The 83202-nt window shown below is 51.0% G+C and carries 70 protein-coding genes, 5 tRNA genes and 3 pseudogenes; 44 read left to right on the top strand and 34 right to left on the bottom strand.

The window, feature by feature from the left end; translation table 11 throughout:
- Nucleotides 1-163: 163 nt before the first annotated feature.
- The 5 genes from NZ653_03630 to NZ653_03610 all read right to left on the bottom strand — a co-directional run bounded on the left by NZ653_03630 (nt 164) and on the right by NZ653_03610 (nt 6003).
- Complete coding sequence (locus tag NZ653_03630) at nt 164-1312, bottom strand: glycosyltransferase family 4 protein (GenBank protein MCS7286209.1); 1149 nt, start codon at nt 1310-1312, stop codon at nt 164-166.
- Nucleotides 1285-2745, bottom strand: a complete 1461-nt coding sequence (locus NZ653_03625; GenBank protein MCS7286208.1) for an oligosaccharide flippase family protein — start codon at nt 2743-2745, stop codon at nt 1285-1287. Before NZ653_03625 ends, NZ653_03630 begins: the two co-directional genes overlap by 28 nt.
- A 112-nt stretch (nt 2746-2857) precedes the next feature.
- Nucleotides 2858-3451 (bottom strand): hypothetical protein, encoded by a 594-nt coding sequence (locus NZ653_03620; GenBank protein ID MCS7286207.1) that lies wholly within the window; start codon nt 3449-3451, stop codon nt 2858-2860.
- The gene (locus NZ653_03615) at nt 3448-4644 is read right to left on the bottom strand and encodes an aconitase X catalytic domain-containing protein (protein MCS7286206.1); all 1197 of its coding nucleotides are present in this window, start codon (nt 4642-4644) and stop codon (nt 3448-3450) included. Before NZ653_03615 ends, NZ653_03620 begins: the two co-directional genes overlap by 4 nt.
- Nucleotides 4645-4653: 9 nt before the next feature.
- A complete protein-coding gene (locus tag NZ653_03610) occupies nt 4654-6003 on the bottom strand; it encodes a bifunctional folylpolyglutamate synthase/dihydrofolate synthase (GenBank protein ID MCS7286205.1) in 1350 nt (449 codons plus the stop codon).
- A 190-nt stretch (nt 6004-6193) separates the two neighbouring features.
- On the opposite strand from NZ653_03610, the gene infC reads away from it, so the two are divergent.
- The 18 genes and pseudogenes from infC (at nt 6194) to NZ653_03520 (ending at nt 20323) form a co-directional block, all read left to right on the top strand.
- Nucleotides 6194-6700, top strand: a complete 507-nt coding sequence (gene infC / locus NZ653_03605) for a translation initiation factor IF-3 (GenBank protein ID MCS7286204.1) — start codon at nt 6194-6196, stop codon at nt 6698-6700.
- A gap of 13 nt (nt 6701-6713) precedes the next feature.
- A complete protein-coding gene (gene rpmI, locus NZ653_03600; protein ID MCS7286203.1) occupies nt 6714-6917 on the top strand; it encodes a 50S ribosomal protein L35 in 204 nt (67 codons plus the stop codon).
- 12 nt (nt 6918-6929) lie between these two features.
- Entirely contained in the window at nt 6930-7280 is a 351-nt protein-coding gene (rplT, locus tag NZ653_03595; GenBank protein MCS7286202.1) for a 50S ribosomal protein L20, read from the top strand.
- Nucleotides 7281-7283: 3 nt separating this feature from the next.
- Entirely contained in the window at nt 7284-8075 is a 792-nt protein-coding gene (locus tag NZ653_03590; GenBank protein MCS7286201.1) for an RNA methyltransferase, read from the top strand.
- A 17-nt stretch (nt 8076-8092) separates the two neighbouring features.
- Nucleotides 8093-9130 carry a PIN domain nuclease gene (locus NZ653_03585; GenBank protein MCS7286200.1) on the top strand — a complete coding sequence of 346 codons (1038 nt, stop codon included), beginning with the start codon at nt 8093-8095 and terminating at the stop codon, nt 9128-9130.
- On the top strand, nt 9117-9329 hold the full coding sequence (locus NZ653_03580; protein ID MCS7286199.1) for a hypothetical protein: 213 nt from the start codon (nt 9117-9119) through the stop codon (nt 9327-9329). Before NZ653_03585 ends, NZ653_03580 begins: the two co-directional genes overlap by 14 nt.
- 76 nt (nt 9330-9405) lie before the next feature.
- Nucleotides 9406-10860 (top strand): cysteine--tRNA ligase, encoded by a 1455-nt coding sequence (cysS, locus tag NZ653_03575; GenBank protein ID MCS7286198.1) that lies wholly within the window; start codon nt 9406-9408, stop codon nt 10858-10860.
- Nucleotides 10833-11636: a 23S rRNA (guanosine(2251)-2'-O)-methyltransferase RlmB gene (gene rlmB, locus NZ653_03570; protein ID MCS7286197.1), complete on the top strand. Its 804-nt coding sequence runs from the start codon at nt 10833-10835 to the stop codon at nt 11634-11636. The genes cysS and rlmB overlap by 28 nt, the downstream gene beginning before the upstream one ends.
- Nucleotides 11633-12580: an SDR family oxidoreductase gene (locus NZ653_03565; protein ID MCS7286196.1), complete on the top strand. Its 948-nt coding sequence runs from the start codon at nt 11633-11635 to the stop codon at nt 12578-12580. The genes rlmB and NZ653_03565 overlap by 4 nt, the downstream gene beginning before the upstream one ends.
- Before the next feature lie 48 nt (nt 12581-12628).
- A tRNA-Arg gene (locus NZ653_03560) sits at nt 12629-12702 on the top strand.
- An 88-nt stretch (nt 12703-12790) separates the two neighbouring features.
- Entirely contained in the window at nt 12791-13891 is a 1101-nt protein-coding gene (locus NZ653_03555) for a diguanylate cyclase (protein MCS7286195.1), read from the top strand.
- 105 nt (nt 13892-13996) lie between these two features.
- Nucleotides 13997-14719 (top strand): hypothetical protein, encoded by a 723-nt coding sequence (locus NZ653_03550; protein ID MCS7286194.1) that lies wholly within the window; start codon nt 13997-13999, stop codon nt 14717-14719.
- 21 nt (nt 14720-14740) lie between these two features.
- Nucleotides 14741-15466: a response regulator transcription factor gene (locus tag NZ653_03545; GenBank protein MCS7286193.1), complete on the top strand. Its 726-nt coding sequence runs from the start codon at nt 14741-14743 to the stop codon at nt 15464-15466.
- Nucleotides 15429-16451 carry a histidine kinase gene (locus NZ653_03540; protein ID MCS7286192.1) on the top strand — a complete coding sequence of 341 codons (1023 nt, stop codon included), beginning with the start codon at nt 15429-15431 and terminating at the stop codon, nt 16449-16451. The genes NZ653_03545 and NZ653_03540 overlap by 38 nt, the downstream gene beginning before the upstream one ends.
- Before the next feature lie 25 nt (nt 16452-16476).
- Nucleotides 16477-17739, top strand: a complete 1263-nt coding sequence (gene ahcY, locus NZ653_03535) for an adenosylhomocysteinase (protein ID MCS7286191.1) — start codon at nt 16477-16479, stop codon at nt 17737-17739.
- A 76-nt stretch (nt 17740-17815) separates the two neighbouring features.
- On the top strand, nt 17816-18763 hold the full coding sequence (locus NZ653_03530) for an SH3 domain-containing protein (GenBank protein ID MCS7286190.1): 948 nt from the start codon (nt 17816-17818) through the stop codon (nt 18761-18763).
- A 2-nt stretch (nt 18764-18765) separates the two neighbouring features.
- Nucleotides 18766-19680, top strand: coding sequence for an SH3 domain-containing protein (locus NZ653_03525; protein MCS7286189.1), 915 nt, complete (start codon nt 18766-18768; stop codon nt 19678-19680).
- A gap of 103 nt (nt 19681-19783) precedes the next feature.
- Nucleotides 19784-20323, top strand: a pseudogene (locus tag NZ653_03520) (DUF2723 domain-containing protein).
- A 1174-nt stretch (nt 20324-21497) separates the two neighbouring features.
- Here the strand turns inward: NZ653_03520 and hpnI are convergent.
- The 6 genes from hpnI to NZ653_03490 form a co-directional block, all read right to left on the bottom strand.
- A complete protein-coding gene (gene hpnI / locus NZ653_03515) occupies nt 21498-22679 on the bottom strand; it encodes a bacteriohopanetetrol glucosamine biosynthesis glycosyltransferase HpnI (GenBank protein MCS7286188.1) in 1182 nt (393 codons plus the stop codon).
- Nucleotides 22669-23535 (bottom strand): hopanoid biosynthesis-associated protein HpnK, encoded by an 867-nt coding sequence (hpnK, locus tag NZ653_03510; GenBank protein MCS7286187.1) that lies wholly within the window; start codon nt 23533-23535, stop codon nt 22669-22671. Before hpnK ends, hpnI begins: the two co-directional genes overlap by 11 nt.
- Nucleotides 23536-23548: 13 nt before the next feature.
- Nucleotides 23549-25741 (bottom strand): YfhO family protein, encoded by a 2193-nt coding sequence (locus tag NZ653_03505; protein MCS7286186.1) that lies wholly within the window; start codon nt 25739-25741, stop codon nt 23549-23551.
- Nucleotides 25734-26774, bottom strand: a complete 1041-nt coding sequence (locus tag NZ653_03500; GenBank protein ID MCS7286185.1) for a phosphoesterase — start codon at nt 26772-26774, stop codon at nt 25734-25736. The genes NZ653_03505 and NZ653_03500 overlap by 8 nt, the downstream gene beginning before the upstream one ends.
- 210 nt (nt 26775-26984) lie before the next feature.
- Nucleotides 26985-27512, bottom strand: coding sequence for a cob(I)yrinic acid a,c-diamide adenosyltransferase (cobO, locus tag NZ653_03495; GenBank protein MCS7286184.1), 528 nt, complete (start codon nt 27510-27512; stop codon nt 26985-26987).
- Nucleotides 27509-28561, bottom strand: coding sequence for a DUF3048 domain-containing protein (locus NZ653_03490; protein ID MCS7286183.1), 1053 nt, complete (start codon nt 28559-28561; stop codon nt 27509-27511). Before NZ653_03490 ends, cobO begins: the two co-directional genes overlap by 4 nt.
- 573 nt (nt 28562-29134) lie before the next feature.
- Here NZ653_03490 and NZ653_03485 point away from each other — a divergent pair.
- The 3 genes from NZ653_03485 to NZ653_03475 are packed head-to-tail and all read left to right on the top strand — an operon-like array spanning nt 29135 to nt 36320.
- Nucleotides 29135-31318, top strand: coding sequence for a sodium-translocating pyrophosphatase (locus tag NZ653_03485; protein MCS7286182.1), 2184 nt, complete (start codon nt 29135-29137; stop codon nt 31316-31318).
- On the top strand, nt 31315-33537 hold the full coding sequence (locus NZ653_03480) for a 6-pyruvoyl-tetrahydropterin synthase-related protein (protein MCS7286181.1): 2223 nt from the start codon (nt 31315-31317) through the stop codon (nt 33535-33537). Before NZ653_03485 ends, NZ653_03480 begins: the two co-directional genes overlap by 4 nt.
- Before the next feature lie 5 nt (nt 33538-33542).
- Complete coding sequence (locus NZ653_03475) at nt 33543-36320, top strand: glycosyltransferase family 39 protein (protein MCS7286180.1); 2778 nt, start codon at nt 33543-33545, stop codon at nt 36318-36320.
- Here NZ653_03475 and NZ653_03470 read toward each other — a convergent pair.
- The 5 genes from NZ653_03470 to NZ653_03450 all read right to left on the bottom strand — a co-directional run bounded on the left by NZ653_03470 (nt 36295) and on the right by NZ653_03450 (nt 37366).
- Nucleotides 36295-37035: an A24 family peptidase gene (locus NZ653_03470; protein MCS7286179.1), complete on the bottom strand. Its 741-nt coding sequence runs from the start codon at nt 37033-37035 to the stop codon at nt 36295-36297. The two genes, NZ653_03475 and NZ653_03470, sit on opposite strands and share 26 nt — an antisense overlap.
- A 21-nt stretch (nt 37036-37056) precedes the next feature.
- Nucleotides 37057-37129: transfer RNA gene (locus tag NZ653_03465), tRNA-Cys, on the bottom strand.
- A 6-nt stretch (nt 37130-37135) separates the two neighbouring features.
- Nucleotides 37136-37207: transfer RNA gene (locus NZ653_03460), tRNA-Ile, on the bottom strand.
- A 2-nt stretch (nt 37208-37209) separates the two neighbouring features.
- Nucleotides 37210-37281: transfer RNA gene (locus NZ653_03455), tRNA-Gly, on the bottom strand.
- An 8-nt stretch (nt 37282-37289) separates the two neighbouring features.
- Nucleotides 37290-37366: transfer RNA gene (locus NZ653_03450), tRNA-Pro, on the bottom strand.
- A 721-nt stretch (nt 37367-38087) separates the two neighbouring features.
- On the opposite strand from NZ653_03450, the gene NZ653_03445 reads away from it, so the two are divergent.
- The 14 genes from NZ653_03445 (at nt 38088) to NZ653_03380 (ending at nt 56716) form a co-directional block, all read left to right on the top strand.
- Nucleotides 38088-38345 carry a hypothetical protein gene (locus NZ653_03445; GenBank protein ID MCS7286178.1) on the top strand — a complete coding sequence of 86 codons (258 nt, stop codon included), beginning with the start codon at nt 38088-38090 and terminating at the stop codon, nt 38343-38345.
- 73 nt (nt 38346-38418) lie between these two features.
- Nucleotides 38419-38940 carry a cysteine hydrolase gene (locus tag NZ653_03440; protein ID MCS7286177.1) on the top strand — a complete coding sequence of 174 codons (522 nt, stop codon included), beginning with the start codon at nt 38419-38421 and terminating at the stop codon, nt 38938-38940.
- A gap of 24 nt (nt 38941-38964) precedes the next feature.
- Nucleotides 38965-39981: a nicotinate phosphoribosyltransferase gene (locus tag NZ653_03435; GenBank protein ID MCS7286176.1), complete on the top strand. Its 1017-nt coding sequence runs from the start codon at nt 38965-38967 to the stop codon at nt 39979-39981.
- Nucleotides 39971-41410 (top strand): Asp-tRNA(Asn)/Glu-tRNA(Gln) amidotransferase subunit GatB, encoded by a 1440-nt coding sequence (gatB, locus tag NZ653_03430; GenBank protein ID MCS7286175.1) that lies wholly within the window; start codon nt 39971-39973, stop codon nt 41408-41410. Before NZ653_03435 ends, gatB begins: the two co-directional genes overlap by 11 nt.
- Before the next feature lie 8 nt (nt 41411-41418).
- A complete protein-coding gene (locus NZ653_03425) occupies nt 41419-41868 on the top strand; it encodes a GatB/YqeY domain-containing protein (GenBank protein MCS7286174.1) in 450 nt (149 codons plus the stop codon).
- 6 nt (nt 41869-41874) lie between these two features.
- Nucleotides 41875-43917, top strand: coding sequence for an HDIG domain-containing protein (locus NZ653_03420; protein ID MCS7286173.1), 2043 nt, complete (start codon nt 41875-41877; stop codon nt 43915-43917).
- Complete coding sequence (gene ybeY, locus NZ653_03415; GenBank protein MCS7286172.1) at nt 43904-44368, top strand: rRNA maturation RNase YbeY; 465 nt, start codon at nt 43904-43906, stop codon at nt 44366-44368. Before NZ653_03420 ends, ybeY begins: the two co-directional genes overlap by 14 nt.
- Nucleotides 44365-45207, top strand: coding sequence for a TIM barrel protein (locus NZ653_03410; protein ID MCS7286171.1), 843 nt, complete (start codon nt 44365-44367; stop codon nt 45205-45207). Before ybeY ends, NZ653_03410 begins: the two co-directional genes overlap by 4 nt.
- A gap of 259 nt (nt 45208-45466) precedes the next feature.
- Complete coding sequence (locus NZ653_03405; protein ID MCS7286170.1) at nt 45467-51286, top strand: Ig-like domain-containing protein; 5820 nt, start codon at nt 45467-45469, stop codon at nt 51284-51286.
- 269 nt (nt 51287-51555) lie between these two features.
- Nucleotides 51556-54144 carry an ATP-dependent chaperone ClpB gene (gene clpB, locus NZ653_03400; protein ID MCS7286169.1) on the top strand — a complete coding sequence of 863 codons (2589 nt, stop codon included), beginning with the start codon at nt 51556-51558 and terminating at the stop codon, nt 54142-54144.
- Between the two features lie 185 nt (nt 54145-54329).
- Entirely contained in the window at nt 54330-54968 is a 639-nt protein-coding gene (locus NZ653_03395; protein ID MCS7286168.1) for an energy-coupling factor ABC transporter permease, read from the top strand.
- 12 nt (nt 54969-54980) lie between these two features.
- Complete coding sequence (locus NZ653_03390; GenBank protein MCS7286167.1) at nt 54981-55259, top strand: PDGLE domain-containing protein; 279 nt, start codon at nt 54981-54983, stop codon at nt 55257-55259.
- Complete coding sequence (gene cbiQ / locus NZ653_03385; protein ID MCS7286166.1) at nt 55256-55984, top strand: cobalt ECF transporter T component CbiQ; 729 nt, start codon at nt 55256-55258, stop codon at nt 55982-55984. Before NZ653_03390 ends, cbiQ begins: the two co-directional genes overlap by 4 nt.
- 3 nt (nt 55985-55987) lie before the next feature.
- A complete protein-coding gene (locus NZ653_03380) occupies nt 55988-56716 on the top strand; it encodes an energy-coupling factor ABC transporter ATP-binding protein (GenBank protein MCS7286165.1) in 729 nt (242 codons plus the stop codon).
- Here NZ653_03380 and proS read toward each other — a convergent pair.
- Nucleotides 56713-58140 (bottom strand): proline--tRNA ligase, encoded by a 1428-nt coding sequence (gene proS / locus NZ653_03375; GenBank protein ID MCS7286164.1) that lies wholly within the window; start codon nt 58138-58140, stop codon nt 56713-56715. The genes NZ653_03380 and proS overlap by 4 nt on opposite strands.
- Nucleotides 58141-58581: 441 nt before the next feature.
- On the opposite strand from proS, the gene NZ653_03370 reads away from it, so the two are divergent.
- The 8 genes and pseudogenes from NZ653_03370 to NZ653_03335 all read left to right on the top strand — a co-directional run bounded on the left by NZ653_03370 (nt 58582) and on the right by NZ653_03335 (nt 65863).
- Nucleotides 58582-60120, top strand: a complete 1539-nt coding sequence (locus tag NZ653_03370; GenBank protein MCS7286163.1) for a hypothetical protein — start codon at nt 58582-58584, stop codon at nt 60118-60120.
- 14 nt (nt 60121-60134) lie between these two features.
- Nucleotides 60135-61310: a hypothetical protein gene (locus NZ653_03365; GenBank protein MCS7286162.1), complete on the top strand. Its 1176-nt coding sequence runs from the start codon at nt 60135-60137 to the stop codon at nt 61308-61310.
- 157 nt (nt 61311-61467) lie between these two features.
- Nucleotides 61468-61677: a hypothetical protein gene (locus NZ653_03360; GenBank protein MCS7286161.1), complete on the top strand. Its 210-nt coding sequence runs from the start codon at nt 61468-61470 to the stop codon at nt 61675-61677.
- 76 nt (nt 61678-61753) lie between these two features.
- Nucleotides 61754-61966, top strand: a complete 213-nt coding sequence (locus tag NZ653_03355; GenBank protein ID MCS7286160.1) for a hypothetical protein — start codon at nt 61754-61756, stop codon at nt 61964-61966.
- Between the two features lie 213 nt (nt 61967-62179).
- On the top strand, nt 62180-62458 hold the full coding sequence (gene rpsT / locus NZ653_03350) for a 30S ribosomal protein S20 (protein ID MCS7286159.1): 279 nt from the start codon (nt 62180-62182) through the stop codon (nt 62456-62458).
- Between the two features lie 64 nt (nt 62459-62522).
- A pseudogene (locus NZ653_03345) lies at nt 62523-63263 on the top strand (pyruvate, phosphate dikinase).
- A 1257-nt stretch (nt 63264-64520) separates the two neighbouring features.
- Nucleotides 64521-64835 (top strand): annotated as a pseudogene (locus NZ653_03340) (PEP-utilizing enzyme).
- Between the two features lie 65 nt (nt 64836-64900).
- A complete protein-coding gene (locus tag NZ653_03335) occupies nt 64901-65863 on the top strand; it encodes an NYN domain-containing protein (GenBank protein ID MCS7286158.1) in 963 nt (320 codons plus the stop codon).
- Between the two features lie 34 nt (nt 65864-65897).
- Here NZ653_03335 and NZ653_03330 read toward each other — a convergent pair whose 3' ends face one another.
- From NZ653_03330 to NZ653_03270, 13 genes are all read right to left on the bottom strand, one after another.
- Nucleotides 65898-67043, bottom strand: a complete 1146-nt coding sequence (locus NZ653_03330; protein ID MCS7286157.1) for an acyl-CoA dehydrogenase — start codon at nt 67041-67043, stop codon at nt 65898-65900.
- Between the two features lie 14 nt (nt 67044-67057).
- Entirely contained in the window at nt 67058-67510 is a 453-nt protein-coding gene (gene ndk, locus NZ653_03325; GenBank protein ID MCS7286156.1) for a nucleoside-diphosphate kinase, read from the bottom strand.
- 29 nt (nt 67511-67539) lie between these two features.
- Nucleotides 67540-69414: a tetratricopeptide repeat protein gene (locus NZ653_03320; GenBank protein MCS7286155.1), complete on the bottom strand. Its 1875-nt coding sequence runs from the start codon at nt 69412-69414 to the stop codon at nt 67540-67542.
- A 16-nt stretch (nt 69415-69430) separates the two neighbouring features.
- Nucleotides 69431-70510 (bottom strand): phospholipase D-like domain-containing protein, encoded by a 1080-nt coding sequence (locus tag NZ653_03315; protein MCS7286154.1) that lies wholly within the window; start codon nt 70508-70510, stop codon nt 69431-69433.
- Nucleotides 70483-70857 carry a hypothetical protein gene (locus tag NZ653_03310; GenBank protein MCS7286153.1) on the bottom strand — a complete coding sequence of 125 codons (375 nt, stop codon included), beginning with the start codon at nt 70855-70857 and terminating at the stop codon, nt 70483-70485. The genes NZ653_03315 and NZ653_03310 overlap by 28 nt, the downstream gene beginning before the upstream one ends.
- A gap of 1 nt (nt 70858) precedes the next feature.
- Complete coding sequence (locus tag NZ653_03305) at nt 70859-71575, bottom strand: ABC transporter ATP-binding protein (protein MCS7286152.1); 717 nt, start codon at nt 71573-71575, stop codon at nt 70859-70861.
- A 2-nt stretch (nt 71576-71577) separates the two neighbouring features.
- Nucleotides 71578-72339, bottom strand: coding sequence for an ABC transporter ATP-binding protein (locus NZ653_03300; GenBank protein MCS7286151.1), 762 nt, complete (start codon nt 72337-72339; stop codon nt 71578-71580).
- 15 nt (nt 72340-72354) lie between these two features.
- The gene (locus tag NZ653_03295; protein MCS7286150.1) at nt 72355-73347 is read right to left on the bottom strand and encodes a branched-chain amino acid ABC transporter permease; all 993 of its coding nucleotides are present in this window, start codon (nt 73345-73347) and stop codon (nt 72355-72357) included.
- Between the two features lie 14 nt (nt 73348-73361).
- Nucleotides 73362-74279: a branched-chain amino acid ABC transporter permease gene (locus NZ653_03290; protein ID MCS7286149.1), complete on the bottom strand. Its 918-nt coding sequence runs from the start codon at nt 74277-74279 to the stop codon at nt 73362-73364.
- A gap of 110 nt (nt 74280-74389) precedes the next feature.
- The gene (locus tag NZ653_03285) at nt 74390-75535 is read right to left on the bottom strand and encodes a branched-chain amino acid ABC transporter substrate-binding protein (GenBank protein MCS7286148.1); all 1146 of its coding nucleotides are present in this window, start codon (nt 75533-75535) and stop codon (nt 74390-74392) included.
- A gap of 239 nt (nt 75536-75774) precedes the next feature.
- Nucleotides 75775-76506: a hypothetical protein gene (locus NZ653_03280; GenBank protein ID MCS7286147.1), complete on the bottom strand. Its 732-nt coding sequence runs from the start codon at nt 76504-76506 to the stop codon at nt 75775-75777.
- Between the two features lie 5 nt (nt 76507-76511).
- Nucleotides 76512-76751 carry a hypothetical protein gene (locus tag NZ653_03275; GenBank protein MCS7286146.1) on the bottom strand — a complete coding sequence of 80 codons (240 nt, stop codon included), beginning with the start codon at nt 76749-76751 and terminating at the stop codon, nt 76512-76514.
- A gap of 119 nt (nt 76752-76870) precedes the next feature.
- Nucleotides 76871-78112 (bottom strand): efflux RND transporter periplasmic adaptor subunit, encoded by a 1242-nt coding sequence (locus NZ653_03270; GenBank protein ID MCS7286145.1) that lies wholly within the window; start codon nt 78110-78112, stop codon nt 76871-76873.
- Nucleotides 78113-78287: 175 nt separating this feature from the next.
- Here NZ653_03270 and NZ653_03265 point away from each other — a divergent pair, with 175 nt between their 5' ends.
- Nucleotides 78288-78836, top strand: coding sequence for a hypothetical protein (locus tag NZ653_03265; GenBank protein MCS7286144.1), 549 nt, complete (start codon nt 78288-78290; stop codon nt 78834-78836).
- Here the strand turns inward: NZ653_03265 and amaP are convergent.
- From amaP to NZ653_03245, 4 genes are all read right to left on the bottom strand, one after another.
- Nucleotides 78826-79380: an alkaline shock response membrane anchor protein AmaP gene (gene amaP / locus NZ653_03260; protein MCS7286143.1), complete on the bottom strand. Its 555-nt coding sequence runs from the start codon at nt 79378-79380 to the stop codon at nt 78826-78828. The genes NZ653_03265 and amaP overlap by 11 nt on opposite strands.
- A gap of 120 nt (nt 79381-79500) precedes the next feature.
- Nucleotides 79501-80856, bottom strand: coding sequence for a GH1 family beta-glucosidase (locus NZ653_03255; protein MCS7286142.1), 1356 nt, complete (start codon nt 80854-80856; stop codon nt 79501-79503).
- Nucleotides 80849-81961 carry a glycosyltransferase gene (locus tag NZ653_03250; GenBank protein MCS7286141.1) on the bottom strand — a complete coding sequence of 371 codons (1113 nt, stop codon included), beginning with the start codon at nt 81959-81961 and terminating at the stop codon, nt 80849-80851. Before NZ653_03250 ends, NZ653_03255 begins: the two co-directional genes overlap by 8 nt.
- Complete coding sequence (locus NZ653_03245; protein ID MCS7286140.1) at nt 81958-83142, bottom strand: glycine C-acetyltransferase; 1185 nt, start codon at nt 83140-83142, stop codon at nt 81958-81960. Before NZ653_03245 ends, NZ653_03250 begins: the two co-directional genes overlap by 4 nt.
- Nucleotides 83143-83202: the final 60 nt, after the last annotated feature.

The raw sequence follows: 83202 nt of genomic DNA, 5'->3' as shown, positions 1-83202 counted from the left end.
TGGTTCCAGAATCAGACTGTTCGGCGAGAGCGAGGCATAACGAAGAATAATTTGAATATAGGGAGAGGCCCGAAAACGGAGAAGAAAGTAGGGGTCCCCGGCTGCTCCATACCCCTTTTTGCAGAGACAGGCTGCCCACGCATCGCCTACCTTGGAGGGCACGTTACCTCCTTTTATACGTACTGGAAAGAGAATTCCCATATCTTTCCCACGTAAACTCTTTTGCCCTGGCCCGGGCGGCCTTCCCCATTTCCCGTCGCAAGCGCTCATCGGCCCGCAGCCGCTCCATCCGCTCGGCCAGCGCCTCCACATCCCGAATGGGCACGATGAACCCCTCCACGCCCTCCTGCACTACCGACCCAGCATTCGGTGTCGTCACGACCGGAAGACCGCACGCCAGAGCCTCGTATGTCACCAGGGCGCTCCCCTCCTCAACAGTCGGAAACACGAAGATATCCGCCTGCTGATAGGCTCTCACTGGATCCTCCATATGGCCGACCACATTCAGTCCGGGCAGGTCTCTATAATGCTTGAGGATGGGCTGGCTTTCTGGGAGAACTCGCCCCACCAGCCATAATTCCGCATCTCGCCATCCCAACCGCCGCCAAGCCTCCAGAAGATACGGCACCCCCTTGCGAATCCCCACCTGCCCTGTGAAGAGCACCCGAAAAGGATGCGGGTTGTTCCCTTCCGGGGGACGGAAACGCTCAATGTCCACTCCAAAGGGAATGCAAACCAGCCTATCTTCAGGAAACTCCTGTTCCAGAAAACTCTGCCGTACAAACTCGGAAGGGATGACCACATAGTCCGCGAGAGCCATCTCGTCCAGCGTCCGCTTCAGAGTTGCGCGAGGCACACGAAAAGTCAGCCCCCAACGGGCATACTCCTCTTTGAGTAAACGAGCCTGGTAAATCGGGTGGGTATTGGCTCGCTCTACCACTGTCACCATCCCCATCCCTCGGGCACGCTGAATGCTCCGCAGGCCGTAGTTCCCCCAGACGTGAAAGACATCGGCGGGCTCCAGATGGCGGGAGGCCCAAAAGTCGTAGAGCACTGCCTGAAGATGCCACAGCCATCCACTGGAATCCAGGCTGGCCAATTTGCGCAGAGCCCGATCGGGCAGCCCGATCGCGCGAATTTTCTCCCGGGGAATCTCGGTGGGCCGGAAAGAGCCGCACAGAAGACGCCGGAGCATCCCGTGGCGATGTAACCCCCGCACGGCATAATAGGCTGTGGTGCCGATACCCCCACCAGCAAATTTGCTCCCGATGGAATAAAGGACCATCACAGCATTTCCGGTTGCCGCGCCCATAGCGCTCCCCGCAATTCCTGAAGGCCAGCGATCAAATCTCTTCTTTCTACTATTAGAAGAAAGCCGCCGAAAAGGAGGCTGAAAATTCCCAGTTTCAGGGCCAGGGCTTCCAGCACCCCTCCCTTTGCTAACATCTCCGCCAAGAGACCCCCACCCCAGGCTATGGCCAGAGCGCCTGCGGGCCAGCCTATTAAACGGGTAAAGGAAAAATCCACAACCTGTCGGAGCAGGCGGTAGAGCCAGATAGTTCCTACCAGCAACATCCCGTCGGCTGCCAAGGCGACGCCGTGGATGCCCCACACCTGGGCGCCCAGAACAACGGCAGGAATGAAAAACAGCCCTTGAACGATGCCCATGTTCCGCACCTCCCTGGGCCGCCCGACGGCCAGCAGCATATTGACTCCCAACATCACAAAGGAATCCAGCGCTATGTAAATCAACATCAGCCGAAAGGTCAAGAGCATGGGCATCCACTGATCGCCAATCACATAAAGAATAAACTCCGGCATCACTAATCCGAAGGCTCCGGCTACCAGGAAACTACTGCGCAAGATAATGTAAGCCGAGCGGAAAAAGGCCTGGGAAAGCCGCAGCCGATCGTCCTGCAGGCGAGCGAAGATCGGCATAAAGACGGTCACCAGAGGGTTGGCCAGGACCCGACGGGGGTAATGGGCGAACTCATAGGCCTTGGAGTACAGCCCCAGCGGCACCTTCCCCAGGGCCGTGCCGATCCAGAAATCCGCAAAACGATCCAGCAGGTAATTCAGATTAGAGGCCGCCCAGGTGGGCTTGCCATACTCCCAGAACCAGCGGGCGGCCTGAAAGTTCCATCCCAGGCCTGGCCTCCACTGCCGGAAAGGCCCCCAGGTCAGCAGGAAGCGGACACCAATGCCGCTCAGTTGTTCGGCCACCAGAGCCCACACTCCCCAGCCTCGCCAGGCCAGAAAGGGGGCCACAAGGGTCATCACAACTGACGCAGCGACATCCGTGGCCGCCAATCGGGAAAAGACCAGATTTCTGCGGAGAAACGTCTCCTGAGCCTGGCTCAAACTGGACAAAAAATAGGTGAAAATTAGTGTGATTAGAACTGCACCCAGACCCGGCATATGAGGGTAGGCCTGTTGCAGAAAAGGCGTCAGGGCCAATAGACCACCGAAAGCCAGGAGATCCAAACCGAGCCGAAGAGAAAAGTAAGTCCGCAGAAACGCCTCATCAACATCCTGCCGGTGGATGAGAGCCATATCCAGGCCCAATCCCCGCAACTGTGCGGCCAGCCCGATGTAAAAAAGAGCCAGAGCCACAATCCCGAAATATTCGGGCAGCAACCACCGTGCCAGAAGCACAGAGCGCAGGAAACCCAGGGTTAAAGTAATCAGTGAAGCCCCAACAGCATAAGTAGAACCCCGGAAGGCCCGGCCTGTTAAATTGGTCAAAAGAGGTCCCTCCGTGCTCAATGATGAGCCCTTATCGTTTTCCATGTCCCGCCTGGATAGCCCGATACACTAACTACAGGTTGCCTTGAGTAAAGATGCCGCAAGCAAAGCCTCACTTCTTTCCATACCTCTTGAGAAGCTCCTCTTTAGTCATCCACACCCGATACCGACGCATCCGGAACAGGCTCTTCTTGCGAAGGCTCACAGGATTGTAGGCCCAGATCAAAGCCATAGAGTAAAGGTTCTGCCAAAACTGAGCGAATTTACTCCAGAAACCAGCAGGCTTCTCCGAGTCTAAAATCAGGCCTAAATGCTGGAGAAGCATCTCTATCTGCTTTGATTTGTCCCTGGGTAAAGCTATTTCTCCCCCCAAAACTTTTACTTCTTCGGCTTCGGGCAGACCGTTTTCAATAGCTTGAGCTAACAGGCCAAGAGAGTAGTGCAATCTCTTCGCAACTTCATAACCCCATCTTAAATCTGGACCCGCCGGTGGAATAAGGGGAATTTGCTCGTTCCATAAATGCAGCTCGCCCACAAGTTCTCCTTTCTCAACCTCCAAACCCTCCGCGATTTTAAACGGAGCCCGGGCCTTCCAGAAGGAAAGCCTCAGTATGCAATTAGGGTCTACTACAAAAGGCTTAATTCCGTAAGTTTTCCTCAAAATATAGTCCAGGCTATAAATGACAAGCTTCACTGGATTTTTCATTGCAGTCCTCCGTATCGGAAAATACACTCCTCAAGGGAAGCAAAAACGACCTTGACCTTGGCCCATGAAGGAAGGTAAAAGGCCGCCTTCGCTGAGTTAGTGGCCACACTCTTTATGTTTAAAGCCTCCACCGGAGCCACCACTACACAGGTATCGGCTAAAACAAACCCACCAGCTTCTTCTATCGCCTCCACTGCCTCCTCAGCTTTCCCTATGATTTCCCTGCTGGAAGTAACCCAGAGCCTGGTAGAAAGCCTCCGCCCTTTCACCATCGAAGCGATAAGCTCAATCTCTTCCAGGGAAGCGTGGGGACAACCAATCCAGATGAGATCTACCCGGTCCAGGGGTTTGCTCAGAGCCTGAAATGCTTCTTCCAGCGAAGTTATGGTTAAAGGAGGCTCTTTAAACTCTGCAGAGCGAAAAACTTCAGCTTCGGGGGTCAGGCCTTCCGCGTGAAAAAGTGAAATGGAACCCGAAGCCGCCATAGATGCTCCCATTGCTCTCAGATACAACTCCCCAGAAAGATGTTCCTCGCAAAAGCGAAGGTAAGGGGTTTTGTCCACTAACTTCCTGCCTATCAGATACCCGAGCGCTCCGAAATCAGCCTCGCTCTTAAGGTGGCAGAGAACTTCTACTAGATAAGCGGGCTCGCGGCCGCTATCGCTATGAAAGCCGTAACAAGCCGTGCGGCCCGCAATAGCCGCTGCCAAGGCTGAAGGCCCTCCTTCCCGATTGGTCCTCGCCCCTATAACCGAGTTGGCAAATATTACCGCCGAAGACTCAGACCATGCCAGATGCTCCCCAAATCCAGGGCGATATCTGCCCAGATAAGGTGCACAGGTAAGAGTTGGCTCCACTCCCATTGAAATAAGAGTTTCCACTACTTCTAACTGCTTCAAAGCAAACTCCTCCGGTATCCCCATCTCCTTCCAGCGCCTGAGGTCCATACCTGCAGGGTTCATCATGGCGGGGACCAGAACTCTGGCTCCCTCAGAGGCCCATTTCTTTAGGAAATCAAGGCCGGCTTCGCCAAGGTTTTTGTAGCTTACCCCGGAAATTTGCGCACTTTTTATCGGCACTGTCTCCCCTGCCCCGTAAATACTGCCCAGAGCAAAAATTATTTCCATAGCCCGACGCAGAGCCGGCCCCTTTTCTCCCAGAAGCATCGCTTTCTCCTCGTTCGTCAGATTCATGAACTCCCCTCAAATGGGATCCGTAGGAGGCAGAGGCTTGCCTGAAATAATGGCCCAGGTCTCCCTGGCTTCCGCCACCAAAAACAGAGAACCAGTTACGCACACCACATCTTCTGCCAGAGCTTCCTTCAGGGCTTCCTCCACAGCTTTATTTGCAGGCTCGACAACTTTCCCGTCGAAGCCCAGAACCTGAGCCTCCTTTAATATTGCCTCGGGGGAGGCAGCTCGGGGGTTGCGGGCACGGGTAAAGAAAACCACATCGGCCAGGGGCAGGAGCTCCTTCAGCATTCCCGGAATATCTTTATCGCTTGAAGCTCCAAAAACGAGGATAAAACGGTTCCAGGAAAAAAGCTCCCTAAGAGATTGAGCGAGACGGCGGGCGGAATCCACATTATGAGCTCCATCCACTATGAAAAGGGGCGAATTCTGGAGGACTTCCAGCCGGCCGGGCCACTTCACCTTTTCCAAACCTTCTACTATGGCTTCATCGGTAACCTGAAGCCCTTGGCTTCGGGCCTGATCCAGAGCGGCTACTGCTACGGTGGCGTTTACAGGCTGGAAAACCCCCAAAAGAGGCAAACGGACCCTCACGGAAAAGCCAGGAGGGTTCAGCCTTTTTACAGTGAAAACCTGGTCTTCTCGCCCTTTCTCAACATCTTCCCAAACCCAATCCCTGCCCGCCAGAATTAAAGGAGAACCCCTGAGCCTGGCCGTTTCCTCTATAACCAGGAGAGCTTCCTCTTCTTGAGGGGCGCTTACCACCGGGATGCCCTTTTTTATAATGCCAGCTTTCTCCCGGGCAATGGAAGCGAGGGTATTGCCTAAAAGCTGCATATGGTCGTAGCCTATGGAAGTTATGACTGAAACCATGGGGGTGATCACATTGGTGGCGTCGAGCCTTCCTCCAAGCCCTACCTCCACTACCGCTACTTCTACCCCTTTGTGAGCGAAAAGAAAGAAAGCTAAAGCGGTCATTATTTCAAAAGTGGTGAGGCCTGGCACTTTCTCGATAAGCGGACGCAGTTCCTCGATTCCGGAAGCCACGTCTTCCTCGCTCACCAGTTCTCCAGCAATGCGAATCCTTTCCCTGAAGGTATGAAGGTGGGGAGAAGTATAGAGGCCAGTCCTGTATCCTTGAGCTCTAAGGACCGATTCCATGATGGCGCATGTGGAACCTTTACCTTTGGTGCCAGCCACATGAAGGGAGCGGAAAAAGGTATGGGGGTTGCCAGCGAACTCCAGAAGCTTTTCCATCCTGGCCAGGTTAAATTCCTCTGGAGAGTAGCGGTAGCCCTTAAGCTTTTCGTAATCGGTGAAAGAATAGATAAATTCCAGAGCCTCTCTGTAAGATAAAGCCAAAGTTTTCCTCCAGACTTGAAAAGTTCTCTAAAATTTTACCTCTTCGGGCGATCTAAGGCAAGTTTTATGGGTCTTTTGGGTCAAAAATCCCTACCAAGTGAGCAGTGGCCCAGGCCTGGAAACAATTTGACTTAAAAAGCTGCTTGTGGTATAGTAAGCCCAAAATCAACAAGGAGGGGGAAATTTTTAGGTGAAACCGCAATACCGTGTAAATCGCGAAATTCAGGCTCCAAAGGTAAGGGTCATAGGCGAGGATGGCCGACAAATAGGGATAATGTCTCTGCAGGAAGCGCTGAGGCTGGCTTACGAGAAGGACCTGGACCTGGTAGAAGTTGCGCCCGATAGTGACCCACCCGTGTGCAAGTTGATGGATTACGAGAAATTCCTTTACGAGAGGGCACGGCGCGAAAGGGAAAGCCGTAAGGCACGCAAAGGAGGGGAAGTAAAGGAGATTCGTCTGAGACCCAGCATATCTGAACATGACCTTTCCTACCGGATAGAGGATATAAGGGATTTCCTTAAAGAGGGCAATAAAGTAAGAGTTCGGGTGATGTTCAAGGGAAGGGAAATAGATCACCCTGAGATGGCCCTCAAGTTACTGGAAAGAATTATGGCCGGAGTCTCCGACGTAGCCAGGGTGGACCAGAGGCCCCAATCTGAAGGGGGAAGTCTGGTGATGATTTTAGCATCAAAGTAAAGGAGGTGGGAAAGTGCCAAAGCTTAAAACTCATAAAGCGACAGCTAAACGCTTCAAAGTTACTGGCAAAGGCAAAATCATGAGGACCAAGCAGGGCAAAAGCCACCTGCGTCGGAAAAAATCAGCCAGGGCAAAAGCCCTGTTCGCTGAAATGCTGGAAGTTACCAACAGGGGCGATAAGAAAAGGATTCGCCGCCTTGCACCATACCTTGATTAAGGAGGCTGTAAAGTGAGAGTAAAGGGAGGCGTTGTAACCAGAAGGCGCCATAAGAGGGTGCTCAAACTTACAAAAGGGCAGTTCGGGGCAAGGCACGCTCTCTTTAAGCGAGCTCATGAAGCTATGATGAAATCTCTAATGTATGCTTATATAGACCGCCGGACCCGGAAGAGGGATTTCCGGCGCCTCTGGATTTTAAGGATAAACGCTGCTGCAAGGCTCCATGGACTTACTTACAGGGAATTCATCTCTGGCCTCCGGAAAGCAGGGGTTGAGGTTAACAGAAAAATATTGGCCGAAATGGCCGTAAAAGACCAAGGGGCTTTCGCCAGACTGGTGGAAGTGGCCAAGGCTGCTCTTTAACAGTTGAAAAGGGCCGGGAAAGGTGGGGTAATAAGTAGCATCCATAACGAGAAAATAAAGCTCGCTCGTTCTCTTCTTACCCGCAAAGGGCGATGGAAAAACAGGCTTTTCCTGGTAGAAGGGATCCGAACTATAAAAGAAGCCATTAATGCAGGATTTAAGCCCGTTTTTGTCCTTTATTCGGAAAATTTTGACCAGAAAGAGGCCTTCTCTCTGGAAGGCGTCACCTTTTACCAGGTGACGGAAGCTATTATAAAAGCTGTCTCCTCCACTGTGACCCCTCAAGGCATAGTGGGGGTTTTCCCCTTTCCGGATCTTCCCATACCGAAAGAGTGGGAGCTAGCGGTGGTTCTGGATGGGATTCAAAACCCTGAGAACCTGGGAGCTATAATGCGGACGGCGGTCGCTGCAGGGGTGGCTTTCCTGGCCACAACGCCCGGCTCCGCTGATCCCTTCAATCCGAAAGCCGTGCGCGCCGGAATGGGAGCTCATTTTTACATTCCCATTAAAACCGGTGTACCCTGGGAGGAGCTTTCAGCCCTGCTCCAAGGCAGGCAAATCCTCCTGGCCGACCCCCAGGGGCCAGTATCTTATTTTGAAGTGGATTGGACCCAGCCTTCAGTGTTGATAATCGGAGGGGAAGCGAGAGGAGCTACAACCGAAGCCCGCAAAGTGGCCCATAGCCTGATATCCATCCCCATGGCTCGTCCCATAGAATCCCTGAACGCAGCAGTGGCGGCAGGCATCATCCTTTACGAGGCTTTCCGTCAGCGTCTCCTTTCCCGGCCCTCTTGAGGAAAGGGGGTGAAATTATGGCAATTATCCTGCGTTTTGTGGGGATGGTTGTTTTTGGCATCATCGGCTGGCAGATGGGAGTTTTACTGGCAGGCGGTTTTTTCGACCATTCCCTCCGCTACATTCTCATCATAGCTCTCGCCTCAGGTGCCCTCGGCTTTATTGTGACCCCATGGGTTACTATTTATCCTTTTCGCTGGGTTAAGGAAAAGATAAAAATATTGCCCGCCCGAAACCTCGTGGCTGGATTCATTGGCCTCATCGTTGGTCTCATAATTTCAGCCCTTGTCTCCATACCGATTTCTTTCCTCCCCTCACCTCTGGGGAAAATCCTACCATCGGTAGCTACCGTCATCCTGACTTACCTCGCAACCATGATAGCCGTTATCCGTCAGAATGACATCCTGCGCTTTCTGGGGTCCCGTTATTCCCTCAAAGGCGAGCCCTTTTCTTCAGAAAGTTGCATCCTCCTTGATACCAGCGTGATAATAGACGGGCGCATAGTGGACATAAGCCGGACAGGATTTCTGCGAGGAACTCTCCTTATCCCTCGCTTCGTTCTCAATGAACTGCACCACATTGCCGATTCTCAGGACATCCTCCGGCGCAACCGAGGCCGAAGAGGCCTTGAAATGCTGGAAAAGCTCCGCCGCGAAGCCATAGTTCCCGTTCAGGTTACCGATATGGATGTGGAGGAAGCGAAGGAAGTAGACGAAAAACTCATACTTCTGGCCCGCAAGCTCCAGTGCCCCATCCTCACCAACGATTACAACCTCAACCGGGTGGCCCGTCTCCAGGGGGTTGAAGTTTTAAACCTCAACGAACTGGCCAACGCCGTTAAAACCGTGGTCCTTCCAGGTGAAAGCCTCACAATCCACATAATCCAAGAAGGTAAAGAGCCCAATCAAGGGGTGGGCTATCTGGACGACGGCACCATGGTGGTGGTGGAGAACGGTCGCCGTTTCATTAATTCAACCATTGAAGTTACTGTAACCAAGGTCCTTCAGACAGATAAAGGTCGGATCATTTTCGCCCAGCCCGATGGCCGGAAGTAACACCGAGGTGTATTCCCTCAGGCGTTCCGTAAGGTCAAACGTTCTCTTCAGAGTAATGGAATGTTCTCACCAGCGATTTGAGAAAGAACAGGGAGGTAAAGTCTTCATCGTCTTTTCGGTAACTGAAAAGGGTGGCAGAAAGCGTATCCTGAACAACGAGGTCCTGAACCAAATTTTCGTAATGAAATTGGGAGGCTGACAACTAATGAAACGTGAGCTCAAGAGTGTGCATCTGAATGGCTAACCTCTGAGAGCTTGACTGAAAAGGAGGGACTATGGCGTTGGAAATATACAACACTTTAACCCGCAGGAAAGAGAAGTTTGAGCCATTGCATCCGGGCTTTGTGGGTATATACGTGTGCGGCCCCACCGTTTACGATCACCCTCACATCGGCCATGCTAAAAGCTATGTCTCTTTCGATGTAGTGGTGCGATACCTGCGTTACCTGGGCTATAAAGTTCGCTATGTCCAAAATATAACCGACGTTGGACACCTCCTGGAGAGTGGGGAAGACAGGGTGCTTAAAAGGGCGAAGATCGAGAGGCTCGAGCCAATGGAAGTGGTGGAGAAATACACCCGCAGTTACTTTGAAGATATGGATGCCCTCAATATCCAAAGGCCCGATATCTCCCCCAGGGCCAGCGGGCATATCCCCGAACAGATTGAGCTGGTCAAGGTTTTAATAGAGAAAGGCTACGCTTACGAGGTGAGCGGTTCGGTTTACTTTGAAGTGGCCAAGTTCCCCGATTACGGTAAACTTTCAGGCCAAAAGGTGGAAGAACTGCTGGAAGGATACCGCATTGATCCCAGCCCCGATAAGAAACATCCGGCCGATTTCGCCCTGTGGAAAAGGGCAGAACCAGAACACATAATGCGATGGCCAAGCCCATGGGGTTGGGGCTACCCCGGGTGGCATATAGAATGCTCTGTAATGTCCACCAAATACCTAGGCCAACCCTTTGACATCCACGGGGGAGGCATGGACAATATTTTCCCCCACCACGAATGTGAAATCGCTCAAAGCGAAGCAGCCCATGGCGTTCCCTTCGTCCGGTACTGGATGCACAACAATATGGTAACAGTGAAAGGGGTCAAAATGAGCAAATCCCTGGGGAACGCTATATACCTTAAAGACCTTTTCAAACGCTACAACCCCATGACAGTACGCTTCTTCATCCTCAGCAGCCATTACCGCTCAACCCTTGACTTCTCCGATGAAGCTCTATCAGCAGCAGAAAAGGGTCTTGAAAGGCTCTGGAACACTGTCAGAGAGGTAAGAGAGCGTATACCCTTCTCCGAGACCGGCCCCATTCCCCAGGAAGTAACCGATGTCCTGGCTAACCGGAAAGCTCGTTTCCTCGCTGCTATGGACGATGACTTTAATACAGCTACGGCCATTGGAGAGCTTTTTGAGCTTTCCAGGGAAGTCAACATCTGGCTTACCGGAGACAGGCCCCTTTCCAAAGATACTCTCATGGCCATAGATAGCCTCTACACCGAGCTGGGCGATACCATCCTGGGCATAATACCGCAGAAGTTTCCGGAGCAAGTAGTAGGGGAACTGGAAGTGCCCCTCATTCAGCTTCTTATAGAACTGCGTCAGGAATTCCGCACAGCCAGGGAATGGGAGAAGGCTGACCGCATAAGGAGCAGGCTGATGGAGCTGGGCATAATCCTTGAAGATACTCCTCAGGGAACTAGGTGGCGAAGGGTAAGGGTGCAAAGATAAAGAAAAAAGAAGAACCTTTAAGACCTTTAAGTCCGGGGCGGGAATTCCTCTACGGCCGCAATCCTGTTCTGGAAGCTTTAAGGGCTCGGCGTCGCAAATTTTACCGCTTAATCCTGGCCGAGGGAGTAAAGGATTCTCCCCCCGTAAGCGAAATTGTTTCCCTAGCAAGCCGCCTGGGTCTTTACCCTGTTTTCATGCCCCGGGAGAGGCTTGACTCCGCTGTTCCTGACGGCTCCCATCAGGGCATTATCCTGGAAGTTTCTGCTTACCCTTACTCTTCCCTTGAAGAGATCCTTCAGGGGGAATCAGGAATAATCCTGGTGCTGGACCTCCTTCAAGATCCCCAAAATGTAGGGAGCCTCCTGCGCACTGCCGAGGCCACTGGAGTAAAAGGAGTCCTGATTCAGGAAAGAAATGCTGTGGGAATAACCCCCGCTGTGGTAAAAGCTTCGGCTGGGGCTGTTGAGCATATAAAAGTGGTTCAGGTTTCAAACCTGAACCGGGCTCTTGAAGGGTTAAGGGAGCGAGGCTACTGGATTGCTGGCCTCGAGGCCTTGCCCGAAGCTCAGGATCTCTTCGCAGTTAAACCACCTTTTCCCCTGGTTCTGGTGGTAGGGAGCGAAGGGAAAGGGTTGAGGCCTTCGGTGAGGGAAAAATGTGACCTCTTGCTCAAACTACCGATGGAGGGGAGGGTTTCCTCGCTTAACGTAGCTGTAGCTGGTTCCATAGCTCTGTATTGGTTTTACCGATTCCGTCCTGGAAAGGAGGCTCTATGAAAATTCTGGTAACAGGAGGAGCAGGCTTTATCGGCTCGCACGTGGTAGATTTATTCGTCCAGGAAGGCCATGAAGTCGTGGTGGTGGATAACCTCCACACAGGGAAAAGGGAGAACCTAAATCCCATGGCGCGCTTTTACTATCTGGACATCCGTTCCCCTGAGCTCGAAGAAGTTTTTGCGAGAGAGAAACCCGAAGTCATCTCCCATCAAGCGGCCCTTGTTAACGTTCGGGAGTCAATGGTCAAACCCATCCTTTATGCGGAGGTCAATGTCTTAGGTTCTTTGAACCTTCTGGAACTGGCGCGCCGTTACGGTGTGCGCAAATTCATTTATGCTTCCACAGGGGGAGCCATTTACGGCGAGCCTGAATACCTTCCAGTAGACGAAGAGCACCCTATAAACCCCTTGGACCCTTACGGAGCCAGCAAACACGCAGTGGAGCATTACCTTCACCTTTATTACCTCAACTATGGCTTAGAATACGTTTCCCTGCGCTATCCCAATGTTTACGGACCAAGACAGGATCCTTTCGGGGAGGCGGGCGTAGTGGCTATATTCACAGGCCAGATGTTGCGCGGGGAACAGCCTATTATAAACGGTTCCGGAGAGCAGGAAAGGGATTTCACCTACGTGGAGGACGTAGCCAGGGCTAACCTCCTGGCTTTACATAAAAATGGATGCGGGATTTACAATCTCGGCTGGGGAAAGGGTACATCAGTCAATGAAATTTTCCGTCTCCTCAAAGAGCTAACTGGTTATCCGGGAGAAGCTGTCCATGGGCCTCCTAAGCAGGGGGAAGTCTTCAAGATATGCCTCAAAGCTGAAAAGGCCTACCGAGAGCTTGGTTGGGAACCCACTATACCTCTGGAAGAGGGGCTCAGGAGGACGGTTGAATATTTCCGCTCCAAACTGAGTCCTGCGCAAATTGCCCCGACCATCTAATTTGATTTGCCCAGACATGCGAATTTGTGGTAAAATAATATTGCGTAAGCCCCTGTAGCTCAAGAGGATAGAGCAACGGCCTCCTAAGCCGTTTGCTGCCGGTTCGAGTCCGGCCAGGGGCAACGGTCGAAGGCACCGGTTTAAAGACCGGTGCCTTTATAAGTTTATCTCAGGCCTTCGCGCCGAATTGATTGCTATTCAGGAGGAGAGATGGCGAAGCTTGAAGTGGAAATTTGCGGTATAAAGTTCCGCAACCCCGTTATGCCTGCCGCCGGTCCTCCTGTCTGGAACGGTGAAGCTATGAAAAGGTGTGCTGAAGGAGGAGCCGGAGGCCTCGTATCCAAAACCATCTCGGTGACAGCTGCTCAGGTTCCTCGCCCCAATATGGCCGAGATTCCCGGAGGCTTCCTCAATACCGAGCTCTGGTCCGAGCTCCCTCCGGAGCAATGGATTGAGAAAGAATATGCCATTGCTAAAGAAACAGGTCTTCCCCTCATAATAAGCCTCGGATACACCGCTCAAGACATAGCCCGGCTTGCTCCTAAGGTAAAACCTTATGCTGACGCGTTAGAGCTTTCCACCCATTACATAGGAGATGATCCCCACCCCATGATGGAAGCTATCCAGGCAGCCAAAGAGGCTGTAGAAGTGCCAGTGTTCGTGAAATTCAGCCCTTTCCGGGACGTCCGAGAGGCCGCCCTGGCAGCCAGAGAAGCCGGAGCCGATGGGATCGTGGCTATAAACTCCTTTGGACCTGTAATGTCCATTGATATAGAGACGGGTTTTCCCCTCATGGGAAGCAGAGAAGGATACGGGTGGCTTTCGGGACTGGCCCTGAAACCTTTGGCTGTCCGCTGTATCTTCGATATCGCCAGGACAGTGGACCTCCCGATAATTGGGGTTGGTGGAGTATCGAGAGGCACCGATGCTGTAGAACTCATGATGGCCGGGGCATGGGCAGTGCAGGTTTGCACTGCCGCCATCCTCAGAGGGCCTTCTATCTTCGGCAAAATCGCCAGAGAAATTGAAGAGTGGCTTGATAATCACGGCTACAAATCGGTGGAAGAAATCCGAGGCCTGGCTATCAAAAAGTTGCAGGAACAGGAATACCGGCTTCACCCTGTTCCACCTTTGCTGGACCTTGAGAAATGCACCGGCTGCAGATTATGTGAGATTTCCTGCGTTTATGGAGCTATAAAAGTAGTGGACAAGAAAGCGGTCCTGGAGCCGCAAAAGTGTGCGGGATGTGGCCTGTGCGCCACCAGGTGTCGCCCCAGGGCTTTAACCCTTCCAAGGACAGCAAAGGTTTAAACCCAAGCAGTCCGAAAATTTGCCAGCCTCAGCTTCACGGCTCTTTGCGAAAGCACGGCTCTTTATGGTATACTTTTTCCAAACCGGGGGAGGAAAGCTATTTTCATGGAAGAAACGGAGGAACTTCTTTCCAGGTTAGAAAAAGCACTGCATGAGCTTCACTTAAGCCTCGCAAAAGGGGAGTTACTACCTCACGAAGCAAACTATCTTTTGAGAAAAGCGCTGTCTATACTGGAGCTATCTCCGCAGAAGAAAATCAGCCCATCGGAAATAAGCTTAACTTTAGATTTAGCTGAGAAGGAAAGAGAGGCATTCGCCGACTTCGTGACAGAGCTTGGCGGGCGCATCGCCGAGGCCTTCCGGGAGCAAGGGGTGGGAGCAGAACTCTTGAGAAGGGTCATGGAGGATTTGAGTAAAATCACTCTCTGGCTCCAATCTCCGGAAGATTTTATCAAAATGGGTCTACCGGAAGGGCTCAGATACTTCATAAAGAAAACTTTTGAAGGGCTATCGGTGAAAATTGAACTGCAACTGGAAAACTTCCCTGAAAAGCTTCCCCGCCTGTTTGCTTTATTCCTCTTCCGCATTTTCCAGGGAGCTCTGCTCTATGCTTACCAGTACGCCCGAGCCAGCAGGATTGAAATTTCCTCCTCAAAAGGGCAAGGCTTTCTCTCCTTCCATCTTTACCACGATGGCCTGCCCTTTGACGAGAGGGAAACCAGGATGTTTACCGCTTTAATTCCTCTCCATGCCCGGGTCTGCGCTTTAGGAGGAAAGATGGAAATTGCGGCGAACTCCCTTTCTATCCTTATCCCTTTTGCCCTTTAAGAGCTTATACCGGAGGCGAAGGTGATAAAGGTCCTTCTGGTGGATGACCACCCAATCTACAGGCAGGGCTTAAAATATATCTTGGAAAAAAACGAGAACATCAAAGTAGTAGGAGAAGCCTCCGATGGAAAGGAGGCGATGGAATTAGCCAAAAAGCTTTCTCCGGACGTGGCTATTGTAGATATAAACCTGCCTTACATGAATGGTCTGGAGCTTACCCGCTTCTTTAAAATCCACTGTCCCAATACTGCCGTTATCCTTATAACGGGCTTTGACGCGGAATACCAGCTTTTCCACGCCCTGAAAGCAGGAGCTGCGGCCTACCTGACCAAAGAGATTAGCCCTGATAAACTTATAGAAGCTGTGGAAATGGTAGCTAAAGGTTACTACCTCATCGGGGAAGCGATTCTGGAAGAGCCAGCAGTAGCTCGCTGGCTCCTGGGGGAATTCGAAAGGCTGGCCATTGAGCTTGGTGGTGAACCAGGCAAACTTTTCACACCTCTTTCCTCACGGGAACTGCAGGTCCTTCAGCTTATAGCCAAAGGCTATTCCAATAAACAGATCGCTCTGACTTTAGGAATCAAAGAACAAACGGTTAAGAACCACCTGACTTCAATCCTGCGCAAGCTTGCAGTAAATGACCGCACACAGGCTGTCCTTTATGCTTTGAGAAGAGGCTGGATAAGGCTTAACGAACTGGAGGATGGCAATGGAGGAATTTCTCCGCTTTCTAAAAGAATGCGCTGAGGAATATCAGAAGCTGCTGAGAGAGCTTAAGGAAAGTGAGGACCTATTGCGTCAAGCACGCGCTGAACTGGAAAAAATTACTTCCCAGAGCGCTCAGACAACCTTCATGCTTCGCCAGATGGAGTTAAACCTTGAACGTTATTCAGCTAAGGAGGTTTACCAGGCTTACAGGCAGGCCCAGGCTTTGCAGGTTCAGCTTCTGACTTTGAGGGAAAAAATTGGGCAAATAGAATCCCAGTATAAAGCTCTGGAGAGATATGCTAACCATCTGCGGCGTCTCCTGGACCTGGGGGAGAAATTGGAGGTCAGCTGGCCTGCCGAGAGAGAAACTTTCATACCGAGCGAACTGGTCCTCAAGGTTATTGAAGCCCGGGAACAGGAAAAGAGGGAATTGGCCCGTCAGATGCACGATGGCCCCGCTCAGGCTCTCACGAACCTTATGCTTCAAGCAGAAATATGCGAGAAGTTCTTCACACGGGATAAAGCAAAGGCTCAGGAAGAGCTGGCTAACCTGAAGAAAGCAGCAAGCGAAACATTTCAGCAAATCCGCAGTTTTATATTCAACCTCCGTCCAATGATGCTGGATGACCTTGGCTTAATCCCGACCCTCCGGCTTTACCTTCAGGAGTTTGAAGGCAAAACTGGGATAAAGACCATTTTCAATTTAACCGGCCAGGAAAGGAGGCTTCCTCCCTACGTCGAGGTTGTTCTCTTCAGAGCATTTCAAGAGCTACTGGACAACGTTCACAGACATTCCAGAGCTTCTCAGGTTCAGGTAATGGTAGATATAACGGGCAACAGGGTTGGAGCAGTGATAGAAGACAACGGCATTGGCTTCGATGTGGAGGCAGAGTTACCCTCAGGAACTTCAGGGATAAGCAGTGTGCGGGAAAACATTATGGCTATCGGTGGGGAGATAAAGGTGGAAAGCGCCATCGGAAGAGGCACAAGGATCTCCATTGATGTCCCTGTCCCTGAAAAGTAAAACTCCGGCTAAGGAGGTTTAGAAGATGACTGCCCTTAAATATCACATTAAAGATCCATCCCTTGCCTCAGAAGGGAGGAAAAAAACCGAATGGGCAGCTCAGGAAATGCCCGTCCTCAAACTCATAAGAGAACGATTCGCCCAGGAAAAGCCCCTGCAAGGAGTTCGCATTTCCGGTTGCCTCCACATAACCAGTGAGACCGCCAACCTGGCCCTGACTCTCAAAGCCGGTGGAGCGGAAGTGGTTCTCTGCGCCTCTAATCCCCTATCCACTCAGGATGAGGTGGCTGCCTATCTTGTAGAAGAAGGCATTTCTGTTTTTGCCTTAAGAGGTGAGGATAGGGAAACTTACTACCGCCACATCCACGCTGCCCTCGAGCACCGCCCCCATATAACTATTGACGATGGGGCAGACCTTGTCTCAACTCTTCACAAGGAACGCACAGAACTGCTGGAAGGGGTAATCGGCGGGACCGAAGAAACCACTACCGGGGTCATAAGGCTAAGGGCTATGGCTAAAGATGGAGCCCTGCGCTACCCAATAATCGCTGTAAACGATGCTCTCACTAAGTACCTCTTTGACAACCGCTACGGCACAGGCCAATCCACTATTGACGGGATCCTTAGAGCTACCAACGTTCTTCTGGCAGGGAAAACCTTTGTGGTGGCGGGGTACGGATGGTGCAGCCGCGGTATAGCAATGCGAGCCAAGGGTATGGGGGCCAACGTGATCGTTACCGAAGTCAATCCTCTCCGAGCTCTTGAAGCCCTGATGGATGGTTACAGGGTAATGCCTATGCGGGAGGCCGCTAAAATCGGCGACATTTTCGTTACCGCCACCGGCGATATAAACGTCATAGATCGTGAGCATTTTCTGGTTATGAAGGACGGGGCAATTCTGGCTAACGCAGGCCACTTCAATGTGGAAATAAACATCCCTGCTCTGGAAGAGCTGGCTGTGGAAAAAGTGCGCGTCCGCCCGAACGTGGACCAGTACATAATGGCCGATGGACGACGCATAAACCTCCTGGCCGAGGGAAGGCTGGTTAATCTGGCCGCTGCCGAAGGCCACCCCAGCGCTGTTATGGATATGAGTTTCAGCAACCAGGCTTTGAGCGTCGCTTACCTGGTTAAAAACGGCCACACCCTTGAAAGGAAAGTTTACCCCGTGCCCAGAGAGATTGATGAAGAGGTCGCCCGCCTGAAGCTCGTGTCCCTGGGGGTGGAAATTGACACCCTTACTCCCGAACAGGAAAAATACCTGAGTTCGTGGGAGGAAGGGACCTGAAGCAATTTTAAAAATTTGGCCCCCTTGAGCCTCGGTGATATAATGGGGCTTAAGTAATTTCAGGAGGTGCAGCTATATGAGCCGAAAACCATGGCTTTACCTAATCTTCGTTTTAGCCTTAGCTGCGCTAACTTTAAGCTGCGGTCTGCTCCCGGAGCGCCGAGCAGCAATCCCAACCCCCACCTTTACCAGAACTCCAAGGCCCACTTTCACTCCAACCCCCCTTGCTACTCCCACCTTCACTCCTACCTTTACCCCCACTCCGGAACCTTTTACCCCTACTCCCACTCCATCCCCAACACCTCCTGTCCCCCAGATAGCAATAGTGAGTGCGGCCAGGGCTAACGTCCGCCAGGGGCCAGGCGCTGTCTACCCCTTGATAGGCCAGGTTCCAGGAGGCACTCAGTTTGAAATAAGGGCAAGAAATGAGAGGGGAGATTGGATAAAGGTGTGCTGTGTAAGAGGCAGGGAAGGATGGGTTTCAACTTCCCTTCTGAGCATTCCGGGCGAAATCGCTATGATTAACGTAACCACCGATATTCCTCCCACTCCAACCCCCAGACCCCCTACTCCTACCCCTGTTCCTATCCCTACCCCAACCCCGGCCCCTGCCTGGCCTTATGTTTACGTCCAGGGAAGCATGCGCCAGGCTCCTAACTGTGGAGCAGTCTGGTTCAGAGTTAGAGTTGTAGACGGTGCCGGCAACCCCATAAACGGCGTGGTCGTAGAGCTAAACTGGTTCGATAACTGGGCTTACATGAGCACGGGGATAGATATCCCTGGTATCCGCGAGCCGCCCGGAGAAGTGGGTTTCACCCCGCTGGGCCCGGAATTATATCATCCTCCACAGCCTTTTGAGTTCCGCATCCGTCTGGTCGCCGATAATACTCCTAATGTGCGCATAGGGCTTACAAAATCCCCACCTCCCGGATTGCAAAACCTTTCGGATACAGTGGTGATAACCTTTGAGGATTGCAATAAAGCGGGGCAGTTTGACAACATTACATTCAGAAAGGTGCGATAATCATGAAGCTCGTTTCCTTGCTGGTGGTTTTTGCCATCCTTGTAGCTGGATGCGCTGGTGCTCCTTTGGCTCAACGGGAACCAACTCCCTCCCCAACTTTTACCAGAACCCCAAAACCTACCTTCACTCCAACCCCTTCAGAAACAACTCCTGCTCTTCCCCCAGCTCCTATTTCTACCCCTGTCCCCTCTCCTGAGGTTACACACCCTGCCCCCATGCCCTCTCCATCGCCGGTAAGCCAGCCCGAGACCGCTTTCCAGTCGCCTCTGGCTACTCCGACTCCAGGCCCCATTGAAACGCCCACCGGCCAGGTTAGGGCTGTGGTCATCATTACCGAGCTTAACATTCGTTCAGGCCCAGGGGCTGTCTACCCTGTTGTGGGAAAGGCTAAACTGAACGATACCTTTACAGTCCTGGCCAGGGACGCCAGAGGTGACTGGCTCCAACTTTGCTGCATCGGAGGGAAAGATGGCTGGGCGCTGGCCCAGTACCTGCGGATAGAAGGGGGAACCATTGATGCCTTGAGTGTAGCGCAAACCATACCTCCTACTCCAACGCCTCGCCCACGGCCAACGCCTACCCCTGTCCCACCGCCTCCACCTCCATCCATGCCCTATGTCCTCACATCCGTAAAATGCATGGGGGCGGGCAGTGCTTACCTTAAAGTTTTCGTTAGAGCGGGAGGCCAGCCTCAGGGAGGGGTAAACGTAGTCTTTGTCCCGGTGGGGGTCTGCAACGGCCCCACTACTCCTATAGATGGCTCCAGAGGTTGCACGCTGAAGGTTGATGGACCACTCCCGGGAAACTGGCAGGTCTACCTTACCGATGCCGCTGGGAACCGTATATCTGATTACGCCAACGTAAAAACTGACTCTTCAGGTTGCATATCAGCCGAAATCTACTTTGACCACCGCTAAGTCCATGTTTTCTTTCAAATGGCTGGCTGGGACCTTTCTGCTTCTGGCAGCTTTTTCCCTTTACCTTCTAACTCTAGATGATGGCCTTCGGCCCGATGAGTTAATGGGGGGTGATCTTATCACCCACCAGTATGCTCAGGTTGAAGCCCGATTCGCTAACGCTCCTGGTTACCCCCTTTACACTATGCTGGGCTGGCTCTGGTTCCACTCGCTGCGCCCCCTCCTGCGGTGGGCCCTCAATCCAATTCAGATCCTTTCCCTTTACTCCACCCTCTGGGCCATCCTTTCCCTCTTAGTCTTTTACTCCCTCCTCCTGCGCCTATTCCCTCAGAGGTGGCCCCTTGCTCTTTGGGGGACCGCTTTCTACGCTGTGACCTATTTCTTCTGGTACTATTCCGTCACCACCGAGCAATACACATCCGCAGTGTTCCAGACCCTTCTACTTCTCTGGCTGACCTTCAAATGGGAGGAAAAGCGGGACCGTTCACTCCTCTTGTGGATTGCTTTTGTAGCTGGGACGTGCGCTGCCAATCTGGTAACAACACTGCTCATATTGCCTCCTATTGTTTTTTTCATCCTGAAGGAAGAACCATCTCTCCTGCGCAACCGTCGCTTTCTCCTGAAAGCCCTGGCGGCATTTTTGCTTCCTCTTTCAAGCTACGCTTACGTCTACATCCGGGGGGCTCAGCATCCAGAGTGGAGGGGACAGGGAGAATGGCCCAGCGCTTTCGCCTGGTTCCTGGAGTTTCTCACAGCCCCTCAGGGGCGCTCCGAAATGAGCTGGACTCTATGGCCTCCAAGCCCCAATTACCCCTGGCTTGCCTTAAACGAGTTGACCTGGCCAATTATGGTGATGGGGCTTGCGGGGTGGTCATTCCTGGGAGGAAAAAAAGCCTCCCTTTTCTACAGCACTGCCTTCTTTTACTTTGCCTTCTGTTACTTTGACCGCTTCGGGAACTGGTATCAGGTTATAATGCCTCTTTACCCCCTTATAGTTCTGGGAGCTGTGAGTTTCGCCAATCAGCTTCTTAAAACCTGTCCCTATATCGGAGTTCGTGCTATTACGGGGGCTTTCCTCGCCCTTATATTCGTCTGGCGTTTGGTCAAAAGTTATCCCATGGCCGATCAGAGTGGCAGGCCTGAAGCCACAGGCCTCGTCCCCGGTTGGGCCATCTTAGCCGATAACCCCGCTCCAGGAAGTTGCATCGGAGGGACTTACCCTGAGAACCTCGCCCTTCAGTACCTCATGAGCGTCTGGGGGGAAAAGCCCAGGGTTGAACCTGTTTCAGTGGAAGAAGCTCTGGAAAGAGCCCGTCTCGGGGAAACCTGTTACCTGACTCGCCAGGCTTTACACCTGATACCGGATCTGTGCCAGAAAGGGTTTTATCCCTCTTCAGGAGGGGAAAATTTAATTCTCCTCCAGACACAGCCTGTTGAAGAACTCCCGAAAGAGGCGTGCCTACGAAGATGCCTTCAGGTAAAACCTGTGGAGAGAGAAATAGTCCCGGGGGTGAAACTGGCCGGATATGCTGCGGGCAGGGAAGGGGACAAATTCAGAGTAAGTCTTTTCTGGAAGGCGACCCAGCCTATCCCCATGGACTATACAATCTCAGTTCGCATTGCGCATAAAGGTTTAATTTTCCAGCAGGACCACCCCCCAGTTTGGGGAGCATATCCAACTTCCTGCTGGAGAAAGGGTGAAATCATCCGTGACGATTACTTCCTGCATGCCCCTGATGATCAGATAGAGGGTGTCCATCTGATTGTCTACTATTTCAGGGAAGGAGCGCCGACCCCAGCCGGTGAAATAATCCTTCCTAACGACGACGCCACCATAGGAGGGAGAAAGGCATACGACGCTTTTTCCTTTCCAACCTTTCTATCCGCCCATCCCTCTTTAGCCAGTATTCTTCCCCACGCCATACTATCTTTCGACTAAAAGGACTCCAGAGCCAGAGAGCGAATTGGAGAAGATCCCCTAAGGGCAGAAGCAATATGTTCCTGCGCATTTCCCCGTAATCCATAAAACCTAAAGCCAGCCACCCTACCAGGAGCCTGATGCCCAGAGACATTAGCAGAACAGCGCGGGAAAAGAAGGAGAAATCCGTGAGGAACCCGAGCAAGAGGGAAAGGGGTATAGAAAAGGTTAGCACTATTTCCGGATATAGGTATGGACGGCTCACCTGGACACAGCGCATCCACCGAAGCTGTCTCGACCACAATTCTCGCCAGCGAACTGGGCCAAGGGTGGTATCAACGATGCACCGGGAAAGGTGAACAAACTTGCCGGTAGCTCTGACTCTCGCCCCCGCTTCGTGATCATCGGCAAGGTAATCGGCAAAGGCCTTAAAGCCCCCTATTTCTTCCAGGGTTTTGCTCCATAAAGCTATAGTTGAACCGAACGCATAGCCCATTTTAAGCCACCTTAGACCTATGGATGCGGAAGGCAGAAGATTGGTGCTTATGTAGAGGGCTTCCACTTTTGCCGCCGTCGTTAGGGCTTCTTTTCCCCGATAGAAACTTGTAACGAGCCCTATCTCAGGCCTTTTGAGAGGCGATACTATTCGCCTCAAGTAATCTGCAGGGACCCGAAAATCGCTATCGGAAATCACGAGGATAGGATTAGAGGCATGAGCGCTCAGGATTTCCAGCATTCCGGCTTTGCGGTTAGCACTTTGGGGTTCAGCCATTACGATTTTGACTGGCACATGAGGGTATTCCTCCATGAGGCGTTTTATTACCGGCAATGTCGGTTCATCGGGGCTTTCAACTCCGAAAAGGATTTCATAGCTGGGGTAATCCTGGGTAAAAAAGCTCTTGAAGTTGAGGTAAGCTCCATAATCCAACCCCTTTATTGGTTTCAATACGGAGACAGGCGGGGTGAAATTTGGGTCTATTTCTTCCTTCTCCCGCCAGAAGGCCCAGGTAGAAATAAGAGCTACAGCCCAATAAATCCAGCTTGCAAAGATACAAAGGCTTAAAATCGCTTCAATGCCCACGGCTTTCCCTCCGCAGCATAGGGTAGGTGGCAAGGCGTATCCCCCTTTCTTCTATAACCTGCCGAATTCGGGGACTCATAAGGGTATCCAGGTCACCGGGATTGGGGCCAAGGGACGCAAGGCGCGGGCCTGAGGTGGGGTGAAAGTAAAGCTCAGCAGAGCTTCCCCGCAAACTCTTCAATACACCAACCACGTATTCCTCGCTCATGCTTCCACTTTTAAATAAACCGTAAACTCTATCAACCACGATCAGGGACCTTCCCTTTGCTAACTTTGAAGCCCAGGAAACCAGAGGAGCATAGATAAGGGCCCAGAAAGTGCTGAGGAAAAATCGTCTTGGGGGAAACTTAAGCGAAAGGCTCCAGTTATCTCTCGGGATACGGATACCACTGGCTCCGAATTCTTCCGCCAGGTGGAGGAGTTCAGGGAAGATCAGAGGGTGAAGGTGAAGGTGGAGGTGACCATCCACATGGGAAAGCTGCAAACCGGTAGCGAGGAACCTTCGGAACTGCTCCTCCATTTCTCTGAACAAGGCTTCACGGGCATCCTTGCGAAACAAAATTAAGAAACCCACTACAGACCCGCTTTTCAGTTTACCTTTCTCATCTGCGAGCCCCACCAATTCCTGGGGAGAAAGGGATGGCCACCCTTCGGCCAGAGTTACATGGAGGCCCACCGCCAAGGAAGGGTTTTCCCAGGCAAGTTTTACGGCTTCCTCAAAAGCTTTCCCTCCCACCATCAGGCTTGCGCTCGTGAGAACCCCCTCCCGGTGCGCCCGTATTATTGCTTCGTTTATTTCAGAGCAATCCCCAAAATCATCGGCATTGAAAATTACCCATGGCCCGGGCTCGTTCATATCACCTCCCTTTTTAAGATTTAACCCAAAACCTCCGAAATCTATTCCCTGAAGAGAGCACAAAGCAGACTAAAAGCCCCAGGAAAGTCGTGAAGCTCAGCCCTGCCCCTAAATAAAGGCTGACAGGCCGATATCGGAATGAGATCAGATGTTCACCCTCAGGAACTATTATCCCACGAAAGGCACCATTCACCCGGTAAATGGTAACCGGACGGCCATCAACTTCTGCTTGCCAGCCAGGGTAATGGCTTTCTACGTATACCAGCAATCTCGGAACTTCAGCCCTGACCCTTAAAACGGCGAAGGTCTCTCCCCGCTCCAGAATTTCTACCCTCTCGCTTTCTTTCAGAGGAACTTCAGGAAGGTGGGGGAACTCAGCCGGCACAACCGCCATTGAGTTTGGGTTAAAATCGGGGGAGTTCAATATGGAGACGATTTCCCCATCGTTTTGGGCCCTTCGGACTTCTTCTACCAGATAGGCCCTGGGATTAAAGCCAAAAAAGGCGTAAAACTTAAGGTCATCTTTTTCGTAGAGTAACTTGAAAGCCCCGTGAGTAATATCCCTTTTTGTGGCCAGAATGTGAACGTTCATGAGCTTGAGACGCGTTATCTCTTCTACGTTAGCCATAATTCTCTTGTGCCAGGCCATCTGAAGGGGGGCCATCCCGAAGATGCTTTCAAGGCCAAGGAAAACCCCAAAGTCTGCAAAGCCCGATTCGTATCCTTCTACCCGGAACACACCGGGAATGGTCTGGAGAGGCTCAAACTTTTTCACCGCATCAAAAGGAGGATGGATGCCCCGAGCCGGTTCAAGAATTCTTCCCATGTTTATGGTGAAAAGGTCCAGTATAAGAATGATGGGTAAAAGGAGATGGCGGAGTTTCTCTCCAGCTAACTCAAAGGCTCCCCATATTGCCAGGAGCAATAGGGAATCATAGGCCAGAGAATCCAAGAGCCAGCTGTAGTGAGGAGGTTGGAGAGGTGAAGCTTTAGTTGCCAGAGAAACTAAAACCCAGGCTCCTGAAAAAGCTATAAAAAGAGCCCTTAAAGGCTTGCGCAAACTGTGGCCCTCTCCTTCCAAACTTGCAAAACCTATGGAAGCTAATATTGCTATCGCGAAGTTGAAGTCTAAAGCCATTCTTTCCACATTGCGTAGGTAACCGGGGAAGATTAGCTTTTGAAACAGGTAGAAGATGGAAAAAAGTGCGAAGTTTTCCCCAAGGGAAAAGAAAAGGCTTGCGAGGGCAATCCAGAACCAGAAAAGCCCCTGTTTCTTCCATACTGCATAAACTGCCAGGATGATAGCCACGAGGCCAGGGTATAAAGCGTAGCTTCCCACCACGTGGGGCAGCACGGCTCCCATCAGTTCCCACCAGGCAAATCCTCCTTCAGAGACATACTCCCAGGTTATGACTGCGCGATCTGAAAGCCTGATGAGCTCCAGAGTGGGAATAGCCTGGATTGCTCCGAATCCTCCGCAGAACAAAAGCGCTACCGTTAAGAGTCCAAAAGTTTCCTTCAGAGTGAGCTTCTTAATGTGCGCTCGGTAGAAAAACCAGGAGAGGAATAGGATGAAAATTTCCAAATAAGCTTGCGGGCGCCCTGCTAGAAAAACCATCGCCAGGCTGAGTCCAGATAATCCTGCCCACAGGAATGCTTTCCGGTCAATGGCGATAGTGGCGGTCAGAAGGGACGCAGGCAACCAGATATCGGCTTCCAGCATGGAAAGTTGAAGAGGGGGAAAGCCTGTAAGGTATCCGCCAAAGGAGAAGGAAAGAGCCGCCAGGAAAGCCCCTCCCCGGTTCCCCGTTAGATAGAAGGCGAAAAGATAGGTGAAGAAAGCAGCCAGGAGAAAATGGAAAAAGGCTTCCCACTGGAGGGCTTCCAGTGAGAGGTTCCCCCTGGTTAATAGAGCGGTAACCCACGCGATGGGGTAAAAAGTAGCGGCCTGAGGGTCAGCAAAATGGGGATAGCCACACGAAACAAAAGGGTTCCAGAGAGGGAGGCGTCCATTTGCCAGGTGGGAAGCAGCATAATACCGCGCAGGAAAAAAGATATGGGTGAAATCCCCTGCTTTGAACCTGGCCCTATCGGCCGGGTCTGGAATCCATATTCGCCAGAAGAAAATAAACACTGCGAGGACCAGCATTGAGAGGTGAATCCCATCCCGCCACGAAAGTCTGAACTTAGAATCCAGTCTATTCATCCCTGAATCCCAGTCCTTCCATCAATATCTTCCAGGATTCAAAAGGGATCACACCGCTTGAAGCCTGGTCGTGGCCGTATCCCATATAGCCCTCAGCCACGTCCACCTCTATCTGGCCTAGGAAATCCAGCACATTAACATCAGCGGCAGTTCGCACGCTGAAGGCAACGTAGCCGGGTATGTAACCGTGGTTTGCCACGATTACGATATATTTTGGGAGGCGAGTGCGCCATATTTGAGCGACGAGCGGGTGAACGTAGCAAGGGGTGGAAATTTCCACTAAGGCCACGTTGCCCCTGAACCTGGGGGAAGCTTTTTTAGCCTCTTCCAGAGCCGCTTTTGATTCCTCTCTAAATTTGTGGAGCAAACGAGCCTCTGGGCTTGCTCCCTCTACAATTTCCCTGGGGTGCGAAGCTTTGAGCACTGCCCTCAGAGCCACCGAAGCATCGCCAGAGCTGCTCCTGCGGGCAGCGTTGACCAAGGCTGTAGCTTCTTTCAACCATTTGGCTTTATATTTCTCTTTAGCCTCCCTCACGATATCAAAGGGCGCTTTATCTCCCAGATCGCTCAACGTTCCTATTGCTGCCACCCAATCCAGATCCTCTATATTGGCTATACTCCGGCAAAGCCAGAAAGTAAGAAGACTGGTGTTAGGGATAGGATCCCAGTGGTAACTGGAAACGAGAACACCTTCCGGAGGCACCCCGTAAGGGCGGTGGTGGTCTATGAAAAGGGTAGGCACTCCCGGCACTACCGGTTCTTCTTTGCACCCAAGGTCCAATACAAAAAGCCTTTCAGGAGCGAATTCTGTAGCTTGTTTCTTAGTCAATGGAGTGTAGGCATTCTGGCCTTTCCCCGTTATGAGGATGGAAAAGTCTTTGAAACCCAAACGCTCCAGGGTTTTGTACATTATAGCTCCGGCCCCCACGCCATCGGCATCACTGTGGGAAATGATCAAAGTATGAGCATAAAGAGGACAGCGGTCCAAAAAGGCTTTGAAAATTTCCACCGCTTCCTGGACCTTTTCATCCATTTCTTCCCTCCTCTCCCAGAGAGCCAGTTTATTATAAGTCAACACTTCCAGCGAGCCAAGTAACTGAAGATTGCTTCCAGTGGCTTGAGAAGGCAAATCACCAGCTGAGGCCCTTCACAGCTTGCTCTTTCTAGGTTTCTAATGAGAAGTTTGACAGGCCACAGGCGGTATCCCCATAAAAGGGTGACTGCTGCCTCTTTCAGCCCTGAACTAATAATCAATCCCCTTGCGAGCAACGATTCCTTCCCGATAGGGGTGTTTCACCTCCTTCATCTCGGTAACAAGGTGGGCCCGTTTGATAATTTCGGGGTGGGCATTGCGGCCTGTGAGGATGAGTTCAACCCCTTCCGGCTTTTCCTCCAAAAGAGCTATTACTTCCTCCAACGATAAAAGGCCAAAGTCCAGGGCTACGTTAATTTCATCCAGGACTATTATGTCATACTGGCCCGAAAGCATCGCCCGGCGGGCTTCTTCCAGGGCCTCATGGGCCATTTCTATATCCTGCAGCGAGGGATTGTTGCGATCCACAAAATGGGGGCCTCCAAACTGCCGCAGAGTTATTTCGGGTATATTTCCCACTGATTTGAGTTCCCCGTAGTTGGGCCAGCCTTTCATAAACTGGATTATGCAGGTCTTGAGGCCATGGCCTGCTGCTCTCAAGGCTAAACCTAAAGCGGCCGTTGTTTTACCTTTACCATCGCCTGTGTAAACCTCTATAAGGCCCTTTTTTAAACTCATTTAATTTTGACCTCCATGTCCAGCGGGACGAGCTCAAACCAAGTGTTCCCGGGTTTAAAGGGAAATATATTCCCACCGTAATCCAGAATTTTCAGAGGGTCGGGGCGGGATGGCCTGCTCCATATCGCATCGTAAACTCGTCCATCCCGGCATACCTGAGCTTTGCCCTGGCCCCATAGCTGTATCTGGACGGATTTAGCTCCTAGGACATCTTCCACTATTAAAGTTTCCACATGGTGCACGTAAACTATAACCACATTTTTCACCGCAATCTGCTCGCCGGTTAGGGCATCGAGGTGAGGCTCTCCTGCAATGAAGCGGAGGTAAGCCTCTTTCCTGGGATCGTAACGGTAAAAGACATCCGAATACTTGCGATGGTAAGGGATTGATATTTCGTTAGCCGGAAGGCCATGAGGCGGGGGATCTTTAGCAAAGACCATGTGATTTATATCCACCTTCTGGTTTATACCTCTCTGAGTCGCCACTTTCCAGAGAGAAGTGGTGCTGGTGAAAAGAGTGTGCTCAAAAGCTTTGCCTGGCTCCTTTATCCGGAAAAATCCAGGATCCCCGCGCCATTCCGAAAGAGTATACTGGGCGAAATCGCAATTATCCAGCATCCTGGTTATTTCCCCCGAAGCTCCTGAGTAAGCAAAAATAGCCTGGTAGAAAAGAGGGATCTCCAGGTCAATAAGTCTGGCACTTCTTATAGAGCCTATGCGTTCAGCTTCTTTGCAGAGGAATATAGCGGTAAAACGGGTCAAGCCCCCTTCAGCCAGATGCTCAAAGACAATATCCGCAAAAGAGAGGCCCGATTGAGGCCTTACTTCTGGAGAGTTGGCGATCTTTACGGCCAGGGGCCTGCGGTTAATTTTCTCCGGGTTATCCACTGGTTCCCCTGTGAGAGGACAGAACTCGGTAATGGGGGTGGGGGTCGGTGTGGGGGTCTCTAGGTTTAATAGATTTGCTTTGACAACAGTTAAAGTTTGGGTTGGGATCGGTTTTGGGGTTTTGGTGGGAGTTGGGGGGGGGCCGGGCTTAAGAAAGAACAAGAGGTGAGGAACAACGCTAAAGCCAAAAAGCTTGCTAACTTTTTCATCCTTTCACCTCCTGTTGAGGTTTAAAGCCCTGTAATCTTCTATAAAAGGGCTACGGAGAAAGAGGGAGTGCAGCGAAGGTTATGCTTATTATAAGCTCGGCATTGGTGCGTGGCAAATTATACAGAAGGCTCGCTGCTGGAATTCCCCTTTGCCCCCTGAGTCATGAGGAAAGTTTTATCCTAATCTTCAAAGACAAGGCAGATTCTGGGCCCAAAAGCCCGTCGCCATCCGTATCAATCCACCCCTCACAGCCCTCAGCCAAACCAGCATGAACGCCTTCTTTCACCAGAGGATTACCGGAAAAGAGTGCCCGGACGTGGCGCATTAGCGGTATTGGACTTTTTCCTTATCTCCACCGGGTTCATCTCCTAAGCCATGCTGGATATCGCCCTTTTCAAGATTGCGCCATCGCTTGGTAGCACTCCCCACAGCGCAGGAACTAGGCGCATTTGACAGAATGAAGCATTAGGATTAGAATAATTTTACCCCTTTTGGCGAAAATTTTTAATTAGGAGGTGTAAAGTGCTGGAGGGAGCCAGCGCATTCGAAATCTTCGGGGTGTGGAGCATTCTTCTGATAGCTATTGTGGGCCTCCTGTATGCCCTCTTGCTGGGACGCCAAATCCTCCGTGAGCCCAAGGGCACAAAAGACATGGAAGAAGTGGCTGAGGCCATCCGCAGCGGTGCACAGGCTTACCTCAATACCCAGTTTCGCACTATCCTCTGGCTCATAGTTCTTTTAGCTGTAATTCTATTCTTTTCGGCCCATCTGGCTGGGGAACCTCTGAAAATATCCATTGGGCGAGCTCTTGCTTTCGTTGTTGGAGCGACTTTCTCCGGAACAGTGGGCTACGTTGGAATGAGCATGGCTGTGCAGGGGAACGTCAGGGTAGCAGCAGCTGCCCGCCGATCTTTCGGTGATGCACTCCGGATAGCGTACCGCACAGGGACAATAACAGGCATGCTCACCGACGGCCTCGGCCTTCTGGGAGGCACCATAATATTCCTTATATATGGAATCCACGCCAAAGATGTGCTTTTGGGCTTTGGCTTCGGCGGAACCTTGCTGGCTCTCTTCATGCGAGTCGGTGGCGGGATCTACACCAAAGCTGCCGATGTTGGAGCAGACCTTGTGGGAAAAGTTGAACAGGGCGTTCCGGAAGATGACCCCCGTAATGCGGCTGTAGTGGCAGACCTGGTGGGGGATAACGTCGGGGATTGCGCCGGGATGGCCGCTGATATCTTTGAATCTTACGAGGTTACCATTGTTTCAGCTATGATCCTGGGCATAGGAGTGATGCACTATCTTGGTAACCTCCACGATTACCGATGGATTGTATTCCCCCTAATGGTGCGGGCCATTGGGGTCCTGTCCTCAATAATTGGGACTTATGCTGTCAATGCTCGCAGCGAGCAAGAGAACGCTATGGATGCCATAAAGAGGGGCTACAACATTTCCGCCATCACTTCTATAATAGGTTTCTTCCTCCTGGCTAAGTTCTACGCTAATGACCTCAGGCTCTTTTGGGCAACTCTGTCCGGTATAATCCTGGCTGTAGTTATAAATTACCTTACGGATTACTTTACCGGCACCAGGTTTGCGCCCGTGCAGGAGATAGCCCGTTCTACTCGCACCGGCTCAGCAACCACTATCCTAACGGGGTTGGCCACAGGGTATGAAAGCACAGTGTGGGCTATATTAGTCATAGCCGTTGCCATAGGCTCTTCTATTTTGATCTTTAGAGGGGAGCCGGCCCTCATTTTCTACGGTGTAGCTCTCACCGGCATAGGAATGCTAACTCTTACAGGCAACAATGTATCGATGGATGCCTTCGGCCCTATAGCGGACAATGCTAACGGTATTGGTGAGATGGTGCAGCTGGAACCATCTGCCCGTAACATCCTGGCTCATCTGGACGCTGTCGGGAATACCACCAAGGCTATAACAAAGGGAATTGCTATAGGGTCGGCGGTGATTGCAGCAGTATGCCTCTTTGGGTCTTTCACCGAGGAGACCGGAATCCAAGCCTTTGCTATAAACGTGGTCAAACCTGAAGTTTTCATTGGCTTGCTTGTAGGAGGAGCAATCCCCTTCTTATTCAGCTCTCTTACAATAAGGGCGGTGGCAAGGGCTGCTTCCTTAATAATAGTTGAAGTTCGAAGACAGTTCCGCATCCCAGGCCTCATGGAAGGCCTCATCAAACCCGATTATGCCAAGGCTGTCACCATCTGCACTCGGGCTGCTCAGCGCGAACTCATAGGCCTTGGGCTTCTGGCGGTCCTTTCTCCTGTAATTGTTGGATTCGCCCTCAGGGAAGAGGCTTTAGGAGCCTTTCTGGCAGGCATAATCCTCACGGGACAGCTTCTGGCCGTCTTCATGGCCAATGCTGGGGGAGCCTGGGATAATGCCAAAAAGACAATAGAAGATGGCCTCTATGGCGGGAAAGGTTCCGAAGCCCACAAAGCCAGCGTTGTGGGCGATACAGTGGGTGATCCTCTCAAAGACACCTCAGGCCCGGCCCTCAACCCCATGATAAAAGTTGTCAACCTGGTATCGGTTATAATTGCCCCTATCATTGTAAAGGTTTACTCTCCCCACTCCTCGGCTAAATGGCCCATTTACATCTTCCTGGCCCTGTGCCTCATAGTTGTAGGTATAGCTATATGGTACAGCAAGAAAGAAGCGCACTTCCTGCCAGAAGAAGAATGAAAGTATGGCTTAAGAGGGTCTGGAAATTTCCAGGTCCTTTTTTACTTTTAATTTTGACCCTTCCCGCCCTTCTGCCCCTTTTTAAACCAGGTTTATGGGCCTCCCACGACCCATTCCACCATCTTTTCCGGGCTTTTGACCTGGACTATGCTCTTCGCGGGGGTGAATTATACCCTCGGTGGCTTCCAAACCTAGGTTTTTTTTACGGCTATCCAGTTACCAATTTCTATGCCCCACTAAGCTATTACCTTGTAGTTTTTTTCCACTGGCTTGGGCTTGGGTTTATAAATTCCCTCAAAGCCACCTTTGGCTTATCTTTCCTCCTGGCGGCTTTTACAGCTTACCGTTGGGCTGAGGACCTCTTCGGTGAAGAAGCGGGGCTTTGGGTGGCAGCCGTTTACACCTATTTCACCTACCATATAGCTAACGCCTATATCAGAGCTGCCTTAGCGGAACACCTGGCCTTTGTCTTCTTCCCCATAGTCCTTCTGCTTATACAGAAAATAGCCAGAAAAAGCACCCTGAAACTTGTGCCCTTCCTCGCCTTGGGGATAGCTGGCCTCATCCTGACCCATAACCTCTCGGCTTTCATTTTTGCGCCTTTTGTTTTCATTTACTCTTTAGTGGCAGTGCTGGCCCAACCTTACCGTCGAATAAAAGCTTTCGTTCTCCTCGCTGCCAGTGCAACCCTTGGCTTTACCCTCAGTGCCTTCTACTGGCTCCCCGCTCTTACCGAAACCAAATGGATCAGAGCTGGCCAGGTTGCCCCTTCAGTCACTGAGCCCTTGGAGTTTCTGCTTCCTGTCTTCGAATTAATTTCAAGATCATTGATTCACAAATACCCTCTCTCTCGGCACCTTTTGAGCCCCTGGCAAATTTTCTTAATAGTTTGCGGCTTAACTATAGCTCTGGTTGGATTTCGCACTTTCGCGAAAGAGAAAAAAATCTTACTCATGACGGCTGTTTTTTCGGTTGCCATTGCCGTTTTTATGAGTACTACCGCTTCCTCCTTCCTCTGGCTCCATTTTAAACCTCTTACCTTTCTTCAATTCCCCTGGAGATTTCAGACAATGGTGGGGCTTTTTGGAGCCATTCTGGTGGCTCCCTTGGCCAGCTTCCTAAGCCTTAGAGCTCCAAAACCTGTCAGGTTAGTAATTTTTAGCTTCGTGTTAGCGTTTTTAGCCTTCACTTCCCTTGCTGGAATAAAATGGGAACCTCTAACGTGGCCTGAAACAGGCAAACCGGTTCTTAGGGAAAAAGAAGTGGATTTCCATTCTATGGCCCAATACGACTACCAAACAGCCCTTTGGGCTAGGCTTTGGGGAGGGCCATGGCTTCTGGAGTATTTGCCGGTTACCGTAAAGGTTCCGAGAGAAGAGTTCTGGTTGCCCCGAGAAGGTCCTTCTCCGTGGCCCGAATCTTATCATTGGCCTGAAGAAATAAAACTGGAATCTGTTTGCCCGCTGAAATTCACTTTAACTATTAAATCTTCTCAGGAGACCTATATCCGCTGGCACCAGTTCTGGTTCCCCGGATGGAGAGCAACTGCTAATGGGCGTCCAATTCCCGTCACACCTTCCCCAGAGCTCGGCCTGATAACGGTAACGATACCTGCGGGAGAACACAAAGTAAAGATATGGTTTGGCGATACGTTGCCCAGAACCATAGGGAAAGCGATCTCCTTAGCAGGGGTATTGCTTCTTTTATTGCTTTTATGGCGTGGGGGATTGCGCCGGCAACTTTTTGGACTTGCGTTGTTAGTTATCCTCTGGTTTGCCCTTTGGGGATGGCAAAATTTCCGCCAATCCACATGTGTTAGCCCTAAACCTACAAAGGTGATTTTTGAAGATAAAATAGCGCTTTTAGGAATAAATTTTAGGTTAGAAAAGGAAAAGGCAGAAGCAACCCTATATTGGATGGCCCTTAAGCCGATAGAAGAAAATCTAACGGCTTTCGTCCACGTTCTTGATCGTGAAGGCCAAAAGATATCTCAACACGATGGTCCTCCCGGGGAGAGTTTTTCCCCCACAACCCGCTGGGAACCTGGGGAAATAATACCTGACCGCCACCTTATTCACCTTCCACCTCAATCAACCCCAATGCGCATACGGGTGGGGTTGTATAGGTTCAAGCCGGACCTTAAGAATCTCGCCATGTATAACCTAAACAGCGCAGAATCAGGGGAAGCTTTAGAAATCGCCATTAGAGACAGGAATTGATTGAAATGAAGCGCTATAAACTTTTTGTGCTTGGTTTTTTGTTGATAAGTTTTGCCTTACGCCTTTACAAACTCGGAGCTTTTGAATTATGGGTGGACGAGGCGGCCAGTTATTATATTGCCAGTCTCTCTTCACCAAAGAAAATTTTAACATATAGCGCTACTGCTTTATACGAACATCCCCCTTTGTTTTACATCTTTTTGCATTTTTGGATTAAATGGATGGGAAAGGGTGAGTGGTTGTTACGTTTCCCTTCCGTGTTTTGGGGAGTTTTAAGCATAGCCTTAGCATGGCCTTTATTCAAAAGGTTGGTTGACGAAAAAGTAGCTTTACTGACTGTAATTTTAATGACCTTTTATTCACCTCTTGTTGCCCTTTCACAGGAAGTTCGCATGTACGCTCTTGTAATAGCCCTAAGTTTGGTAATAAATTTGGTACTCCTGGCTTTTTCGGAAAGAAATCCTTTGGCTGGAATGGCGTTTTACATCATTGTGGCTATCTTGGGATTTTTAGTTCATTATTTTTTCCTGTGGATTTTTATCGCTCACTTATTGTGGATTGTTTACTTAAACCACAAAGGTTACAATGTGAGCTACAAGCTAATGGCGATAATCACTTCTTTCTTACTTTTATTGAGCATAATCATAATAACTTTCCCCAGCTTGACAGGCACCTTGATAAGAGAACTTAAGGCCCCAGCGTTAGCTACACCTCTAATGGAGCGAATCCGTATAGTTGCCCTTGAATTGACTATTGTAGGGGAGCCCAAACTTCGGCTTGATAGTCTACCTCAATGGGCAATTATTGCTGTTTGCAGTACATGGATTTTAGTTTTATATGGAGGGTTCATCGCGCTAAAATCTGTCAGTATAGGTCAACCCTTATCTGTCTTTTGGTTAGTTATTCCCATTTTAGGTTTAGTCCCTTTGTACGGAATGGTACGAGGGCGCCACTTAGCCTTTGTGCTACCTGCCCTTCTTATTCTGGTTAGTCTAAGCTTCAGCAAGTTAATCAAGAGGCAAAAATTGTTGGGAATAATTTTCGGAATTCTCTTATTTCTGAACCTCGTTTATGGATTAAAAGCTGTGTACACTTTCCCTAAAGGAGCCTTCGGTCAAGCCGCTCGTTTTATTATTGATAACAGTTACCCGGGAGATGCGGTTGTATTGAGCTTTCCAATGGCAGACATTCTGGCTCATTACTACCTCAATTCGGAAAATCTAACCATCTATAAATTGCCAGAAAAGCTCAGTTTTATCCCACGAGAATGGGAATTCCCTTCAGAAGAGCAAATAGAAGCAAAATTGCGGGACATTTTTTCTAAACATCCCCGATTGTGGCTTGGTCCCTATACACCTGCAGCATTGGATCCAGAAGGGAAGATAGAGCAATGGCTTAACAGGAATGCCTTTCCAGTTATGAAAGTTTGGTTCCCTCAGAGCACCTTTATTGCTTTATACTTACCACCTTGGCTTTCTCCCGAAAAAGATGCTAACCAATTACCCATTAAAGCTGGGCAAATCCAGATCTTTTTGCCTTTGTCCAAACAGGAGAAACCAATTTCCGTAGGCCTTGGATATAATTTTGAAGACTTGCTCATCCTCAGAAAGGCTCGCATGGATAAATCTCCATTTAAAAGTGGCCAGGGTATCCGTTTAGAATTTCAGTGGGAAGTATTAAAAAGGCCAGAAACAGAAGTCTTGGTTGTGCTTTCTTTAAAAGATTCAGAGGGCAATCTCGTAGCAAAGAGGTTAAGTCCTCTACAAAGCGGTTCTTGCCCTTATGTTTTGTGGAATCCTGGGGAATTAATAAAAGACCACCATGGTCTTTTGATACCGCCGGGCACATTGCCCGGAAAGTATGAATTATGGCTTAGCCTCTATTTGCCAGATTATGACAGAAACGTTAGCATTCAGGGTGAAACTGAAATCAAATTGACTGAATTTCAGGTAGAACCTGGGTTTTTCCCTCATCCAGCTGTTAAATTTGGCATTTACTTTCCAAAAATTACTTTGATAGGGGCTGATAGATGGCCCGAAGAATTACTGCAAGGGCAGTTTTTAATTTTAACTCTTTATTGGGTGCCTCATACAGATGAAGAGTTTTCCCTGCGTTTATATTTACGTAACGACCGAGGAGATGTTTTAGCCCAAAGTGAGGGGTTCCTTAAGCCAGCAGAAGCCGGGATAAATGTTCCGGTAAGAAGCACTTTTAGTCTCTTAATGCCAGGGCGCTTAAAGCCTGGGAAATATTTAATCCAAGGAGAAATAAAAAACAGACGAACAGGGGAAAGTTTCGGGTGGATTTTAGGCAAAGTAAAAATTCACCCCATCTCTCGTTCCTTTCGTAAACCATCCGATATCATCATTTCTGAAGCTACGGTGGAAAATGTGGCCAAGCTTATAGGCTATAAACTAAATGCTTTACAAGTTGAGGCTGGTAAATCTTTTCTCTTAACCCTTGTCTGGCAAGCTATAGGCGAACCACAAGCGAATTATACTGTTTTTACCCATCTCGTGGGTCAAGATGGTAAAATATGGGGCCAGAAAGATAATCCACCAGCTAGAGGTTTAAGGCCTACTAGTACCTGGGTCAAGGGAGAATATATAATAGACGAATACTTGATCTCAGTTCACCCTGATGCATCAGAAGGGATTTATACCCTTTATGTTGGTTTTTATAACCCTCAGACAATGGAACGTTTGCCAGCTCTGGCCGCTGGAGGAGAACGTTTTCCCAATGATGCAATACCGATTGCTAAGATAAAAATAACCAGAAAATAAAGAAGCTAAGGATAAGGCCGGGGCCATAAGGAAATGGAGCCAGCGGATTGAAGCGTTTGCTAAAAAGTCCTTTGATTATTAACGCTAACACTATAACGCCATTGATTAAAACTCCTGTTAAAAGCGCTCTTAATCCGGTTGGGTATCCAAGTATAATCCCTATTAAAAATGCCAGCTTAACATCTCCCATTCCGAAAGCTACTTCTTCCACAGCTCGCCAGCGCGTGTAAACTTGCCCCAATGCATAAAAAGCCAGGAAAAGCAAAAAGGAGATAGCTCCTCCTAAGAGATGGTTGCTTAAGTGGGAGCCTCTTACTGTTTCCCCAATTATGGCCAGAGCTATTGTTAGATGCACTATCAAACTGGGAATGACTTTATAATTAACATCCGTCAGGAAAAGAATGATAAAAGAGGCTCCGTAAAGGAGGGCAAAAAAGGTGTAAAGGGAAAAACCAAATTTTTGCCATATGAGGACGAAAATCGCTGGGGTAAATATTTCGGCCGAAGCATAAGTGATAAGGTATGGAGCTCTACAGGAAGAACATCGGCCTCTTTGTAATATTAAACCCTTTAAAGCTAACAGTGGCTTATAAGGTGTTTGGCAATAAGGACATAAGGGAGTTGTTTTTTTGTTGATGAGGAAATTAGCAACCCTAACCAGAACAGGTCCAATTAAAAAGCCTATAACGGCCAATATAAGGGGCATGTTTTTCATAAAGTAGAGATTAAATTTAAAAGGCGGCGGCCGGATTCGAACCGGCGAATGGGGGTTTTGCAGACCCCTGCCTTAACCACTTGGCTACGCCGCCTTAGAATGGGCCCACCTGGATTCGAACCAGGAACCCGCCGGTTATGAGCCGGCCGCTCTACCGTTGAGCTATGGGCCCAAAGCGGGAGACGGGACTCGAACCCGCAACACACGGCTTGGAAGGCCGTTGCGCTACCTTTGCGCCACTCCCGCATCTAACTTGGTCGGGGCGAGAGGATTTGAACCTCCGACCTCAGCGTCCCAAACGCTGCGCGCTCGCCAGCTGCGCCACGCCCCGTTTCTAAATATATTATACTCAAAATGCCCATTTCAGTCAACTTGGTGTGAAGCTGGAGGGCATGATTTGTCAGCAAGTTGTTGGGCAGATTGAACGGCTTGCCTTCCGGGCAGAGAGAGGTGCGGGCTCAAAGGTTGAGTTTCTAGGCCGACTTTGCCCACCCGGAGGCCTTTGGGTGAACCCTCTGGTTGGAGGGGTATCGGCGAGGAGTGACCCAAGCGAGAGAGGCGGCGTATCAGGCAGTGAGCTATTACACCAGCAACCGGAGCAAATGCGCTATCCGGAGTATCGGGAGAGGGGCATTCAAATCGGAAGTGGGGCAGTGAAAAGTGGGTGCAGAGACGTGATTGGCCATCGTTTGAAGGGAGCAGGGATGAGTTAGAGTGTGCTCAGGGGGTGGCCCACCTGCGAGCCTGACCGAAAAGCGGTCGCTGGGAAGAGGCAATTGCTCAACGCCTTCCTCCTTCCCGAACCTATGCCTGCCATTCGGCGCACCCTGACTAACAAATCATGAATGCACTCCTTAGTCGGCGAATTTTGAAAAACCAAAGAAGTAACACACAAGTTCTCCTTTCTCGCTGAGGAGAGGCTGAGGGCTCACCGTTGTTGGACGTGGGAAGAAGATTGAAGCCCGTTCTGCCACAGTTCATGTGGGAAATATATGTTTTCGGAGGACGACCAAAGGTTGCTGGAGTTCTGGTAATGTATTAGGTGGGTATGAATGAGGCGGGCCCAAAGGACCCGTTTTCCTCGCTCTATTAAAGTAGTGGTAAGGGATAGGGGGTTCTTGTGGTCAACAATCGGCCGGGACGGACGACTGGGAGTTCTGGGCTCGGCCATGAGGAGTGCGGTTACAAAAGCTGGAAAGGGTGAAGGCGGCGTTTACACTGTGCAGCGGATAAGGAGTCAGAAGAAGAAGGAACTTAAAGGTTGCTTTCTTGGTTTTCAGAATTTGCCAGCCAGATGTGTGATGGTGTAGTTGCTCATCGGGTTTTGACTAAAGCTTGGTATTTGGTTAAAATTCCTATGAATTTTACAGATGGAGGTGTAGTATGGCTAATGCTGTCATAGTGGTGGATATGCAGAGGGGATTTCTGGAGGAAGGGTTCCCTCTTTATTGTGGGCCTGAGGCTCGCAAAATTATACCGGCGGTTCAAAAGCTTCTGGAAGAGGAGCTGGCAAAGGGTTCTTACCTCTTCTTCACGGCTGACTCCCACGACCCAGATGACAAAGAGTTTCAGATGTTTCCACCTCATTGCGTGAAGGGCACTCCTGAAGTGGAAATTATCCCAGAGCTTAAAGAGTTCGTAGAGAAAGGGGTTGTGATTCCCAAACGGCGTTACAGTGGCTTTTTTGATACTGACTTGGATGAACGTCTGCGGGCTGTAAATCCCGATAAACTCATAGTATGTGGTGTTTGCACCGATATATGCGTCATGCATACTGTAGCCGATGCCCGTAACCGTGATTATCAGGTGGAAGTGCGCAAGGATTGCGTTGCCAGTTTTGACCCTGAAGCCCACAAGTTTGCCCTCAAACATATGGAGAAGATCCTGGGTGCTAAGGTGATATAATCTTAACCTGGAGGACAGTAAAGAATGGGAAAATTCCCCTTCTCCCACCCCATCCTTTCCGGGGAGACGGCAGATGTTTATTTTTTGCGCACCAAGGCTATCCTTGAAGCCGAAGGCCTTAACCCGGTGGTCACCATGGAGATATTCCCCAATAAGCCGGGGGTCCTGTGCGGAATAAAAGAAGTGCTGGAGCTTTTATCCATCGTTTTGCCGGAAAATGCGGAGGTATGGGCCCTGGATGAGGGGGAAGAAATGGCGGCCAAGGAGGTAGTCCTGCGAATAATAGCTCCTTACCTTAGCTTCGGAATGTATGAGACAGCCATCTTAGGAATTCTGGCCCACGAGAGCGGGTGGGCTACCGCCGCCAGAGAATGCGTCAAAGCTGCTGGGGATATCCCTGTGATAAGCTTTGGGGCCCGTCACGTTCACCCTGAGGTGGCGGCGAGAATGGAATATGCAGCCATAGTGGGAGGCTGCGCCGGCTGCGCTACAACCGCAGGTGCCAAACTCGCCGGAATAAAGCCTTCGGGCACGATGCCTCATGCTATGATCCTTATTTTCAACGATACTGTAAAGGCTATTGAGGCCTTTGACCGCCACATGCCTCCAGATGTGCCACGTATAGCACTGGTGGATACTTTTAAAGATGAAGCTGAAGAAAGCTTACGGGTGGCTCGGGCTTTGGGAAGAAAGCTGTGGGGCGTTCGCCTTGACACTCCTCCCGAAAGGGGCCGAGTAACTCCCGAACTGGTTAAGGAAGTAAGGGCCAGGTTGGACCAGGCAGGTTTTACGTGGGTGAAGATTGTGGTGAGCGGAGGTGTGGATGCAGAACGCATTCGCCTCTTCCGGGAAGCGGGAGCTCCTGTGGATGCTTTCGGTGTAGGAAGCGCTATAAGCGGTGCCCCTCCCATTGACTTTACCGCAGATATAAAAGAGGTGGAAGGTGAACCAAGAGCTAAAAGAGGGCGCATTCCTGGTCGCACCCATAACCCAAGGCTCAAGAAAGTGGAGTTAAAGAAAGGGGGATCGCATGGAATATGAAGCTGTTATAGGGATGGAAGTCCACGTCCAGCTCCTTACCAGGTCCAAAATGTTCTGTTCGTGCAGTGCTGAAACCTTTGGAGCTGAGCCTAACACCCTGGTGTGTCCTGTGTGTCTCGGTATGCCTGGGACTTTGCCGGTTATCAACCGAAAGGCTGTGGAATATACCATAATGACAGGCCTTGCCCTCCACTGCCAGATTGCCGAATTTGCAAAATTTGACCGCAAAAACTACTTTTATCCCGATCTTCCGAAAGGCTATCAGATTTCCCAGTATGACCTTCCTCTTTGCTTTAACGGCTGGCTTGAGGTGGAAGCAGACGGCCAGGTCCGGCGCATCAGGATCCGGAGGGTTCACCTGGAGGAAGATACTGCCAAGCTTTTCCATCTGGGGGATTACACCCTCATAGATTTTAACAGGGCAGGTGTGCCTCTCATGGAGATAGTCACCGAGCCCGATATCCGCTCGCCGGAGGAGGCGAGGCAATACCTTGTCAAGTTACGCAATATCCTCCGCTACCTCGGGGTCTCCACAGCTGATATGGAAAAGGGGGCGATGCGCTGTGAAGCCAACGTCTCTTTAAGGCCCAAAGGCTCCACAGAACTCGGGACCAGGGTGGAAATCAAGAATATAAATTCCTTCCGATTTGTTAAACAGGCTCTTGAATACGAGATTGAAAGGCAGAAAAAACTCCTGGAGCGGGGCGAGAAAGTAGAACAGATTACTGTAGGCTGGGATGAAGAGAGAGGGAAGACCGTAATCCAGCGCACCAAAGAGTACGCTCATGATTACCGTTATTTTCCGGAGCCTGATCTTCCCCCTTTGGTGATAAACAGAGAATGGGTGGAGGAGATTAAAGCTTCTCTTCCGGAGTTACCTGATGCCAGAAGCGAACGTTTTCAGAAGCAGTATGGCCTATCCCCTGCCGAAGCCCGTATTCTCACCGCTGAGAAAGAAGCAGCTGATTTCTTTGAAGCTTCCGTTGCCCTCTATCCCAATCCCCGCAAACTCGTGCATTGGGTAACGGGGGAAATTTTCCGGCTTCTTGGGGAGACAAATACCACTTTTGACTCCCTTAAATTCTCTCCCGAGAGCCTCGTTAGGCTCATAAATATGGTAGATAGAGGGGTTATAAACCAGAACACAGCTAAGGCGGTGCTGAGGGAGATGTTCAACACAGGAGAGGACCCGGAAACCATTGTGGACAGGAAAGGCCTCGCCCTTATTTCCGACGAAGCTTCTATCGTGAAAGTGATAGAAGAGGTCATTAGAGCCAACCCGGACGCTCTGGAGAGGTACCTTGGGGGAAAAGAGTCCACCTTTGGTTTCTTCATGGGCCAAGTGATGAAAGCCACTGGCGGACGAGCGGATCCCGCCCTCGCTTCCAGGCTTCTGAAGGAGAAGCTGGATCAGCTTAAAAACCGTTAGGAGGGGAAATGGGCTTAAAAGAAAAAATTGACCAGGAATTAAAAGAGGCTATGAGGAGCAAGGACGAAAGGAAGCTCGCGGCCCTCAGGATGCTTAAGACTGCTATTCGCAGGGCTGAAGTGGATAAAATGCGGGAATTAACCGAAGATGAAATCATAGCCGTCATCGCTGATGAGGCCAGGAAACGCCGGGAAGCCATTGAGGAATTTTCCCGGGGCGGTAGGGAAGACCTGGCCCTTCAGGAAAAGGAAGAGTTAGCTGTTCTTGAAGCTTACCTCCCCAGGCCCCTCTCCCGAGAGGAGATAATGGAAATGGCCCGCCAGGCCATAGAAGAGGTAGGGGCCACCAGTCCCCGCCAGCTGGGACAAGTTATGAAAGTCTTGATGCCCAGGGTCAGGGGCCGGGCCGATGGAAGCCTTGTCAGTCAAATCGTTCAGGAGTTGCTGGCAAGCCTTTAAAAAGCTATGGAAGGCAAATTATTCTGGCCTGAACTGGCCAGAAAAGTTGGCACTATTTTGCTTTTCTTCTCCTTTGCTATTCTCATAACCTTAATCCTCACCTGGGAGCCAGGCGCCCGGGCGGTAAACCTCAAACTTGGAGATGTGAGCCCCTACGATATCCGTTCCCCGAGAAAGCTTTCCTACGTGAGCCAGGTTCTGACGGAGAAAGCCAGAGCTCAGGCAGAAGCCTCTGTTGAGGAGATTTACGACCCTCCAGATCCCTCCATCGCCCGGAGGCAACTCGCAAAGGCTACGGCCGTGATCAATTTCGTAGAGGCTGTTCGCTCAGATCCATACGGGACCCCAGAGGAGAAAAAGCTCTGGCTGGCCTCAATGGAGGGAATAACTCTTACTGAAGAGATCATATCTGCACTGCTCTCTATCCCCGAACCCCGCTGGGAAATGGTATCGGGAGAGATTCTTTCGGTTTTGGAGAGAGCTATGCGGAGTGAGATTCGGCAGGACCGCCTCCTTGAAGTGAGACGGGCTATACCGGCAATGGTAAGCTGGGATTTGAGCGAGGAAGAAGCAAAGGTGGTAGCCAGCATAGCCGGGAGCCTCGTTTCCCCGAACTCCTTTATCAATTATGAAAAGACCGAGGAGGCTAAAAAGCTTGCGCGAGAAGCGGTGAAACCCGTAATCCGTTCTGTTGAAAAGGGCGAGGTGATCACAAGAGCGGGAAGTGTGGTGGGGCCTCTGGAGCTGGAGGCAATGGAAGCTCTGGGGTTGAATAAACCTTCCTTTTGTTTCTATAAATTCCTGGGGGCTTTTGCTTTAGCCAGCACCGCTACTGTAGGGCTGGCCTTTTACCTTTCAAACTCTCGGACTCCTTTACTCCTGATCTTTGCATCCTTTTTAACTTTAGCAAAATTCATTTCCTCAGGTCAGGGTTTTTTGCCCTACCTTTTGCCTGTTGCTTCTTGTGCTGCTCTTCTTTTCTTGACAGCCGGTAAAGGCTTGGCCATGGCTGGAACTCTGGTCCTTTCCATCCTTTCCGGCTATATGGCTGGGGTGTCGCTGGAACTTGTATCTTACTGGTTAGCAAGCTCTTCCCTTTTCCTGCTGATGCTGGGAAAAGGTGACAGGCTCAACCTTTACCTCCATGCCGGTTTGGCCTCCAGCTTCGGAGGGTTCGGGACAATACTGGCCTTTCGCTTGCCTTGGGGGAACCCCAACCCCACAGAGATGGCTTTCCTAGGAGGAATTGCATTTATCAATGGGATTATTTCCGTTGTTCTGACCCTGGGGAGCTCTTTTGTCCTGGGAAGCTTTTTAGGGTCCATTACCCCACTGCACCTTGTGGAACTCTCACGCCCAACTCACCCTTTGCTCCGGCTTCTCCTCCTCAGAGCCCCTGGGACCTACCATCACAGTCTCTTGGTGGCCAATATAGCTGAACAGGCTGCCGAGAATATCGGAGCCAACGCTCTTTTGACCAGGGTTGGAGCCTATTATCACGATGTGGGCAAGAGCCTCCATCCGTATTTTTTCGTCGAAAATCAGATGAATGGAGTTAACGCCCACCGCTCTCTTGACCCTCGCACCAGTGCTCGGATAATAGTAAGCCATGTAAAGGATGGGCTGGACCTGGCCCGGAAGTATCGCCTGCCCCAGCAAATTCAGGACTTTATCGCCCAGCACCACGGGACCGATATAACTCCGTATTTTTACCATGAAGAATGCAAGCGTCAGAACGGAAGCGTAGGGGACGACTCTTGTTTTCGGTATCCAGGGCCACGCCCTCGCACCAGGGAAACAGCCATTGTTATGCTGGCCGATTCCTGTGAAGCAGCCGTAAGAGCCGCCAGGCCCTCTTCCCCCGAGGAGGTTGAAAAGATTGTGCGTAGAGTGATAAAGGATAAGCTGGATAAAGGGGAGTTGGATGAGAGCGGGCTCACTTTAAAGGAGATTGAGGAGATCCGCAAAACCTTCATAACCGCCCTTCAGGGAGTATTCCACCCCCGAATCCAGTATCCGGAGCAAGAGGAAGGCGATGGCAAAGGTTGAAGTACTTCCAGGAGAGCTCCCTCCTCCTCTAAGGAAAAAAGATTTAAAGAAGCTCGCCCAGGCTGCTGCCTTCGTCCTCCGCCATGAAGGGAAGGATAAAGGTAAGCTCACTATCCTGATAACCGGAGATGAAGAAATAGCTCGCCTCAATGCCCGTTTCAAGGGAGTAGATGAGCCCACCGATGTGCTGGCATTTTACACTGAAGGGGAAAGCGAGTTCGTTACGGCTCCGGAAGCTAAGGATTATCTGGGGGATGTTGTAATATCCTGGCAGAGGGCCGAAGAACAGGCAAGGGAGCTGGGCCATTCTTTTATGGAGGAGTTGATAACTCTGGTGATCCACGGCGTGCTTCACCTCCTGGGCTACAGGGATGACGATGAAGGAGAAAGGGTAAAGATGTGGGCCAGACAGGAGGCGATAAGAGAAATATTTACGGAGGAAAAGCTATGACCGAATTGCTGTTTGGGACAGCCGGAGTTCCTCTGAGTACTCCCAAACCTCCTTCCAGCGAGAAAGGTGTGAAGAGGATAAAGGAGCTCGGACTTGGATGTATGGAGCTGGAATTTGTCCAGCGGGTGAGTATGGGGGAAGAGGCAGCCAGGCTGGTGAGAGCCACTGCTTCCTCTCTCGGGGTTATTCTGAGCGTTCATGCCCCCTACTACATTAATCTTAACTCTCCTGAGAGGGAAAAACTTGAAGCCAGCAAGAAGAGGCTTTTAGCTGCTGCCAGGGTTGGATGGCTATGTGGTGCCCGCAACGTTGTCTTTCATCCTGCTTTTTATCATAACGATAGCCCCCGCGAGGTGATGAAAAAGGTCCGGGAGCAGATTTTGGAGGTGAGGGAAATTTTGAATTCGGAAGGGGTTGAAGTGGTGCTTCGGCCTGAGACTACGGGGAAACCTTCTCAGTTTGGCTCTTTAGAGGAAATTATATCCCTTAGCAAAGAAATATCTGGGTTAGCTCCCTGCATTGATTTCGCTCATCTCCATGCCCGCTCAGGTGGTAAACTCAATTCCCACAGGGAATTTGCCTCGGTCCTCAAATTCATAAGGGATGAACTTGGCCCAGAAGCTTTAGCGGATATGCATATCCATATTTCGGGGATTGACTATGGCCCCAAGGGGGAGAAGGAGCATCTCAACCTTAAAGAATCGGATTTCCGGTATGAGGAGTTGCTCCAAGCCCTTATAGACTACGGGGTTAAAGGCCTTGTTATCTGCGAAAGTCCGAACCTTGAGGAGGATGCGCTTCTTTTGCAGAGGACGTGGGAAAGTCTTCGCCAGGTTTGAAGGAAAGAATGTGGGGGCACCCCCAAAGTCCCCCAGGATGGGGGCTTTCGCCCCCCTCCACCCCCCCGATTTTTCCCACCCTCGTGGGCATAAGGTTTGCCGGGGTTCTGGGTCCCACTCGTGGGCAGGATGCAGGAGGCGGCTGCTCGTTCCCTTTTTGTTGAGGTTTGCTAAAAATTGCAGAAAGTGATATCATGGAACTCGGAGTCGAGTTGTTGCGTCAATGTTATGGTTTAAAATTCAAAAAGGGGTCGCTGTCATGCTCAAAATTTTCAGGTTTTTTTCTTTATTAACCCTACTCTCTCTGGCCATAAGCGGGGCGTGTGCCCCAAAGGCCCCACCAGAGCCACCCGCCGTCCTCTCTTTCTCCCCAGCCGAAGGGGAAGAGGTAAAAGTGGATACACCTATCACCATAACCTTTAACCAGCCGATGGACAGAAGTTCGGTGGAAAAAGCTTTTTCTATAACCCCACAGGTCAAAGGCAACATATCCTGGAGCAAGAATACCCTGATTTTCCGTCCTGAAGAGGGATGGGCCAGGGATACCACCTACAAGGTTAAGGTCGGGGTGGAAGCCAGAAACACTGCCGGTTTACCCCTTTACCGGCCTCTGGAGTTTTCTTTTCTATCGGTCGGTTACCTTGAGGTCTCAGCCGTTCAGCCCGCTCCCGATTCCATAGATGTGGAGGTTAACCGCTCTATTTCCCTGGTCTTCAACCGGCCCATAGTCCCCCTCAGCGCCATAGAGGAGCAAAAGGACCTCCCTCAGCCCCTGGAAATCCAGCCCCCAGTGAAAGGAAGAGGTTACTGGCTCAATACCTCAGTATTTATTTTCAAGCCAGATCCAGTTTTCGCTCCAGGAACTTCTTATACTGTTACAGTGAAAGCTGGTCTCAAGGATACTTCAGGCAATGCCCTGGAAAAAGATTACTCCTGGAGTTTCACCACGGAGCCTTTCTATGTCAAAAGTTCAGGCCCCACAGGTCACAATGTTCCTCTAACGGCGCCAATAACGGTAACCTTTAACGCTCCGGCCCTGCGCTCATCGGTGGAGGAGAATTTTTCGCTGATAGATGTGGAAAAGGGGCAGAAGGTGTCAGGTTCTTTCCGCTGGGAAGATGATTATACCCTCATCTTTACCCCAGCCCGCAAACTGGCATACGGAACAAAATACCAGGTCCAGATTGAGAAAGAGGCTGCCTCAGCCTTAGGGGGAACCCTTTTATCCCCATTCCAGTGGTCCTTTGAGACCGTCCCCTATCCCGCTATTTCCTATACCCGTCCGCACGATGGAGCGAAGGATGCTGATCTCTGGGGCATCACTATCTACTTTAATGCGCCTATAGACCCTAAAACCCTGGCTGGAAGGTATGTCATAACCCCTACCATTACCGATGTCTATACCTGGTGGAACGAATTTGACAATGCTTTCTACTTAAGTGTTAGCCTGGAGCCGTCAACCCTCTACACTGTTACCATCAAGAAGGGCGTAACGGACCTATATGGCAGTGCTATAGAGGAAGATTACGTTTTCACTTTCACTACGAGAGCCCTCGACCCGGCTGTCTATTTTGCCACAGCTGGCGATATCATCTACGATGCCACTGAGGCTAAAGAGCTTTACGCCAGGGTTTTCTACGTGAATGTTTCTCGCCTTGATTTCTACCTTTATCAATTGGACGAGGAAATGTTTGTAAACCGCTATCGGGTGGGTGAAGAGGGGTCTGAAAGCCAGTTTTTCTCACTGAAGCGGGCTTCTCTCATCAATTTCTGGTCTCAGCGGGTTTCGCCTCCCCTCAATAAGACTGAAGGAATAACTGTTCCTCTCAGGGCAAAAGATGGTTCCCCTCTTCCCCCTGGCCTTTACCTGCTCAGGGTCCAGACCCCCGAAACAGCGGAATATGGATACGTCCCCAAGCAGTATTTCGCTCTGATCAATGCCGGTCTTGTGCTCAAATATTCCTCATCCGGTGCCTTAGTATGGGTTACGGACTATAAAACGGCCAAGCCTCTACCTTCAGTCAAGGTTAAACTCAGGACACCCGAGGCTTTCCTCGGTGAAGGAATCACTGGCCAGGATGGGGTCGCCACGATAGAGTTTGCTGAAAAGTTGTTTGATCCCTGGAGTAATATCGTCGCTTTCGCCTATGGCGAGGGGATTTTCGGGGTAGTTTCCAATGAGTGGAATGCGGGCCTCAACCCGTGGGAGTTCGGTTTAAGTGTCTCCCTGGAACCGAAGCGATACGCTGCCTTCCTTTATACCGATCGCCCGATTTACAGGCCAGGTCAAGTGGTGCATTACAAAGGAGTGTTCAGGTTGGATAACGATGCTGCCTACGAGCTTCCGCCTCCCGTAGAAAAGGTCTTTGTGAGGATTTACGATGCTGAAGGGAAGCTTATCCAGGAAGAGGAAAAGGTTCTGAGCCCTTACGGCACTATAAGCGGCGATCTCACTCTCGGGGATGAAGCCTCCCTGGGCCAATACCGGATTGAGGCTTCCATCGGGGGGGAAGTGACCGAGAGCTTCTTCCAGGTTGCTGAGTACCGCAAGCCTGAGTTTGAGGTTTCCCTCAAGACCGACAAGGAAAACTACATACACGGCGAAAACATCACTGTCACTATCTCAGCCATTTACTACTTCGGTCAGCCGGTCAAGGAAGCCCGGGTCTACTGGTCTGTTATGAGCCAGGACTATTACTTCTATCACCCCGATTACCCCTATTACAGTTTCACCGATTACGAGTGGGGAGAGGAAAGGTATGGCCCCTATGGGGAAAACATAGCCTCGGGCGAGGGGAAGACCGATGCGCAGGGGCTGTTTTCCTTCACCATCCCGGCCGATATATCTACCAAAAAGCTCTCTCAGTTCTTCACCATTGATGTAAGGGTGGTGGATGTGGACGGCAGAGAAGTGGCTTCTCAAGCCTTCGTAACCGTTCACAGGGGCGAGTTTTACATTGGCCTTTCCCCACGCTCCTGGGTTGGAGAAGCTGGGAAGAAGCAGCAGGTGGACATTGTAACGGTGAAAACGCCTGAAAGGGATGGCCTGCCTGCCTCTGTAAATGTGGTAGTCTCCAAACATCGCTGGTACAGCGTTCAGGAAGAACAGGAGGACGGAACCTTCCGCTGGGTCACCAAAGTTGAAGACACTCCGGTGCTCACCACCACGGTTAAACTGAACGAGAGGGGCCAAGGAGTGGTGGAGTTTATCCCGGATGAAGGTGGAACTTACAAAATCACTGCTTACGTAAGAGACCGTCTGGGGAATGAGATCCGCTCTGCCACCTACCTATGGGTAAGCTCTCGTGAATACGTAAGCTGGCCACGGACGCAGGAGCTGAAGATAGACCTTATTCCAGATAAAAAGGAATATCGGCCTGGCGATACCGCCCGTATTCTCATCCCTTCTCCTTATCCAAAACCAGTAAATGCTCTCCTCACGCTGGAAAGAGGAAGGATAATGGAGCACAGAGTTCTCACCGTGACCCCAGGTGGTTTCACTGTTGATATTCCTCTGAGCGAAAAACACGCTCCCAACGTTTATGTTTCGGTGCTCCTGTTGCGAGGCGAAGCCGGAGATGAAAGCCTTGAACTTTACCGCACCGGTTACCTTAACCTTTCGGTCTCGCCCGAAAGCAAGCTTCTCAAGGTCCAGATAACACCCGACCGCGAGAAGGCGGGGCCTGGGGAGGTGGTGAACTTCGAGGTGAGGGTAACCGATCCCCGGGGTAGGGGCGTTGAAACTGAGCTTTCCCTGGCTTTAGTGGACAAAGCGGTCTTAGCTTTGGCAGCGAAACCGCCTTCTTTGATCCAGAGTTTCTGGCAGGAGAGGCCTGTGGGGGTGCATACAAGCGCGAGCCTTGCCGTTGCTGCTGAACGCCTCTTGCCTCCCAGGGGCAAAGGTGGGGGAGGCGGGCCTGGGGAGTTCGCCCTCATCCGCCGCGAGTTTCTTGATACCGCTTATTGGGTCGCTTCCCTCCAGACTGACTCCAACGGTTATGCCCGCATCAAGGTCAAGCTTCCCGATAACCTTACCACTTGGCGGATGGATGCTAAAGGAGTAACCACCAGCGAGCTCATGGGAGAAAGCCAGAAAGACATAGTCGTTTCCAAGGATCTCCTCATCAGGCCTCTTCTTCCTCGTTTCTTTACCACAGGAGACCAGGCCGAAATCGGGGCCACGGTCCACAACAACACCTCTCAATCCCTGGAGGTTAAGGTATCCTTGGAGGCCACAGGCCTGGAGGTTCAGGGTAATTCTTCCTCCACTGTGTCCATCCCGCCCTATGACAAAGCTCTGATCCGGTGGAAGGTTAAAGTTCCCGGAGTGGGAAAGGCTGTGGTCACCATGCGGGCTTCCGGAGGCCAGTTCTCCGACGCAGTGGAGATGACTCTCCCCGTTCACCATTACTCCACCCCCGAAGTGGTTTCCACCGCCGGCGTTCTGGAAGAGGACGGAGAAAGGATTGAGCTCATCCGTCTTCCTCAAGTCATGGATACAGCCTTGAGCAAGCTTGTGGTTAAGCTTGAACCTTCCCTGGCAGCAGCCATACAGGGAGGCCTTACTTATCTTGAGCATTTCCCCTACGAATGTATAGAGCAAATAGTCTCCAAATTCCTGCCCAACGTCTTCACCTACAGAGCTCTCAAAGAACTCGGCATAGAGGATGAAGAGCTCAAGGCTAAGCTTGCCCAGATGGTGGGAGTGGGGCTTCAGAGGATCTATGCGCGCCAGAATTACGATGGCGGTTGGGGATGGTGGGGATTCGATAGTAGCAGTCTGAACCTAACCTCTTACGTCCTTTTAGGCCTTGTAGAGGCCAGGGATGCTGGCTTCGTCGTGGATCAGAAAGTGATGAAGAGGGCAGCTCTTTTCATCAAGGAGAACCTCTACGTTGCTAACGAGCATGAGTCTGCCAGAGCCGATATCCAGGCCTTTGCCCTTTACGTATTAGCCCGTTATGGCGAGGGGGACGTGAGCCGCTGTATGGCTCTATATCGGGAAAGGAAGAACGTGGGGTTAGGCCATTACGGGAAAGCTTTCCTGGCGATGGCTCTCCACATCCTGTCCCCAGCAGAAACCCTACCTATTGATACTTTGCTTGATGAAATCCTTGGGCAGGCTATCATGGATGCGACCGGTGCTCACTGGGAAGAAGTTGAGAATCCTTACTGGGCTATGAACACTGATACCCGATCTACCTCTATAGTCCTTTCAGCTTTCTCTCGGATAAAGCCTGCTCACCCATTGCTTCCCAATGTGGTCCGCTGGCTTATGGCTGCCCGCAAGGAGGACCGATGGGCCTCCACTTATGAGACCGCCTGGGCCATCATGGGCCTTACCGACTATATGAAAGCCACAGGAGAACTTAAAGCTTCTTATCGTTACCTCCTGCGCCTCAATGGGCAAGAGATAGCTTCGGGCGAGGTTTCCCCGGAGAAAATCCGGCAAGTCTTTGAGAAGGAAATACCGGCCGCCCAGCTCAGGGCCGAAGGCTTCAATAATCTGACTTTGAGGCGATCACCCCCTCAGGGGCAGGAGAAAGGCACCGGACGCCTTTACTACTCTGCTTTCCTGCGTTATTTCGTCCCGGTTGAGAAGGTGGAGGAACTCAACCGCGGCATTGTGATCCAGCGCCGCTATACCGACCCCTCTTGCCAGAAAGAAATTTGCCCTTCCATCACCAGGGCTGAGGTCGGGCAACTCATCAAGGTTAACCTGACCATCGTGGCTCCCCGGTATTTGACTCACCTTGTGGTGGAAGACCCAATCCCTGCTGGTGTTGAAATAGTGGACACAAGCCTCAAGACAGTTTCAATCCTCTACCAGACAGAGGGAGCACTCAGGCGAGAAGGGAATTCCGAACCTATATGGTGGTGGTATCCAACCCACGCTGATAGGCGGGATGAGAAGCTGGTGCTGTTTGCCACTTACCTCGGCCCTGGCACCTACGAATACTCTTACCTTATAAAAGCCGGACTGCCCGGTGAGTTCAAGGTCCTCCCGGCGGTGGCTTACGAGATGTATTTCCCTCACGTCTTCGGCCGGACCGGTGGTACGATTTTCACGATTAGATAAAAATAGAGGGATGGGGCGCCTCAAGCCCCGTCCCTCTTGGTTATAGAAGGGAGGGGTTCCTGTGGATTTTATCCGTGGTATCAGTCCAGGCAAGCTTTTAGTCCTATCGGTGCTTTTGTTCCTCAACGTTCTAATCCTTGGTTGCCTTTTCCTAGTGGTGACCGGGAAAGTTGTATTCTAATGGCCTTCTAACGTTTCTCTATTGCCTCTCTAATTGACAGCTATTAACAGTAAAGAGCGGAATGTTTGAGTGAGGAGGGAAGAGGAGAATGAGGCTGGATAGGTTCACTGAAAAGGCTCAGGAAGCGATACTCAACGCCCAGGATCTGGCTGTTGAATATCGCCATAGCCAGGTAGACCCGGAACATCTTCTCTACGCTCTTCTCCGGCAGGAGAGGGGCGTGGTGCCGGAGATTGTGAGGAAAATAGGGCAATCTCCTGAGGACCTGGCTTTCAAACTGGAGGAGGAGCTGAGGCGGAGGCCCAAAATCTACGGCCCGGCCGCCCAGATTGGAATTTCCCAACCCCTGCATCAGGTTCTGCTTCTGGCCCAGAAGGAAGCCCAGGCCATGCGCGATGAATACATCTCCACCGAGCACCTGCTTCTGGCCCTCACTGATAAAGTCGCTGGCAAGGTTGCCGACCTTTTGGCCCTTTACGGCATAACGAAGGATTCAATCCTCAGAGCCCTGGCAACTATAAGGGGAACTCAGAGGGTTACCACTCCAACCCCCGAGGATACTTACCAGGCTCTCGAAAAGTATGGCCGTGACCTGACAGCTCTGGCCAGGCAGGGCAAGCTGGACCCCGTCATAGGCAGGGATGAGGAGATACGGCGGGTAATTCACATCCTTTCCCGACGCACCAAGAATAACCCTGTCCTGGTGGGGGATCCAGGGGTAGGAAAGACCGCTATTGTGGAAGGGCTTGCTCAACGCATTGCCAGGGGCGATGTTCCCGAGACCCTCAAAGATAAAAGGGTGGTCCAGCTGGACATGGGAGCCCTTCTGGCTGGAGCCAAATACAGAGGCGAATTTGAAGAGCGCCTGAAAGCTGTCCTCAAAGAGATAGCCGAGTCCAACGGGCGCATCATCCTCTTCATTGATGAAATTCACACCGTGGTAGGAGCTGGCAGGGCCGAAGGTGCCCCCATGGATGCTGCTAACCTCCTGAAACCCATGCTGGCCAGAGGAGAACTCCACTGCATCGGTGCCACGACTCTTGATGAATACCGCAAATACATTGAGAAAGATGCGGCCCTGGAGCGGCGTTTCCAGCCTGTGTATGTAGATGAGCCCTCGGTAGAAGAGACCATTTCCATCCTCAGGGGCCTGAAGGAGCGCTACGAAGTTCACCATGGCGTCCGAATAAAAGACAGCGCTCTGGTAGCAGCAGCCGTCCTCTCTCACCGTTATATAACCGACCGCTTCCTGCCCGATAAGGCCATTGACCTTATAGACGAAGCGGCTGCCAAGCTCCGGATGGAAATTGACAGCATGCCCGCAGAGTTGGACGAAGTAGAACGTAGGATAATGCAGCTTGAAATTGAGCGCCAGGCTCTCCTCAAAGAGACAGATGAAGCTTCTCGGAAGCGCCTGGAGAAACTGGAAGAAGAACTGGCCAACCTGAAGGAAAAAGCTTCGGCTCTCCGCGCCCAGTGGCAGCGGGAAAAAGAGGCCATTCAAGCTATAAGGGAAATAAAAGAACGCATTGAAAGAGTAAAGCTTGAAATTGAACAGGCCGAACGCCGGGCCGATCTGGAAACAGCTGCCCGCCTTCGCTACGGTGACCTCATCCAGCTGGAAAGGGACCTCAAGGAGAGGGAAAAGCGCCTGGCCGAAATCCAGAAAGACCAGCGCCTCCTCAAGGAGGAAGTGGATGAGGAAGACATCGCTGAAGTGGTTTCGCGCTGGACCGGCATACCCGTGGCCAGGCTCATGGAAGGCGAGCTGGAGAAGCTTTTGAAAATGGAGGAAAGGCTCCATCAGAGAGTGGTTGGTCAGGAAGAAGCGGTGCGAGCAGTGGCCAATGCTGTCCGGCGCGCCCGCGCTGGTCTTAAAGACCCCAACAGACCCATCGGTAGCTTCCTTTTCCTGGGGCCTACTGGGGTGGGCAAAACTGAGCTCGCCCGCGCCCTGGCGGAGTTCCTCTTTGACGATGAAAACGCCATGGTGCGGATAGACATGAGCGAGTATCAGGAGAAGCACACCGTTGCCAGGCTCATCGGCGCTCCTCCGGGCTATGTGGGATATGAGGAAGGGGGGCAACTCACCGAGGCTGTGCGCCGCAGACCTTACAGCGTCATCCTTTTCGATGAAATTGAAAAGGCCCATCCGGAGGTCTTCAACCTCCTCCTCCAGCTTCTGGACGACGGCCGCCTAACCGATGGCCAGGGTCACACTGTGGATTTCCGCAACACCGTAGTGATCATGACCTCCAACATAGGGAGCCATTGGATTAAGGAGCTGGGCCCTGAAGCTGCCAGAGATAAAGTCCTAAAGGAACTGGACCGCCACTTCCGGCCGGAATTTCTCAACCGGATTGATGAAATCATCATCTTCCATGCCCTCACTCTGGACCACCTTTTCCAGATTGTGGATATACAGATGCGCCGGATTAAAGAACTTTTGGCCCAGCGCAAGATGGACATAGAACTTACCGATAGAGCGCGGCGTTTCCTGGCCGAAAAGGGCTACGACCCCGTGTTTGGAGCCAGGCCTCTGAAAAGAGCCATCCAGCGTTACCTTCTGGACCCCCTGGCTCAGGCCATCCTGGAGGGCCGCTTTATGGAGGGCGACCGTTTAATGGTCGATGCGGAGGGGGAAAAGTTGGTTTTCCATAAAATTGTTGAACCCTGAACGCTTTCCTTCAAGGCAAGGTCAGTTTGACAAATCAATTTCGCAGGATATAATTAAGGCAAGCTCGCCCCTGAAGGGGATTTTAAAGCCCAAATTTAAATCGGGAGAGAACCACGAAGGTTAGAAGGCCGGCTTGAAAGCTGGCAACCTTTGTGGTTTTTTTCTTTCCCGGAGGGAGGTGAGTTATGCATATTCCGGATGGATTTTTAAACGTTGCCACTGCCGCTGGAACTTATGTAGTTTCGGCTGGAGGAGTGGCTTATAGCTTACGGCGCCTTGCCGGGAAGCTTGGGGAAAAGCAGGTGCCCATGGTAGGGGTGATGGCCGCTTTTATCTTTGCCGCTCAGATGCTCAATTTCCCCGTAGCCGGTGGAACCTCCGGACACCTCGTGGGAGGAGCGCTGGCTGCTATCCTCCTGGGCCCCTGGACTGGCCTGCTGGTAATGGCTTGTGTGCTCATAGTTCAGACCCTGATTTTCCAGGATGGAGGAATAACTGCCCTCGGAGCAAACATCCTGAATATGGGGATAATCGCCGTTTTCCTGGGCTACTTCGTTTACAGACTAACCTTGAAACTTCTCAAGGGCAGAGGATTTGCCGAGGCGGTAGGAGGTTTCGTTGCCGGATGGGTTTCAATTTTTGCGGCAGCAGTGGCTTGCGCCCTTGAGCTGGCCATATCTGGAACTTCTCCACTAGTGGTGGCTCTCCCCGCTATGGCCGGCATTCATGCCCTCATCGGTGTAGGTGAGGGGCTGATAACAGCCCTCATCCTCGGTTTTGTTAAAGCCACAAGGCCTGATTTGCTGGCCCTGGAGAAAATCTAAGGAGGGGCAACCATGAAAGAGAAATGGTGGATATGGGGAATCGTCATCGCCTTCGCTCTGACCGTTCTTTCCCCTCTGGCTTCGCCCTGGCCCGATGGCCTTGAAAGGGTTGCTGAAGATCTGGGCTTTATGGAAAAAGCTAGGGAGCCTTTATTTAAAGTAATTCCTGATTACGTTTTCCCAGGGATCGGGCATGAGGCCCTGGCAACTATCCTCGCGGGAATCATCGGCACTGCTATAACCCTGGGCCTTAGTTATGGCCTTGCCAGAATTATGAAGCAAAGAGCATGAAGCACGGTTTCATTGATAAATACAGCGACCTTGATAGCGTAATCCACAGGCTGGACCCCAGGACCAAGTTGGTCCTGGGGCTGGCTTTCATTCTGTCCATAGTAGGGGCGCCGGAAAAGGCGTGGCCTGCTTTCGGGGCCACCTTTGGGCTTATCCTGGTGGCTGCGTTCCTGAGCCGTATTCCTTTCATTTACATCCTTACCCGCTCTGCCATCATAGTGCCTTTCGTTTTTCTGGTCACTCTTTTCCGGGTCATCCCGCAGGGGAAAGAGGGATTCATAGCCGGAGCGGCGATCGGGTTCAAGGCCTGGCTTTCGGCCCTCATTCTGGTGCTCCTTTCGGCCACTACCCCTTTCCCTCTTCTCCTTAAGGGCATGGAGAAGCTCAAGGTCCCTTCCACCCTTGTGCAAATTCTTTCCTTCATGTATCGTTACGTTTTCGTAGTGGTGGATGAAGCCATGCGGATGGAAAGAGCCTGGGCCTCAAGGAGGGCTGGTAACAATTGGTGGGCTTCTTTCAGAGCTATGGCCCGGGTTGCAGGAGTCCTTTTCATAAGAAGCTACGAAAGAGCTGAAAGGGTATATCAGGCGATGCTGGCCAGGGGCTTTGAGGGAGAGGTCAGGACTCTAAATCCCCTTAAATTTTCTTTCAGAGATTTAGTTTTCAGCTCAGTTTCTGCCGCTTGCCTCGGGTTTATCTGGATTCTGACGGCTTTTGGAGGATAGAGAATGGCCAGAGTTTTGGAGATCAGAGATTTGCATTACCGGTATCCAGAGGGCATTGAAGCTCTAAAAGGGGTAAGCTTTGAAGTTGATGAAGGGGAAAGTGTGGGTGTAGTAGGGCCGAACGGGGCGGGAAAATCCACCCTGCTTTTGCATCTGAACGGCATTCTCACAGGCTACTCTTCCAACGGTTCCGATCCCGTGTGGGTGAAAGGCATACCTGTGCGGAAGGAAACCCTCAGGCAGATCCGCCGGCTTGTAGGCCTTGTCTTTCAGGACCCCAACGACCAGCTTTTCTCCCCCACCGTTTTTGAAGATGTGGCCTTCGGGCCTTTGAACCTGGGGCTTTCTCCGGAAGAAGTGGCGGAGAGGGTGAAGAAAGCTCTGGAAGCTGTAGGAATGACCGGTTACGAAAGCCGCTCTCCTCACCATTTGAGCCTTGGGGAGAAAAAGAAAGTAGCCATAGCCACTGTTCTGGCCATGGCTCCCGAGATCTTGGTCCTGGATGAACCCACCGCCAATTTAGATCCGGTGGGGAGGTGGGAGCTCATGGAACTTTTGCGTTCCCTGCCTCACACCAAAGTCATCGCCTCCCACGACCTTGATTTTGTAGAGAGAACGTGTAATAAAGTTGTGATCCTGAACGCGGGCAAGGTCTTGACAGTGGGCCCCGTTGACCAGATCCTCAAAGACCGTGCTCTTCTGGTAAAAGCTCGCCTTGCCCCCAGGCTTTAGAAAGCCCTGGCAAAGAGGGCCTTGAGGGTCGTCTCCTTCCCGCAGTATACACAGCGGTCCAGCTGCCCATCCTGTTCAAAGGGTATGCACCGTATGGTGGCTTTTGTTTCGTCCTTAATTGCTTCCTCGCACTCGGGCGCCTCGCACCATGGAGCAATGATGAACCCACCATCGCTTTCTATAATGCGTTTAAATTCTCCGTAATCGTTCAGCCGGAAGGTGTTTTCATCCCGGAATTTTTTAGCCAACTGGAAAAGGTTGAAATGAATTTCCTCCAGAACCTTCCCCACCTTACTCCCGAGGTCATCGGTGGACACTTCCCACTTTTCACCGGTATCCCTGCGGGCAAAGACCACCTGCCCCGCCTCCACATCGCGAGGCCCTATCTCAATCCGCAGGGGTACCCCCCTCAACTCCCATTCGTTAAATTTCCACCCCGGTGTATATTCCTCCCGGTCATCAACTTTTATCCGAAAATCTCTGAGCTGAGGCTTAAGCTCTGCGATTCGGGCTAGAACTTTTTCCTTCTCCTCATCGCTCTTCCAGATGGGCACGATTATCACCTGGATGGGGGCAAGCTTGGGAGGAAGCTTGAGGCCCTTCTCATCCCCGTGAACCATCACAATAGCTCCGATAAAACGGGTGCTCAGGCCCCAGCTTGTTGTCCAGCAGTACTGAAGCTGATTGTTGCGGTCCAGATAGCGGATTTCAAAAGCTTTGGCAAAGTTCTGGCCGAGGTTGTGGGAAGTGGCAGCCTGCAGAGCCCACTTGTTGCCCATCATGGCCTCCATAGTGTAAGTGTGGAGGGCTCCGGCGAATTTTTCCGATTCGCTCTTTCGGCCAAGGATCACAGGAATTGCGGCGTCGTTCTCGGCAAAATCCCGGTAAATGTTCAACATCCTCAAGGTTTCCTCTTCCGCTTCCTCGTAGGTAGCATGGGCAGTGTGGCCTTCCTGCCAGAGAAATTCCATCGTGCGGAGGAAAGGACGGGTTCGGAGCTCCCAACGAACCACATTGCACCACTGGTTTATAAGGACGGGCAAGTCCCGATAAGAGCGTATCCACTGAGAATACATGTAGCCTATAATGGTTTCAGAGGTGGGCCGGACTACCAGGGGCTCTTCCAGCTGCTTCCCTCCCCCATGGGTGACTATGGCAAGCTGAGGGGCAAACCCTTCTATGTGCTTGCTCTCTTTCTGAATAAAGCTGTAGGGGATGAAGAGGGGGAAATACGCATTCTGATGGCCTGTCTCCTTAAAACGACGGTCAAGGCTCTGCTGGATGTTTTCCCAGAGGGCATAGCCGTAGGGTTTTATAACCATGCAGCCTCTGACCGGGGAATAATCGGCAAGCTCAGCCCTCTGGATAACTTGAACATACCATTCGGAAAAATCCTCAGCAGGAGAAATAAGTTTTTCCCTCATCCTTTTTCCCTCCCCGTGAGATTTAAAAAGGGCCGGCCCCCCTTAGGTCTGGGGACCGGCCCTGACGTGCCACACCTCAGTCTAATAACACTCCGGCATACCCAGACCTGAGGTCTGGATAAAGGCGTGGTATCGGGCACGGCAACGGGACATTCCGGCTCATCGTTCCCCCTCCCGTCAATTTAAATTTTACCAACGAGCTTTTCTTTTGTCAAAAATTTCCAACCTTCTTGGTCGAAAGACGGCGGAGCAACCGGCACACCCGTTATTACCTTAAGGACCCATCGCCCAATTGCGGGGTGGGGTTTAATGTGCTATAATGAATTTGATTCACCACTCTTGCGTGGTTTCTCCTCTTAAACTTCAGAATTTAAAAGCCACGCAAAGACAAACTTTAAAGGTCATTTACCGGCTTTAGAAGGCGCAAAAGGAGGCGCTTAAATGAAAAGCAAAGCACTTTTGCTGCTCTCCGCCTCAGTCCTCCTGGGTCTGGCTGCTTTCCTTACCTTCCCCAAGCTGCCCTTTGCTTCCTCCGTGTCTGAAAGAATAACCAATGGGAACTTTGAGGAGGGCTTTGGCCCCGATGGTGTAGGCTTGGGCTGGTACAGGTTTGATAACGGGGGCAACGCCACTTACGGCTGGTACGATGATACCTGGCCCCCTGTGGTCTGGGATGGTCGCCACTCCCAGCTCATTGAGATAAACACTTACTCTCGTGCCGCCTCTGACCCCGACCGCTATGCCGGAATTTACCAGACAGTGGCAGTGGTCCCGGGAGCAACTTACACCCTCAAAATCAGGGGTATGATAAGAGCTCAGGACGGCGACCCGGTAATCTATGGCCTGGAGGACCCTTACAGTTACAGGGTTCAGTGGGGATTTGATCCAGCCGGTGGAACGGATTGGAGAGCTGTCACCAACTGGGTGGAATTGCCCTGGGATGTGGTTTATCCCAGGTCCTCCCCTGGAAAAATGCTGGAGTATACCACAAGTTTTGTGGCCCCATCTTCCAGGATTACCCTTTTTATCAGGGTATGGAAGAAATGGGGCACTGCCGGCAGGGAAGTGGACGTTAACCTGGATGGGATAAGCCTCCTGGGGCCTGCCCCCGCCGATACAAGAGCTCCGCAGGTGGCTCTATCTGTGCCTCCCTATCCCGCTGTTGGCAGGGCCTGGCCCGTTAAAGTAATGGCTTCCAACGACGTCGGCATCACCTCCTTGAAACTTTACGATGGCCCCCGCCTTGTAGGCAGCGTTTCCTTTGCCGTTGGCCCCTTGGCTCTTGAAAGGGAGTTCCTCTGGACTCCAGTAACCCCAGGGCCTCACGTCCTCAAAGCTGAAGCCGTAGACGCCAGCGGAAAGGTATCTTCTGTTTCCGTCACCGTCAGCGTTGGAAGATGGCATGAGTTTATCCGCAACGGAAGCTTTGAGGAGGGCTTTGGCCCTGATGGAGTAGCTCTCGGCTGGCATAAGTTTGACAACGGCGGCAATGCTTCCTACGGCTGGTATGACGACACCTGGTTCCCCGTGGTTTGGGATGGCCACCACTCCCAGCTCATAGAAATACACACCTATTGCCGTGCCGCCTCTGATCCCGACCGCTATGCCGGCATCTATCAGGTGGTGGGTGGCCTTACCCCGGGAGCTATTTACGAGTTCAGCCTGGCTGCCCTCCTGCGAGCTGCTGAAGGCGACCCGGTTATAACTGGAGCGGAAGACCCCTATAGTTACGTCATCCAGTGGGGGTATGACCCGGCGGGAGGAACCGACTGGAGAGCCGTCACTAACTGGACCTATATTCCCGTCCCCAAAGTTTACCCAAGGCTTTCTCCCGGGAAATTCAGCCGTTATTCCATCACCTTCACGGCCCCTTCATCTCGCATTACAATCTTTATCCGGCTGTGGAAAAAGTGGGGAACTGCTCAGCGCGAAGTGGACTTAAATCTTGATGGAGTAAGCCTCAAGGGATATAGACCTTGACAGGCAGGAGGATCTTGCTCCTATTAATCCTCTTCGTCGCCGTTGTGCTGGAGTGGGGATTGCTGATCTATTTAATTTCAAGAACTATGAGAGAAGCAGTGCCTGAAGTTCGGGGGCTTTCCCCCTTTTCTGCTCGTTTCCTTTCCCCGGGGGATGGGACGATAATCTTCCCGGGTCAGATTGTTACCGTGGAGGTGGAAAGCCCCCCTGTAGAGCTCACGGGAGCGGAATTGTGGGTTAACGGGCGCAAAATCCTGCCTTTGCCTAAATCCATGGCACGCTATCCCAGCCGCTGGCTTGTAACCTTTCTGTGGGAAGTTCCATCCCCTGGCACTTACACCATTGAAGCTTTTCTTACCGGAACAGAAGGTGAGACAGTTAAAACGCCTCCGTTAATCGTTGAAGTTATTCCCCCTTTATACCTCTGTTTTGCCTCCGATTCAGGAGGCAACTACGACCTTTACAGGATGAGAGCCGATGGCGCTGAGCTTGAGCTCCTCTTAAGCTCTCCCGCCGATGAGCGGGAACTCTCTCTGGCTCCTGGGGGAGCTATGGCTTTCGTAAAAGGGGAAGGTATCTGGCTAAAGGATCGCCAGGGCTTTAAATTCCTCACGCAGGGTAGGGAACCATCTTTTGACCCCCAAGGCCACCACATAGTTTTCAGGGCAAGCTTTGCTCAAGCCCAGGAACTTTTCATCTATAACTTGCAGGAAAGGACAATCCGTCAACTCACCTCGGGCAATACCTTTGCTGGACAACCTTCCTGGTCCCCCGATGGGGAGAAAATAGCTTTTGCTGCCCTCAAAGATGGAAACTGGGATGTCTTCGTAATCCAGAAGGATGGGACTGGTCTCTTGCGCCTCACAGATCACCCGGCCTATGACTGGCATCCAGCATGGTCCCCCGATGGCCAAAAATTAGCTTTCGTCTCATCCAGAGAGGGGTCACATCAACTTTACCTTATGAACCCTGATGGCAGTGGCCTTGAAAAGATCGCTCAGGTTCCCGGCGGGGCAGAGAAACCCGTCTTTTCGCCAGATGGGAGATTGCTGGCCTTCACCGCTTATGCTGGGGAGGGAAGAGGTTTTTCTGCTCGGGAAATTTACCTGTTATCCCTGAGCACCGGGAAATTCTGGAGAATAACCCATGACTCTTTTGATGAAACAGACCTGGTTTGGTGTTCGCCATAATGTAAACAGCCAGCCGGTGTCTTTCCGGCGGTGATTTTAAAACCTAAGCAAGGCCTGAGGCATTGTGCCTGCCTGTCGGAAAGGAGGTCAAAATGCAAAGGGCAAAATTTTTAATTTTCACTACCGTCGTTATGCTGGTATTTCTAACCCTCGCAGGATGTCGCTACCTGCCTGGACTGCCTTTAGTGCCAACACCTACGGCCACGTCAACACCCACTTTAACACCAACACCGACGCTCACACCCACAACGACGCCTACCTTTACACCTACGCCAAGCCCAACACCCACTCCAACGCCTTCACCAACCCCTACTTTTACTCCTACTCCAAAACCTACGCCTACTTTCACTCCCACACGAGTTCTTAAACCTTCACCTACGCCATCTCCCACCCCCGTTAGGCAGCTCGCTCCTGACAAAGGCTGCTACCTGATTCAGAACTTCATGGGAGTGGAATTGAGCTTTACTTTCACCAGAATAGGGAATCATTGGAACGAAACCATTAAAATTCAAGCCGGAGGCGAGTTCATCTACTGTCTTGACCCTGGCCGTTACACCTATACCATAGATGCTCCCCCACCCTGGGGTTCAGTCAGCGGTGAGTTGATAGTGAACCCTGGTGACCGCTACCGCTGGCCAGTTGCTGGGGAACATTAAGACCAGCTCCGCATCCTCTTACTGAACACCATCGTTAGAGATAATAAGGACAGGCCTGGCTCCTTCCCAGACCGGGTTAGATATAATTACATTCCGTCAAAATGGCGGCGAACAAAAAGCATTAAAAGCCTTGTGAATCCCCCGCTGGAACCGTAATTGGACAAAATTGGCAGGATAAGGTATTATATAAAAAAACCTTTGAGGAGGTGTGCTTTGCCCAATACCAGGTCAGCTGAGAAAGAACTCAGGAAGGCTCGAAAAAGACGTCTGCTAAACATGTATTACCGTTCCAGGGCCCGTACGTTCATTAAAAAAACGCGAAAACTCCTGGCTGAAGGAAAAATTGAAGAGGCAAAAGAGGTTCTGCGCCTTGCTATAAGTGCCCTGGACAAAGCAGCCGAAAAAGGAATCATCCACAAAAACAATGCAGCGCGCCGGAAATCTCGCCTGATGAAACTCTTCAACTCTTACCTTTCCAAAGCGGCCGCTTAATTTTACCATACTGAACCACAAAGCGCCCCGATGGCTGAGTCCTGAGGGGCTAATTTTTTGCTTTATGGAAGAAAAACCTCTAATTCTGAGTTTGGAAGATTCGGAAAGCCTGGACCCCTCCCTGGTGGGATTTAAAGCTTCCAATCTCGCCAGGGCTCTCAGGAAAGGCTTCTCCATCCCTCCAGGCTTTTGCCTCACTACCTCTGCCTCTCAGCTCCTGAAGGAAACCCAGGGCAAATTCCCGCCGACCTTCCGGAAAGAAATTGAAAAATTTCTCCGAAATCTTCCTCCAGGCAAGTTAGCTGTCCGTTCCTCCGCCACAATTGAAGATTCAACCCTGCTTTCTTTTGCCGGTCAGGCTTCTTCTTTCCTGAACGTTGAGCCTGAAAATCTGGAAGAAGCCATAGTAAATTGCCTGACTTCCCTGGATAGCCCCCGGGCTCTGGCCTATCGCTCCTTCCACAATCTACCTCCCGGCAAAATGGCCGTCTTAATTCAATGGATGGTTCCTGCCGAGAAAGCAGGAGTAGTTTTTACCCGTGATCCTGTTACAGGAGAAGAAATTGTAACAATTGAGGCTGTAAAAGGCTCTGGAGAAGCGCTCGTAAGCGGGTTGGCTCAACCGGAGCGCTACCGAATTAAAAAAGGAGAAGAACCTCAGGGGAAAGGAAAAGTCCTCTCGCCTCAAGAAGTGAAAGCAGTGGCGGCGATAGCTCTGGCCCTTGAAGAGCTCTTTGGCCACCCCCAGGATGTTGAGTGGTGCTACCACGAAGGAAAGTTCTTCCTCCTCCAAGTAAGACCCCTTACAGTGGAAAGCTCACTCCGGTATAGAGCCTGGCGCTTCTTTACTGAGCCTGGGGGAGAAGAGCTCTGGACCAGTGGTTTCTTCAACGAACGCTTTTCTGAGCCTTTATCCCCTCTGGGCTGGAGCATAATAAAGCCTTTGGTAGAAGAATTGGCCTTTCGCGACCCGCTGCGCTACATGGGGTTCCGTAATCCCGAAAAACTAAGGGTCACACGGCTCTACCTCGGCCGACCCTACGTAAACCTGGCCCTTTTTCAGATGTTATACAGACCATTCCCCGACTGGCTCTTACCAGAAGGAGCCAGAGGGTATTTCCCCAACAGAGACTCTAACCTTCGCAAAAGGGTCTCACTTCCCCTCCGGTTCCCCCTATCCTTACTCTGCCACTTCTTTCGGGATCCTATAAACTGGTCACCCTTGAACTGCATTTTGTGGAAACGGTACACCCTGTTTCACCGAAACGAGCTGGACTCCATGGACTTGGCTCTTAATACTACTCCCCCCGACAATTTGCTCCAGATATGGTCTCTGATGGAAAGGGCTCAAGCTTTGAACCGACGCCTCCTTTCTATTCACCGCTGGAGTCTCACCTGGGCTGATATAAGCTACGGCCTCCTTAAGCTTTTCCTGGGGCTCTGGCTCAGGCCTGACGAAGTTTCAGCGGCCGCATCTGCTCTTCTCTCCGATATAGGCACCAGGACGGCAGAAATGGGTCGCGCTCTTCAAAAAGCCCTGAACAGCGCCGACCGGGAAGAGGCGCTGAAGGAATTCATTAAAGTCTACGGACACCGCGCTTTCTCCCTGGATATTTACAGGCCTACTTTCGCCGAAGAGCCCGAGCAGATTTTCAAACTCGCTTCATCCACCTTCTGCCCCGCAAAAAGAATTTACCAGGCTCCCACCTTCAAGGACCCCGTGAGAAAAGCCCTTTTGAGCCTGCTTCTCTCGCTGGCCAGACCTTATGCCCTCTTGAGGGAAGAACAGCGCTTCTACTGGCAGGAAACCCTCGCTTTCATGCGTAGGGTAGCTCTGAAGGCTGGCAAAACTCTGGAAAAACAGGGTAAACTGCAGGAACATCAACTTATCTTCTTCTTTACCTGGGATGAATTGGAAGAGATTTGCTCTGGAGGCTCTATCCCCGTTGCTTTAGCCATGGCCAGACGAGCTGTTTTTGAAGAGCTGGAAAAAATAGACCCGGCAGTAGCTTACCCTCTTTTTCTCAAAGGAGATAGACCCCTTGAAGAGAAGACAAACTGGGAAGGGATAGCCGTAAGCCCAGGCATAGCTTCTGGCCCTGTCAGGATCGTCCTAACACCCTCCGCATTGGGTAAAGTTTCCCCTGGCGATATCTTGGTAGTAAGAGCAATAGACCCTGGCTGGACGGTGGTTTTCGGGCGGATAAAAGGGTTGATAATGGAAGTTGGAGGGCAACTATCCCACGGAGCAATTGTAGCCAGGGAATATAACATCCCCGCAGTAACGGGAATAAGAGGAGCTACCTCTGCCCTGAAAGATGGCCAGATCGTGGTGGTTGATGGCTACTCAGGCAAGGTGATCTTGAAGGAAAATTAAACTCCCCTCATTTTTGCCCCCCACTTCTCAAAAGGCTGTGTTAAAATTTAATCTGAGGAGGGAGAATGGGGGAAGGCCTGGTAGCCCTGTTTATAGATTACGAAAACCTGCTCCGCAGTGTGCAAGAGCAGTTCAACGGGCCTGTTCAGTGGTACAAAATCCTGAAAGTTGCTGAAAGATGGGGCCGGGTTGTCATTCGGCGGGCTTATGCGGATTGGAGCGCTTACGGTCAGTACCAAAAGGAACTTTCAGCCCTGGGTATTGAATTAATCCACGTCGGCGGGCGCAGCAAAAACGCTGCCGATATCCGGTTAACGATTGATGCAGTAAACCTCGTGGCAGCTGGGGAACTACCCCTAACCCACATCATACTGGCCACAGGTGACAGTGATTTCACCGAGCTAGCTCACTATTTGCACGGACGGGGGAAGATCGTCATCGGCCTGGGAGTAAGAGGGTGTAGTGGCGCTTCTCTCATCGCTGCCTGCGACGAGTTCGTTTATTACGATGACCTGTTGGAGGAAACATCCCCGCAATTCGTGCGAGGAGAAAGAGAGATAGATAGGTATATAAGGGCTCTGGCTCCAAAAGTTCGGATGACCGCTAACCCCCATCGCCCCTGGGTCATCCTGAATTTCTACAAATTGATGCGGCAGAACCCGGGGCTTTCCCTCAAAGCGCTCGAGGAAAAGCTTATAGAACATTACCAGGCCCGTCATCCAGAAGTACCTCTTTCTATTGTCAAAGAAGTTATCCACCAGTTGTTTCACACCTATTGCTTTGAGTTTACACCTCCTGGACGAGAAGGGCCTCAATGGTGGGATCGGGTTGTTTCCCTGAAAGAGGAGATCCATTCCGGCGGGGATCTGCTGAAGCACTGTGATCTGGGGTTGCTTCGGATTCTTTCCCGAAACCTGGGAGAACCCATCAAACCTTCCGTTGCGGCTGAACTCCTCTACGGCCGCGGCGATGACCTGCGCTTACTTCAATACATCCAGGATTTAATAAACAAACTCGGCCCGCACTGAAGAACCCCCTGGTAGAGGATGCCCGATTGCCAGATTAAAAGCTTTCCAAGAGGTATCGGGCTATCACAAGGCGTTGTATTTCGCTTGTCCCCTCGCCTATGGTGGTTAGCCTGGCATCACGGTAAAACCTTTCTACCGGGTAGTCCTTCGTGTACCCGTACCCACCATGGATCTGGATAGCTTTGTAGCATGCTCTCACTGCTGCTTCGGAAGCGAAGAGTTTAGCCATAGCAGCTTCTTTGGTGAAACGCTGCCCCTGCTCTTTGAGCCAGGCAGCTCTATATACAAGGAGCCTGGCTGCCTCTAATTCAGTGGCCATATCAGCAAGCATCCACTGGATGGCCTGGAATTCGGCAATAGGCTGCCCGAACTGAACCCTTTCCTTTGCGTATTTCACGGATGTCTCCAGAGCGGCCATTCCCAGACCCACAGCCATCGCCCCAATGCCAATCCTTCCTCCGTCGAGAGTAACGAGGAACTGTTTGTAGCCTTCCCCCTCTTTCCCAAGCAGGTTTTCCCTGGGAATGCGACAATCCTCAAAGATTAATTCAGAAGTTACAGAACCCCTGAGGCCCATCTTGTCTTCTTCCCTTCCGATGCGAAAGCCAGGGGTGCCCTTTTCCACTATAAAATTGGAAATCCCTCTTTTGCCCTTAGCTGGATCGGTAACCGCTGCTATCACGACTACATCGGCCACGGAGCCATTGGTGATAAAGATCTTCTGGCCGTTTATAATCCATTCGTCCCCGTCAAGGATTGCCCTGGTCTTGATGGCAGCGGCATCGCTTCCTGCTCCCGGTTCTGTGAGGCCAAAGGCCCCCAGCTTCTCTCCCTTGGCCATAGGAACGAGGTATTTTCTTTTTTGCTCCTCGGTTCCGAAGAGGTAAATAGCTCCGCAGGCCAGGGAGATGTGAGCCGAAAAGGTTATAGCTACCGAGCCTGAAGCTCTGGCAATTTCTTCCACTGCTATGGCGTAGGAAATGGTATCCCCGCCAGATCCACCATACTCTTCAGGAAAAGGCAAGCCCATGAGGCCGAGACGGGCCATTTTTTTAATGATATCCCACGGGAACTCACCTTTCTGATCTATTTCTTGAGCCCTGGGCATTATCTCCTTTTCTGCGAATTCCCGGATGCTTTTGCGGAAAATTTCCTGCTCTTCGCTAAAGGCAAAATCCATTTGCCGACCTCCTCCTAAGATTCAAAGATCCATCGATCCGTATCGCGATGGTAGGAAAGGATTTCAGAGGGGTGGAAGAAAAGCTCTATTTCTTTTTCAGCCGTTTCAGGGGAGTCCGAACCGTGGATAAGATTTCGGCCAATTTCTAAAGCGAAATCGGCCCGGATAGTGCCAGGGGAAGCATCAGCGGGGTTGGTGGTGCCCATGGTCTTTCTCACAATTTCTATGGCTCTGGGGCCTTCTACTACCATCACCACCACAGGGCCAGAGGTTATATAGTTTATTAGCTTTTCAAAGAAAGGCTTCCCTTCGTGGATAGCGTAGTGGCGGCGGGCTAATTCCTCGTCCATTTGAATCATTTTCATCGCCACTATTTTGAGGCCCCTGTTCTCCAGGCGAGAGATAATAACCCCTATTAAGCCTCTTTGGACTCCATCGGGCTTTATGATGATGAGGCTCCTTTCCATGGTTATTCCTCCTCTGAGGCTTTGGTGGATTAAGAGCGGAGAAGGGCTTTCCTGTAAAGCTCCAGAGCCCGGTCCAGCTGGCCTTTCTCCCGGTAAATATCCCCCAGAAGCTCAAATAGTGCCGGGATCTTCACGCCTCTTTCTAAGGCCTTTTCCAGTTCTCTGCTTATTTCTTCCCTATACTTTTTGTGCCGGAAAAGTTTCCTGTAATACCTCAATGCTTCTTCCCAATCTCCCTCCCGAGCCCGAGCTCTGGCAGTCTCAAGAAGCTCCTCAACCCCCATAGGTTTGACAACGGGAGGCCTCTCTACCTTTATTTCCTCCACAAGGGGCAATTCCTCTACCGCCGTTTCTGCTTCGGCAGCGAGGGCCATTTCTACTTCACCCTCCAGGAAGCTTTCTGCCAGGGGCTTGAGGCTCTCTATCCAGGAAGGAGGGATTTCTTCCTTTTCAAGCCCAGGAGGAACCTCTTCCACCGCTGGCAGAACGGGAAATTCTTCCTTTTCCGCTTCAGCAGGGGCAAGGACTTCCTCAGGCGGAGCTTTTTCTACTTCTGGCCACAATGGTTCCGGAACTTCCTCAGATGGAACTTCTTCGAGCCATGATGGGAGAGGGGCTTCTTCGGGAAATGCTTCCTCTTCAAACCAGGGAGGTATTTCCGCCGGAGTCTCCTTCAGTGGAACCTCTTCTTTAAGCCAGGAGGGGGGAGGGACTTCCTCAGGGGTTATCTCTTCTCTGAGCCACGGGGGCAGTTCTTCTGGAAATTCTGCTTCCCCTTCAGGCCAGAATAGCGCAGGAGCTTCTTCAGAGGGGACTTCTTCCAGGGATGGTTTTTCTGGAGCTAAAGCCTCTTCTTCAAGCCGCACCGGGGGAGGAACTTCTTCCCTAAGCCAAGGAGGAAGCTCTTCCAAAGGCACTTCTTCGGAAATTTCTTCCTCAAGCCAGGGAGGAAGTTCTACCCCCGCAGGAGCTGCTTCGCCTTCAAATCTGGAGGGAATTTCCTCCGGAGCCATTTCAACTTCAGGGCCAACCAGAAGCTCTTCTATTTCTTCCGGCTTCTCCAGTTGAAGAGGTGGTTCCTCCTCTGTCTCCAAGGCCTCTGCCCAGGCGGGGATTTTTCGCTCTATAGGGGTGATGATAAACTCAAACCTTGGCACTTTAATCTGGCGGGGCTGAAGGGGGCTGTCCCTGCCGAAAAGCTCCCAGGCTTTCCGGTTCAATGGGTCAAGGGCCTGAGCAAGCTCAAACTTTGCTCTGGCTTCGCCCGGATTTATGGAGCTCCAAATATAGCCCAGAATTAAATTGGCCTTGAGACAATAAGGCAAAACATCCAGGACTTCAAGGCAGGTCTGAGCCGCCTCCAGGCGTCTTCCCATCCGCCACAGAACTTCAGCCAGAGTCATGCGGAGGTCAATTCTATCGGGTTCTCTCTCAAGTGCCTCGTTCAAAGCCTGAGCGGCTTGCTCAAGGAGCCCGCTTCTAAAATAAGTGCGAGCAAGTCCAGCGAGGGTATAATGAGGAATAAGTTCGGTTACCCCCAACGCCCGATAAAGGGTTTCCAGCTCTTTCCTCAGTTCCTTGCGAGCTGGTTCCAGATCTATAGCCCTTTCCAAAAACCAAATAGCCTGCTCTATTTTATCCTCAGTTCTATAAACATCCACTAGGCCAACGTAAGCTATAAAGTCCTCCGGGTCAGCTCCTAATACCCTGAGGAACATATCAGCAGCGTTAGCCAGCTCGCCCTTTTCAAGATAAGCTTTTCCCAGAAGGCGATAGGCTTCGATGAATTTAGGGTAAAAGGAAAGAATATGGCGAGCGGCAGCGATGGCTTCGTCGCTCCTTCCCCTCCTTATGAGGGAATCAATTTCCTCACAGTAAGTTTCCAGATCAACTTCTTCAGGCATTTAGTTTCCCCCTGTTTTACCGCCTGGCAGCTGAGTATACTCGCTGGAATTCACCTACGAAAGCCTTAGCTATAGCCGGATCCTCCACGATGATGATGTTTTCATCGTTAAACTCATCGGCACTAACTGAAAAGTTAAAGGAGCCAGTGATAACGATTTTCTCGTCAATTATGAAAACCTTATGATGCATAAGGTAAGGGTTGCCATCCTGACGGACATCAATGCCGGCTTTAAGCAGGGCTCCAAATTCGCTGAACTTGGTTTCGGAACCTACCTTCTCAAATACCCCCTGAACCAGCACTCCCTCTTTTGCCTTTTCCCGCAACACCTTACCTATCCTGTCGTCGGTGAAAGAGAAAGCCATAAAATAGATCGAGGATTTAGCCAGTTGGAGTTTCTCGGCTATCCTTTTGCCAACCCCATCTTCTGGAGCGAAGTAATTTTCCACGGCAATACCGTTTATGATGAGATAGGGCATTGTGCCTCCCGCTTTGCGTTTGGGGCCAAACTCTTTCTCCTCAAACATCTTGTTGAAGACAACCGTATAATTGCGAGCAAGTTCTGGGGAGTAAATCAATATAGCATTGTTGTCATAGCGAGTGGTATCGTTCAAGGTAAAATTCCACGAACCAGTCCAGACAGCCCGGCCATCTACTACAACGAATTTATTGTGCATTATGCCTGAGGTATTTCCGCCTACTACCGGGATTCCGTGGCGTTTAAGTTCCAGAAAAGAGACCCTCTCTCTGGAATGTTCAAGGACATCGTCTATATCCGTAACAACGCGCACTTTAACCCCTTTTTGGGAGGCCTCTATGAGGGCTTTGACTATTCCTGGTAAGTCCAATTGGTAAACGGCCACATCGATTGAATGGTTGGCCGACTTTATGAGATCTTCAAGCCCTTTATCTATTGGCTCTGAGCCCGGTGCTGTAAAGTATACACGATACCAATTTCCAGTCCCCGGGGTGGGGGTGGGATGAACTGTCTCCTCCTGGGCTAGGGGGAAAAGAAAAAGCAAAAGTAAGACCGTCAGCAGGGCAATTGAGGCAAAAGCTAAATATATCCTTAGGAGACGCCTTCTCTTTTTTCCCATATTATCTCAGCCAATGAAGTAATCCACTCAATGACTTCCCTTGCGGAGAAAGGTCTGCCTTCATTGAGGTGTTTTTCCACAAGCCCCATAGCCAGGGCCAGCGTTGGGGAGCGGGTGTAAAGGAACATGTTGTTCAGAGAACTGATAAAGTTTTTCAATCTCTCCTTTTCCCAGCGGGCTACTTCTTCAATTTTTTCTTCCGGTGCCGTGAGAATTCTCTTTTCAAGCCAGCGGGTTGCCCAACCCAAAATCGCTTCTGCTTCGTAATCGGTGAAATTAGAGCGAAGCCTTTCGTCTTCCAGGAGGCTTTCAACAGTTTTGCGAAGAATTTCTTCCCTTGTGCTCATGTTACCTTTCCCCCAGATAAGCTTTTCGCACTCTTTCGTCCTGAACAAGTTCATGGGAAAAGCCGCTCAGGACTATTCGGCCTGTCTCTAGAACGTACGCTCTATGAGCAAGTTTAAGGGCAGCTTTAGCGTTTTGTTCCACCAGTAGGATGGTCACCCCCTGCCGGTTTATCTCCTTTATGGTTTCAAAGATAGCTTTGACTAACATGGGAGCGAGGCCCAGAGAAGGCTCGTCCAGAAGGAGCAGGCGCGGCTTGGACATAAGAGCCCTTCCTATGGCCAGCATTTGTTGCTCCCCACCGGAAAGTGTGCCAGCCAGTTGCTTTCTTCTCTCAGCCAGCCGGGGGAAAAGGGCGAAGACTCGCTCCTTGTTGGTCTCAATGGTCTTGCGGTCATTCCCGAGGCTATAAGCCCCCAGCATTAAGTTTTCCTCTACCGTTAGAGTTGGGAAGATTTTCCTCCCCTCAGGAGCGTGGGATATTCCCATGTGCACTATCTTATGAGCCGGGATCCTGTTGAGTTCGTGGCCATCAAAGATTATTTTGCCCTCCCTCGGTTTAATAAGCCCGGAAATGGTCTTCAGGGTGGTGGTCTTGCCTGCGCCATTGGCCCCTATAAGGGTTACGATTTCTCCTTCTTCCACCGTGAGTGATATACCTTTTAGGGCGTGAACGTTCCCGTAGTAGGTGTGCACGTTCTCCAAGACCAGTAGAGGCATCCTCACTCCTCCTTGCCCAGGTAAGCTTCAATCACCCGTGGGTTGTTCTGGATTTCTTCAGGGGCACCTTCAGCTATCTTGTAGCCGTTATCGAGAACTATTATCCGCTCCGAAATACCCATAACTACTTTCATATCGTGCTCGATGAGGAATATGGTGATGCCTTTGTCCTTCAGCTGGGTTATAGTCTCCATGAGCTCCGTTGTCTCCTGTTCGTTGAGGCCCGCAGCAGGCTCGTCCAGCATGAGAATTCTGGGGTTTGTGGCCAGGGCACGAGCTATCTCCAACCGTTTCTGAAGGCCGTAGGGGAGGTTCTTAGCCAGTTCAAATTCTAATCCTCCAAGCCCCATGAAATGGATGTATTCCAGAGCTTTTTCCCGTATAAAGCGTTCTTCCTCACGCTGGGCTCTCGTTTGGAAGAGGGAAGACCAGAGACCGGCCTTGGTCCGACAGTGCAATCCAGCCATTACGTTTTCCAGGACTGTAAGGTTTGGGAATAGCCTTATGGTCTGGAAAGTTCTGGCTATCCCCAATTCAGTTATTTGGTGAGGGCGAAGGCCTATTAGGCTTCGGCCGTTGAAGCGAATTTCCCCTCTGTCAGGTGGGAAGATGCCGGTGATGAGGTTGAAGACGGTGGTTTTGCCTGCACCGTTGGGGCCTATCATGCTCAGGATCTCTCCCTCGTTAACGTGAAAGCTCAAATCGTTTACAGCTATTAGCCCACCGAAACTTTTAGTCAGATTTTTCACTTCAAGGAGAACCATTTCCACCTCCAGGCGTCAGGAAGAAGTAGGTTCTTCTCGGCGCAATTCAAGGCGGTAGCGGCGGTGAGGCCAGAGCCCTTCAGGACGGAAAATCATCATTATCACCATAGCAATTCCAAACACAAGGAGCCGCCACTCCAGTATAGCCGAAAGAACATGCCTTAAAATTTCAGGGAGCACAATCATTCCCAGGGTTCCCACAAAAACACCAGGGATGGAACCGGTCCCTCCCAGAACTACTATGCAGAACATTACCACCGAGTTCCAGAAGCTGAAGGTTTCAGGTGCGATCACGGTATATCGGCTGGCGTAAATGTTCCCGGCGACTCCAGCCCAGGCTGCGCCTATAGCGAAGGCCAGAAGCTTGACTTTCACCGTGTCAATGCCCATGGCTTCAGCGGCCATTTCGTCTTCCCTAACATAGTTCCAGGCTCGCCCTAACCTTGAATTTTCAAGCCTCTGCATCGCTAATATGGTAATGAGCACGAAGAAAAGCACGTAATAGTAATAATCGGTTGGGGTGTTTATCTCCAGCCCCAGGATGGAAGGCCTTGCAATTCCTCTTAAACCATTGACTCCGCCGGTGATCTTGAAGGGGTCATTGTAGAGGAAAAGCCGCACAATCTCCCCGAAACCTATGGTCACTATGCAGAGGTAATCGCCCCTCAGGTGGAGGATGGGTTTGGAGATAATGATGGCAAAGAAGGCAGCCACGAGGGCGCTTATGGGCAGGCATACCAGAATGGGGACCTTTAGGTAAATATTCAGGATAGCGGTGGTGTATGCCCCTACTGCCCAAAAAGCCGCATGGCCGAGCTGAAAAAGTCCAGCATATCCCACAATTATGTTGAGGCTAAGCCCTAGGATCACCCATATCCCAAACAATACCCAGGTGGAAATCCAGTAATCGTTTCTGACCACCAAGGGGAAAAGGAGAACTATAGCTAAAAGTGCCCCGTAGAGGACACGACGGTCCAGGTTTTTGAAGTAAGTAAACAAAGCTTTCATCCTTTCACCCCTTCTTAAAGTTTCTCCGCCACCCTCTCACCAAGGATACCCCTTGGACGGACTATAAGTATGAGGATTAATATCAAGAAGACGATAGCTTCTTTCCAGGCACCTCCCTGGGGTATGAAGCCGGCTACCAAGGTTTCAAAGATCCCCAGGAGCATTCCTCCTAACATAGCGCCCGGGATATTGCCAATTCCGCCCAGTATAGCGGCGGTGAAAGCTTTGAGACCATAGCCCCACCCCAGGGTGAAGTTTATGCGTCCGTAATACAAGCCTACCATTATCCCGCCGGCTGCTCCGAGCGCTGGACCTATTATAAAGATAATCCTTACTATAGTGTCAACATCGATCCCCATGAGCCTGGCAACATCATGATCCAGGGCTGTCGCCCTCACAGCAGTTCCAAGTCTGGTGTAGTGGATAAAATAATAAAGCAGAACCATTAAGATTAACGAAAGTAAAAGGACAAAGACCTGGAGCAAACTGATTTGAAAGCCCCCTATTTGCCAATAAATGGCTGGGATTATACCTCTGGGATAGACCCTATAGCGGGGGCCGTATATAAGCATAACAGCATTCTGGAGGGCTATGGATACCCCCAGAGCCGAGACCAGGGGGGCAAGCCTACCGGCCCGGCGCAGAGGACGATAAGCTACCCTTTCAATTCCTACCCCAAGCCCAGCTACCAATACCATAACAATAATGAAGATCCCTGCGAGAGCCCAAAGAATAGTCTGGTTCCCCAATCCGGCCCCGATGAGCATGGAGATAATGGTCAGGCCAAGGTATGAGCCTGTCATGAAGAGATCACCGTGAGCGAAATTTATCAGTTTGAGAACCCCATAGACCATGGTGTAACCGAGGGCGATGAGGGCGTAGAAGGAACCTATGGTAATCCCATTGATCAGTTGCTGAAGAAATATGTCCATCTCCCCTCCCGACTTAAAATCTTTTAAAAGGGGGGAGAAAGCTCTCCCCCCTTTGTAATTTGTTGCGTTGCTAACTTAAGGGGAGGGTTTAAGCCCTCCCCTTAGTGTATTTATTCGTAAGGCACAAACTTGCCGTCTTTGATGACGTAGAACTTGTGAATGGTGCCAAGGCGATCGCCTTTTTCGTCAAAGCCGATGATAGGGCCAGTGAGGCCAGGGTAGTTCTTGAATTGGGTGTGGAGGTATTCGGCCATCTTGTTGGTGTCAGTGGAGTTGGTGGCCTTTATGGCTTCCACAATGACCTTGAAGGCGTCGCCGGCCATCACCCACCATATGCTGGCAGGCTCTTCCCCGTATTCCTTCTTGAAGTCTTCAATGAATTTCTTAGCTTCAGGATAGGGGAGATCTCCGGGCAGGGGTTCGGTGCTTACCAGAACGCCTTCAGCTGCTTCCTTGCCCGCAATTTCAATGAATTCGGGGTTATTGCAGGCGTTCCCAGCGGTGAACTGAATCTTGGGGAAGACACCCTGCTCATAACCTTGCTTAAGAAGGAGGCCACCATCGGGGTGGTAACCGGTGAAGTAGACCACATCGGGGGCAGCAGCTTTGATCTTAGTCAGCATGGGGGTGAAGTCCTGCTCGCCCTGGGTTATAGCGTCAAAGAGGACTGTAGTCCCTCCCCTTTCCTCGTAATACTTCTTAGCCCACTCTGCCAGGCCTTTGGCGTAAGTGGAGTTATCGTGGATGAAGGCGGCTTTCTTCCAGCCTTTCTTGATGAAGAACTCAGCAGCGAAGAGGCCCTGCTTGTCATCCAAGAAGCAAGTGCGGAAGAATTGTTTATACCCTTTCTCCGTCAGAACAGTGGCGGTGGAAGAAGGAGTGATTTGGAGGATGTTCTTTTCGTTAAGGACTTTGGAGAGGGGCTCAGTGCAGGTGGAGGCGTAGCTTCCAATTACTGCTACCACCTTCTCGGCAGCCAGCTTGTCGCCGCAGAGGGCAGCTTCGCTGGCTTCGCCTTTGTCATCGCAGGGGACAATCTCGATCTTCCGGCCGCCTAGAAGGCCTCCTTGCTCGTTTACCTGTTTGGCAAGGAGTTTAATGACCTTAAGCATTCCCTCGCCTTCGTAAGCCCATTTGCCGGTAATAGGACCAACGAAACCGATCTTAATGGGCTCAACAGGCCTGGGCTTGCATGCGGAGAGGACCATAGCGAGGGCAAGGACCAGCGCTAAGACTATAGTCAGCTTTTTACCCATGGCTTTCCTCCTTAAAAGGTTTTAGCCACGCCGTGGCGGATTCTTGTTTTTAAATTATAGCATAACTAAGCAAATGAAGCAAAATATCACCCATATGGCCTGATGAGTTGGCGATCTACTTTTTATGCCCCACCCTCGCAACCCCATATTTTGTCATTATCCATTTATGAAAAGGTAACCATTTTTGCGTCAATATATAACTTCCTGAGATGGAATTGGGGAATCTTTTAGCGGTCTGGTTACTTTTCAGCAGTGGAAGCGATAAGCCATTGGATTTCATCTCTTAGGGATTTTTCGTAATTGGGGTCAAACTTCATGGCTTCTTCCACCTGAGAGAGGAGGTGCTCTACGCTTTCAGCCCCTCCAGTGTATTCCCTGAGCAATAGATACAAGCCAAAGCAGAAGTCCACAAGGTTTACTTTTCCTGTTTTAAGTCTGGCTAAAATGGCCTCAGCTTCTTCGCGATCCTCAATTTCCAGTTGAGGCATGAGGAGTTTAATGGCTCCGATGAAAACCTGAGGTTTATCTCTGTAGCGGTGAAAAGCTTTCAGGAAATCATCACGCATTTTCCTTCGCAAGCGCATATCGTGGTGCCGAAGCAAGTACTGAGCTACTGTGCTGTAAATACCATCAAACCCAATTCCTACAGTTTGCCCTCTCACGGTTATATCTAAAAAGCTGGTTCTCGCTATAAGCAGGTAACCCAAACCGGCTACAATTGCTCGCACCAGGGGATTCTCCAGCGGTAGGAGCAACTCGCTTCGCACTAAAATGTTGCCTATATAGGGCAATGACCAGTACACAAGAGCGCAAAAGAGAGCATTAAGGAGGGCAAAATAAAGATAATAGGGGGAGAAAAAAATTTCACGGAAGCTTCGGGCTTGATATTTGCTCAAAAGCTCCATTGAGCTTGCTACAACAGCGATGATGATGGCTATCAGAGCACTCAATAAAGTTTCAATATCCGGCATTGTGGCTACTCATTTAGTTCTATGAGGTCCATAGCCTCCAGTAGTTCTATCTCTGTGTTCTGGTCAGGGTTGGCCATTATTCTTTCTATTTTGACGATGCCCCGTTCCTTAAGGGTGATTATTGCCTCTTGGATCACGCCGTAGGGCAAGCGAGTTGAAAGGACCAGTTCGGCTATGGACTGCTTCCCCTGTTGTTTAAGGCTGGTGACCACTCTGCTAAGCACTTCTTTCCGGGAATATTCCATAATTTTCTCACCTCCACAGGTATTATAGCACTTACGGGATAAGAAAGCAAGAAGAGGATATCAGGTTGTTCGCAGGTGTGGTCGCCAGGGATAGCAGGTTGTGCCCCTTTCATGCGGTTTTACCTCCGAATAATGGCCTCGGCATACATTCCAGGTTTGAGTTTATGGTCGGGGTTGGGGAGCTTAACCTGAACCCTGAAAACCTGGGTGATTCTTTCCTCTTTCGTTTGAACTGAACGAGGGGTAAATTCGGCTTCGGGGGAGATGTAAACAATTTGGCCCTTGAAAACTTCTCCGGGGAAGGAATCAACCCTAACTTCTACTTCCTGTCCCAGTTGCATAAGCCCCAGTTTGGCAAGGGGTATGTAGAGGGTGAGCTCTACTTCGTCCAAAGAGGCAATGGTAATGAATGGTTTGCCCGGTAGGAGGTTTTCTCCAGGCTTTACGGCGCATTCGGACACAAAACCCGAGGCCGGGGCATGTATGGTGTGTTTGGTTAGAAAATAGCGGGCTATTTCCAGCGCAGCTTCGGCCTGTTTTACGGCAGCATGGGCAAGCTCTATTTCTTCAGGTCTTGCTCCAGCTCTGGCTTTCTCCAGCTCCGCCTGAGCTGAAAGGAGGTGAGCTTCCGCCTGTCTGTATTCCCCTTCAGCTTGTAGGGCTTTAAGGAGGTAAGGGTAGGGGTTTGATTTTTTATCTTCCAGGTCTTTTAGTTCGATTTCAACGGCCAATTTTTTGGCTTTAGCGGCCTCTAAAGCCGCCTTTGCTGCTTCCACCTGGTAAGAATAAGAAGTGTAGAGGACTTTGCCCTGGGCAGAACCATCGCCCTGGTAGCGGTCGCGCATGATTTGGGCCATACGGAGTTGAACCTCGGCTTTTCTGATTTCCCCCTCAGCGGTTATAAGCTCTGCTTTGGTTTTTTCTATTTCAACTTCTAGCTCCTGCAGCGATTTTAGGGCCGCTGAGGCATCCTCCCATGCTCGTCGGGCAGCATCCCTCCGAGCAATAGCTTGCTGGAGGGCAGCTTCAGCTAAGTCCAGTTCCTCGGTGGTTGCACCCCTTTGGACTTTCTCAAGGTGTGCTCTGGCCTCTTTGAGAACAGCCTCAGCTTCTGCCACCTTCTGCCTTGCCTCGGAGTCATCTAACCGTATAAGGAGATTTCCTTTCCGAATTTCATCCCCTTCCTCAACTGCTACCTCCACCACTTTGCCTCCTATTTCCGAAGCCACGGATATCTCTGTAGCTTCAATAGTGCCTGAAGCTTCCAGTAAATCCCCTCTTGCTTTTGGAAATTGAGCGCAGGCGGCAGTGAAGGTTAGGGCAGCAAGGATAAGTAACCAGGACTTTAAAGCTCTACCCATCTCTTTCTCCTCAAGATTAGAATCCCAGTTCATTATAAATAATCAGAGTTATCTTGCCAAAGAGAGCAGAACGGGATTAAAGGAGCTCTCCGGAGGCCACTTGCAGGTAAGGCTTGCGTTAGAGGGGCTGAAAAGGTGGTATAATATACTTAACCTTGGGCGAGGAGGTTAAGGGATGCGCAGGTTACTATTGGTCTTGAGCGTGCTGGTGATCATCGCCTTTTTTCTTTCCGGCTGTGCCGCAGGCCGCCCGAAGCAGGAACTCCCATCACGCCCGGTGGAAATATCAAGGGAGCTTGCTGATAGAGCCTGGGGGAAAATAAATAAAGCTCAGCAACAAGAGTCTTTTCACCTCACCTTTACCGAATCTGAGCTCACATCTTTGCTGGTTTTCACGCTGGAGGAAAGGCTTAAAGAACATCCTCTCAGGGACCCAAGGATCTGGATAGAGCGGAATAAGGTGATCTTTGTCGCCACTCTTGTGAACTTAGCTCCGGTTGCCCTGAATCTGGTGGTGGAATTTCAGCTTTATGTGCAAGATGGAACGGCAAAAGTTCAATTCACCAGGGCGCTTATCAACAACAGGCCTTTGCCTGCGGTTACCTTGAGGACCGTTTCGCGCATCGTTTCGGAAACCCTTGCCGAGGCAAAGCTGATGGTTTACTTTGAAGAAATAAGGCTTGACCCAGGTGTTATTACTGTCAAAGGGCGAACTACTTTTTGACGGTAATCGGTGATTTTATGTGCTTAACTTTTAACTGAAAATGAGTCAGCTTTACCCCGATTTCTCCTTCCACCAGCCTCTTGACCGCTTCTAAGATTTCGGCGCTTTTTTCGGGCACATTTACTTCAGGGGTTGTGGTGATATTGAGGGTAACATCCACCCCAGGTCCTTTTCTTTTGATTACTGGCTTTACATCCACCACACTGGGTATCTGAGCTACTGTCTGCTGGATCCTGCCGGCGATAGAGCCAAGCTCCAGAAGAACTTCCCCTCTATCAGCCCTGCTTACTCTGACCACGCCGGGCTTTGAGGGGCGAAGTTCCAGGATGAGCAGGAGAAAGCAGAGGATAAAGCTCAGCACCGCCAGAGCTATTCCGCCGCTGAGCCTCACGAAGGGTTGGATTTTTTCCAGAGCATGTTCGAGGTTTGTGAGGGCGCTGTTTAGGTTAGCGATCAGTTCGCGGGGGAAGAGGAAGAAAGCGGGCAGGAGTACGAGGTTTATCAGCAGGAAAATGACTACTACAATGCGGTTGAAGGTGTTCATAATCCAATACCTCCCTGAAGGTTTTGCAAGAAAAATTATAATATTCCCTTATTACCAGGCAAAACCCCTCTGGCCCTGGCGCAAATTTATTTTAAGGCTGGCCCCTTTCGTGAAATCAGATTATTCCAGAGCCAGGCCGTTCTCTTTTATAACTTTAGAATACCACCACCCGCTCTCTTTGATGATACGTTTCTGGGTCGGATAATCCACGTAAACCAGGCCGAACCTCATGCTGTACCCGTGAGTCCATTCAAAGTTATCCAGGAGAGACCAGACAAAGTATCCCCTCACGGGTGCTCCTTCGGCTATGGCTTTGTGAAGATAAAGGAGGTGGTTCCGAAGGTAACGGATTCTCCTTTCATCCCTCACTTTGCCGTCAAAGTCTACCCCATCGGGAACAGGGACACCGTTTTCCGTCAGGAAGATGGAAGCAGGCTTGTAGTCCTTCCAAACCCTTATGACAATTTCGTAAATTCCGGGGGGGTAGATTTCCCACATCTGGGAATATTCGTTCCCTTCGGGGTGAATTTGAGAGGCCTGAAGGAGGGGAAATTCAGGGTCAAAGCGAGCCACTGTGCGGGTGTAGTAGTTTATGCCGATAAAATCAATTGGAGTAGCTATGGTTTCCATGTCGCCTGGGTGGATTTCGGGGAGGAAGAAGCCGAAGAGTTCCAACATATCTTCGGGATATTTTCCTAAGAAAACGGGGTCCAGGAACATGCGGTTTATAATGCCATCGAACCTCTTAGCTGCGAGGGCGTCTTCTTCTGAAGGAGAAGCCGGATGAACAGGATGCAAGTTCAGGACGATTCCGATTTCGGGTTTACGGGAGGCAGAGGCCCTGATGGCCTGAGCTGCGAGGCCATGGGAAAGGAGAAGGTGATGGGCAGCTCCAAAAGCGGCGGAAGGATCCTGTACACCCGGGGCATGGTCGCCGGTGAAGTGGCCAATGACGGCTGCCACAAAAGGCTCATTGTGAGTAATCCAGAAAGAGACCCTGTCTCCAAGCTCATTGGCCACTGTTTCGGCGTAATGGGCAAAGGCGTATGCAGTATCCCGATTGGGCCACCCGCCTTTATCCTGCAAAGCCTGGGGGAGGTCCCAGTGGTAGAGGGTAACAAAGGGCTCGATCCCGTGGGCCAGGAGTTTGTCTACGAGGCGGTTGTAAAAATCAAGTCCCTTCCGATTAATTTCCCCCACTCCTTCAGGGAATATGCGGGTCCAGGCTATGGAAAAGCGGTAAGCTTTCAGGCCCAACTCGGTCATTATTTTTACGTCCTCTTCCCATCGGTGATAGTGATCGGCGGCCACATCGCCTGTGTCTCCCCCCCGGATTTTACCGGGTATATGGCAGAAGGTATCCCAGATGGAAGGGCCTTTGCCGTCTTCGTTCCAGGCTCCCTCAATCTGGTAGGCCGATGTGGCTGCTCCCCAGATAAAACCTTCAGGAAAGCGCAAGAAGGTTTCGTTAGACATAGGTGCCTCCTTTTATGGAATCTACGGCGAATCGCACAAAAAGCTGCATTTTTCTCTTAAAGTTTTTGACATCAAAGCGTTTGACGCTTTCCCTTATGATTGGAGGGTCAAATTCTGTCGCTCGCCTTTCAAATTCCAGGACAGTTTCAGCCAGGGCTTCCGGGGTTTGCGAGCGGAAAAATAGACCGGTTTTTCCCTCCAAGATGGTCTCCAGGGCTCCGCCGGCAGCGTAGGCGATGACAGGCCTGCCAGAGGCCTGGGCCTCCAGAGGGGCTATTCCAAAATCCTCACGACCAGGGAAAATAAGGGCTTTACAGCGGGCGTAAAGCTGAGCAAGCTCTTCTCCTGGGACTCTTCCCAGGAACCGGATTGTAGGCCCAGCTTTTTTCTCCAGGGAGGCTCTTGCTCTCCCTTCTCCTACAATGATGAGGGGACGCTTCAGGAGGTTGAAGGCTTCCACCGCTATATCTATGCGTTTGTAAGGGACAAGCCTTGAAACTATGAGGTAGTAATCGTCCTGTTCAGAGGAAAGGTGAAAACGCGAGGTGTAGACCGGGGGATAGATTATCTCGCTGGTCCTCTGGTAAAATTTACGGATTCGTTTCTTCACTTCCCTAGATATGGCTATGAAAAAATCAACCCGGTCAGCAGCCAGCCTATCCCACTGGCGAAGGAAGAAGAGGAACAGAGGAAGTAGCTTCTTGGCTAACGGGCCGATGTCTTCCATTTTAACGTATTCGTGGAAATCCCATACGAAGCGGGTGGGGGTAAGGCAATAGCAGATGTGCACCGTATCAGGGCCTGTTATCACTCCATGGCAAAAGCCGCTTTTGTTGGAAATTACCAGGTCGTATTGCGTGAGGTTGAAACCTTCAAAGGCGAGGGGATAGAGAGGGAGAAAGGGCTGGTGATGGGTTTTGACAAAGGGGAGTTTATCCATAAAGGATGTGTGGATTTCCCATTGCCGGTAAAAAGGTGGCATGGCTTTTGGATTGTAAATAGAGGTATAAATGGGGGCATCAGGGAAGAGCTCCTTTAGGGCCTCTAAGACAAGTTCGGCCCCCCCGTACTGATTGAGCCAATCGTGGACTATGGCAACCTTCATATTACGCCTAATTCTTTGCCCACCCTAGCAAAGGCTTCTAGGCCTTTGTCCAAATCCTCCCGGGAATGGGTGGCGGAAATCATAACTCTTATGCGGGCTTTGCCCTTAGGAACTGTAGGATAGCCGATAGCCTGGGCAAAAACTCCATTTTCAAAGAGTCGGCGGGAGAATTCTTGAGCCAGAGGCGCTTCTCCCAACATAACGGGTGTTATCGGAGTTACGCTCTGGCCGATATCAAATCCAAGACGACGCATTTCGGCTTTGAAGTAACGGGTGTTTTCCCAAAGTTTATCTACAAGTTCGGTGGATTCTTCCAGAATTTCAACAGCGGCGATGCAGGCTGCCACATCAGCAGGGGTCATAGCGCTGGAGAAGAGGAAAGGCCTCCCTCTCTGGCGAAGCCACTCTACTACTTTTTCTTTCCCCGCTACATATCCCCCCACCACGCCAAAAGCTTTGGATAGGGTCCCAATTTCCACATCAACCCGCCCATGCAAGCCGAAGTGGTCTACGATGCCTCTCCCACCCCGGCCCAGGACTCCTTCACCATGGGCATCATCTACCATGGTCATGAGGTTGTATTTTTCAGCTATTTCTACGATTTCCGGCAGCGGGGCAATGTCTCCATCCATGGAGAAGACCCCATCGGTTATGATTATCCCGCGGCGATATTTCCCTGCTTCCTGGCGAATTTTAGCCTCCAGATCAGCCGGGTCGCAGTGGTTGTAGCGGACAATTTTAGCCCTCGAAAGGCGGCATCCGTCTATAATGGAGGCGTGGTTAAGTTCGTCGGAGAAGATTACATCCCCCTCTCCCACCAGAGCGGGTATTGTGGCGAGGTTAGCTTTGAAGCCTGACTGGAAAGATATAGCGCTCTCGGCTCCTTTGAACCGGGCCAGTTTTTCTTCCAATTCCAGGTGGAGGGACATGGTCCCGGCGATGGTGCGCACGGCTGCGGGACCAACGCCCCATTCTTCGAGGGCTTTGCGGGCTGCTTCTTTAAGCCTGGGATGATTGGCCAATCCCAGATAGTTGTTGGAACAAAAGTTGAGGACTTTCTTTCCGTCAACGGTAAGCCAGGCCCCCTGAGGTGATTGAATTGTGCGGATGTTTATGTAAAGGCCCTGTTCCTTAAGGGCCTTTATCTCTTCATCGATCCAGGCAAGTCTATCTTCTCCCATAGTCGCCTCCTGATTTGTTAAATTACAAAGCCGCCGAAGTTTGCAAGAGCGGCACGCATG

The sequence above is a fragment of the Anaerolineae bacterium genome (genome assembly GCA_025062375.1).
GTDB lineage: Bacteria > Chloroflexota > Anaerolineae > SpSt-600 > SpSt-600 > SpSt-600.
This window is presented reverse-complemented; position numbering and strand designations above follow the sequence as displayed.

What these genes read in the sequence shown, in the direction of transcription:
- NZ653_03630 (MCS7286209.1), bottom strand. Translation starts at nt 1,312, where the DNA reads ATGGGCGCGGCAACCGGAAATGCTGTGATGGTCCTTTATTCCATCGGG.
- NZ653_03620 (MCS7286207.1), bottom strand. Translation starts at nt 3,451, where the DNA reads ATGAAAAATCCAGTGAAGCTTGTCATTTATAGCCTGGACTATATTTTG.
- NZ653_03615 (MCS7286206.1), bottom strand. Translation starts at nt 4,644, where the DNA reads ATGAATCTGACGAACGAGGAGAAAGCGATGCTTCTGGGAGAAAAGGGG.
- NZ653_03585 (MCS7286200.1), top strand. Translation starts at nt 8,093, where the DNA reads ATGGCAATTATCCTGCGTTTTGTGGGGATGGTTGTTTTTGGCATCATC.
- NZ653_03580 (MCS7286199.1), top strand. Translation starts at nt 9,117, where the DNA reads ATGGCCGGAAGTAACACCGAGGTGTATTCCCTCAGGCGTTCCGTAAGG.
- cysS (MCS7286198.1), top strand. Translation starts at nt 9,406, where the DNA reads ATGGCGTTGGAAATATACAACACTTTAACCCGCAGGAAAGAGAAGTTT.
- NZ653_03565 (MCS7286196.1), top strand. Translation starts at nt 11,633, where the DNA reads ATGAAAATTCTGGTAACAGGAGGAGCAGGCTTTATCGGCTCGCACGTG.
- NZ653_03555 (MCS7286195.1), top strand. Translation starts at nt 12,791, where the DNA reads ATGGCGAAGCTTGAAGTGGAAATTTGCGGTATAAAGTTCCGCAACCCC.
- NZ653_03550 (MCS7286194.1), top strand. Translation starts at nt 13,997, where the DNA reads ATGGAAGAAACGGAGGAACTTCTTTCCAGGTTAGAAAAAGCACTGCAT.
- NZ653_03540 (MCS7286192.1), top strand. Translation starts at nt 15,429, where the DNA reads ATGGAGGAATTTCTCCGCTTTCTAAAAGAATGCGCTGAGGAATATCAG.
- ahcY (MCS7286191.1), top strand. Translation starts at nt 16,477, where the DNA reads ATGACTGCCCTTAAATATCACATTAAAGATCCATCCCTTGCCTCAGAA.
- NZ653_03530 (MCS7286190.1), top strand. Translation starts at nt 17,816, where the DNA reads ATGAGCCGAAAACCATGGCTTTACCTAATCTTCGTTTTAGCCTTAGCT.
- NZ653_03525 (MCS7286189.1), top strand. Translation starts at nt 18,766, where the DNA reads ATGAAGCTCGTTTCCTTGCTGGTGGTTTTTGCCATCCTTGTAGCTGGA.
- hpnK (MCS7286187.1), bottom strand. Translation starts at nt 23,535, where the DNA reads ATGAACGAGCCCGGGCCATGGGTAATTTTCAATGCCGATGATTTTGGG.
- NZ653_03505 (MCS7286186.1), bottom strand. Translation starts at nt 25,741, where the DNA reads ATGAATAGACTGGATTCTAAGTTCAGACTTTCGTGGCGGGATGGGATT.
- NZ653_03500 (MCS7286185.1), bottom strand. Translation starts at nt 26,774, where the DNA reads ATGGATGAAAAGGTCCAGGAAGCGGTGGAAATTTTCAAAGCCTTTTTG.
- cobO (MCS7286184.1), bottom strand. Translation starts at nt 27,512, where the DNA reads ATGAGTTTAAAAAAGGGCCTTATAGAGGTTTACACAGGCGATGGTAAA.
- NZ653_03480 (MCS7286181.1), top strand. Translation starts at nt 31,315, where the DNA reads ATGAAAGTATGGCTTAAGAGGGTCTGGAAATTTCCAGGTCCTTTTTTA.
- NZ653_03475 (MCS7286180.1), top strand. Translation starts at nt 33,543, where the DNA reads ATGAAGCGCTATAAACTTTTTGTGCTTGGTTTTTTGTTGATAAGTTTT.
- NZ653_03470 (MCS7286179.1), bottom strand. Translation starts at nt 37,035, where the DNA reads ATGAAAAACATGCCCCTTATATTGGCCGTTATAGGCTTTTTAATTGGA.
- NZ653_03445 (MCS7286178.1), top strand. Translation starts at nt 38,088, where the DNA reads ATGAGGCGGGCCCAAAGGACCCGTTTTCCTCGCTCTATTAAAGTAGTG.
- NZ653_03440 (MCS7286177.1), top strand. Translation starts at nt 38,419, where the DNA reads ATGGCTAATGCTGTCATAGTGGTGGATATGCAGAGGGGATTTCTGGAG.
- NZ653_03435 (MCS7286176.1), top strand. Translation starts at nt 38,965, where the DNA reads ATGGGAAAATTCCCCTTCTCCCACCCCATCCTTTCCGGGGAGACGGCA.
- gatB (MCS7286175.1), top strand. Translation starts at nt 39,971, where the DNA reads ATGGAATATGAAGCTGTTATAGGGATGGAAGTCCACGTCCAGCTCCTT.
- NZ653_03425 (MCS7286174.1), top strand. Translation starts at nt 41,419, where the DNA reads ATGGGCTTAAAAGAAAAAATTGACCAGGAATTAAAAGAGGCTATGAGG.
- NZ653_03420 (MCS7286173.1), top strand. Translation starts at nt 41,875, where the DNA reads ATGGAAGGCAAATTATTCTGGCCTGAACTGGCCAGAAAAGTTGGCACT.
- ybeY (MCS7286172.1), top strand. Translation starts at nt 43,904, where the DNA reads ATGGCAAAGGTTGAAGTACTTCCAGGAGAGCTCCCTCCTCCTCTAAGG.
- NZ653_03410 (MCS7286171.1), top strand. Translation starts at nt 44,365, where the DNA reads ATGACCGAATTGCTGTTTGGGACAGCCGGAGTTCCTCTGAGTACTCCC.
- NZ653_03405 (MCS7286170.1), top strand. Translation starts at nt 45,467, where the DNA reads ATGCTCAAAATTTTCAGGTTTTTTTCTTTATTAACCCTACTCTCTCTG.
- clpB (MCS7286169.1), top strand. Translation starts at nt 51,556, where the DNA reads ATGAGGCTGGATAGGTTCACTGAAAAGGCTCAGGAAGCGATACTCAAC.
- NZ653_03395 (MCS7286168.1), top strand. Translation starts at nt 54,330, where the DNA reads ATGCATATTCCGGATGGATTTTTAAACGTTGCCACTGCCGCTGGAACT.
- NZ653_03390 (MCS7286167.1), top strand. Translation starts at nt 54,981, where the DNA reads ATGAAAGAGAAATGGTGGATATGGGGAATCGTCATCGCCTTCGCTCTG.
- cbiQ (MCS7286166.1), top strand. Translation starts at nt 55,256, where the DNA reads ATGAAGCACGGTTTCATTGATAAATACAGCGACCTTGATAGCGTAATC.
- NZ653_03380 (MCS7286165.1), top strand. Translation starts at nt 55,988, where the DNA reads ATGGCCAGAGTTTTGGAGATCAGAGATTTGCATTACCGGTATCCAGAG.
- proS (MCS7286164.1), bottom strand. Translation starts at nt 58,140, where the DNA reads ATGAGGGAAAAACTTATTTCTCCTGCTGAGGATTTTTCCGAATGGTAT.
- NZ653_03370 (MCS7286163.1), top strand. Translation starts at nt 58,582, where the DNA reads ATGAAAAGCAAAGCACTTTTGCTGCTCTCCGCCTCAGTCCTCCTGGGT.
- NZ653_03360 (MCS7286161.1), top strand. Translation starts at nt 61,468, where the DNA reads ATGTCGCTACCTGCCTGGACTGCCTTTAGTGCCAACACCTACGGCCAC.
- NZ653_03355 (MCS7286160.1), top strand. Translation starts at nt 61,754, where the DNA reads ATGGGAGTGGAATTGAGCTTTACTTTCACCAGAATAGGGAATCATTGG.
- NZ653_03335 (MCS7286158.1), top strand. Translation starts at nt 64,901, where the DNA reads ATGGGGGAAGGCCTGGTAGCCCTGTTTATAGATTACGAAAACCTGCTC.
- NZ653_03330 (MCS7286157.1), bottom strand. Translation starts at nt 67,043, where the DNA reads ATGGATTTTGCCTTTAGCGAAGAGCAGGAAATTTTCCGCAAAAGCATC.
- ndk (MCS7286156.1), bottom strand. Translation starts at nt 67,510, where the DNA reads ATGGAAAGGAGCCTCATCATCATAAAGCCCGATGGAGTCCAAAGAGGC.
- NZ653_03320 (MCS7286155.1), bottom strand. Translation starts at nt 69,414, where the DNA reads ATGCCTGAAGAAGTTGATCTGGAAACTTACTGTGAGGAAATTGATTCC.
- NZ653_03315 (MCS7286154.1), bottom strand. Translation starts at nt 70,510, where the DNA reads ATGGGAAAAAAGAGAAGGCGTCTCCTAAGGATATATTTAGCTTTTGCC.
- NZ653_03310 (MCS7286153.1), bottom strand. Translation starts at nt 70,857, where the DNA reads ATGAGCACAAGGGAAGAAATTCTTCGCAAAACTGTTGAAAGCCTCCTG.
- NZ653_03305 (MCS7286152.1), bottom strand. Translation starts at nt 71,575, where the DNA reads ATGCCTCTACTGGTCTTGGAGAACGTGCACACCTACTACGGGAACGTT.
- NZ653_03300 (MCS7286151.1), bottom strand. Translation starts at nt 72,339, where the DNA reads ATGGTTCTCCTTGAAGTGAAAAATCTGACTAAAAGTTTCGGTGGGCTA.
- NZ653_03295 (MCS7286150.1), bottom strand. Translation starts at nt 73,347, where the DNA reads ATGAAAGCTTTGTTTACTTACTTCAAAAACCTGGACCGTCGTGTCCTC.
- NZ653_03290 (MCS7286149.1), bottom strand. Translation starts at nt 74,279, where the DNA reads ATGGACATATTTCTTCAGCAACTGATCAATGGGATTACCATAGGTTCC.
- NZ653_03285 (MCS7286148.1), bottom strand. Translation starts at nt 75,535, where the DNA reads ATGGGTAAAAAGCTGACTATAGTCTTAGCGCTGGTCCTTGCCCTCGCT.
- NZ653_03280 (MCS7286147.1), bottom strand. Translation starts at nt 76,506, where the DNA reads ATGCCGGATATTGAAACTTTATTGAGTGCTCTGATAGCCATCATCATC.
- NZ653_03275 (MCS7286146.1), bottom strand. Translation starts at nt 76,751, where the DNA reads ATGGAATATTCCCGGAAAGAAGTGCTTAGCAGAGTGGTCACCAGCCTT.
- NZ653_03270 (MCS7286145.1), bottom strand. Translation starts at nt 78,112, where the DNA reads ATGGGTAGAGCTTTAAAGTCCTGGTTACTTATCCTTGCTGCCCTAACC.
- NZ653_03265 (MCS7286144.1), top strand. Translation starts at nt 78,288, where the DNA reads ATGCGCAGGTTACTATTGGTCTTGAGCGTGCTGGTGATCATCGCCTTT.
- amaP (MCS7286143.1), bottom strand. Translation starts at nt 79,380, where the DNA reads ATGAACACCTTCAACCGCATTGTAGTAGTCATTTTCCTGCTGATAAAC.
- NZ653_03255 (MCS7286142.1), bottom strand. Translation starts at nt 80,856, where the DNA reads ATGTCTAACGAAACCTTCTTGCGCTTTCCTGAAGGTTTTATCTGGGGA.
- NZ653_03250 (MCS7286141.1), bottom strand. Translation starts at nt 81,961, where the DNA reads ATGAAGGTTGCCATAGTCCACGATTGGCTCAATCAGTACGGGGGGGCC.
- NZ653_03245 (MCS7286140.1), bottom strand. Translation starts at nt 83,142, where the DNA reads ATGGGAGAAGATAGACTTGCCTGGATCGATGAAGAGATAAAGGCCCTT.